This is a genomic window from Kitasatospora sp. NPDC022856, from assembly GCF_055561235.1.
This window is the reverse complement of sequence record NZ_JBVHHE010000027.1, coordinates 1-100,633: the sequence shown is the minus strand read 5'-3', so window position 1 is coordinate 100,633 and position 100,633 is coordinate 1. Positions and strand designations below refer to the sequence as shown.

Annotated in this window: 85 protein-coding genes and 2 pseudogenes; 44 read left to right on the top strand and 43 right to left on the bottom strand. The window is 75.1% G+C overall.

Features of this window, described 5'->3' with window-relative positions:
* The 6 genes and pseudogenes from ACZ34W_RS28715 to ACZ34W_RS28690 all read left to right on the top strand — a co-directional run.
* Nucleotides 1-209, top strand: a pseudogene (locus ACZ34W_RS28715) (electron transfer flavoprotein subunit beta); the annotation flags it as partial.
* A 44-nt stretch (nucleotides 210-253) separates the two neighbouring features.
* Nucleotides 254-1,216 carry an electron transfer flavoprotein subunit alpha/FixB family protein gene (locus tag ACZ34W_RS28710; RefSeq protein WP_329490786.1) on the top strand — a complete coding sequence of 321 codons (963 nt, stop codon included), beginning with the start codon at nucleotides 254-256 and terminating at the stop codon, nucleotides 1,214-1,216.
* A gap of 219 nt (nucleotides 1,217-1,435) precedes the next feature.
* On the top strand, nucleotides 1,436-2,857 hold the full coding sequence (locus ACZ34W_RS28705; RefSeq protein WP_329490788.1) for an acyl-CoA synthetase: 1,422 nt from the start codon (nucleotides 1,436-1,438) through the stop codon (nucleotides 2,855-2,857).
* 304 nt (nucleotides 2,858-3,161) lie between these two features.
* A complete protein-coding gene (locus tag ACZ34W_RS28700) occupies nucleotides 3,162-4,058 on the top strand; it encodes a C40 family peptidase (RefSeq protein WP_329490789.1) in 897 nt (298 codons plus the stop codon).
* A 481-nt stretch (nucleotides 4,059-4,539) separates the two neighbouring features.
* Nucleotides 4,540-5,607: an NUDIX hydrolase gene (locus ACZ34W_RS28695; RefSeq protein ID WP_465608192.1), complete on the top strand. Its 1,068-nt coding sequence runs from the start codon at nucleotides 4,540-4,542 to the stop codon at nucleotides 5,605-5,607.
* A 93-nt stretch (nucleotides 5,608-5,700) separates the two neighbouring features.
* Nucleotides 5,701-6,486, top strand: a complete 786-nt coding sequence (locus tag ACZ34W_RS28690; protein WP_465608190.1) for a DUF4184 family protein — start codon at nucleotides 5,701-5,703, stop codon at nucleotides 6,484-6,486.
* A gap of 52 nt (nucleotides 6,487-6,538) precedes the next feature.
* Here ACZ34W_RS28690 and ACZ34W_RS28685 read toward each other — a convergent pair whose 3' ends face one another.
* Nucleotides 6,539-7,903, bottom strand: a complete 1,365-nt coding sequence (locus ACZ34W_RS28685; protein WP_380393943.1) for a dipeptidase — start codon at nucleotides 7,901-7,903, stop codon at nucleotides 6,539-6,541.
* A 169-nt stretch (nucleotides 7,904-8,072) separates the two neighbouring features.
* Here ACZ34W_RS28685 and ACZ34W_RS28680 point away from each other — a divergent pair, with 169 nt between their 5' ends.
* The gene (locus tag ACZ34W_RS28680; RefSeq protein WP_465608187.1) at nucleotides 8,073-9,350 is read left to right on the top strand and encodes a geranylgeranyl reductase family protein; all 1,278 of its coding nucleotides are present in this window, start codon (nucleotides 8,073-8,075) and stop codon (nucleotides 9,348-9,350) included.
* Between the two features lie 102 nt (nucleotides 9,351-9,452).
* Here the strand turns inward: ACZ34W_RS28680 and ACZ34W_RS28675 are convergent, their stop codons facing one another.
* Nucleotides 9,453-11,756: a glycosyl hydrolase family 18 protein gene (locus ACZ34W_RS28675; RefSeq protein ID WP_465608185.1), complete on the bottom strand. Its 2,304-nt coding sequence runs from the start codon at nucleotides 11,754-11,756 to the stop codon at nucleotides 9,453-9,455.
* Nucleotides 11,757-11,937: 181 nt separating this feature from the next.
* Entirely contained in the window at nucleotides 11,938-12,930 is a 993-nt protein-coding gene (locus ACZ34W_RS28670; RefSeq protein WP_465608183.1) for an ArsR/SmtB family transcription factor, read from the bottom strand.
* A gap of 81 nt (nucleotides 12,931-13,011) precedes the next feature.
* On the opposite strand from ACZ34W_RS28670, the gene ACZ34W_RS28665 reads away from it, so the two are divergent.
* A complete protein-coding gene (locus tag ACZ34W_RS28665) occupies nucleotides 13,012-14,403 on the top strand; it encodes an MFS transporter (protein WP_465608181.1) in 1,392 nt (463 codons plus the stop codon).
* A gap of 60 nt (nucleotides 14,404-14,463) precedes the next feature.
* On the opposite strand, the gene ACZ34W_RS28660 is transcribed toward ACZ34W_RS28665, so the two are convergent.
* Together ACZ34W_RS28660 and ACZ34W_RS28655 are read right to left on the bottom strand one after the other, a co-directional pair.
* Nucleotides 14,464-14,880, bottom strand: a complete 417-nt coding sequence (locus ACZ34W_RS28660; RefSeq protein ID WP_465608179.1) for a RidA family protein — start codon at nucleotides 14,878-14,880, stop codon at nucleotides 14,464-14,466.
* Nucleotides 14,881-14,904: 24 nt separating this feature from the next.
* Nucleotides 14,905-15,102 carry a hypothetical protein gene (locus ACZ34W_RS28655; RefSeq protein WP_465608177.1) on the bottom strand — a complete coding sequence of 66 codons (198 nt, stop codon included), beginning with the start codon at nucleotides 15,100-15,102 and terminating at the stop codon, nucleotides 14,905-14,907.
* Between the two features lie 187 nt (nucleotides 15,103-15,289).
* Between ACZ34W_RS28655 and ACZ34W_RS28650 the strand changes: the two genes are divergently transcribed.
* Nucleotides 15,290-16,063, top strand: a complete 774-nt coding sequence (locus tag ACZ34W_RS28650) for an enoyl-CoA hydratase family protein (protein ID WP_329490798.1) — start codon at nucleotides 15,290-15,292, stop codon at nucleotides 16,061-16,063.
* A gap of 13 nt (nucleotides 16,064-16,076) precedes the next feature.
* On the opposite strand, the gene ACZ34W_RS28645 is transcribed toward ACZ34W_RS28650, so the two are convergent.
* Nucleotides 16,077-16,913, bottom strand: a complete 837-nt coding sequence (locus ACZ34W_RS28645) for a maleylpyruvate isomerase N-terminal domain-containing protein (RefSeq protein ID WP_329490799.1) — start codon at nucleotides 16,911-16,913, stop codon at nucleotides 16,077-16,079.
* Between the two features lie 119 nt (nucleotides 16,914-17,032).
* Between ACZ34W_RS28645 and ACZ34W_RS28640 the strand changes: the two genes are divergently transcribed.
* Nucleotides 17,033-17,791: an acyltransferase gene (locus ACZ34W_RS28640; protein ID WP_329490800.1), complete on the top strand. Its 759-nt coding sequence runs from the start codon at nucleotides 17,033-17,035 to the stop codon at nucleotides 17,789-17,791.
* A gap of 105 nt (nucleotides 17,792-17,896) precedes the next feature.
* Here the strand turns inward: ACZ34W_RS28640 and ACZ34W_RS28635 are convergent, their stop codons facing one another.
* On the bottom strand, nucleotides 17,897-19,174 hold the full coding sequence (locus tag ACZ34W_RS28635) for an RsbRD N-terminal domain-containing protein (protein ID WP_465608174.1): 1,278 nt from the start codon (nucleotides 19,172-19,174) through the stop codon (nucleotides 17,897-17,899).
* Nucleotides 19,175-19,288: 114 nt separating this feature from the next.
* Between ACZ34W_RS28635 and ACZ34W_RS28630 the strand changes: the two genes are divergently transcribed.
* Nucleotides 19,289-20,251: an esterase/lipase family protein gene (locus tag ACZ34W_RS28630; protein WP_465608172.1), complete on the top strand. Its 963-nt coding sequence runs from the start codon at nucleotides 19,289-19,291 to the stop codon at nucleotides 20,249-20,251.
* Between the two features lie 102 nt (nucleotides 20,252-20,353).
* Here ACZ34W_RS28630 and ACZ34W_RS28625 read toward each other — a convergent pair whose 3' ends face one another.
* Complete coding sequence (locus ACZ34W_RS28625) at nucleotides 20,354-20,929, bottom strand: HutD/Ves family protein (RefSeq protein ID WP_329490803.1); 576 nt, start codon at nucleotides 20,927-20,929, stop codon at nucleotides 20,354-20,356.
* Between the two features lie 377 nt (nucleotides 20,930-21,306).
* Nucleotides 21,307-22,587 (bottom strand): MFS transporter, encoded by a 1,281-nt coding sequence (locus ACZ34W_RS28620; protein ID WP_465608169.1) that lies wholly within the window; start codon nucleotides 22,585-22,587, stop codon nucleotides 21,307-21,309.
* Between the two features lie 116 nt (nucleotides 22,588-22,703).
* On the opposite strand from ACZ34W_RS28620, the gene ACZ34W_RS28615 reads away from it, so the two are divergent.
* The 3 genes from ACZ34W_RS28615 (at nucleotide 22,704) to ACZ34W_RS28605 (ending at nucleotide 25,837) form a co-directional block, all read left to right on the top strand.
* Nucleotides 22,704-23,885: an ROK family protein gene (locus ACZ34W_RS28615; protein WP_329492355.1), complete on the top strand. Its 1,182-nt coding sequence runs from the start codon at nucleotides 22,704-22,706 to the stop codon at nucleotides 23,883-23,885.
* A 138-nt stretch (nucleotides 23,886-24,023) separates the two neighbouring features.
* Nucleotides 24,024-25,142, top strand: a complete 1,119-nt coding sequence (locus ACZ34W_RS28610) for a PLP-dependent cysteine synthase family protein (RefSeq protein WP_465608167.1) — start codon at nucleotides 24,024-24,026, stop codon at nucleotides 25,140-25,142.
* 98 nt (nucleotides 25,143-25,240) lie between these two features.
* Nucleotides 25,241-25,837, top strand: a complete 597-nt coding sequence (locus ACZ34W_RS28605; protein WP_352294361.1) for a TetR/AcrR family transcriptional regulator — start codon at nucleotides 25,241-25,243, stop codon at nucleotides 25,835-25,837.
* Nucleotides 25,838-25,879: 42 nt separating this feature from the next.
* On the opposite strand, the gene ACZ34W_RS28600 is transcribed toward ACZ34W_RS28605, so the two are convergent.
* From ACZ34W_RS28600 to ACZ34W_RS28555, 10 genes and pseudogenes are all read right to left on the bottom strand, one after another.
* On the bottom strand, nucleotides 25,880-28,291 hold the full coding sequence (locus tag ACZ34W_RS28600) for a right-handed parallel beta-helix repeat-containing protein (protein WP_465608164.1): 2,412 nt from the start codon (nucleotides 28,289-28,291) through the stop codon (nucleotides 25,880-25,882).
* Between the two features lie 405 nt (nucleotides 28,292-28,696).
* Entirely contained in the window at nucleotides 28,697-29,578 is an 882-nt protein-coding gene (locus tag ACZ34W_RS28595) for an MOSC domain-containing protein (RefSeq protein ID WP_465608162.1), read from the bottom strand.
* A 622-nt stretch (nucleotides 29,579-30,200) separates the two neighbouring features.
* A pseudogene (locus ACZ34W_RS28590) lies at nucleotides 30,201-30,626 on the bottom strand (DUF6643 family protein); the annotation flags it as partial.
* A 355-nt stretch (nucleotides 30,627-30,981) separates the two neighbouring features.
* A complete protein-coding gene (mscL, locus tag ACZ34W_RS28585) occupies nucleotides 30,982-31,437 on the bottom strand; it encodes a large conductance mechanosensitive channel protein MscL (RefSeq protein ID WP_329490809.1) in 456 nt (151 codons plus the stop codon).
* A gap of 128 nt (nucleotides 31,438-31,565) precedes the next feature.
* Nucleotides 31,566-32,759: a DegT/DnrJ/EryC1/StrS family aminotransferase gene (locus tag ACZ34W_RS28580; RefSeq protein ID WP_465608160.1), complete on the bottom strand. Its 1,194-nt coding sequence runs from the start codon at nucleotides 32,757-32,759 to the stop codon at nucleotides 31,566-31,568.
* Nucleotides 32,760-32,889: 130 nt separating this feature from the next.
* Entirely contained in the window at nucleotides 32,890-34,443 is a 1,554-nt protein-coding gene (locus ACZ34W_RS28575; RefSeq protein ID WP_465608158.1) for a hypothetical protein, read from the bottom strand.
* Nucleotides 34,443-35,648, bottom strand: a complete 1,206-nt coding sequence (locus tag ACZ34W_RS28570; protein WP_465608156.1) for a GNAT family N-acetyltransferase — start codon at nucleotides 35,646-35,648, stop codon at nucleotides 34,443-34,445. The genes ACZ34W_RS28575 and ACZ34W_RS28570 overlap by 1 nt, the downstream gene beginning before the upstream one ends.
* A gap of 52 nt (nucleotides 35,649-35,700) precedes the next feature.
* The gene (locus tag ACZ34W_RS28565) at nucleotides 35,701-36,840 is read right to left on the bottom strand and encodes a glycosyltransferase (protein ID WP_465608154.1); all 1,140 of its coding nucleotides are present in this window, start codon (nucleotides 36,838-36,840) and stop codon (nucleotides 35,701-35,703) included.
* On the bottom strand, nucleotides 36,837-38,765 hold the full coding sequence (locus tag ACZ34W_RS28560) for a tyrosine-protein kinase family protein (RefSeq protein WP_465608152.1): 1,929 nt from the start codon (nucleotides 38,763-38,765) through the stop codon (nucleotides 36,837-36,839). Before ACZ34W_RS28560 ends, ACZ34W_RS28565 begins: the two co-directional genes overlap by 4 nt.
* 411 nt (nucleotides 38,766-39,176) lie before the next feature.
* The gene (locus ACZ34W_RS28555) at nucleotides 39,177-40,307 is read right to left on the bottom strand and encodes a glycosyltransferase family 4 protein (RefSeq protein WP_465608150.1); all 1,131 of its coding nucleotides are present in this window, start codon (nucleotides 40,305-40,307) and stop codon (nucleotides 39,177-39,179) included.
* Nucleotides 40,308-40,607: 300 nt separating this feature from the next.
* Between ACZ34W_RS28555 and ACZ34W_RS28550 the strand changes: the two genes are divergently transcribed.
* The 5 genes from ACZ34W_RS28550 to ACZ34W_RS28530 all read left to right on the top strand — a co-directional run bounded on the left by ACZ34W_RS28550 (nucleotide 40,608) and on the right by ACZ34W_RS28530 (nucleotide 46,021).
* The gene (locus tag ACZ34W_RS28550) at nucleotides 40,608-41,720 is read left to right on the top strand and encodes a glycosyltransferase family 4 protein (RefSeq protein ID WP_359808406.1); all 1,113 of its coding nucleotides are present in this window, start codon (nucleotides 40,608-40,610) and stop codon (nucleotides 41,718-41,720) included.
* Between the two features lie 169 nt (nucleotides 41,721-41,889).
* Nucleotides 41,890-42,567: a thiol:disulfide interchange protein DsbA/DsbL gene (locus tag ACZ34W_RS28545; protein WP_465608147.1), complete on the top strand. Its 678-nt coding sequence runs from the start codon at nucleotides 41,890-41,892 to the stop codon at nucleotides 42,565-42,567.
* Nucleotides 42,568-42,723: 156 nt separating this feature from the next.
* Nucleotides 42,724-43,629 carry an ABC transporter permease gene (locus tag ACZ34W_RS28540; RefSeq protein WP_465608145.1) on the top strand — a complete coding sequence of 302 codons (906 nt, stop codon included), beginning with the start codon at nucleotides 42,724-42,726 and terminating at the stop codon, nucleotides 43,627-43,629.
* On the top strand, nucleotides 43,619-44,818 hold the full coding sequence (locus ACZ34W_RS28535) for an ABC transporter ATP-binding protein (protein ID WP_465608143.1): 1,200 nt from the start codon (nucleotides 43,619-43,621) through the stop codon (nucleotides 44,816-44,818). Before ACZ34W_RS28540 ends, ACZ34W_RS28535 begins: the two co-directional genes overlap by 11 nt.
* A 3-nt stretch (nucleotides 44,819-44,821) precedes the next feature.
* Nucleotides 44,822-46,021 (top strand): glycosyltransferase family 4 protein, encoded by a 1,200-nt coding sequence (locus ACZ34W_RS28530; RefSeq protein ID WP_465608141.1) that lies wholly within the window; start codon nucleotides 44,822-44,824, stop codon nucleotides 46,019-46,021.
* Nucleotides 46,022-46,167: 146 nt separating this feature from the next.
* Here ACZ34W_RS28530 and ACZ34W_RS28525 read toward each other — a convergent pair whose 3' ends face one another.
* Entirely contained in the window at nucleotides 46,168-46,911 is a 744-nt protein-coding gene (locus tag ACZ34W_RS28525; protein ID WP_329490821.1) for an SAM-dependent methyltransferase, read from the bottom strand.
* Between the two features lie 25 nt (nucleotides 46,912-46,936).
* Complete coding sequence (locus tag ACZ34W_RS28520) at nucleotides 46,937-48,076, bottom strand: glycosyltransferase (protein ID WP_359808398.1); 1,140 nt, start codon at nucleotides 48,074-48,076, stop codon at nucleotides 46,937-46,939.
* 57 nt (nucleotides 48,077-48,133) lie between these two features.
* Between ACZ34W_RS28520 and ACZ34W_RS28515 the strand changes: the two genes are divergently transcribed.
* A complete protein-coding gene (locus ACZ34W_RS28515) occupies nucleotides 48,134-48,904 on the top strand; it encodes a glutamate racemase (RefSeq protein ID WP_465608138.1) in 771 nt (256 codons plus the stop codon).
* Nucleotides 48,905-49,158: 254 nt separating this feature from the next.
* On the opposite strand, the gene ACZ34W_RS28510 is transcribed toward ACZ34W_RS28515, so the two are convergent.
* Complete coding sequence (locus ACZ34W_RS28510; protein ID WP_465608136.1) at nucleotides 49,159-50,367, bottom strand: polysaccharide deacetylase family protein; 1,209 nt, start codon at nucleotides 50,365-50,367, stop codon at nucleotides 49,159-49,161.
* A 400-nt stretch (nucleotides 50,368-50,767) separates the two neighbouring features.
* On the opposite strand from ACZ34W_RS28510, the gene ACZ34W_RS28505 reads away from it, so the two are divergent.
* The 7 genes from ACZ34W_RS28505 to ACZ34W_RS28475 all read left to right on the top strand — a co-directional run bounded on the left by ACZ34W_RS28505 (nucleotide 50,768) and on the right by ACZ34W_RS28475 (nucleotide 55,930).
* Nucleotides 50,768-50,992, top strand: a complete 225-nt coding sequence (locus tag ACZ34W_RS28505; protein ID WP_329490825.1) for a hypothetical protein — start codon at nucleotides 50,768-50,770, stop codon at nucleotides 50,990-50,992.
* 373 nt (nucleotides 50,993-51,365) lie between these two features.
* Nucleotides 51,366-52,217: a polysaccharide deacetylase family protein gene (locus ACZ34W_RS28500; RefSeq protein WP_465608134.1), complete on the top strand. Its 852-nt coding sequence runs from the start codon at nucleotides 51,366-51,368 to the stop codon at nucleotides 52,215-52,217.
* Entirely contained in the window at nucleotides 52,210-53,421 is a 1,212-nt protein-coding gene (locus ACZ34W_RS28495) for a glycosyltransferase (protein ID WP_465608132.1), read from the top strand. The genes ACZ34W_RS28500 and ACZ34W_RS28495 overlap by 8 nt, the downstream gene beginning before the upstream one ends.
* A 43-nt stretch (nucleotides 53,422-53,464) precedes the next feature.
* Nucleotides 53,465-54,238, top strand: a complete 774-nt coding sequence (locus ACZ34W_RS28490; protein WP_465608130.1) for a sugar transferase — start codon at nucleotides 53,465-53,467, stop codon at nucleotides 54,236-54,238.
* A 26-nt stretch (nucleotides 54,239-54,264) separates the two neighbouring features.
* Nucleotides 54,265-54,882, top strand: coding sequence for an acetyltransferase (locus ACZ34W_RS28485; protein ID WP_329490829.1), 618 nt, complete (start codon nucleotides 54,265-54,267; stop codon nucleotides 54,880-54,882).
* 191 nt (nucleotides 54,883-55,073) lie between these two features.
* Complete coding sequence (locus ACZ34W_RS28480; RefSeq protein ID WP_329490830.1) at nucleotides 55,074-55,562, top strand: NUDIX hydrolase; 489 nt, start codon at nucleotides 55,074-55,076, stop codon at nucleotides 55,560-55,562.
* Nucleotides 55,563-55,570: 8 nt separating this feature from the next.
* Complete coding sequence (locus ACZ34W_RS28475; RefSeq protein ID WP_465608127.1) at nucleotides 55,571-55,930, top strand: hypothetical protein; 360 nt, start codon at nucleotides 55,571-55,573, stop codon at nucleotides 55,928-55,930.
* An 87-nt stretch (nucleotides 55,931-56,017) separates the two neighbouring features.
* On the opposite strand, the gene ACZ34W_RS28470 is transcribed toward ACZ34W_RS28475, so the two are convergent.
* Together ACZ34W_RS28470 and ACZ34W_RS28465 are read right to left on the bottom strand one after the other, a co-directional pair.
* Nucleotides 56,018-56,947, bottom strand: a complete 930-nt coding sequence (locus ACZ34W_RS28470) for an NAD-dependent epimerase/dehydratase family protein (RefSeq protein WP_465608125.1) — start codon at nucleotides 56,945-56,947, stop codon at nucleotides 56,018-56,020.
* A gap of 120 nt (nucleotides 56,948-57,067) precedes the next feature.
* Nucleotides 57,068-57,607, bottom strand: a complete 540-nt coding sequence (locus ACZ34W_RS28465; RefSeq protein WP_465608123.1) for a PTS-dependent dihydroxyacetone kinase phosphotransferase subunit DhaM — start codon at nucleotides 57,605-57,607, stop codon at nucleotides 57,068-57,070.
* 314 nt (nucleotides 57,608-57,921) lie between these two features.
* Between ACZ34W_RS28465 and ACZ34W_RS28460 the strand changes: the two genes are divergently transcribed.
* The 3 genes from ACZ34W_RS28460 to ACZ34W_RS28450 all read left to right on the top strand — a co-directional run bounded on the left by ACZ34W_RS28460 (nucleotide 57,922) and on the right by ACZ34W_RS28450 (nucleotide 61,078).
* Nucleotides 57,922-58,209, top strand: coding sequence for a DUF397 domain-containing protein (locus ACZ34W_RS28460; RefSeq protein ID WP_352295047.1), 288 nt, complete (start codon nucleotides 57,922-57,924; stop codon nucleotides 58,207-58,209).
* Between the two features lie 754 nt (nucleotides 58,210-58,963).
* Nucleotides 58,964-59,458 (top strand): hypothetical protein, encoded by a 495-nt coding sequence (locus tag ACZ34W_RS28455; RefSeq protein ID WP_465608120.1) that lies wholly within the window; start codon nucleotides 58,964-58,966, stop codon nucleotides 59,456-59,458.
* Nucleotides 59,459-59,794: 336 nt separating this feature from the next.
* Nucleotides 59,795-61,078, top strand: a complete 1,284-nt coding sequence (locus ACZ34W_RS28450) for an acyl-CoA dehydrogenase family protein (RefSeq protein WP_465608118.1) — start codon at nucleotides 59,795-59,797, stop codon at nucleotides 61,076-61,078.
* An 84-nt stretch (nucleotides 61,079-61,162) separates the two neighbouring features.
* Here the strand turns inward: ACZ34W_RS28450 and ACZ34W_RS28445 are convergent, their stop codons facing one another.
* A complete protein-coding gene (locus ACZ34W_RS28445; RefSeq protein WP_380391653.1) occupies nucleotides 61,163-62,155 on the bottom strand; it encodes an aminoglycoside phosphotransferase family protein in 993 nt (330 codons plus the stop codon).
* Between the two features lie 694 nt (nucleotides 62,156-62,849).
* Here ACZ34W_RS28445 and ACZ34W_RS28440 point away from each other — a divergent pair.
* Complete coding sequence (locus ACZ34W_RS28440) at nucleotides 62,850-64,331, top strand: DNA-binding protein NsdB (protein WP_329490838.1); 1,482 nt, start codon at nucleotides 62,850-62,852, stop codon at nucleotides 64,329-64,331.
* Nucleotides 64,332-64,458: 127 nt separating this feature from the next.
* Here the strand turns inward: ACZ34W_RS28440 and ACZ34W_RS28435 are convergent, their stop codons facing one another.
* Nucleotides 64,459-64,911 carry a PAS domain-containing protein gene (locus tag ACZ34W_RS28435; RefSeq protein ID WP_329490839.1) on the bottom strand — a complete coding sequence of 151 codons (453 nt, stop codon included), beginning with the start codon at nucleotides 64,909-64,911 and terminating at the stop codon, nucleotides 64,459-64,461.
* A gap of 334 nt (nucleotides 64,912-65,245) precedes the next feature.
* On the opposite strand from ACZ34W_RS28435, the gene ACZ34W_RS28430 reads away from it, so the two are divergent.
* Entirely contained in the window at nucleotides 65,246-66,754 is a 1,509-nt protein-coding gene (locus tag ACZ34W_RS28430; RefSeq protein ID WP_329490840.1) for a HEAT repeat domain-containing protein, read from the top strand.
* A 122-nt stretch (nucleotides 66,755-66,876) separates the two neighbouring features.
* Here the strand turns inward: ACZ34W_RS28430 and ACZ34W_RS28425 are convergent, their stop codons facing one another.
* On the bottom strand, nucleotides 66,877-67,719 hold the full coding sequence (locus ACZ34W_RS28425) for an undecaprenyl-diphosphate phosphatase (RefSeq protein WP_329492356.1): 843 nt from the start codon (nucleotides 67,717-67,719) through the stop codon (nucleotides 66,877-66,879).
* 238 nt (nucleotides 67,720-67,957) lie between these two features.
* Nucleotides 67,958-68,653, bottom strand: coding sequence for a class I SAM-dependent methyltransferase (locus ACZ34W_RS28420; protein ID WP_329490841.1), 696 nt, complete (start codon nucleotides 68,651-68,653; stop codon nucleotides 67,958-67,960).
* Nucleotides 68,654-68,790: 137 nt separating this feature from the next.
* Between ACZ34W_RS28420 and ACZ34W_RS28415 the strand changes: the two genes are divergently transcribed.
* Nucleotides 68,791-69,345 (top strand): DUF4396 domain-containing protein, encoded by a 555-nt coding sequence (locus ACZ34W_RS28415; RefSeq protein WP_465608114.1) that lies wholly within the window; start codon nucleotides 68,791-68,793, stop codon nucleotides 69,343-69,345.
* Nucleotides 69,346-69,409: 64 nt separating this feature from the next.
* Here the strand turns inward: ACZ34W_RS28415 and ACZ34W_RS28410 are convergent, their stop codons facing one another.
* A complete protein-coding gene (locus tag ACZ34W_RS28410; protein ID WP_465608112.1) occupies nucleotides 69,410-69,940 on the bottom strand; it encodes a PadR family transcriptional regulator in 531 nt (176 codons plus the stop codon).
* Nucleotides 69,941-70,109: 169 nt separating this feature from the next.
* Here ACZ34W_RS28410 and ACZ34W_RS28405 point away from each other — a divergent pair, with 169 nt between their 5' ends.
* Complete coding sequence (locus ACZ34W_RS28405; protein ID WP_465608110.1) at nucleotides 70,110-70,880, top strand: alpha/beta fold hydrolase; 771 nt, start codon at nucleotides 70,110-70,112, stop codon at nucleotides 70,878-70,880.
* 368 nt (nucleotides 70,881-71,248) lie between these two features.
* The gene (locus ACZ34W_RS28400) at nucleotides 71,249-71,578 is read left to right on the top strand and encodes a hypothetical protein (RefSeq protein ID WP_329490846.1); all 330 of its coding nucleotides are present in this window, start codon (nucleotides 71,249-71,251) and stop codon (nucleotides 71,576-71,578) included.
* A 43-nt stretch (nucleotides 71,579-71,621) separates the two neighbouring features.
* Here ACZ34W_RS28400 and ACZ34W_RS28395 read toward each other — a convergent pair whose 3' ends face one another.
* From ACZ34W_RS28395 to ACZ34W_RS28375, 5 genes are all read right to left on the bottom strand, one after another.
* Nucleotides 71,622-72,509, bottom strand: a complete 888-nt coding sequence (locus ACZ34W_RS28395) for a 5-oxoprolinase subunit C family protein (protein ID WP_329490847.1) — start codon at nucleotides 72,507-72,509, stop codon at nucleotides 71,622-71,624.
* Complete coding sequence (gene pxpB, locus ACZ34W_RS28390; protein WP_329492357.1) at nucleotides 72,506-73,129, bottom strand: 5-oxoprolinase subunit PxpB; 624 nt, start codon at nucleotides 73,127-73,129, stop codon at nucleotides 72,506-72,508. Before pxpB ends, ACZ34W_RS28395 begins: the two co-directional genes overlap by 4 nt.
* A gap of 80 nt (nucleotides 73,130-73,209) precedes the next feature.
* On the bottom strand, nucleotides 73,210-73,986 hold the full coding sequence (locus tag ACZ34W_RS28385) for a LamB/YcsF family protein (RefSeq protein ID WP_352295067.1): 777 nt from the start codon (nucleotides 73,984-73,986) through the stop codon (nucleotides 73,210-73,212).
* A 124-nt stretch (nucleotides 73,987-74,110) separates the two neighbouring features.
* Nucleotides 74,111-74,668, bottom strand: a complete 558-nt coding sequence (locus ACZ34W_RS28380; RefSeq protein ID WP_465608106.1) for a hypothetical protein — start codon at nucleotides 74,666-74,668, stop codon at nucleotides 74,111-74,113.
* 223 nt (nucleotides 74,669-74,891) lie between these two features.
* The gene (locus tag ACZ34W_RS28375) at nucleotides 74,892-75,938 is read right to left on the bottom strand and encodes an IPT/TIG domain-containing protein (protein ID WP_465608104.1); all 1,047 of its coding nucleotides are present in this window, start codon (nucleotides 75,936-75,938) and stop codon (nucleotides 74,892-74,894) included.
* 144 nt (nucleotides 75,939-76,082) lie between these two features.
* Between ACZ34W_RS28375 and ACZ34W_RS28370 the strand changes: the two genes are divergently transcribed.
* The 4 genes from ACZ34W_RS28370 to ACZ34W_RS28355 all read left to right on the top strand — a co-directional run bounded on the left by ACZ34W_RS28370 (nucleotide 76,083) and on the right by ACZ34W_RS28355 (nucleotide 84,075).
* A complete protein-coding gene (locus ACZ34W_RS28370; RefSeq protein ID WP_465608102.1) occupies nucleotides 76,083-77,633 on the top strand; it encodes a hypothetical protein in 1,551 nt (516 codons plus the stop codon).
* Nucleotides 77,634-77,733: 100 nt separating this feature from the next.
* On the top strand, nucleotides 77,734-78,609 hold the full coding sequence (locus ACZ34W_RS28365; RefSeq protein WP_329490851.1) for a hypothetical protein: 876 nt from the start codon (nucleotides 77,734-77,736) through the stop codon (nucleotides 78,607-78,609).
* 95 nt (nucleotides 78,610-78,704) lie between these two features.
* Nucleotides 78,705-83,270, top strand: coding sequence for a hypothetical protein (locus tag ACZ34W_RS28360; RefSeq protein WP_465608100.1), 4,566 nt, complete (start codon nucleotides 78,705-78,707; stop codon nucleotides 83,268-83,270).
* A 64-nt stretch (nucleotides 83,271-83,334) separates the two neighbouring features.
* Complete coding sequence (locus tag ACZ34W_RS28355; protein ID WP_465608098.1) at nucleotides 83,335-84,075, top strand: metallophosphoesterase; 741 nt, start codon at nucleotides 83,335-83,337, stop codon at nucleotides 84,073-84,075.
* Here ACZ34W_RS28355 and ACZ34W_RS28350 read toward each other — a convergent pair.
* Nucleotides 84,051-84,452, bottom strand: a complete 402-nt coding sequence (locus ACZ34W_RS28350) for a hypothetical protein (RefSeq protein WP_329490855.1) — start codon at nucleotides 84,450-84,452, stop codon at nucleotides 84,051-84,053. The genes ACZ34W_RS28355 and ACZ34W_RS28350 overlap by 25 nt on opposite strands.
* A 157-nt stretch (nucleotides 84,453-84,609) precedes the next feature.
* Nucleotides 84,610-85,305, bottom strand: a complete 696-nt coding sequence (locus tag ACZ34W_RS28345) for a FadR/GntR family transcriptional regulator (RefSeq protein ID WP_465608095.1) — start codon at nucleotides 85,303-85,305, stop codon at nucleotides 84,610-84,612.
* Between the two features lie 143 nt (nucleotides 85,306-85,448).
* Here ACZ34W_RS28345 and ACZ34W_RS28340 point away from each other — a divergent pair, with 143 nt between their 5' ends.
* Both ACZ34W_RS28340 and ACZ34W_RS28335 read left to right on the top strand, forming a co-directional pair.
* Nucleotides 85,449-86,003 carry a gluconokinase gene (locus ACZ34W_RS28340; RefSeq protein ID WP_329490857.1) on the top strand — a complete coding sequence of 185 codons (555 nt, stop codon included), beginning with the start codon at nucleotides 85,449-85,451 and terminating at the stop codon, nucleotides 86,001-86,003.
* Nucleotides 86,000-87,391 carry a GntP family permease gene (locus ACZ34W_RS28335; RefSeq protein WP_329490858.1) on the top strand — a complete coding sequence of 464 codons (1,392 nt, stop codon included), beginning with the start codon at nucleotides 86,000-86,002 and terminating at the stop codon, nucleotides 87,389-87,391. The genes ACZ34W_RS28340 and ACZ34W_RS28335 overlap by 4 nt, the downstream gene beginning before the upstream one ends.
* 277 nt (nucleotides 87,392-87,668) lie before the next feature.
* On the opposite strand, the gene ACZ34W_RS28330 is transcribed toward ACZ34W_RS28335, so the two are convergent.
* The 5 genes from ACZ34W_RS28330 to mmuM all read right to left on the bottom strand — a co-directional run bounded on the left by ACZ34W_RS28330 (nucleotide 87,669) and on the right by mmuM (nucleotide 93,901).
* Nucleotides 87,669-89,261, bottom strand: a complete 1,593-nt coding sequence (locus ACZ34W_RS28330; RefSeq protein ID WP_329490859.1) for a glycerol-3-phosphate dehydrogenase/oxidase — start codon at nucleotides 89,259-89,261, stop codon at nucleotides 87,669-87,671.
* Between the two features lie 153 nt (nucleotides 89,262-89,414).
* Nucleotides 89,415-90,941 (bottom strand): glycerol kinase GlpK, encoded by a 1,527-nt coding sequence (gene glpK / locus ACZ34W_RS28325; protein WP_329490860.1) that lies wholly within the window; start codon nucleotides 90,939-90,941, stop codon nucleotides 89,415-89,417.
* Nucleotides 90,942-91,035: 94 nt separating this feature from the next.
* The gene (locus ACZ34W_RS28320) at nucleotides 91,036-91,773 is read right to left on the bottom strand and encodes an MIP/aquaporin family protein (protein ID WP_380391237.1); all 738 of its coding nucleotides are present in this window, start codon (nucleotides 91,771-91,773) and stop codon (nucleotides 91,036-91,038) included.
* 294 nt (nucleotides 91,774-92,067) lie between these two features.
* Complete coding sequence (locus ACZ34W_RS28315; RefSeq protein WP_352295079.1) at nucleotides 92,068-92,832, bottom strand: IclR family transcriptional regulator; 765 nt, start codon at nucleotides 92,830-92,832, stop codon at nucleotides 92,068-92,070.
* A 118-nt stretch (nucleotides 92,833-92,950) separates the two neighbouring features.
* A complete protein-coding gene (gene mmuM, locus ACZ34W_RS28310; RefSeq protein ID WP_465608091.1) occupies nucleotides 92,951-93,901 on the bottom strand; it encodes a homocysteine S-methyltransferase in 951 nt (316 codons plus the stop codon).
* Nucleotides 93,902-94,154: 253 nt separating this feature from the next.
* Between mmuM and ACZ34W_RS28305 the strand changes: the two genes are divergently transcribed.
* The 3 genes from ACZ34W_RS28305 (at nucleotide 94,155) to ACZ34W_RS28295 (ending at nucleotide 97,818) form a co-directional block, all read left to right on the top strand.
* The gene (locus tag ACZ34W_RS28305) at nucleotides 94,155-95,057 is read left to right on the top strand and encodes an NUDIX hydrolase (protein ID WP_465608089.1); all 903 of its coding nucleotides are present in this window, start codon (nucleotides 94,155-94,157) and stop codon (nucleotides 95,055-95,057) included.
* Between the two features lie 39 nt (nucleotides 95,058-95,096).
* The gene (locus ACZ34W_RS28300) at nucleotides 95,097-95,645 is read left to right on the top strand and encodes an NUDIX domain-containing protein (RefSeq protein ID WP_329490865.1); all 549 of its coding nucleotides are present in this window, start codon (nucleotides 95,097-95,099) and stop codon (nucleotides 95,643-95,645) included.
* 154 nt (nucleotides 95,646-95,799) lie between these two features.
* On the top strand, nucleotides 95,800-97,818 hold the full coding sequence (locus ACZ34W_RS28295) for an acetoacetate--CoA ligase (RefSeq protein WP_465608086.1): 2,019 nt from the start codon (nucleotides 95,800-95,802) through the stop codon (nucleotides 97,816-97,818).
* A gap of 93 nt (nucleotides 97,819-97,911) precedes the next feature.
* Here the strand turns inward: ACZ34W_RS28295 and ptsP are convergent, their stop codons facing one another.
* Both ptsP and ACZ34W_RS28285 read right to left on the bottom strand, forming a co-directional pair.
* Nucleotides 97,912-99,582, bottom strand: a complete 1,671-nt coding sequence (gene ptsP, locus ACZ34W_RS28290; RefSeq protein WP_465608084.1) for a phosphoenolpyruvate--protein phosphotransferase — start codon at nucleotides 99,580-99,582, stop codon at nucleotides 97,912-97,914.
* A gap of 100 nt (nucleotides 99,583-99,682) precedes the next feature.
* Nucleotides 99,683-100,132, bottom strand: a complete 450-nt coding sequence (locus tag ACZ34W_RS28285; RefSeq protein ID WP_329490869.1) for a PTS sugar transporter subunit IIA — start codon at nucleotides 100,130-100,132, stop codon at nucleotides 99,683-99,685.
* Nucleotides 100,133-100,633: the final 501 nt, after the last annotated feature.

Genomic DNA, 100,633 nt, shown 5'->3' with positions numbered 1-100,633 from the left:
GCATCATGGCGGCGAAGAAGAAGCCGGTGCAGTCGTTCGACCTGGACGATCTGGGCATCGAGGCCGGTGAGGTCGGTCTGGCGGGTGCGTGGACGGCGGTGGAGTCGGTGACGGCGCGTCCGGCGCGGACGGCCGGCACGGTCGTCAAGGACGAGGGTGAGGGCGGCAAGCAGCTCGCCGCGTTCCTCGCCGAGCAGAAGTTCATCTAATCCACGCAGTTTGCGTTCCAACGATCGATCAGGAGCAACGAATCATGGCTGAGATCCTGGTTCTCGTGGACCACGCCGACGGTGTGGTCCGCAAGCCGGCCCTCGAACTGCTGACCCTGGCCCGCCGGATCGGCGAGCCGTCGGCGGTCGTGCTGGGCGCCGGTGCGGCCGCGGCCGACCTGGCCGCCAAGGCCGGCGAGTTCGGTGCGGCGAAGGTGTACGTCGCGGACGGCGCGGAGTTCGCCGACCAGCTGGTCGTCCCGAAGGTGGACGCGCTGGCCCAGATCGCCAAGGCGACCGGTGCCGCGGCGGTGCTGGTCACCTCCTCCGGTGAGGGCAAGGAGGTCGCCGCGCGGGTCGCGCTGCGGATCGGCTCCGGCATCATCACCGACGCCGTCGACCTGGAGGCCGGTGCCGACGGCCCGGTCGCCACCCAGGCCGTCTTCGCCGCGTCCTTCCAGGTGAAGTCCAAGGTGTCGCACGGCGCCCCGGTCATCACGGTGAAGCCGAACGCGGTGGCCCCCGAGGCCGCTCCGGCCGCGGGCGCGGTGGAGAACGTCACCGTCGAGTTCACCGGCAACGCCGCCAAGGTCACCTCGCGCACCCCGCGGGTCTCCTCGGGGCGCCCGGAGCTGACCGAGGCCGCGATCGTGGTCTCCGGCGGCCGCGGCGTCGGCGAGGCGGCCGGCTTCGGCGTGGTCGAGGAGCTGGCCGACGCGCTGGGCGCGGCCGTCGGTGCCTCGCGCGCCGCCGTCGACGCCGGCTGGTACCCGCACAGCAACCAGGTCGGCCAGACCGGCAAGCAGGTCTCCCCGCAGCTCTACATCGCGGCGGGCATCTCGGGCGCGATCCAGCACCGGGCCGGCATGCAGACCTCGAAGACCATCGTGGCCGTCAACAAGGACCCGGAGGCCCCGATCTTCGAGCTGGTCGACTACGGCGTGGTCGGCGACCTCTTCGCCGTGCTGCCGCAGCTCACCGGCGAGGTCCAGGCCCGCAAGGGCTGACCGCACGGCGTCGGACCGACACTGCGCGAGGGCGCGCCCGGGAACCGTCCCGGGCGCGCCCTCGCGCTTTCGCGCGGGCGGATCCCCCGCTGCCGCGGTCCGTCCCCGTGGGCCCTGGGGGTGCCCGCCGCCGGGCCCGTAGAGTCGGACGCCGGACCGGCGGCGACAGGGCCGGCGGGGACAGAGCGCCACACCGCGACCAAGGGCGAGGGCAGACGCATGACACTCTTGACGGCACTTCAGGGCGACTTCGGCGACTCCGGCGACGCGCTCCGGATCGACGGGCGGGAGCTCTCCCGCGAGCAGCTGCTGGGAGCGGCGACCGCGGTGGCCGACCGGGTGGCCGGCGCCCCCGCGCTGGCGGTGCTCGCCCGGCCCACCGCCGAGACCGTCGTCGCGGTGGTCGGCGGGCTGCTGGCCGGCGTGCCCGTGGTGCCGCTGCCGCCCGACTCCGGGCCCAAGGAGCGCGCGCACATCCTGCGGGACTCGGGCGCCGTCCTGCTCGCGCACGCCGCCGGGGACACGGTGCCGGAGACCGGGGGAGTGTCGGCGCTGCCCGTCGACCCGGCCGAGCGCTCCGCCACCCGCCACGCCGAGCCCGCGCCGGACGCCACCGCGTTCGTGCTCTACACCTCGGGGACCACCGGCGCCCCGAAGGGGGCGATGATCCGGCGCTCCGCCGTCGCCGCCGACCTGGACGCGCTGGCCGAGGCCTGGCGCTGGACCGCCGACGACACACTGGCCCACGGCCTGCCGCTCTTCCACGTGCACGGCCTGGTCCTCGGCGTGCTCGGCGCCCTGCGCACCGGCAGCCGGCTGGTGCACACCGGGCGGCCCACGCCGGCGGGCTACGCGGCCGCCGGTGCCAGCCTGTACTTCGGCGTGCCCACGGTCTGGTCCCGGCTGGCCGCCGATCCGGAGGCGGCCGGGCAGCTCGCCTCGGCCCGGCTGCTGGTCTCCGGCAGCGCGCCGCTGCCGGTGCCGGTCTTCGAGAAGCTCGCCGCGCTGACCGGGCACGCCCCGATCGAGCGCTACGGCATGACCGAGTCGCTGATCACCCTCTCCACCCGGGCGGACGGCGAGCGCCGCCCCGGCAGCGTCGGGCTGCCCCTGACCGGCGTGCGGACCAGGCTGGTCGGCGAGGAGGGCGAGCCCGTCCCGCACGACGGCGAGAGCGTGGGCGAGCTGCAGGTCGCCGGGCCGACGCTGTTCACCGGGTACCTCAACCGGCCGGACGCCAACGGGGAGGCGTGGACGGCGGACGGCTGGTTCCGCACCGGGGACGTCGCCGTGATCGGCGAGGACGGCTTCCACCGGATCGTCGGCCGTGCCTCGGTGGACCTCATCAAGAGCGGCGGCTACCGGATCGGCGCCGGCGAGGTCGAGGCGGCGCTGCGCGACCACCCGGCGGTCGCGGACGCCGCGGTGGTCGGCGCGCCCGACGAGGACCTCGGCCAGGCGGTGGTCGCCTACGTCATCCCGGACGGCACGGTGACGGGGGACCAGCTGACGGCCTTCGTGGCGGAGCGGCTCTCGGTCCACAAGCGGCCGCGGCGAGTGGTGCTGGTGTCCGAACTGCCCAGGAACGCCATGGGAAAGGTGCTCAAGAAGCAGCTGCTGGCGGAGTCGGCACTCGGGTGACGGGAGGTCACCCGGTGACGGTCGTTCATCTCTTCGACCGTCACCCCGGCGGTCCTCCTCACCTTCCGTGAACCCTTCCATTGGCGCACTCCACTGCGCGCTGTGAGCGGCCGCGTGCCTAACGTGACACGCAGGCAGAACTGAATCCCAGGGTGACGCGCCGCGGCCTCCGGTCGCAGGACCGGAAGCCGCGGCGCGTCACCGGGAACCCCTCTGCCCTCCCCGTTCAGTGTTCAGCCGGGGTTCAGCAGCGTCAGCGGTGCTGGGCAGTGCTGAGCCGCGTTCAGCAAAGGAAGACAGCAGGATGACGACCGTCAACACCGGCGCACCGGGTGCAGCCGACGACCCGACCGGGCAGACCGCCGCCACCACCGACGGGCCGGCGCGTGCCGCCCGGCCCTCCCGGGCGGCGCGGGTCCGTCGGGGGATAGGCATGGTGGCGGTGATCGCGGCCGGTGCCGGCGTGATCGGCCTCGGTACCGGGGTCAGCAGCGCGGCCGCCGAGCCGGCGCCGGCCCACGCGGGCTGGGACGGGTCGCGGTACTGGTTCAAGAACAGCCAGGGTCAGTGGCGCTGGACCAGCCACTACGACATCTACCAGGCCCGGACCGGGAGCGGTGCCAAGGCCGCGGCCCCGGCGGCCTCCTCCTCGTCCGGGGGGATCACGCAGGGCTGGGACGGTTCGCGGTACTGGTTCAGGAACAGCCAGGGCCAGTGGCGCTGGACCACCCACTACGACGTCTACCTGGACCGGACGGGTGGCGGCTCCGCCGCCGGTTCGTCCTCCTCCTCGGGCTCGGCCGGGTCGTCCGCCGGCTCCGGCTCGGTGGCCGCCGACGGGGACGTCGAGACGGCGGTGCAGTTCGCTCTCGCCCAGCTCGGCAAGCCGTTCCGGACGGCCGGCAACGGGCCGGACGGGTACGACTGCTCGGGCCTGGTGCAGCAGGCGTTCAAGCGCGGCGGCATCGCGCTGCCGCGGGTGGCCAACGACCAGTACGAGGCGACCACGCCGGTCAGCGCCAGCCAGCTGCGCCGCGGTGACCTGCTCTTCTGGTCGGACGACGGCAGCGCCCGGGGCATCCACCACGTGGCGATCTACCTGGGCAACAACCAGTACGTGGAGGCGGCCCGGCCCGGCACCAACATCCGGATCTCGGGGCTCAGCAGCGGCTACTACCCGACGCAGATGGGCCGCCCCTGAGGAGTTTGCCCGCCGGGTGACGCCCGGCCGGTCGAGCGGCTGTCCGTACGCCGCCCGACCGGCCGGGCGTCGGGGTGCCTCGGCGTTTCCGCGCCTCCGCGCTTCAGGGATTCGGCGCTCTGTCGCCGGGTCGGGCCGTCAGGGGTGCCGGGTGGGGCGCCGGGTGGGGCGCGGGGGATGGGGAGCGTGGGGCGGGTGGGGGCGCGAGAGGTGTTCAAGGGGGCGCGCGTAAGGTAGGTGGCCGCCGGTGATCAGGGGCGTGCGGACCGGCGGTCGGGCAGGCGCGCGTACCGTGGTGCGGACCGCCTGGCCTGGGCACATGCCCCTGTCACACGGCGTGGCCGGGTTCGGCCGCCGGGCCCGGTCCGCAGGTATGGGGACCGGCGCGGCGCGGGTACCACCTCGGGTGGCGCTGGTACGGCTGACGGGGGCGCCGCCCGGTGCGAACGGCATCGGGGGAAGTCGAGGGGCAGGGGACGTTGTGATCGTCTGGGTCAATGGCACATTCGGGGCGGGCAAGACGACTGCCTGCCGTGAGTTGGTGGAGCTGCTGCCGGGGAGCACGCTGTTCGATCCCGAGCTCGTCGGGTTCGGGCTGCGCGACCTCCTGCCCGCCGACCGGCTGGCCGCCGTGTCCGACCTCCAGGACCTCCCGGCCTGGCGCCGGCTCGTCCCCGAGACGGCCGCCGCGCTGCTCGGCGAGGTGCCGGGGCCGCTGGTGGTCCCGATGACGCTGCTCCGGGAGGACTACCGCGACGAGATCTTCGGCTCGCTCGCCTCGAACGGCATCACGGTGCACCACCTGGTCCTGGACCCTGAAGAAACGATCCTGCGTGCGCGTATCGCCCAGCGGGACGAGTGCCCCGGCGATCCGGAGCGCAGCGAGCGCGTCCGGCAGTGGTGCCTGGAGCACCTGCCGCGGTACCGGGCCGCCCGCCGCTGGCTCATCGAGGACGCCCGGATGGTCGACAACGGCGAGCTGACCCCGCGCGAGACCGCCGCCCGGCTCGCCCAGCTCGTCCGTGACGGCTCGGCCCGCTGCCCGATCGTCCAGACCCCGGACCCGACCGGGGACACGGTGGCCTCCGCCGTGCTGTTCTTCGACGAGCAGGACCGGGTCCTGCTCGTCGACCCGGTCTACAAGCCGGACTGGGAGTTTCCCGGCGGGGTCGTCGAGCGCGGCGAGGCGCCGACCGACGCCGCCCTCCGGGAGACCGCCGAGGAGCTGGGGCTGCGACTCGACCCGGGCACGCTGCGGCTGCTCGCCGTCGACTGGGAGCCGCGCACCGGCCCGCGCCGCGGCGGCCTGCGACTGGTCTACGACGGCGGGCTGCTGGACGCCGCCGCCCGGCAGAACCTGCTGCTCCAGCAGGAGGAGCTGCGCGGCTGGCGCTTCGTCAGCCTGGACGAGGCCGCCGCTCTGCTGCCCCCGGGCCGGTACCGGCGGCTGGCGGCCGCGCTGGACGCCCGCCGCAGCGGCGAGTTGCGCTACCTGGAGGCCGGCCGCCGGGCCGGTCTCGGCCTGGCCAGGGCGGCGGACGCGGCGTAGCGCCCGTCGTGGTGCCCGCGGCCGCGAGCCGGCGGGGCCGCCCCCGGTGCGGTTCGGGTGTGCCGGGCGGGGCGGGGGCGGGAGGATGGGGCCATGCCGTTCACACTGAGCCATCCGGCCGCCGTCCTGCCCCTGCTGCGCGCGGCGGGGGCGCGCGGCCCGCTGGTGGCCTCGGCGCTGGTCGCCGGGTCGATGGCGCCCGATGTGCCGTTCTTCCTGGAGTCGTTGCTGCCCGGCGTCTACGGGCAGGGCGGGACGACCCACCGCTGGTGGGCGGTGCCCACCGTGGACGTGGCGATCGCGGGCGTCCTGGTGGCCGGGTGGCACGGGCTGCTGCGCGCCCCGCTGCTCGCCCTGCTGCCCGACCGGTGGGCCGACGCGGCCGAGGCGCTGACGGTCCGGCGGGGCGGCGGCGCGAGTGCGGCCTGGTTCGCCGGCTCGGCGGCGCTGGGCGCGGCCACCCACGTCGGCTGGGACGCCTTCACCCACGAGGGCCGGCTGGGCGTCCGCCTGCTGCCGGTGCTGGACCGGACGGTCGCCGGGCTGCCGCTGTACACCCTGCTGCAGTACGGCAGTTCGGCGCTGGCACTGGCGGCGCTGGCCGGGCACCTGGCGCGGGCGGCCCGCGCGGTGGAGCCGGTCCGGCCCGCCCCGGCGCTCCCCGCGGGGGCCCGGCGGGCCGCCGTGGCGGTGCTCGGCGCGGCCACGGCGGCCGGGGTGGTGCACCGGCTCGTCCCGCTGCGGCGGAACCCGATCCCGGAGTTCTGCTTCGGGGCCGGCGCCGGCCTCGCGGCCGGAGCGGTCGGGTACGCGCTGGTGCACGCGGTCGCGGGGCGGGTGGCGGGCCGGCGGCGGGCGGCCGGGCGGCTGCCGGTGTGACGGCCGCCCGGCGCACCGGGGCGCCGTCACACCGGCAGGGCGGGGCGGGGACTCAGACGGAGCGCAGCTCGGCGTACCGGTGCAGGAAGAGCGCCTCGGTCAGCGCCATCCGCTCCAGCTCCCGCGGGTCGACGCTCTCGTTGACCGCGTGGATCTGGGTGGTCGGCTCCTCGACGCCGATCAGCACGATCTCGGCCTGCGGGTAGAGCGACTGCAGGGTGTTGCAGAGCGGGATCGAGCCGCCCTCGCCCGAGGCGACCATCGGCGTGCCGAAGGCCTCGGCCATCGCCGCGCCCATCGCCTCGTAGGCCGGGCCGGAGGTGTCGGCGGCGAACGGCTCACCGGCGCCCTGCCGTTCGATCCGCAGCCGGGCACCGGCCGGTGCCTGTGCCTCCAGGTGGGCGATCAGCGCGTCCTGGGCGGCGAGGGCGTCGCCGCCCGGCGGCACCCGCAGGCTGACCAGCGCCTTGGCGGCGGCCTGGACGGAGGAGGTGGCGCCGATCACCGGCGGGGCGTCGATGCCGTGGACGGTGACGGCCGGGCGGGCCCAGAGCCGGTCCGCGACGGTGCCGGTGCCGGTCAGCGCCACGCCGTCCAGCACCTTGGCGTCGGCGCGGAACTGCTCCTCGGGGTACTGCACCCCGGGCCAGGTCTGGTCGCTGGTCAGGCCGGCCACCGCGACGTCGCCGTGCTCGTCGTGCAGCGAGGCCAGCATCCGGACCAGGCCCTGCAGGGCGTCCGGGGCGGCACCGCCGAAGGCACCCGAGTGCAGGTTTCCGGCCAGGGTGGTGAGCGACACCTCGACCATCGTCATACCGCGCAGGGTGGCCGTGACGGTCGGCAGGCCGGCGGTGAAGTTGCCGGTGTCGCCGATGACGATGGCGTCGGCCGCGAGCAGCTCGGGGTGCGCCTGGGCGTACTGCTCCAGGCCGCCGGTGCCCTGCTCCTCCGAACCCTCGACGATGATCTTCAGCCCGACCGGGTAGCCGCCGTCAACCCGGCGCAGTGCCCGCAGGGCCGTCAGGTGCATCAGGATGTTGCCCTTGCAGTCGGCCGCGCCGCGCCCGTACCAGCGGCCGTCCCGCTCGGTCAGTTCGAAGGCCGGGCTGAGCCAGGCGTCCTCGTCGAGCGGGGGCTGCACGTCGTAGTGGGAGTAGAGCAACACGGTCGGCGCGCCCTCGGGGCCGGGCAGCTCGGCGTAGACGGCCTGGGTGCCGTCGGGGGTGTCCAGCAGCTGCACCTTCGTCAGGCCCTCGGCGGCGAAGGCGTCCGCGACCCAGCGGGCGGCGCCGCGGCACTCCTCGACCGGGAACTGGCGGGGGTCGGCCACCGAGCGGAACGCGACCAGTTCGGCGAGGTCGGTGCGGGCACGGTCCATCAGGGACCGGACGGCGTCGGCCAGGGGCTGCTGCGGCATCGGGGGCTCCGGTGGTGGTGGTCCGGCCCGGAGGGTGTTCCGGGCGGACGGTGCTGACAGGGGGATATGTCGATCATAGGCGGATCGAACGGGCGGTCCGGAGGGCCGTCCGGGCGTTCGGGGCGGCGCGACGGACGGTGGCTCCGGAGGACGCATAGGATTGCTCGACGTGACTGACTCCGGAAGCTCCGATTCCCGTAGCCCGCTCGACGCCGAGGCGCCCGGACAGCCGTCCGAGCCGCAGCCCGCCCCGCCGCGGGACGGGCCCGATCCGCTGGACGGCGTCTGGGACGTCGTCGTGGTCGGCGCCGGACCGGCCGGGGCCTCGGCCGCGCAGGCCGCCGCCGCCCAGGGCCGCCGCGTCCTGCTGCTCGACAAGGCCGAGCACCCCCGGTACAAGACCTGCGGCGGGGGCATCATCGGCCCCTCCCGGGACAGCCTGCCGCCGGGCTTCCGGCTGCCGCTGCAGGACCGGGTGCACGCCGTCACCTTCGCGTACGGCGGCCGCTTCACCCGGACGCGGCGCTCGAAGCGGATGCTGTTCGGGCTGGTCAACCGGGACGAGTTCGACCTGCGCCTGGTCCAGGCGGCCAAGCAGGCGGGGGCGGTGCTGGTCACCGGAGTGACCGTCACCGGAGTCGAGCAGCGCGGCGGCGAGCACCGCACGGCCGTGGTCACCGCCGCCGACGGGCGCACGTTCGAAGCGCGGGCGGTGGTCGGCGCGGACGGCAGCGCCAGCCGGATCGGGCGGCACGTCGGCGTCTCCTTCGACCAGATCGACCTCGGGCTGGAGGCGGAGATCCCCGTCCCGGCGGAGGTCGTGGCGGACTGGGCCGGCCGGATCCACCTCGACTGGGGTCCGCTGCCGGGCAGTTACGGCTGGGTGTTCCCGAAGACCGAGTCGAACAGCCTGACCGTCGGTGTCATCTCGGCGCGCGGCGACGGCGAGCGGACCAAGCAGTACCTGGCCGACTACATCCGCCGGCTCGGGCTGGCCGGGTTCCCGCCGAGCGTGGAGTCCGGGCACCTGACCCGCTGCCGGGCCGAGGACTCGCCGCTCTCGCGCGGCCGGGTGCTGGTCGCCGGGGACGCGGCCGGTCTGCTGGAGCCGTGGACCCGCGAGGGCATCTCGTACGCGCTGCGCTCGGGCCGGCTGTCCGGGGAGTGGGCGGTCAAGGTGGCCGAGGCGGGCACCGCGGCCGAGGTCCGCCGCGAGGCGCTGAACTACGCGTTCGCGATCAAGGCCGGGCTGGGCGTGGAGATGCGGGCCGGCAAGCTGATGCTGGCCGCCTTCGAGCGCCGTCCGTACCTGTTCCACGCGGCGGTCTGCCTGGTCGCCCCGGCCTGGCGGGCGTTCGCCCGGACCACCCAGGGCCACACCACCTTCGCCCAGGTGCTGCGCCAGTACCGGGCGGCCCGCAAGCTGACCTCGCTCGCCTCGCGGTAGCGGGCGGGGCTCCCGCGGGCCGGCGTCGGCCGGTCCGCGGGAGCCTCTTCGTGCGGTTCGTTCCGAGGGCGGCGCCGGTCCGGGGACCGGCGCCGCCCGGGCTCACTTCAGCCCGGTGTCGAGCGCCGTCATGAGGGCGCCGTTCGGGGTGTCGCCGGTCATCTCCCAGATCATCGCGCCGAGCAGGTTCTTCGACTTCAGGTAGGTCGTCTTCTGGCCGATCGACCAGGCGTCGTCGAAGGTCCACCACTGCCCGCCCGCACCCGTGTACCCGTACGTGGCGATCGACTGGGCGTCGTGGTGGACGGTGAGGTTGGGGAAGGTGGTGATCAGGTTGTTGTACCCGCGGGTGCCGGCCTCCTCGGCGAACTGGCCGGGCGCCGCGCCGGTCGCGCTCTGCCACTCGCCCGCCGCGCCGCCGTCCGCCACGCCCTGCCAGCCGCGTCCGTAGAACGGGAAGCCGATGGTGAGCTTGCGCGGGTTGACCCCGGCGGAGAGGTAGGCCTGGACGGCCGCGTCCACGCTGAAGTGGAACGGGTACGGGTCCTGGCCGTCGGCGTACAGGTTGGCCTGGTGCCCGGCCCGGTTCGGCTCCCAGGAGTTGTCGCTGCCGGCGCCGTGGAAGTCGTAGCCCTGGACGTTGGCGATGTCCAGGTAGTTGAAGATCTTCGAGAGGTCCCAGCCCTGGCCGATCTTGACCGGGTCGGCCGGGGTGAAGGCGGTCAGCAGCTTGTGGGAGCCGCCGAGCGCGTCGAGCTGCTTGCGGAACTCGGCCAGCAGCAGGGTCAGGTTGGCCTTGTCGGCCGTGCTGTAGTGGTTGCCGGCGTGGCCGTCGGCGGAGCCGGGCCACTCCCAGTCGAGGTCGATGCCGTCGAAGATCCCGGCCGCCACGCCGTCACCGCCGGCGCCGTTGTAGAGCGGCAGGTTGCCCTTGATCCAGGTGTCGACGCAGGACTTCACGAACTTCTGCCGGGAGGCCTCGGTGGCGGCCGCGTCCGAGAAGTACTTGGAGTACGTCCAGCCGCCGAGCGAGACGACCACCTTGAGGTTGGGGTACTTGGCCTTGAGCTTCTTCAACTGGTTGAAGTTGCCGCGCAGTTTGCCCCAGCCGTCGTCGGCCACGCCGTCCACGGACTGCGCCGCGCTCATCGGGCGGGCGTAGTCGGCGTCGGCGTCGCCCGCGCCGGTGCCCTGGTCCGGGTCCTGCGGGTCGGCCGTGGTGCCCTTGGTGACGCCGGCCAGGCAGGTCAGGTTGACCGGATCGATGTTCTCGAAGGCGTAGTTGATGACGTCGAGCTTGGCCGCGCTGCCCGAGGTGTCGAGGTTCTTCACGAAGTACTGGCGGCCGTAGATGCCCCACTGGGTGAAGTAGCCGACCCGGGCGTACTTCCCGGCCCCGACCAGGTCGGAGGTGGTGACGGCGAGCGCCGCGGAGGCGGGGGAGGCGTTGTCGGCGCCGTCGCGGGCCTTCACGGTGAAGGTGTAGGCCGTCGACGGGGAGAGGCCGCTGACGGTGGCGGTCAGGGTGCTGCCGGTCACCGTCCTGACCAGCGCGGGGCCCTGGTAGACGTCGTAGGCGGCCACCCGCTGGTTGTCGGTGGCGGCGCTCCAGGCCAGCGTCACGTCGGTGGAGGTCACCGCGGTGGCACGCAGGCCGGTGGGCGCCGTCGGCGGGACGGGGTCGGTGGCCGGGTCGAAGGTGGCGGCCGTGACGGACGCGCTCGACGGGCCGGTGTTGCCCCGGGTGTCCTTGGCGCGCACCGCCAGGGTGTACGAGGTGGCGGGGGTGAGCCCGGTGACCACGGTGTCGGTGGTCGCGGCGGCGGCCAGTACCGTGCTGCCGCTCAGGACCTCGTAGGAGGCGACCGGGAAGTCACCGCCGGTGGCGGCCGGCCACTTCAGTGCCAGGCTGTGCGCGGTCGACTCGGTGACCACCGGCGTGCCGGGGGCGGACGGCAGGACGTCCGAACTCCCGTCGCACTTGTCGCCGTTGATCCGGCAGCCGGTCGGCGTGCCGATCGGGCCGTTGGCCACGAACCAGAAGCTGTACGGCTCGGTGGTGCCGTGCGCCGGGACGCTCGCGTTGTAGAAGGCGTTGGTGGCGGTGACGTGCCGGCCGGTGGTGGTCGCGGTGCCGTTGTAGCTGTTCTGGACGGTCACGCCGGCCGGGAGGTCGAACTCCAGCGTCCAGCCGGAGACGGCGGCGGCGTTGTCGTTGCGGACGATGTAGGTGCCCTTCCACCAGGAGCCGTTGTCGGCGGTGGTGAAGGTGGCGGTCAGTTTTCCGGCCGCGTGCGCCGGGGCGGCCAGCGCGGTGAGCGCGGCCAGTGGCAGGAGCAGGGCGGAGAGCAGCGCCAGCAGTCTGCTGCGCGCTCGCGGGCGTCGGGCCCGGGGTCGAGCGGACATGGTTCTCCCTGTGACTGTGGGGGGTTGAACAGGGCGACGTAGAACCGTACGGGTGGTGCCGCGGCCGTGGTGCGTGGCCGACCGGTGCCCGCGCCGTGGGGAGACAGGGGCATGGGCACTGTAGGAGGACTGGACCAATGCGTCAACAGGTCTGTACCAATTGGGAGTTGGTGCGGGCGGACTAGCCCCGGCGCGGGTGCCCGGTCAGCTCGTCGCCGAGCGGGCTGCGGCCGTAGAGCACCGAACGGCCGTGCCGGGCCCGGGTGACCAGGCCGGTCCGGTGCAGGACCGCCAGGTGCTGGCTGACGGCGCCCGGTGTGACGCCCAGGCGGTAGGCCAGCTCGGTGGTGGAGGCCGGCTCGGCGAGCAGTGCCAGCAGCCGGGCCTTGGGCGCGCCGAGCAGCAGCTCCAGCGCGCGCGGGGTGACCGGGGCGGTCGGCGCGGCCATCCCCGCCCGGCCGCGGGCCGGGTAACTGATCTGCGGTGGGCGGTCATTGCTGATCATCGTGATCGCGCCGCGGGCGAAGAAGGTCGGGACCAGCACCAGCCCGCGGCCGTCCACGGTGATCTCGCCGTCCCAGTCCGTCCAGCGGCGGTTGATCGAGAGCAGGCCGTCCGCCCAGTGCAGCCGGTGGTCCAGGTCGGCGAAGAGGGCCGCGGCGCCCTGCTGGGACAGCACCCGCGCCCGGTAGACGAGGTCCGCCTCCAGTACGGCGCGGGCCCGCGGCCACCAGGCGGGGGCCAGGCAGCGCTCCCAGTACTCCTCCAGCGCGTCGGCGATCCGGGCCAGCAGCCGGACCGGATCGGCGAGCCCGGCCGCCAGCGGGGCGGGCAGCGGCCGGCCGTGCGGCAGGAAGGTCTGCTCCAGTTCGGCGCGCAGCTGCTCGGGCGGCAGCGCCCGGACCACGGCCAGCTCGGCCCGGAAGTCCGGCGCGGGGACGGACGGGCGGGGCGTCAGGAAGTCGGGGATCCACCGGTTGGCGGCGACCAGGGAGAGCAGCAGCCCGGAGTCCAGCCGTTCGAAGCTCGGGCGCAGCCGCTCGAAGGCGGCGGACTGCAGCGGGTAGACGCCGGGGTGGGTCCACATCCGCAGGCTGAGCGCGGCCTCCTGGATCGGCGAGCAGGCGAACCAGGTGCTGGCGAGATCGGCCAGATCCAGCCTGAACCGGTGCAACTCCGACCCCGTCCCTCCAGCTGCTTTGAGGCAGAGCCTAAATGATTACTGCGGACGCCGGGGACGCGGTGGGATCGGGGCATGAACACCTCACCGGCGTCGTCCGCCGCGCCTTCGCCCGTCGCCGGCCCGGCCGGTCCCCCGGATCCGCCACCGCCCTCGGCCGCGTCGGATTCCTCGGCCGCGGGCGGTACCTCGCAGCCGGGCCCGGTCGGCCGGCCCGCCGGGGGCTCGCGGCTGCTGCACCCCGACCCGATGGTGCGCCGGCTCGCCGGCATCACCCTCGTCAACACCGTCGGCAGCGGGCTCTCACTCGCCGTAGGCGTGCTCTTCTTCACCCGCGTCCTCGGACTGAGCGCCGCCCAGCTCGGGATCGGGCTCACCGCCGCCGGCCTCTGCGGCGTCGCCGCCAGCGTGCCGGCCGGGCGGGCGGCCGACCGCTGGGGAGCGCGGCCGGTGCTGGTGGTCCTGATCACGGTGAACGCGCTGGGCACCGCCGGCTACGCCCTGGTGCACAGCTACCCGGCGTTCCTGGCGCTGGCCTGCGTGGTGAGCGCGGTCGACCGCGGCGCGGCCGCCGTGCGGAACGCGCTCTACGCCGAAGTGCTGCCCGCCGACCGCAGGGTCGCGGGCCGGGCCTATCTGCGGGTGGTCACCAACGCAGGCCTCTGTCTGGGGACGGCGCTCGGCGCCGTCGCACTCCAGGTGGACAGCCGGCCGGCCTATCTGACGGCGATCCTGGCCGACGCCCTCTCGTACCTGGTGGTCGCGGCGCTGTTCCACCGGCTGGCCGTCCCGGCCAGGGTCCGCCCGGCGGCCCGCCCGGTGGCGGGCGACGGACCGGGCGAGCCCGCCGGCCGGCGGCGCAACCCCGCCCTGCGGGACGGGCCGTTCCTGGTGGTGACCGTGCTGAACGCGCTGCTCTGCCTGCAGTTCGCGATGCTGGAGGTGGGTGTGCCGCTCTGGGTGGTCCAGCACACCGAGGCGCCCCGGATCACCGTGGCCGGCACCCTGATCGTCAACACCGTGCTGGTGATAGCCCTGCAGGTGCGGGCCACCCGGGGCACCGAGGACCCGGCGACGGCCGCCCGGGTCTGCGGCCGGGCCGGGCTGATCCTGGCGGCCTCCTGCCTGGTGCTCGCCCTCGCCCACGGGCTGCCCGCGGCGATCGCCGCCGTGCTGGTGCTCGCCGGGGTGGCGCTCCAGGCGTTCGGCGAGGTGCTGAGCCAGGCCGGCGGATGGGCGCTCAGCTACGACCTGGCCGGGGAGCGCGACCACGGCGCCTACCAGGGCGTCTACAACGCCGGGTCGGCCGCCTCGCTGATGATCGGCCCCGCCGTCGTCAGCACCGCCGTGGTCGGGTGGGGCCTGTTCGGCTGGGTCGCCCTCGGCGTGCTGCTCGCCGGGGCGGGCCTCGCCATGGGGCCCGCCGTCCGGTGGGCCCGGGGCCGCGAAGGGGCCACCGCGGGGTAGGCCGGGTCGCCGGTCCGTCCGGCCCCCGGGGAGCCGGACGGTCAGCGGGTGGCCGGTCGGTCAGCGCTGCTCCGGGACCAGGGCGAGCGCCTCCACCTCGATCAGCACCTCGGGCAGGAACAGCGCGGCGACCTGCACCGCCGAGCTCGCCGGGAGCGGGGTCGAGCCGAAGTACGCGTCCCGGGCCCCGCGCACGGCGGGCATGAACGCCATGTCGGTGACGAAGTAGGTCAGCTTGACGACGTCGGCGAAGCCGGCCCCGGCGGCGGCCAGGCAGCGGCCCAGGTTCTCGAACACCTGGCGCGCCTGCGCCTTCGGGTCGCCGGTTCCGACCAGGTGCCGCTGTTCGTCGAACGCGACCTGGCCGGAGACGGCCACCAGGCGGCCGGTGCCGGTGACGACCTGGGTGTAGCCGGTGCCGGGGGCGACTCCGGGCGGCTCGGCGATGTGGGTGAGGTGCGGGCGCTGGGAAGTCATGACCCCATCGTGGCCGACGGGTGATCAGATGCACCAGGGCCTTCGCCCGCCGCCGCTCAGCGGACCGCCGTAGAGGTGCACCGGCGAGCCGATCAGCTCCTCGGACGCGCGCCAGGCCGTCGCGGTGTGCGCGCGCAGGCCGCGACGGCCGGCGGCGGTGCGCAACTGCAGGCCGGTCTCGTTGATCCGGGGCGCGAGCAGGAGGACGGCGTCGGTGGTCATGGCCCGATGCTGCCGTGGCGCACGACCGCCCGACCACCGGATTTCGGCGCGACGGGGTGACGGGGCTCGCGGCGGGTGGCTCTGGCCGAGCGGCGGGTGGGCGTGTCAGAGTCGACCGGGCGCCGTCCGAGCCGGGCGGCCGCCACGCAATCCGACCCACCCTCAGCCGGAAAGCAGGCCCGCACCGATGACCCGCGAAGTGCCCTTCGTCCGTGTCGCCACCACCGATGCCGTCACCACGCTGACCCTCGACTCGCCGCACAACCGCAACGCGCTCTCCACCCGGCTGATGGCCGAGCTGACCGCCGCCCTGGCCGCCGCCGCGGCCGACCCGGACGTCCGCGCGGTGGTGCTCGGCCACACCGGCAAGGTGTTCTGCGCGGGCGCGGACCTCTCCGAGGCGACCGGTACGGACCCGACGGTGGGCCCGCGCGGCCTGGTGGACCTCCAGCGGGCCATCGTGGACTGCGCGAAGCCGGTGATCGCGGTGATCGACGGACACGTCCGGGCGGGCGGCCTCGGGCTGGTCGGCGCGGCCGACCTCGCCCTGGCCGGCCCGGCCGCCACCTTCGCGTTCACCGAGGTCCGGCTCGGCCTGGCACCCGCCGTCATCTCGCTGCCGCTGCGCCCCAAGCTGGACCCGCGCGCCGCCTCCCGCTACTACCTGACCGGCGAGGTCTTCGACGCCGCCGAGGCCGCCCGGATCGGGCTGATCACCGAGGCGACGGACTCCGCGGAGTCCACCGGAACCGCGCTGAAGGGCCTGCTGGACGCCCTGCGGCTCGGGTCGCCGCAGGGCCTCGCACAGTCCAAGCGGCTGGCCAACGCCGAGGTGGTGCGCTCCTTCGAACGGGACGCGGACGAGCTGGTCCAGCTCTCGGCGCGGCTGTTCGGCTCGGACGAGGCGCAGCAGGGCATGCGGGCGTTCCTGGAGAAGCGGCCCGCGCCCTGGGCGCGCTGAACCCCGGCCGGGGTCAGCTCCAGCGGACGACGGCCGTCTCCCGCCAGAGGTCCAGCAGCGCCCGGTCCCCGGTCAGCTCGACCCGCTCCGCGGGCAGCCGGTTCCAGAGCAGCAGGTAGAGGTCGCGGGCCGGGCCGCTGATCGTGAGGTCGGCCGGGCCCGCGGCCCCGGCCGCCCGGCGGGTGACGGTGAGCGGCTCCCGGCTGATGGTGAGCAGCCAGGAGCCGGGCCCGTCGGTCGGTATGCCGCCGGGTGCGGGGTCGGTGGGCCCGGCGCTCGGCGTGACGTCGCCGGGTGCGGGGTCGGTGGGCCGGATCAGCACGGTGCGCGGCTGTTCGCTGCGCACCCGGGCGCGGCCGCGGGACATGAAGCCCGCCAGCAACTCGTCGATCCCGTCCAGGGCCAGGCCGGTGGCGACCCGGGGGCCGTCCGCCCCGGCGGCCGCGTCCGCGTCGAAGCGGTGCACCGCGGTCTCGTGCGCCTGACGGCGGGCCCAGAACGCCAGCGGGGTCGGCGCGGGCAGGAAGCTCCAGCACTCCAGGTCGGCCGGGGCCGCCGCGAGCGCCGCCACCAGGGCGGCGTGGCCGGTCCGGAACCAGTCGACCAGCGCCGCGTCCGACGGCTCCGGTCCCCAGGCGGCGCGCTCGCCCTCGGCGTCCAGCGGCTCCCGGTGGCCGTCCCGCACGAGGGCGGTGGCCCAGCGGTGGACCTGGCCGGTGTGCAGGACGAGGTCGCGCAACTGCCAGTCGGGGCAGGTGGGGACGGGGGCGGCGAGGTCGGTGCGGGCGGCCGCGTCGGCCAGCAGGACGCCCTCGCGGCGCAGCGCGTCGATGTGCTCGATGATCTCCATGGTCGACGAGTGTCGCACCGCTCGCGGATTTCGGACACGGTACGGGCGCCCCTCCGGGACGGGTGTGATGTTGGCCGCCTCCTCGGTGACGGCGCCGGGGCGACCGGTAGCGTGGCGGCATGTCGATCACCAGTTCCCTGTTCTCCGCCGCCCGGGCGGGCAGCCGACGCGTCGCGGGCCGCCTCGTCCACCGGGGCTGGACGTGGGTTCAGCGGGCCGGTGCGGTGTCCAGCGAGAGCCCCGGTCCGTACCGGTTCGGCGAACTGGGCGCGGGGACGAAGCTGACCTTCCCGCTCGGGGCGATCTTCAACGAGCGGTGGATCACGATCGGCCCGTTCTCGATCATCGGCGAGCGCGTCACCATCAGCGCGGGCTTCCTGCCCGGCCTCGACCTCGGGCCGGACCCGATCGTGCGGATCGGCGGCGGCTGCGTGATAGGCCGTGACAGCCACATCGTCGGCCACCAGTCGATCGTACTCGGCGACGACGTCTGGACCGGCCCGGGCGTCTACATATCCGACCAGGCCCACGAGTACCGCGCGACCGACCTGCCGATCGGCAAGCAGTGGCCGCGCAACGAACCGGTCGAGATCGGCGGCGGCAGCTGGATCGGCACCGGCGCCGTGATCCTCCCCGGCGCCCGGCTCGGCCGCAACGTGGTGGTCGCGGCCGGCTCGGTGGTGCGCGGTGAGATCCCCGACCACAGCGTGGTGGCCGGAGCCCCCGCGAAGATCGTCCGACGCTGGACCGCCGAGGAGGGCTGGCAGCCGCCGTTCCGTACCGACCCGCCCAACCCCTTGCCGGACGGCATCACCGCCGACCAGCTGCGCGCGCTCGCCGGGTGGGACCTGCGGCTCCCCGGCGAGACGGGGGTGTGAGGCGGGGCGGTCGGCGGGGCCGAAGTCGGGCGGCGTCGGCGGGAACGGCGGGCTGGGGGTCGAGGGCTGAGGGCCGGGGCGTCGGCGTCCGGCGGGTCCGGCCGGTCAGGCCGGCTCCTGGGCGCGCTCGGCGTCCCGGGCGGCGATGGCGGCGGTGATCCGGAGCAGGTCGGCGGGTCGGGTCGGGTCGAGGCCGGTGAGGACGGCCACCCGGCGCAGCCGGTAGTCGACCGTGTTCGGGTGCAGGTGCAGGGTGCGGGCCGTGTGGCGGCGGTTGAGGCCGCCGGCCAGGTGGGTGCGGAGCGTGGCGAGCAGTTCGCCGCCGTCCTCCAGGGGCGCGAGCAGTGAGGCGAGCCGGGATCTCGCCTGGCTCGGCCGGCTGAGCTGGTACTCCAGCAGGACGTCGTCCAGGCGGTGCAGCCCGGGCGGGCGGGCGAAGGCCCGCGCCACCTCCAGCACTTCGGTGGCGAGCACGGCCGCCGCCGCCACCCCGGCGGGTGCGGCGACGGCCGCCCCGGCCCGGACCGGGACCCCGGCCGCCCGGGCGGTGCCGGCCACGGTGTCCGCGAGGCGCTGCCAGATGTCGGCCGGGGCGGCGTCCGGCCGGCACTCCAGCGGGATCAGCACCGGGCCGCCCGAGGAGGAGAGCGCGGTGAGCGCCGACTGCCGGGTGCGGTGGTCGAGTTCGGTGCGCAGCCGGCGCAGCTTGCGGTGGCCGGCCACGGTCCGGTCGACGCCGGGCGCCCGCTCGTCGGGGTGGTCGGCGACGGCGAGGCAGAGCACGGCGTAGGAGGGCGGCAGCCGGATCCCGGCCCTGGTGGCGGTCTCCTCGGCGGGGGCGCCGTCGAGCAGCGCGGTGAGCAGGGCGAGGCGGGCGGCCCGCTGCTCGTCGGCGAGGGTGCGGCGTTCCTCGACGTACCCGGCGCCGGCGGCGGAGGTGGCCTGGCGGAGCTGGTCGAGCAGCAGCCGGTTGAGCACCAGCAGGTCGGCGGCGTCGTCGTCGTGGGCGTCCCTGGTCACCAGCTCCCAGCAGACCTCCATCCCGAGGTGGTGGGCGAGCAGGACGGCGTCCAGCGGCAGGCCCTCCTCCGCCCGCCGGGCGGCGGCCTCGCGGACGGAGGTGAACTCCTCGTCGTCGGCGGGGTTCCCGGTGCGGACGGCCTGGGCGAGGGCGCGGATCCGGCGTTCGGTGACCTGGCTGAGTTCACCCGCCACCTGCTCGTGCGGCAGGCGGCGGTAGGTCGGCACCCGGGCGAGCAGGGTGGCGATGACGGCCTCGACCAACTCGGGTACGGCGCCGAGCAGCCGCTGGTCGGCGGGCACTCCGCCGATCAGCGGGATCCGCCAACCGGGGGCGCGAGCGGGTGAATTGTGACCGGTCACAGAAAACACCGTCCAGGTCTGGGGGACACCCAAGGGCCGGGCCGGAGGGGCGACCGCATGATGGAGGCACTCGGGTTACCTGTTGGTAACAAACTTCCGTTGTGGAGGCAACAGTTGAGAACCCCACTTCTCCGCTCCGCCGCCGGACCGGTACGCCGCAGACTCCTCGGAGCACTCGGCTCGGCCCTGCTGGCCGGTGCGCTGCTCGCCGGCGCCCCCGCCACCGCCGCACACGCCGCACCGGACGCGACCCCCACCGCGTCCGGCGTGGCGGCCCAACTGCCTCCCGACGGCGACTCGGTGGCCTCGCCGCCGGGTGCCAACGACTGGGCCTGCAAGCCGACGGCGGCCCACCCCGATCCGGTGGTCCTGGTGCACGGCACCTTCGCCAACCGCTACGAGAACTGGCTGGTGCTCTCGCCCCTGCTGAAGAGCCAGGGTTACTGCGTCTTCGCCCTGGACTACGGCATGGTCCCCGGCGTCACCTCCTCCGGCAGCGGCCTGGTGCTGCCGATCGGCGGGCTCGGTCCGGCCGCCGAGTCGGCCGCGCAACTCGGCCGCTTCGTCGACCTGGTGCGCGGCGCGACCGGCGCGGCGAAGGTCGACCTCGTCGGCCACTCGCAGGGCGGCATGCTCCCGAACTACTACGTGAAGTTCCTCGGGGGCGCGTCGAAGGTCGACAAGGTGATCGGCCTGGCGCCGTCCAACCACGGGACGACGCTCGACGGCATCGCCAACCTCGCCCCGTACCTCCCCCGGGTGGCCGAACTGATCTACACGGCCTGCCCGGCCTGCAAGGACCAGGTGGTGGACTCCGCCTTCAACCGGAAGATGGCGACGGTGGCGGACACCGTGCCCGGCGTCCGCTACACGGTGATCTCGACCGTGTACGACGAGGTCGTCACGCCGTACCGGACGCAGTTCCTCAGCGGCCCGAACGTGAACAACGTCGTCCTGCAGGACCGTTGCCCGCTCTCGCTCGCCGAGCACGTGGCCATCGCCTTCTCGCCGACCGCGTTGCACCTGGTCACCAACGCGCTCGACCCGGCCCACGCGTCCCCGGTGTACTGCGGCTGACGCGCCGTCCGGCCGCCGGGTGCGGCGTGCCGCCCGCACAGGAAGTCGGACCCGCCGGCTTCCTGTGCGGTGGTGTGTCCCGGGCGGGTGTGCCGTGCGGTGTCAGGCGGGCGGCGTGCGGAAGGTGACGGCGGCGGTCACGCCGTCGGGCCGGAGCTCGTACGGGCCGGGCCCGGCCGGCAGGGCGGCGTCGTAGCGGTCGAGCACGGTGTCGCCGACGGTGGCGCGGCCGGCCAGGCAGACCAGCAGGACGGTGCCACCGGCCGGGACGTCCACGGTGCGCGGCCCGGTGGTCAGCGCGAGGTCGGCGCTGGTGCGCCCGCGACGGGTCATCACGTTGAAGTCCACCACCGGGCCGCCGAGCAGTCGGCAGCCGGTGTCGGCCTCGCCGGAGAACGCGAACGGGCGGAACGGGGTGTCGACGAGGTGCTCGGCACCGTCGACGGTCAGGGCCATACCGGGGCCCTCGACCAGGGTGATCACCCGGTCGACGCCGGGGAACGCGGAGAACGGCCCGGCGGAGGCGACGTCGGCGAGGCTGACCCGCCAGTCGAAGGCGTCCAGCCCGGCCCCCGCGGGGAACCCGGCGACCTCCCTGGTCACCCCGCCCCCGTTCAGCCACGCCGTCGCCGGGCGCTCGTCCGCCCGCAGTACCTGGATCCGCCCGGTCGTCGTCATGGCCGCATCCTGTCACGGGGCGGGACGCGGGAGTGCGCCCGGAGGTCCGGGGGGCTGCCGGGGGCGCTCGCCGGGGGGAGTACGGGAGACCGCCGGTCCGCGGACCGGCGTGCGGGGGGCCGCCGCCGAGGTGATCGGCCGGCCGTGGGTCGCCCCGGTGGGACCGTGGGTGGGTGGGTGGGTGGCCGGTGGCCCCGACCGGGGGTGCGCTCGCGGGGGTGTGCCGCCGGTCCCGGCATGGAGCCGGTGGCACCCGGCCCGCCGGTCGGGGCTCCCGACCGGCGGGAGGTGCCGCGGGCCGTCGTGCGGTGGCCGGTGGCGGGTGCGACGCGTGGTGGGGCGTCCTCACCGCCCGCCGTACCCGGCGACGGGCTCCGTCAGTGGGTGCGGCGGGCGGTGAGGGGGAGCAGGGCGGCGAGGACGGCGGCGAGCGCGACCGAGGTGAGGGCGAGCGGGAGTCCGACGGCGTCGGCGAGGAAGCCGATCACCGGCGGGCCGATCAGCATGCCGCCGTAGCCCAGGGTGGAGGCGAGCGCGACGCCCTGCGGGCCGCCGGTGGCTCCGGCCTGGGCGATGGCGAGCGGGAAGATGTTGGCCAGGCCGAGGCCGACCAGCACGAACCCGGACAGCGCGAGCGGTACCGAGGGCGCGAGTGCGGCCAGCAGCATGCCGGCCGCGGCGGTCAGGCCGCCGAGGACGATCACCCGGTTCTGGCCCAGCCTGATGGAGAGCCAGGTGCCGCCGACCCGGCCGCTGGTCATCGCGAAGGCGTACGCGGCGTACCCGGCGGCGGCCGTGCCGGCACTGGCGTGGACGTCGTCGGTGAGGTGCAGGGTGGTCCAGTCCGCGATGGCGCCCTCCCCGTAGGCGCAGCAGAGCGCGGTGAGGCCGAGCAGCAGGACGAGCAACCGGGCGTGCGGCACCCGGGCCGGCTCCTTGGGGGCGGCCGCAGTGGTGGGGGAGGTGGGCGAGGCGGGGGCGGCGGGCGAGTCGGCCGCCCGGCCGGGGGCGACGAGCGGCGCGGCCGGGCCGCGGAGCAGGACGACGCCGGCGCCCGCCGTGACGGCCAGGCCCAGCAGGCCGCTCAGGGCGAGCGCCCACGTGGTGGTGAGGGTGCCGGCGAGCAGTCCGCCGACGCCCGCGCCGACCAGGCCGCCGAGGCTGTACCCGGCGTGGAAGCTCGGCATCACCGGGCGGCGCAGCTGGGCCACCAGGTCGACGGCGGCGCTGTTCATCGCGACGTTGGCACCGCCGTACCCCGCCCCGAAGAGCAGCAGGACGCCGCCGAGCGCCGCGACCGAGTGGGCGTGGGCGGGCAGCGGGACGGCGAGGCTGAGCAGCGCCAGCGAACCGACGGTGACCGGTCGCGAGCCGTACCGGAGGCAGAGCCGGCCGACCAGGGGCATGGTGGCGACGGCACCGGCCGAGACGCAGAGCAGGGCGAGCCCGAGCGCGCTGTGGGAGGCGCTGACCTGGCTGCGGATGTCCGGGATGCGGACCACCCAGGCGGCGAAGAGGAAGCCGTCGACGGCGAAGAAAGCGGTGAGTGCGAGCCGTGCCGCGCCCCAGGGGGTGCCGGAAGCGGCCGGAGTGCTGCGAGACTGGAGGGACGGCCGGTCGACCCGGTCATGGACGTGGATTTTGTTTCGGAGCGGCACAAAGTAACAATAGGGCCGTGCAGCTCACTCCATCAAGTCCGAAGCCCGGCTCCGGGGCCGACCACGACGCCCAGCGTGACGCCCACCGCCGCTCGGCCCCCGATCGCGGTCGCACGCTGCTCGGCCCGGCGCTCTCGCTCATCCACACCGGCCAGACCCCCACCCGCTCGGCGCTCACCCGTGCGCTGGACGTCACCCGGGCCACCGCCGGAGCGGTCACCGCGGAGCTGGAGGCGCTCGGCCTGATCACCGTCGACTCCCGGCCGGCCGGCGGCGGCCGCGGCCGCCCGTCGCACCGGCTGGCCATCGACCCGGCCGGTCCGGTGGTGATCGCCGGCCAGATCCACGCCGACGGGCTGAGCGTCACCCTCGCCGGACTCGGCGGACTGCTCGATCCGCCCGTGCACCGGCCGCTGCCCGCCGCCACCGACCCGGTCCGGATGCTCCGCGCCGTGGCCGAGGCCGGCGCCGAACTGGCCCGCCACAGCAGCCGCCGCTGCCTCGGTGCCGCGCTCGCGCTGCCCAACCCGGTCACCGAGCCGGACGGCACCGCGCTCGCCGCCCTGCACTTCGCCTGGCCCAGCGGCACGCCCGTCGCCGACCTGTACGACGTCGAGGTCGGCCGCGCCGACAACGGCCCGCTCGCGCTGGACCCGCTGCCCACCGCGATCGCCAACGACGCCAACCTCGGCGCCCTCGCCGAGTACCGGCACGGTGCCGGCCGGGGCGCCCGCCATCTGCTGCTGGTCACCTCCGGCCACCGGGGCGTCGGTGGCGCGCTGGTGATCGACGGCCGCCTGCACACCGGGAGCGCCGGGCTGGCGCTGGAGGTCGGCCACCTCACCGTCGACCCGCAGGGCCGCCCCTGCCAGTGCGGCAACCGCGGCTGCCTCAACGCCGAGACCGACCCGGACGCGCTGTTCGCCGCCGCCGGGCTCACCCCCGACCCGGACCGCCCGCTGCTCGACCAGGCCGGCGAGCTCTGCCGGGCCGCCGCGACGGACGAGCGGGCCCGGGCGGCCGTCGAGCACGTCATCGACCGGCTCGGCCTCGGACTGGCCGGCGTCGCCAACATCCTCAACCCGGACCGGGTGGTGCTCAGCGGTCTGCACCTCGATCTGCTGGAGGCCGCGCCGGAGCGGCTGCGGGCGGTGGTCGCCGAGCGCAGCCTCTGGGGGCGCAGCGGCCGGGTGCCGATCGTGGGCGCCGAGCTGGCGCACGGCGCACTGGCGGGCGCGGCCGAGCTGGCGTGGCGGCCCTACCTCGCCGACCCGCAGTCGGTGCAGGCGGGGGCGTAGCAGGGCGGGCGGCGGCGGAGCGCGGCGAGGCCCGGTGGCCGTGGATAAGCGGAAGCTGGGGCTACGAAAACCGTCACTTATCGTGACTCTCGTACACTCGTAGTGAGCAACCGGGGGGTTCGAGCGAGGAGAGTGACCATGGGTGCGCAGCCGAGTGCCGAACGGACCGAGGATGTGGACCGCTCCGACGCGGCCTACCGCGGCTGGCTCAAGGAGGCGGTGCGCAAGGTCCACGCCGATGCCAACCGCTCGGCCGACACCCACCTGCTCCGGTTCCCGCTCCCCCTCGACTGGGGCATCGACCTCTACCTCAAGGACGAATCCACGCACCCCACCGGCTCGTTGAAGCACCGGCTGGCCCGCTCGCTGTTCCTGTACGGCCTCTGCAACGGCTGGATCCGGCCCGGCAAGCCGGTGATCGAGGCGTCCAGCGGCTCCACGGCCGTCTCCGAGGCCTACTTCGCCCAGCTCATCGGCGTGCCGTTCATCGCGGTGATGGCCAAGTCCACCAGCCAGTCCAAGATCGACCTGATCGAGTTCCACGGCGGCGAGTGCCACCTGGTCGAGCGCTCCGACGAGGTGTACGCGGCCTCCGCCCGGCTCGCCGAGGAGACCGGCGGCCACTACATGGACCAGTTCACCTACGCGGAGCGGGCCACCGACTGGCGGGGCAACAACAACATCGCCGAGTCGATGTTCGCCCAGCTGCGCCTGGAGCCGCACCCGGAGCCGGCCTGGATCGTCGCGACCGCCGGGACGGGCGGGACCTCGGCGACCATCGCCCGGTACGTGCACTACATGCAGTACGACACCCGAATCTGCGTCGCCGATCCGGAGAACTCCTGCTTCTTCGAGGGCTGGGTCGGCCACGATCCGGACGCGGTCTGCGAGAGCGGCTCGCGGATCGAGGGGATCGGCCGGCCGCGGATGGAGCCGAGCTTCGTGCCCGGCGCGATCGACCGGATGATGAAGGTCCCGGACGCCGCCTCGATCGCGGCCGTGCGGGTGCTGGAGCAGGTGCTCGGCAAGAAGGCCGGCGCCTCCACCGGAACGGGGCTGTGGAGCGCGCTGAAGATCGTCGCCGAGATGCGGGCGGCCGGGGTGCGGGGGAGTGTGGTCACCCTGATCTGCGACCCGGGCGACCGCTACCTCGACAAGTACTACTCGGACGACTGGCTGGCCGGGGAGCGGATCGACATCGCGCCCCATCGGGCCCGGCTGGAGTCCTTCCTGGCCGGCGGGGCCTGGACCGGCTGACCCGCGGCGGGCGTCACCCCTGCCCCTGGCATCGCCGCGGGCGGGGCGGCGCTGCTCCTTTCATGGCTCTATTGCCTAGCGCTGCTAGAGTCGATGTCATGTCAATCCAGGAGCGCCGCGGGCGCGAACGCGCCGAGCGGCACCAGCTGATCATTCGAACCGCCCGTGAGCTGGCGGAGTCCGAGGGCTGGGAGGCGGTGACGACCCGCCGGCTGGCCGAACGGATCGAGTACAGCCAGCCCGTGCTCTACAGCCACTTCGCCGGCAAGGACGCGATCGTGGCCGCCGTCGCGCTGGAGGGCTTCGCGGAACTCGCCGCCGAGCTGCGGGCGGTCACCCGCGGGGCGGCCGGGCCGGCCGGGGCCTTCCGCGCCGTCGCGGGCCGCTACCTGGCGTTCGCGGCGGCCAACCCGGCACTCTACGACGCGATGTTCGTGCTCGCGACGGACCTGCCGTTCGGCCGTCCGGACTCGCCCGCCCCGCTGAAGGAGGCGTTCGCCGCCCTCGCCGGACCGGTCGCCGAGGTGGCCGGGGCCGAGGATCCGGAGCCCTTCACCGAGGTGGTCTGGGCGGCCCTGCACGGCCTGGCCACCCTCGCCCGGAGCGGCCGGCTCCGGCCGGACCACGCGGAGCCCCGACTGGCGCTGCTGGTGGACCGGATGCTGGGCGACGAGGCGGCCGCGGAACGCGGCTGAGCGCGGGGCCGCGCGGGTGTCCACCTGCCCGGCGGACGACGGTCAGGGCAGGCGGGCCGCCGGCAGGTCGGCGGGGACGAGCAGCTGCAACTCCTCGGTCGACGGATCCGCGAGGTGGGCGACCCGCATGGCGTGCCGCTCCACCATCGTCTCGAAGACCTGCCGCGCGGTGCGCCCGTTGCCGAAGTTGGGGCCGCGCTCCAGCGTCCCGAAGTGCAGGAGCAGCGCGCCCTCGGTCGCCTCGGCCAGCGCGTACTCGTGCTCGGCGCACTGCGCGCGGGCGATCTCCAGCAACTCCTCCGCGGAGTAGTCGGGGAAGGTGATGGTGCGGGAGAACCTGGACGAGACACCGGGGTTGGCGGAGAGGAAGCGTTCCATCTCGGCGGTGTAACCGGCCACGATGACGACCACTTCGTCCCGGTGGTCCTCCATCAGTTTGACCAGGGTGTCGATCGCCTCCCGGCCGAAGTCCCGGGCCCCGTCCTCGGGTGCCAGCGCGTACGCCTCGTCGATGAAGAGCACGCCGCCGCGTGCCCGGTCGAAGGCGGCCGCGGTGCGGATCGCGGTGGAGCCGATGTGCTCGCCGACCAGGTCCACCCGGGCCACCTCGACCAGGTGCCCGCGCTGGAGCACCCCGAGCGAGGCCAGGATCTCGCCGTAGAGCCGGGCCACGGTGGTCTTGCCGGTGCCGGGGGCCCCGGTGAAGACGAGGTGGCGGCGGAGCGAGGGGGCCTTCAGCCCGGCCTGGCGGCGCCGGCGCCCGACCGCGATCAGGTCGATCAGGGTCCGGACCTCCTGCTTGACGGTGGCCAGGCCGACCAGCGCGTCGAGTTCGGCCAGCGCCTCGTCGGCCGGGCGGCAGTCCGGGATCGGCCCGATCGCCGAAGGCGCCGGCAACGCCGGTGCGGTGGCCGTCAGTTGGGCGGCCCGTGCGGTCCGTGCGGCGCGGGGGGCCGGCAGCTCGGCGGCCGGAGCGGCCGGGGCGACGTCGTCCGACGTGCAGGCCTCCACCACCGGGCCGGGTTCGGAGAACTCGAAGCCGGCCCGTTCGTTCTGCTCGGCCCGGCAGCGGGTCAGCACCGTGCGGCAGCCGTCGATGATGTGGAAGCCGAAGCCCTTGCCGTGCGAGACCCGGCAGTCCTCGAAGGTTCCCCGGCCCTGGGCGGAGACGTAGACGCCGGCGTCCGAGCTGGCCCGGACGGTGCAGTCGCGCAGGACCGGGTCGGCGCCCTTGGTGACGATCACGCCGGTCGCGACGTCGGAGATCTCGCAGTCGGTGAGCAGCCCGCCGCTGCCGTGGTCGCGGAACCAGAGCCCGGTGCCGGCCTCCTGGACCCGGCAGCCGCTCAGCGTCACCCCGGCGCCGCCGCTGACCGAGACGGCCGAGCTGCGGATCCGGCTGAACGAGCAGCCCTCGGCGGTGGCGGCGGAGTCGCGGTCGAGCACGAAGAGCGCGTCCGGCAGGTCGTGCAGCGAGCAGTCGGTGAGGGTCAGCCGGGCGCCGTCGCTGACCCAGAGGGCCGGGTACTCGCCGGTCGAGCTGTGGATCTCGCAGGATTCGGCGATGGCCTCGGTGCCCTGGTCCCAGACCGAGAGCGCACCGCGCCCGAAGTCCCGCACGGTGGTGCCGGCCAGTGTGAGCCGGGCCCGGCCGCGCAGGTCGGCGCCGTTCTCCGGCAGGTCGTGCACCCGGCAGCCGGTCAGGACGAGTTCGGCCTCGCTGTCCAGGGTGATCCCGTTGCCGGTGACCCGGTGGATGTCGCAGTCGACCAGCCGGCCGCCGGCGTGGGCCTCCGCCTGGACGCCGCTGCCGCGGATCTCGTAGATCTCGCAACCGGTCAGCTCGGCGGCGCTGCCCGGGTCGGTCAGGAGTACCCCGGCGCCGGTCGCGTGGTGGACCCGGCAGCGTTCCAGCGCGGCCGTGGCCCCGCCGAGCACGGCCAGTCCGGCCTGTCCGGCGGCGGCGACCTCGCAGTCCTCGAAGGCCGCCGCGGTGCCCTCGCCGCGCAGCCGCAGGCCCAGCCCGGCGGGGTTGGCGACCACGCAGCCGCGCAGGGTGGGCCGGGCTCCGCCGGTGACCTCGACGCCGGTGGCCGAGCGGGTCTCCACCCGGCAGCCGCCGAGCGCGGGCGTCGCCTCCGGGCCGGTGATCAGCACGGCCGGGAGGGAGCTGTCGCTGCCCTCGATCACCAGGTCGCGGACGGTCGCGGCGGCCGTCACGGTCAGCGGGACACCGCTCGGGGGGTCGATCCGGACCGTGCCGGGGCCCTGCGCCGGGACGATCGTGACCGGCTTGTCCAGGACGAGGTTCTCCCGGTAGGTGCCGGGTCGGACGGTCACGGTGTCGCCCGGCTCGGCGGCCGCGAGGGCCTCCGTGAGGGTGTCGTACTCGCCGGCGCGGCGACGCCAGCGGGAGGCGCTGTCCTGGGTGACTCGGACCCTGTGCTCAGCCATGACGGTCTGTCGTCCCCACCTTCATCGAGCTGGCGATCCCATCGGGCCGCACGCGCGGGGTGCGCGGGTGGCCCGCCCACCGTAGCGCGCCCGCGACGGTGCTCCGGCCGCCGGCGGCCGGCCCCGGCCGGGGACCGTTCCGGGTTCCACACATGTTTCAACGAGCGCACACAGTCGGGGTTCCGAACGGATGCGCCGGCGCGGCCGTGTCCGGCGACGGCGCATCCGGGGCGCGGAGCGGCGCCCGGGGCGGCGACAGGGCGGTGTACGGAGGGCCGTTCGTGGCCAAGGCCGGGGCGCCCGGGCCCCTGGAGGGGCCGGCCCACCGGGCGACGGCCGCGCGGACCGCGGGTCCGCCGGCGGCGCGGGCGGGAGGGGCGCCCGCCGCTCGCGGGCGCCCCCGGCTCACACCCGTTCGTCCGCCGGCCAGTGCGCGCCGCCCTCCAGTAGCTCGACCTCGTCGCCGAGCCGGAGCGTGCCGAGCACGTCGCCCCCGACGCCGGCCGGGCGCTCGGGGATCAGGTTCTGCCCGAACGAGGCCTTCTTCAGCAGCCGGTGGTGCCGGGCCAGGGTGCGCAGCGGCTCGGGACCGCGCCGCTCGCCGCTCTCCTGGTCGGTGGTGGTGACCACGCAGCGCCCGCACGGCTTGACCACCTTGAAGGTCAACTCGCCGATCCGGATCCGGCGCCAGGCGTCCTCGGCCCACGGCTCGCTGCCGGAGACGACCACGTTGGGGCGGAACCGGGCCATCGGGAGCACCTCGTGGCCCTCCTGGTGCTCCTGTGCGATCAGCGCGTTGAGCCGGTCCAGCGAAGCGGTGGTGGTGAGCAGCAGCGGGAAGCCGTCGGCCATCGAGACGGTGTCGCCGGGCCCGCCGAACTTCGGGTCGACCGGGCGGGCCCGGGGGTCGTCCAGGTGCACCAGCCGGTAGTCGCCATTCAGCTGCTCGGCGATCCAGAGCTGGGCTTCCTTGGCGGCCTCGGCGGCGTGGAACCGGGTGCCCCAGACCTCGACCTCGGCGAGCGGGTCGCCGGCGGCGGCGCCGGGCGCCGGAACCTCGATCCGGGAGCCGCCGGGAGCGGTCAGCACCAGCGTGCCGTCGGCGGCCGGTTCGGCGCGGATCAGACCGACGGCGGTGTCGTCGCGCTGGCTGACGAAGCGCCCGGTGGCGTCCACCAGCATCCAGCGCCGGTCGCCGGCCAGCCCCCACGGCTCGACCTGGGCATGTTCGGGGCTCAGGCGGTACATCGACTTGACGGGGTGGATGTGGAGTCCGGTGAGCAGCATCCCCCCATCCTGCCAGCTCCCCCCGGGAGCCCGGCGTCCTGCCCTCCGCGGCCGCCCGGGGCCGGAACGCGCACGGACCGCCCGGACGCCGTGGGGTGGCGGTCCGGGCGGTCCGTGGATGACCCGTTTCTCCGTACGCCCGGCGCGGGATGACGTCGGGATCGTGCTCAGGTGCTGCGGGCGGGGGCCGGGTGGGGCCGGCCGGGGGTGTCGGTCAGTAGCCCTGCCCCTGGGGCTGGTAGCCCTGCTGGAACTGGGCGGGCTCGCCGTACGGGCCCGGACGCTGCGGCTGCATCGGGCGGACCGGAGCGACCGGGGTGACGGCCGGGCGCAGCTGCGCGCCGCCGAACCCCTGCTCGCCGCCCTGGCCCTGGAAGCCGCCACCGTTCTGGCCCGGGGCGCCGAAGGACTGCTGGCCGCCGAAGCTCTGCTGCCCGCCGAAGCTCTGCGGGCCACCGTGCGGCTGACCGCCGCCGTGCGGCTGGCCGCCGAAGGAGCCGGGCGCGCCCATCGGCTGCGCGCCGAAGGTCTGCTGGCCGCCCTGGCCGGCCCCGACGAAGGTGTTCTGGCCGCCGAAGCTCTGGCCGCCGGAGGGCTGGAAGGCGCCGCCGCCGGTGGCCTGCGAGAAGCCGGGGGCGGGGGCCTGCGGCCGCTGTGCGGACAGGTACGGCTGGGGGGCGCCGTAGCCGGGGGCGGGCGGCTGGGGCGCGGAGGCGTACGCCGGTGCGGGCTGCGCCGGGATGTACGCCGTGGTGGGGCCGGCGGAGGGAGCGCTGCTCGGGCCGGGGCCCAGGGCGAGGCGCGCGGGCGGCAGCGCGGGGAGGTTGCTGCCGGGGGTGTCGTACCCGGTCGCGTACCGGTTCTCGTAGGACTGGCCGAGGCTTGATACGTAACCGGACGACAGTGCCGGCGGCAGGGCGGCCGGCACGTTGATGGGCGCGATCTGCGGGACACCGCGCTCTGCGACGAGGCTGTCGTAGATGGGCGTGCCGGAGGAGAAGGACGGAGGGGGGTAGCCGACTCCGTCGTAGGAGCGGGGCGAGGTCATGGGCCATACGGTAAGCCCACAATGCGCCTGCTGAGGAGAGTGGGAGGGCGAGCAGTTCGAGTGTTTACACAGTCTTCGCTCGCACAAAAGTTTCGAAAGTGCGAAGAACGGACATTCCGGCGACGACTTCCGGCCAGCTTCGGACCGGGGTGCGCGGTCGAACAGAGCCCGGACTGGGCTGGTGAAGCCCCGTGCGGTGACGGGCCGGTGGACGGTCCCGGGCCGGGCGAAGAAACTTTTGCGGTCAGGGCGTGCGCCGGCACATTCAAGCCCCCGCCGACTGCGCGGCGAGGGCTCGTGAATGTTTCGGGGATAAAGTCACGGTGAGAGCCGCCGGGCGTGGCAGAACCCGAGGTCAGCGCACCTGGAGCGGCTCCGCCACGGACTGCGCCGGGAAGCCCGGCCGACCGGCCACCTCGGAGGTGCAGAACGAGCAGCGCACCGCCGCCGCCGGGATCGGGCTCAGGCACTCCGGGCAGTCCGCCTTGGCCACCGGGGCGGGCTTGGCGCCGTCCAGCCGGGCCTGCAGCCGGCCGACCGGGACCACCACGATGAAGTAGATCACCGCGGCCACCAGCACGAAGCTGATCAGCGCGTTCACGAAGACGCCGTACGGGAAGTTCGTCCCGGCCACCGCGAAGGTCTTCTGCGTGAAGTCGCCGACGGCGCCGCTCGCGACCCCGATGAGCGGGGTGAGGAACGCCGTGACGAACCCGGTGACGACAGCGGTGAACGCCGCACCGATGACGATGCCGACCGCGAGGTCCACGACGTTTCCGCGCAGCAGGAAGCTGCGGAATCCCTTGAGCACCGGGTGACTCCAAATCCGTACGGGGGAGGGTGAGATGGGGCCGCGGGCCCCGGCCGGACATCCTGCCGACCGGGCGGGGCCGCGGTCCAACCGCGTTCACCCGATCCGCCTAACGGGACGCGGCCCGGTCAGGCGGCGCGCAGACGCTCCGCGTACGGCTGGATCCGGACTACCGCTCCGGCGATCCGGCGTACCGTGGGCGCGTCCATCTGGGTCCAGAGCGGCACCGTCAGCACCGAGTCCGCCAGCCGGTCGGTCAGCGGGAGCGACTCGGCCTGGCCGAGGTGGGCGTAGGCCCGCTGGCGCTGCACCGGCGGGTGGAAGTAGCGGCGCGAGTCGATGCCCTCCGCCCTGAGCGCGTCGGCGAGTTGGCGCGCGCTGAGCCCGAACGCCGCGGCGTCCAGGACGAGCGTGAGGTCCTTGAAGGTGGACACGTCGCCGTCCTCCGGCAGGGCCAGCCGCAGCCCCGGCAGTCCGGCGGTCACGGCGGCGAACTCGGCGACGAGTGTGCCCCGGTGGACCACCCGTTCGGGCAGCCCGGCCAGCCAGTTGAGACCGACGGCGGCGTGCAGCTCGCTCATTCGGGCATTCAGGCCGGGGAACAGCGTGTCGTAGTCGCCCGGGTTGCCGTAGTCGCGGGCGGTGCGCAGCCGTCCGGCGAGCGCGGCGTCCCGGGTGGCGACCAGGCCGCCCTCACCGGCCACCGCGACCTTGGTGGGGCTCATCGAGAACACCTCGGCGTAGCCGAAGTTGCCGATCGGCACACCGCGGCGGCTGCTGCCGAAGCCGTGCGCGGAGTCGTACACCAGCGGCACGCCGGCCGCGTCGGCGACCTCCTGGAGGCGCTCCACCTGGCAGGGCGTGCCGTACACGTGGGTGGCCATCAGCGCGGCCGGGCGGTCGGCGGCGGCGAGCCGGGCGGCGGCGTCCTCGGGGTCCAGGGTGATGTCGCGCTCACGGGCCTCGGCGAACACCGGGGTGCCGCCGGCCCAGTGCGCGGCGTGGGCGGTGGCGGAGAAGGTGAAGCCGGGCATCACCACCGGCCGGCCGTCGGCCACACCGGCCGCCTGGAGCACCAGCATCAGGCCGGCGGTGCAGTTGGAGACGGCCACCACGTGCGGCACGTCCAGCAGTTCGGCGGCGGCCTCCTCCAGCTCGGCGACGGTGCGGCCGTTGGTCAGTTGCCCGCTGTCCAGGACGGCGCCGAGCCGCTCCAGCAGGGTGGCGCGGTCCGGGACCTGGACGCGGGTGAGCGGGAGCCCCTCCGGGAAGGCGGGCGTGCCGCCGAGGGCGGCGGGCAGGGCAAGGGTGTCGGTGGTCATCAGATACCTCCGTGGGTAGTCCGGTGCTCGCCAGTGGCGGGGGAGTGCGAACGGGCGCTGGTGTCCGCGAGGTCGGCGGAGCCCTGGAACCGGGCGCCGGGACGGGCCGGAGCCGGGGCGGGGGGAGGTGTCAGGACGCGGTGGGTCCCCCTCGGGACGGCGCCGCCTCCCCGGGCTCCCGTCCGCCGAGCCGGACGGGGTGGGGCCCGGGCGGCGGCCGCTGGCCGCCCCACTGCCCCGGCGCCACCCGCCAGACCGGCGGCGGCCGGCGCTCGGCGGCCCCCCGGGCGGCGGTGGAGGCGGCCGGGACGACCAGCAGGACCAGCACCAGGGGCAGTACCTGGACGCGTTCGCGGGACAGGATGCCCATGTTGTTGATGGTCGAGAAGGCCCAGCAGAACAGCAGCGTGTAGACGGTGGTGAAGGCGACGTAGGACCGCTGCACGAAGAGCCGCGGCACTCTGCTGAGCTGCGGCCAGCTCCGGATGAACATCACCAGCAGGGCGAAGCACTCCACCGACTGGATCAGGTTCTGGATGTTCGAGGCCTCGAAGGGGAAGGGCCGGAAGAGCACGCTGACCACGGCGACCGGCAGCCCGGCCGGATTCAGGCTGAACCGCGGCGCGGCGTCCTCCGGGGCGGTCGCGCTGATCATCGAGTTGCCCTGGCTGGTGCGCCGCGAGGTCTCCGAGAGCACCTGGTTGACGGCGTCGCCGCCGGTGCCGTCGGTACCGAAGAAGGTCGAGACCTGTTGCAGCATCAGCACCGCCATCGCGCCGAGCACCACGGCGGTCAGGATGGTCCGCAGCGGTCCGAGCGCGCTGGCCTGCCGCGGCCGCTTGCGCAGCACGTAGGCGACCAGCAGGCCGGCTCCGGCGAGCGCGGTGACGTGCGGGCGGACCACCGCGGTGCCGACCGAGCCGAGCGCGATGCAGGCGAAGGCGCCGAACCGGCGGTCCAGCAGCCGGGCGGTCCCGTAGGTGGTCAGGCCCAGGCAGAACATCATCCAGGCGTCCTTGCCGATGCTGGACGGCCAGAACAGCAGCGAGGGCAGGAAGAAGACCAGCTTGGCGTACTTGCGGCTGTCCGCCTCGGGGAAGGCGATCTGCAGGGCCCGCCAGAACAGCAGCAGTCCCCAGAAGCCCAGCCAGGAGAAGACCAGGAAGCCACCGATCAGCGACGGCCCGGTGATCGCGTAGACCACCCCGGTGACGATGATGACGAACCCGGTGCCGGCGACCTTCATCCCGAGGTCGTAGTGCACGCCGGCCAGCAGGTCGGCCTGCCCCAGGTAGGTGGCGAGCTCGGTGCCCTTCTGGTGGTACATCTTGGCGTCGGCCGCGCCGCCGTACAGCACGAAGGCCATCAGGTAGCGGGGGAAGGCGCAGAGCAGCTTGGCGGTCATGGCCAGCATCAGCAGCCGGAACACGTCCCGCTCGGGGTTGGCGGCGGCGATCCGGGCCAGGACCGGGGTGCCGACGGCCATCAGCACCGGCAGGACCAGCAGCGCGCCCCAGGTGTCGTACGAGGTGTGCACCATGGCGACGACGAAGAGCGTGACGTAGGCCGTCACCAGGGTGGCGGCGACGGCGGACGGCCAGGGCACCCGGGCCCGGACGGCCGCGACGGCGGACGGCCGGGACGTGCGGCCCGGCACGGCCCGGGCCGGAGCCGGCCGGGGCATCAGAAGACCTCCAGGTCACCGAGGGTGAACCGCCAGTCGGGCAGGGTCAGTGCGGTCCGGCCGGTCGGGGTGCGCGCGGCGAGCGTCATCCCGGTGCGGGGGGCCCGTAGGAAGCCGGAGCGCAGCGCCGCGGCGGCGGCCTCGGTGCCGGGGGAGAGGTGCGTGGCGACGTGGTCGCAGCCGGACTCGCGGGCGGCGGCGCGCAGCAGCCGGGTGGCGCTGTCCCGGTCGCCGGGGCGGACCAGGACGTCGGCGAGGGTGAACTCGGCGAGCGGGCCGCGGCGTCGGGGCCGGCCGACGGCCAGGCCGGTCAGCTCGCCGCCCCGGTGGCAGGTGAGGACGCGGTAGTCCAGGCCGGGGGCCTCGCCGTAGCGCCAGCGCAGGAACTCCGGGGTGCGGAGCACGGCGAGGCGGGGGTCGGCGCGGTCGGCGGCGGCCCGCTCGCGCAGCAGTTCGGCCAGCGGGCCGTCGGCTCCGACCATCGGGTCGCCGGCGGAGCCTCCGGAGGAGCCGGTGGCCGCGTCGGGAGCGGCCCGGCCGGCGGTCCGGTTCTGGCGGTCGGCGGTGGTCGGGCCGTCGGGAGCGGCCCGGTCGGCGGTCCGGGGCGGGTCGGGGAGCGTCACGCGGTCGGCGAACCACGACCGGGCGGTGGGCAGCCCGCAGGCCGGTGGCGCGGCCGCACCGGCCGGGGTGCGGGCCAGCGCCGCCCGCACTCCGCGGGCGAACGCGGCCGGGCGGACCGGGCGCAGGGCCACCGGTACCCGGCCGAGTTCCTGCCAGCCCATCTTCCGGTACCCGGGCAGGCTGTTCCCGTTGGGCGTGTTGAAGACCAACTCGGCCTCACCGGCGACCTGTCCGAGCAGGTCCAGGGTGAGCCGGCGGAAGATCCCGCGGCCCTGGAAGTCCGGGTGGGTCGCGGTGTCCACCGGCCGGACGGCGGTGACGGTACGGCCGGTGGAGCCCTCGTGCCACTGCCAGCGCAGGAACAGCCGCACCCCCGCGAGCCGCCCCTGCGGGGTCTCGGCGACCAGGCCGGGGCTGGCGCCGAAGGGCCCCAGCCGGTGCTTCCAGCCGAAGAAGTCGGCGGTGCGGGTGCCGGTGGGGCCGCCGGCCAGGGAGGCGGTCAGCAGGTCGAGCACCGCGGGGAGGTCGTCCTCCGCGAGCGGGCGGAACGTCAGCTCGGCAGGGGCGGGCAGGGCACTCACGTCCGGACTCGCTCTCCGTTCGGTGGTAGCAGCCTTCGGGGGACCAGGGGGCTCAGCGCCGCAGCACCTTCTCGTACACCGCCTCCACGGCCCGCTGGGCGCCCGCGACGTCGAAGCGGGCGGAGCGCTCCCGCGCCGCCGCCCCGAGGCGTTCCCGCAGCTCCGGGTCGTCGGCCAGCCGGCCGAGCGCGGCGGCCAGGGCGACCGGGTCACCGGGCTCCACCAGGAAGCCCTGCTCGCCGTCGTCGAGCACCTCCGGCATGCCGCCGACCCGGGTGACCACGGCCGGCAGGCCGCTCGTCATCGCCTCCATCAGGGCGACCGGCAGGCCTTCCTGACGGGAACTCAGGGCGAAGACGTCCAGTCCCGGCAGCAGCGCGGGGACGTCCGGGCGGGAGCCGGTGAACAGCACGCTGTCGGTCACCCCCAGCTCGGCGGCCCGGGCCCGCAGCCGCTCGTCCAGCGGCCCGGCGCCGATCACCACCAGCCGGGCCGGCGGTCGGACACGGCACAGCTCGGCATGGGCGGCGAGCAGCGTGGACTGGTCCTTCTTCGGTGTCAGGTTGCCGACCGTGCCGACCACGAACGCGTCCTGCGGCAGGCCGAGTCCGGCCCGCGCGGCGGCCCGGGCGGCCGGTCCCTGCGGGGCGCCGGCCAGGTCCGGGCCGTGGTGCACCACGTGCACCCAGGCACCGGGCCGGCGGCGCGAGGCCGGAATGGTCCGCTCGACGGCGAGCGAGACGGCGATCACCGCGTCGTTGCGACGGTAGGTCAGCGCGTTGGCCCAGCGGGTGGCCGGGCGGTAGCGGTCCCAGACGTTGTGCTCGGTGTGGACCAGGCGCGGCGCGCCCCCGCCGCCGAGCCCGTACGACAGCAGCCGGGCGGCGGTGGCCGGGACGGGCATGTGGGTGTGCACCAGGCCGTAGCGGCGGTCGGCGAGCAGGCGGCGCAGCCGCAGCGGCCAGCGCGGGTCGGCCCGGCCGGGCGCGCCCGGCACGCCGCCCAGGCAGTGCACCCGCACCCCGGCCTCGGTGAGCGCGGGGGCGAGCGCGTCCTTCCAGGGCAGTACGTAGGCGACCTCGACCTCGTAGCGCGAAGCGTCCACCTGGCGCGCGCAGTTGAGCAGCAGCTGCTCGGCGCCCCCGCGGCCGAGGCCCTTGGCCAGCCAGAGCACCCGGGTGCGTCCGGTCACCGCTCCTCCGCCTCGCGCAGCAGGGCCGGCTCGCCCGGGTCGCCGCCGACCGCACCGGCCTTGGGGCCGTGGCCGTTGACGCCCGGACCGGCGTCGGGGCGCGTCCGGCCCGGTCCGGCGGCGTCACGCCGGGCCCAGCTCGGCGCCGCCCGGTCGGAACCCCGCTGGGTGCCCCACTCGGCACCCCGCTCGGTGCCCCGGTCCGCGCCCCGGTCCGCACTCCGGTTCGCGCCCCACTCGGGCCCCCGGTCCCGACCCCGCTCCAGGGCCCGGTCGGGGGCCCGGTCCACTGCCGGCGCGGCCGGGCGCGGCAGGGTGGACGGGGCGGCCCGGCCGCCCGGTGCCGCCGGTCCGCCGACCGTCCCGGTGCGCCGGCGCCGTCCGCCCGGGCCGAAGCTGGCGAGCAGCGCCACCCCGGCCACCGGCACCCCGGTCCGGGAGAGCAACTCGGCGACCCGATCCGCCTGTTCGGGGGTCACATTGCCGCTGCGCACGGTGACCAGCACCGCGTCGGCGTGCTGGACCAGGTCGTAAGCGTCGTTGGCGTGCAGCAGCGGCGAGGTGTCCACCAGGATCACGTCGGCGTGGCGGCGGGCCCGGCGCAGGACTTCGGCGGCGCGCAGCACCAGTGCGGCCGGGTAGGCGGTGGTGTTGCCGCCGGTGATCAGCGAGACGCCCGCCACGTTGGTCGGCCGGATCAGGTCGTCCAGCTCGCCGAGCCGCTCACCGCTGAGCAGCTCGGCCATCCCCGGACCGCCGCCCACGCCGAGGTGGGCGTGCAGCTGCGGGTGGCGGAAGTCGCAGTCCAGGACGAGCACTTCGCGACCGGTCTCGGCGAGCGCGGCGGCCAGGTTGGCGACGGTGGTGGTCCGTCCGTCCCCGCTGCCGCCGGAGGCCACCAGCACCACGGGTGCCGGATCGGCGTGCCGGCGCGGGGCGGGCTCGGCGCGCTCCCACTCGGCGGGCCCGGCGGCCGAGCGGCCGAGCGCGTCCGGCCCGGTGAGCAGCAGGGTGGAGCGCAGCGAGCGGTACGCCTCGGCGGCCGGGTCCGAGGGGCGGGCCCGGACCAGCGGTTCGCGCAGCCGCCGCAGCCGGCGGGAGAGTTGCGGCACCTCGCCGATCACCGGCAGGTTGAAGCCCTCCTCGACGGCGTTGCGGGTGCGCAGCCGGGTGTCCATCCGGCTGAGCATCAGCGCGGCGACCACGCCGAGGCCGAGGCCGAGCGCGACCGCCAGGCCCAGCCGGACGTTCCGGCTGGGTGAGGAGAGCAGGTTGCCGGCGTTCTGCCGGGCGTCGATGCTGCCCCACTGCTGGATGGCGTCGGTCTGGGCGCCGTTCTGCAGCTTGCTGATGGCGGTCAGCGTGGCGGTCAGCGAGGTGGACGCGGCGGTCAGCTTGGGCTGGAGCTTCGGCTGGTCGCCGGCCGAGGAGCGGTTGAACTGCTGCTGGATGTCGTCGAGTTGCTTCTGCTGGGCGTCCGCCTGCGCCTGCAGCTTCCGGACCGTCTCGGCGGCGCTCTTGGCGGACTCGTCGCTGAAGCCCTTGATGATCGCGGCCGAGTAGGCGGCCGCGAGGTCGGAACAGGACTGCTGGGTCGGCCCGGTGGTGGCGATCGAGAGCATCTGGGCGCTGTCGGCCGTCACGGTCCGGCGGGCGATCACGGCGGCGGCGTCGCCGATGCCGAGCTGGTGGGCCGCCGCCGTCGCGACGTCCGAACCCTGCGCGTACGAGAGCACCTGGTCGGCCCGCACGGTGTCGCCGGCCCCCGCGACCGGCGTGATGGCGACCTTGCACTTCCATTTGGCGTTGTCCACCGTGTCACCGGTGGGGGTCAGCAGCCAGCCGACGACGAGTGCGGCGAGCGTGCAGCCGACGAGCAGCCGCCAGTACCGCCGCAGGACGGTGAAGTGGTTTGCCGGTTCCACCGGTGGGATCCCCTCGCGTTCGTGGTGCGGTGGTGCTGGTGAGCTCCCCTCGGGAGCGCGGCGGTCCGGGTGCTGCTGCCTCTGTCTGTCCTGCGCCACGCTCTCGGCCCGGTGGAATCCCTCGCCCGATGTCGCAACTCGCCCCCTGACGAACCGCTGCCCGACCCGCCCCCCTGACGGCTCGCTCCCCGCCGACCCGCGCCCGGCGGCGCAGCGGTGCCGGGCCCGGCCGGCCCGGTCGGGGCCGCGCCCCCGCCCACGCCGGGCCACGCCCACGCCGGCCACGCACGCCGCGCACCGGCCGCCGGTCATCCTGCGATGCTTGCCGAGCCCCGACGTGCGGCGCAACCGCTTTGGCGATACTGGGACCGCCCGATGACCGGGACGGCGCCCGGGACCGACGGGATCCCGTCAGATCGTGCGCAGGCGCAGGGAGCGCTCGTAGAACCCGACCATCTGCGCCGACACCTGGTGCAGGGTGAACGAGGTGAGGAACCGCGCCCGCGCCGACTTCGCCCGCACCCGGGCCGAGGCCCGGTCCTGCACCGTGTCGACCAGCGCGGCCGCCAGCGCGGCCGGCTGCTCCGCCGGCACCAGCCGGGCGTAGTCCTCCGAGCCCACCGTCTCGCGCAGCGCCGGCACGTCCGCGCAGACCAGCGGCACGCCGACGCCCATCGCCTCCATCGCCGCGCTGCCCAGCCCCTCCCAGCGGGACGGCACGGCGAACGCGTCGGACGCGGCCATCAGGTCGAAGACGTCGCCGCGCGGCCCGAGGAAGCGCACACCGCCCGCCGCCTCGGCGAGGGCCGTGAGCCGGGCCGTCTCGGTGCCCGCGCTGCCGGCCAGCAGCAGCACCGCGTCCGGCTCCGCCCGCAGGACCGCCGGCCAGGCCTCCAACAGCACGTCCAGGCCCTTCTGGTACTGCTGGCGGGCTGCCGCGAGCACCACCGGCGCGTCCTGCGGCAGGCCCAGCGCGGCCCGGACGGCGGCTCGCCGCTCCGGGGTGACGGTGCCCAGCAGCTCCGGGTCCCGCCCGCGCGGCACCACGTCGATCCGCTCCCGCGGCACCCGCAGCCGCTGCGCCATCGCGCCCGCGACGTGCCTGGTGAGGGCGTGGAACCGGCGGGTGCCCTGGGCGGTCACGGCGTCCACCGTCTGGGCGGCCCGCACCTTCCAGGGGCTGAGGCCGCGCGCGTTGAGGTGCTCCGGCCCGTACGCCGAGTTCACCAGGCTGGAGACCACCGGCGTACGCGCCGACAGCGCGGCGGCGCGGCCGAGGACGTCCGACTCGTACAGCGTGGTGTGGACGAGGTCCGGGCGGCGTTCGCGGACCAGCCCGCGCAGCGCGGCGAGCGTCCGCCCCCGGGTGGTCCGGCCGACGCCGAAGACATCGGCCCCCGCTCCGGTCAGCTCCGGCTGGAAGCCCCCGGGCGAGTCCTTGAGGTACGCGACGTCCAGCTTCACCCCGGACCGCACCAGTTGGGGGGCCATCGCCACCAGGCCCTGCTCGGCCCCGCCGACCCGGCTCACGCTGTCGATCACATAGAGCACATGCACAGGCCAACCCCCGCCCTCCGGGGCGCGGCCGGTCTCCCGTGCCGGTCGGCACCCTGACTGCCGATCAGCATCGCAGGTGGCGCCGCCCGCCCGCCAGGTATTCGGCCAGGAGCCTCCCGCCGCCCCGGGCGGTCGGGGGCGCGCACCGGGGCGCGCGCCCGACGCCGGCGGCGTACGACGGCACCCGACCGGCGCCCGACAGGGGTAACCGCGCTGGCGCGCGGGCCACCGCCGGGTTGTGCGAAGGGGCTGCCCCGGACGTCCCCCTGTGCCAAGGTCGTTCCCATGCCCGACGCGACACCGGCGAAGACGGCCGGAACCCGCCCCCGCATCCTGCACGTGATCACCGACCCGCGCCGCCGCGGCGCCCAGAACCTCGCCCGGGACCTGCACCGGGAACTGCGCCGCCGCGGCCAGGCCTCCGCCCTGCGGGCCCTCGCCCCGCACCCCGACGCGGCCCCCGACGCACCCGACACCCTCGCCACCACCGTGCTCGGCCGCGCCCGGCTGCACCCCGCCACCCTGCTCGCGCTCCGCGCCGCCGCGCGCACCGCCGACGTGGTCGTCGCGCACGGCTCCGCCACCCTCCCCGCCTGCGCCCTCGCCCTGGCCGGCACCCGCACGCCGTTCGTCTACGTCTCCATCGGCGACCCCCGGCACTGGACGGCGAGCCCGCTGCGCCGGCTGCGCACCGGCGCCCTGCTGCACCGCGCGGCCGCCGTCACCGCGCTCGCCGACGAGGCCCGCACCCTGCTGCAGGAGCGCTTCAGGCTGCCCGCCGGCAAGGTCCGCACCATCCCCAACGCCCGCGCCGCCGACGGCTACCCGCCCGCCGGGAGCGAGCGCGAGCGGCGCGCGGCCCGGCAGGCGCTCGGCCTGCCCGCCGAGGGGCTGCTGGTCGCCTGGATCGGCGCGATCGCCCCGGAGAAGCGGCTCGACCTCGCCCTCGACGCGCTCGACCGGCTCCCCGACGTCCGCCTCGCGGTGGCCGGCGACGGCCCGCAGCGCGCCGCCCTGGAACGGCACCCGGCCGCCGCCCGGGCCCAGTTCCTCGGGACCCTCGCCGACCCGGCCCCGCTCTACCGGGCCGCCGACGCCCTGCTGCTCACCAGCGACAGCGAGGGCGTCCCCGGCGTCCTGATCGAGTCGGCGCTGGCCGGGCTGCCCGCCGTCGCCACCGACGTCGGCTGGGTCCGCTCGGTGGTCCGCGACGGCGCCACCGGCGCGCTGGTCGCCCCCGGGGACCCGGTCGCGCTCGCCGAGGCGCTGGCCAAGGTGCTGGCCGGCGACCGGACGGCGCTCGGCGCGGCCGCCCGGGAGCACGTGCTGGCGCACTGCGAACTCGGCGTGGTGGCCGACGCCTGGCAGCGGCTCTTCACCGACCTCTGCGGCCGCTGACCCGCGCGGACGGCAGGCGCCGGCCCCGGGCCGGTCCGCCGGTGCGGACGCCGTCCGCACCGCCGTCCGCACCGGCCCCCGGGCCGGGCTGCGCCGATCGGGCGAATCGCGGCCCGGCCCCCTCGGGGCGAGTGGCCGTCGACGATCCGTCACCGCCACACTGCCCGGTGTGAAATCGCTGCTGAGGTCCACCGTCCTGCTCGCCGTCGCGACCGGGATCGCCGCGTCCCCCGTCCAGGCCGGCGCGGCCACCACCCACCAACCGTCCCGCGAGGGCTCCCAGTCCGTCCGCGTCGACCAGCTGAAGCCGGTGCGCGAGAGCGCCCGCACCGAGGCCGTCGAGTTCTTCTGGTACGACTGCGGCCACTCCCAGCAGCTGGAGCAGCCGCTCCAGGCCTGGGCCGAGAAGCACCGCTCCGACGTCAACCTGCGCCGGGTGCCCGCGATCTGGCCGGGCAGCCCCGAGGAGCGCACGCAGCGCGGCCACGCGCGGCTCTACTACACCCTGGAGCGCCTCGGCCTGGTCGAGCGCCTCCAGACCAGTGCCTTCCGCGCCGTCCACACCGACGACAAGGACCTCACCACCGAGGACGCCACCACCGACTGGGCGGTGCGCCAGGGCGTCGACGAGCGGACCTTCCGGGACGCCTACCGCTCCGCCGACGTGCGGCGGGCCGTCGACGACGCCGCCGCGATGTTCGTCCAGAACAAGATCAACGAGCTGCCCACGGTGATCGTCCAGGGCGAGGAGCGCACCACGCCGACCCGGGCCGGCGGTGTCTCGGCGATGCCCGACGCCCTCGACCGGCTGGTCGAGCAGGACCAGCAGCGCCACCCCCGCGGCTGACCCCTCTCCCGACCGACCGATCCCCTTCACCGAACCGACCCCCGGCGACCACACTCTGTGCCAGAGTGGACGCCGGGCCGCGCCGCCGGGATCGAGAACTGCCGTGGTGGCGGGCCCACTTCTCGATACCGGCGGTACCGGAGAGGGCAGGGGTCCGTGGGGGGACAACGCGCGCAGCTCGTCGACGAGCGCGACAGCCAGACATCGGCCGCGTCGTGGCGGCCCGCGGTCGCCGACGGACCGCCACCCGACCTGGTCTTCAAACGACGGCTGCGCCCCGCGCAGGTGGCCCGGGAGCTGTGGGGCGCGCGGGAGCTGGTGCGGGCCCTGGCCGAGCGCGACCTGCGCGCCCGCTACAAGCAGGCGGTGCTCGGCTTCGCCTGGGCGGTGCTGACCCCGCTGGCGCTCTGCGCCATCTTCACCCTGGTGTTCCACCGCGCCGTGAAGATCGACACCGGCGCGGTGTCCTACCCGCTCTTCGCCTACGTCGGCCTGATCGTCTGGCAGTTCTTCAGCAACACGATGAACCAGGGTGCGCTGAGCCTGGCCAACAACCTCAGCCTGCTGAACAAGGTCTACTGCCCGCGCGAGGTCTTCCCGCTGGCCACCATGCTGGTCGCCAGCGTGGACATGGTGATCGGCGTCGGTGTGCTCGGCCTGCTCTTCCTGATCTTCTGGACCGCCCCGACCGTCACCTTCCTCTGGGTGCTGCCGCTGCTGCTCATCCAGTTCGCCTTCACCTACGGCGTCGCGCTGATCCTCTCGGTCGCCGTGGTCTACCTGCGCGACGTCCGCCACCTGCTGCCGATCATCACGCAGATGGGCGTCTTCGCCACCCCCGTCGCGTACCCGCTGGCGCAGATCCCGCAGCGCCTCCAGGAGATCTACGTCGGCTTCAACCCGCTGGGCGCCGTCATCGAGGGCTACCGCGGCGCCCTGCTGTACGGCGACGCGCCGGACGTCACGCTCACCTCGATCGCCGCGGCCTCCTCGCTGGTGTTCCTGGTCGGCGGCTACCTGCTGTTCAAGAAGCTGGAGACGGGGATCGCCGATGTCGCCTAGCCCGACGCACCCCCTGGGGACCATCCGCACCGACCGGGTGTGGAAGCGCTTCAAGGCCGACCAGCAGCGGATGCTGCTGCGCGACAAGGTCGACTCGATGGCCCGTCGGCTCCGCGGTGAGAAGGGCGAGGAGTGGCGCTGGGCGCTGCGCGACATCAGCCTGCACATCGAGCCGGGCGAGTCGGTCGGTCTGATCGGCTCCAACGGCTCCGGCAAGTCCACGCTGCTGAAGATGCTGACCCGGGTGATGTACCCGTACGGCGGCGTGATCGACGTGCGCGGCCGGATCGGCGCCCTCATCGAGATCAGGGCCGGCATCCACCCCGACCTGACGGGCCGGGAGAACATCTACCTGTTCGGAGCGTTGCTCGGCCTGCGCCGCCGCGAGGTGGCCGGCCGCTTCGACGACATCGTGGAGTTCGCCCGGCTCGGCGGTGCGATCGACCGGCAGGTGAAGTTCTACTCCTCCGGCATGCAGATGCGCCTCGGTTTCGCCGTCGCCGCCTACCTGGAGCCCCATGTGCTGCTGGTGGACGAGGTGTTGGCGGTCGGCGACGCCGTGTTCCAGCAGCGCTGCCTGGACCGGATGCGCGAGGTGGCCGAGCAGGGCACCACCATCGTCTTCGTCTCCCACGACCTGCCCGCCGTCGAGTCCATCTGCCGGCGCGGGATCTGGCTGGAGCAGGGTTCGGTGCGGGTGGACGCGGGCATCAAGGAGGCCATGGCGGGCTACCGGGACTCCATCGAGGCGCAGTCGGAGTCCGGCGGTCGCACCGGCGAACCGCTGCGACTGCTCAAGCACGCCGTCCGGGGCGAGGACCGCGACAGCCTGACCACCGACGAGCCGATGACGGTCGAACTGACCCTCGGCGGCGACTACCGGGGGGACGCCACCCTGCACCTGGGCGTCAGCGAGGGCACCTCCAGTCCGATCTTCCAGATCGGCCACGAAGTCCGGCTCACCGGGGAGGACCACCAGGTCGCCTGCGTGATCCCCCGGCTGCCGCTGCCGCGCGGCCGCTACACGCTCTGGGCCGGCGTCTACAGCATCGGCCGGACCGACGGCGGTACCCTGATGAGCTGGCACTCGGTCGGCCAGTTCGACGTGTTCGGACCGATGCTGGACTCGCCGCCGCGCGCGGTGGTGCTGGCCGCGCCGGTGTTCGTCCCGCACCACTGGGAGGAGTGACCCGTGAGCCCGGTCCGGGTGCTGGTCCACCTCAACAACCTCGCCCTGGGCGGCGCCCAGCTCAACGCGGTCGACATCGCCCGCACCCTGCGCGACCGCGGCCACGATCCGGTGCTGTTCGCCCAGGGGGTCGCGGGCCCGGCCCCGCTGCTCGACGTCGCGGCCGGCCACGGCCTGGACGTGGTGGTCGCGGGCGGGCCCGACACCCCGCGCGCGGACGTCCGCCGCCGGCTCGGGCGGCTGGCCGCCGAGCACGGCAGCCAGCTGCTGCACGCCTGGGAGGTCCGGGCGGCGCGCAACTCCTACTTCGGGCCCGGGCGTTACGGCCGTCTGCCGCTGGTCACCACGTTCTACGGGATCCGGATGCTGCGCGGCCTGCCCCGGCACCAGCCGCTGGTGCTCGGCCTCGGCGCCCTGCTGGGGGACGGCCGGGCCTTCGGGCACCAGGACGTCAGCCTGATCGAGCCGCCGGTCAACACCGCCACCGACGCGCCGGGCCGGGGGGACGGCGCCGCGTTCCGTCGTGAACACGGCATCCGGGACGACGAGTTGCTGCTCGCGATCGTCACCCGGCTGGTCCCCGCGCTGGAGAAGGACGCCGGCGCCGAGCTCACCGTCGAAGCCGTCCGGCAGCTCGACGACCCGCGGGTGCGGCTGGTCGTCGTCGGCGCCGGCCCCAGCCTGGAGCGGCTGCGCACCCGCGCCGCCTCGGCCAATGCCGCGCTCGGCCGCCAAGCCGTCCTGGTGCCGGGGCAGTTGGCCGACCCGCGGCCGGCCTACGACGCCGCCGACATCGTGCTCGGCATGGGCGGTTCGGCGCTGCGCGGCCTGGCCTTCGCCAAACCGGTCGTCGTCCACGGCGCGGCAGGCTACACCGCCGTCCACGAGCCGGGCCCGCTGGTCGAACCGCACGCCTCGCGCTGCATGTACGGCTTCGGCGACGGCTCGCGCGGGCCCGATCCGCTGGTGGACCAGCTCCGCGGGCTGCTCGACGACCCGGACCGCCGGGCGCGGCTGGGCGCCTGGGGCCGGGAGTGGGTGGACGGGCGGTTCTCGCTGGACGGCGTCACCACCGCCTTCGAGGACCTGTACGCCCGGGTGCTGGCCCGCCCGGCGCGGGTGACCGGCTGGCTGAAGGACCTGGAGCAGATGACCAGGTACGAGTTCACCAAGCCGGCCGCCCTGCGGTTGCTGGGGCGGTGACCCAGGCGGGCCCGCCCGCCCGCCGGTCTGTCCGGCGCCGCGTGGTCCGGCTCGGGCCCGCCCGCCGCCCTGCGGTTGCCGGGCGGTGATACCGGCAGACCCGCCCGCCGGTCTGTCCGGTGCCGGGCGGACCGCCGGCCGGACGGCTAGCGACGCAGCAGCAGGGTGACGAAGCCCAGCGTCCCCCGGTAGCCGTGCAGCCACTCGGCGCGGTGCCGGTCCACGGCTTCGCGGGCGGCCGCCGCGTCCTGGTGGTCCGGGTTGTCCAGCGCCCACTGGGCGAGCGAGCCCGTCCAGGAGAACTCGTAGTCGTCCCACTCCTGGAGGCTGCTGACGTAGCCGTACACCGGGGTCCAGCCCTCCGCGATCACCCGGTCCGTGGTGGTCGCCAGGTCCGCGAACTCGTCCCGGGTCGCGCCCAGGCCGTCCAGCGCGGCCTGGGTGGGCTCGCGTTCCCAGAAGCCGTCGCCGACCATGACCAGGCCGCCCGGCGCCAGGTGCTCGCGGGCCGCCGCGAGCGTCGGCAGCAGCCCGCCGAAGGCGTGTGTCGCCCCGATGTTCAGCACCAGGTCGAACGGCTCCCGCGAGCTGAACTCCTCCGCGCTCTGGTGGTGCAGGCCGAGCCGGCGCTCCACGCCGAGCGCCTCCGCGGTCTGCCGGGCCCGGGTGAGGGCCGCGGCGTCGAGGTCCACCCCGACCGCCTGCCAGTGCGGGCGCGCGGTCAACGCCCGGACCAGCCAGCCGCCTTCCCCGCAGCCGAGGTCCAGGGCCCGGCCGGCGTCGGTGTGTTCGGTGGCCCGGGCCAGCAGCCGGGCCACCGACTCGTCGGTGATCGGCGCGGCGATGGGGTGGTGGACATGGGCGAGGCGGGAGATTGTCTGACGGTCCATTTGATCATTGTGGACCACGTCGCGCTCAGTACGTGCGGCCTTTCCAGGCCGCCCCGCGGCCGCGCCAGTGCTGCACCGCCGAGTCGACCGTCATCAGCAGGTACAGCGACGCCGTGAACGGCAGCAGCAACGCGGCCGGCGCCGGCTGCCGGTAGTAGCGCAGCATCGGGAGGAAGGTCCCCGTCATCAGGGCCCAGGCCGCGCCGCCCGCCGCGGCCACCGCGCCGTGCCCGGCGGCCAGCCCGGCGACGGTGGCCACCGGCGGCACCAGGTAGACCAGCGTCAGCCCCAGCACCGTCCCGGCCAGCAGGAGCGGGGAGTGCCGCAGCTGGGCGTAGGCGCTGCGCGAGACCATCCGCCACAGCTGGGCGAGCCGGGGATAGGGGCGGACGCTGTCCACCCGCTCGGCCAGTCCGAGCCAGATCCGGCCGCCGGCCGCCTTCACCGCACGGGCCAGCGACACGTCGTCGATCACCGCGCCCCGGATCGCCGCCACCCCGCCCGCGCGCTCCAGCGCCTCCCGCCGCACCAGCGAGCAGCCGCCCGCCGCGGCGGCCGTCCGGGCTCCGGGCCGGTTGCTGCGGCGGAACGGGTACAGCTGGGCGAAGAAGTAGACGAAGGCCGGCACGATCAGGCGCTCCCAGCCGGTCTCCACCCGCAGCCGGGCCATCTGGGAGACGAGGTCCCGCCGGTCGCTCTCGGCGGCGGCCACCAACTCGGCGAGCGAGTCCGGGCCGTGCGCGATGTCCGCGTCGGTGAGCAGCAGGTACTCGACGTCCGGGCCGGCCAGCTCCACCCCGTGCCGCAGCGCCCACAGCTTGCCGGTCCAGCCGGGCGGCAGCGGGGGAGGGGTGGTGACGGTCAGTTCCAGGCCCCCGGGCCCGGCGAGCGCGGCCGCCAGCGCTCCGGTGCCGTCCGAGCTGTGGTCGTCCACCAGGATCACCCGGGCCCGCCCCGGGTACTTCTGCGCGAGCAGGCCCGGCAGGCTGAGCGGCAGCACCTCCGCCTCGTCCCGGGCCGGCACCACCACCGCGACCTGCGGCCAGCGGACCGGTGGCCGGCGGGGCGGCAGCCGCACGTCGGTGCGCCAGAACAGCCCGTGGCAGCAGGCCAGCCAGAGCCAGACCAGCAGGGAGAGGACGGCGATCCACAGCAGGACGGTCACCCGGGCAGTCTGCCGCACCCGGGGCCCGCCACGGGGTATCGACTAGAGTCTTGCCCTGTGAAGATCGCACTGATGGACTCGGGAATCGGCCTGCTGGCCGCCGCCGCCGTGCTTCGGAACCTGCGCCCGGACGTCGATCTGGTGCTCTCCTCCGACCCGGCCTCCATGCCCTGGGGCCCGCGGACACCCGAGCAGATCACGGCCCTCGCGCTGGGCTGCGCGCGGGCGGCGGCGGCCCTCGAACCGGACGCGCTGGTGATCGCCTGCAACACCGCCTCCGTCCACGCGCTCGCCGCGCTCCGCGCCGAGCTGGAGCCCGCGCTGCCGGTCATCGCCACCGTGCCGGCCATCAAGCCGGCCGCGGCCCTCGGCGGACCGGTCGCGATCTGGGCCACCCCGGCCACCACCGGCAGCGCCTACCAGCGCGCTCTGATCCGGGACTTCGCCGGACCGGCAGCCGTCACCGAGGTCGCCTGTCCGGGCCTGGCGGACGCCATCGAGCACGGTGACGACGCCGCGATCGACGCGGCCGTCGCCGACGCGGCGGCCCGCACGCCGGCCGGCACGGCGGCCCTCGTCCTCGGCTGCACCCACTACGAGCTGGTCGCCGACCGCATCCGCGCGGCCGTCGCGCCCACCGCCGCCGCCCACCTCACCCTGCACGGCTCCGCCGACGCCGTGGTGGCCCAGGCCCTGCGCCGGGTCGCCGACCCCACCCGCCGGGGCACCGGCACCCTCACCGTCCTCCACGCGGGCCGCAGCGCCGCCCTCCCGCCCGCCGTGCTCCTCTACTCGCAGGGCCTCGACCTCACCGCCCCGGCCGCCTGATCCGAACGGCCGCCGCGGCGGCCCGGCTGTCGACCCCTCACGCGCGGACCGCGCAGGGAGCCGCTACGTGATGGCTCCGCCGGCCCGGCCGTCGACCCTTGGCTTGGTACTGCGTGTACAGAAGGTCGGCGCGGGACAAGGCCCGCCGGCCGGTCCACCGTCGGCGCTCGGCTCGCCCCCCTCGCCCCCTCGCTGCGGAGCCGGCGATGCACGGGACGTCGGACCGGCCGACGCACCGCGCACCGCCGCCGCCGTTACGCCACGGCCTGGCCGCGCCAGCGCCGGTAGGCCGGTTCGAGTCCGGAGAGGATGGTGTCGAAGCGGCGCGTGTTGGTGGTGGAGTCGACCTGGAGCCGGCTGATCTGCAGCGGGTGGTCGGGAAGGCGCGGGCCCAGGCGGTGGTCGGAGAGGAACCCGAGCCGGTACCCCAGCTCCTGGAGGACGGTTTCGGCGCGCGGGTCGTGCCCTCCGTCGGGATAGGCGAAGGCGATCGGCGGCTCGCCCAGCCAGCGGGTGAGCGCCTCGTGCGCCCCGGTGATCTCGGCCCGGACGGTGACGTCGTCGCAGCGTCCGAGACAGGGGTGCCCCTGGGTGTGGTTGCCGATGGCGACGCCGCCCGCGCGCAGGGCGATCAGGTCGGCGGGGGTGAGCTGTTCCTGCCGGGGCGGTCGCCGGTCCGCGCTCACCCGCAGCTCCTGGAGGCTGCGCCGCCGGTCGGGGTCGGGCATGGCCTTGAGCCGGCGCAGCACCTGGGAGGGGTGCCCGCAGTCCAGCGAGCGGGCGCGCCCGCCGTGCCGGGCCAGGAAGTCGGCCTCGTGCCACCAGAACGGTTTCTCCGTGCCGATCAGCTCGGAGATGACGAAGGCGGCGGCCGGGATGCGCCGGTCGTTGAGCGCCGGCAGGGCGTGCGTGAGCACGCTGCGGTCGGCGTCGTCGAAGGTGACCAGCACACTGCGGGCGGGCAGCGGCCGCCGCTCGGCGACGGCCTGCTGGACGGCCGCCAGCGAGACGGGGGTGGCGAGTCTTCGGAGCCGGTCGAGCTGGGCGCCGAAGGACCGCGGATCGGTCACGCCGTGGTAGGCGAGCACGGCGAGCCGCTGCGCGGCCCGGGCCCGGAACAGCGGTTGGACGGGGGCGAAGCGCAACCAGTCGCCCCGCCCCTCGGGGCGGTCGGCCGCGGTCGGCGCGGCGTGCCGGCGGGCGGCCTGCCGTCCGCGCGGCAGCGGTTGGGGGACCGCCGCGACCGCGGGGGCCGTCGCCGGCCGGCCCGGTGCGGGCGGCGCGGTCACGGACTGCGTGGTCACCGGTGGTGCGGCCGCCGAGTGCCCGGTGGCCCGTCGCCGAGCGGCCGGCTGCCCGGCGGCCGCCTGCGGCAACGAGCGCACGTGGGCGCTCGGCAGGGTGCTGATGACGGACCCGATCCGGGCCATGGAGGTCGACGTCGTGGACTTGGACTGCGGCACGGTTCCCCCTCGGTCGCCGGTGCGGCGTGGCGGTACCGCCGGAGGTTGGAGCCCGGCCTCCGACTCCAGGGCACGGCGGCTCCGCCCCCTGGTGTTTTCCGGTCCTCGGCGGGGACTCCCAACCCGCACCGCGGACGGCTCCTGGATCGCTCAATGTAGTGGAGACAGATGTGCCCGGTGGATGGTTGTACCGGACAGCCGAGGAATTTTCGCGGGCCGAAAACAGGCGCCTCCGGGCGTACGCCGGAGCAGCGGCAGCGCCCGTGACCGGGCGGGACCCCGTTGCGGAGAGTAGTCGAGGTATCGCTTCCTGCGGGCTGCCTCCCGGGCCGCTCCGGGGTACCTTGGCCTCATGGCAGATGCGGAACGTGATCATTTGCACCCTCATGGGGCGACCAGGATGGCCCGCGTGTGGAGCGGTGGCGCGCTGGTCACCCACCAGCTCCCGCTGGCCGTGGTCGGTCTGGCCTGTCTGGCGCTCGGCATCGTGGTCGCCGTGGCGGTTCCGGACAGTGACGGCCCCGCGTGGGCGATGGCCGTGGCCGGCTGCCTCGCGGCCGGGGTGCTGCTGCTCGGCCGGATCGCGTTCGCCCTGCTCCGGTACCGGCGCGGCGCCACCCTCTGAGGCACCGGCCCACGGACCCGCGTCGTCCTCGGCGCAGGCCCGGGCCCCGGAAGGCGGCGGGCGGCGCCTCCCGGGTCGCCCGGCCCGTGGCCCGGGTCCGTGGCCCGGTCCGTAGCCCCGCCGCGCGGCCGTGACGTCCTGACCGGCCCGTGAGCCGCCCCGGCCGCCACCGGCCGTCACCTGAACGGGCGAGCGAGCCCGACCGGTCGGATCGGCCGGTTTCGGCCCATCTGCCTACGCCTTCTCGCTTCTTTCACAATTCCGGGCCATCAGCCCCACAGTTCCCCCTACTGTGATTTCCGTCCGGCAGCCAACTGCGCCGGATGCGAGGCCACTTGACGGCGCCGGGGAGGGCGTCGCAGAGGGGGGAGCAATGAGCGGCACCGCCGCGCCCGGAGCACCCGAGGCGGCCGGACCGGCCGGAGGCATCCGCACCAGGGTCAAACGCCAGCTGGCCCGCAGGGTCGGGGCCCGGCCCGGCGAGGGCGCCACCGTCCTGATCTACCACCGCGTCGGCGGCGACAGCCCCGACGAGCTCGACGTCAGCACCGCCGACTTCACCGCCCAGGCCGACCTGCTCGCCGAGCTGCCGCCGGGCCGGGTGGTCTCCCTCGACGAGGCCGTGGACCGGATCGAGGCCGGCCGCCGCACCCCCGCCACCGTACTCACCTTCGACGACGGCTTCGCCGACGTGTACGACAACGCCTGGCCGCTGCTGCGCGACCGCGCCCTTCCGTTCACCGTCTACCTCGCCAGCGGCCACGTCGGCGGTGAGATGCGCTGGGAGGGGTCGACCGCCAGGGCCACGGGCGCCCCCGCGCTCAGCTGGGAGCAGCTGCGCGAGATGACCGCCTCCGGCCTGTGCACCGTCGCCAACCACACCCGCAGCCACGCCCGCCCCGAGCTGCTCACCACCGCCGAGCTGGACGCCTGCAACGACGACGTCGAGCAGCACCTCGGCGTCCGCCCCCGGCACTACGCCTACACCTGGGGCGTCCCGGTGCCCCACATGGAGCCGGCCCTGCGCGCCAGGTTCCGTACCGCCGCCACCGGCGAGGTCGGCCGCAACGCGCCCGGCGTCGACCCGGTCCGGCTGCGCCGGGTGCCCGTCCGCCGTACCGACCCGATCGACTTCTTCCGCGCCAAGCTCTACGGCCGGCTGATCCCCGAGCGCGCCTACGCCCGGATCGTCGCCACCGCGAAGGCGGTGGGCGCCCGTGCCTGACCCCACCCCGATACCCGCCACCGCGGCCGCCGGACCCGCCCCGCGGCTGCGCGGCCCCGGCGGCCGACCGCTGCGCGTCGCCCACCTCACCACCGTCGACATGAGCCTGCACCTCCTGCTCGCCACCGAACTCAAGGTGGACCTGGAGGCCGGCTTCGACACGTACGGCATCAGCGCGCCCGGCCCGTACGTGTCCGAGATCGAGGCGATCGGCGTCCGGCACGAGCCGCTGCACGCCCTGACCCGGTCCTGGCGGCCGCGCGCCGACGCCGCCGCCGCCCGCGAGCTGCTCGCCGTGCTCGACCGGCTGCGACCCGACGTCCTGCACACCCACAACCCCAAGACCGGCGTCCTCGGCCGCGTGCTCGGGCGGCTGGCCCGGGTCCCGGTCGTCGTCAACACCTGCCACGGTCTCTGGGCGCAGGCCCACGACCCGCTCGCCAAGCGGGCGTTCGTCCTCGGCGCGGAGGCCTTCGCCGCCCGCTTCTCGCACGCCGAGCTGTACCAGAACGGCGAGGACCGCCGCACCCTGGCCCGGGCCGTCCCGGGCCGCCGCTCACGGGTCGTGGGCAACGGCGTGGACCTCACCCGTTTCGCGACCGCCCCCGGCGACCGGGCCCGCGCCAGGGCCGGGCTGCGCGCCGAACTCGGCGTCGGCCCGGACGAACTGCTGGTCGGCGGCGTCGGCCGCAGGGTCGCCGAGAAGGGCATCCGCGAGTACGCGGAAGCGGCCCGCGCGCTGGCCGGCAAGGCCCGGTTCGTCTGGATCGGTCCCGACGACCCGGACAAGCCCGACGCCCACGGCGCCGAGTCCGGCGTCGAGTTCCCCGGCCCGCGCGGCGACATGCCCGCGGTGTACGCGGCCCTCGACGTCTTCGTCCTCCCCTCCTACCGGGAGGGGTTCTCCCGCTCCGCCATGGAGGCCGCCGCCGGCGGCCTGCCGATGGTGCTCAGCGACATCCGCGGCTGCCGCGAGATCGGCACCCACGACGAGCACCTGCTCCTCGCCCCGCCCGGGGACGCCCGGGCCCTCACCAGCGCGCTGGACCGGCTCCTCTCCGAACCCGGCCTGCGCGAACGGCTCGGCGCCGCGGCACGGCGCCGAGCCACGGCCCACTTCGACCAGCGCGCCGTCGCCGGGGTCTCGCTGGAGACCTACGCGGCCGTCGCCCGCGCCAAGGCACTGCCCTGGACGGTCGACTGAACCCACGCACTCCCACCAGACCGCATCAGGGGGAAGGACCGTCATGAAGCGAGGGGGGGACCTCGCGGTCACCGTCCTGGCCGGGATCGTCGCGATTCCGCTGGGCCTGCTGATCGCCCTGCTGATCCGCTGCACGACAGGCGGACCGGTGCTCTTCCGCCAGACCAGGACCGGATGGCACGGGAAGGAGTTCGAGATCCTCAAGTTCCGCACCATGCGGGACAAACGCTTTCCCGAGGAGCCGGACGCTCCCCGGATCACCTGGCTCGGTGACCTGCTCCGCAAGACCAGCCTGGACGAGCTGCCGCAGCTGTGGAACGTGGCCCGCGGCGAGATGGGGGTGATCGGGCCCCGGCCCACCCTGCCCGAACAGGTCGTCCACTACTCCCGCCGCCAGCGCGGCCGGCTCGACGTCCGGCCCGGCCTCACCGGCTGGGCCCAGGTCCGGGGCCGCAACTCCCTCACCTGGCCCGAGCGGATCGAACTCGACCTCTGGTACGTCGAGCACCGCTCCCTCCGGGTGGACCTGCGCATCCTCGCGCTCACCGTCGGCGTGCTGCTGCGCCCCAGCGGGATCACCGCCGCCGGCGGCGTCAACCCCGGCTTCCCGGCGCCCGCCGAGCCGCTGACCGCCGGCCCGGCGGCCGCCGGCCACGAGAGCGCCGGCCACCAGCCCGTCTCCCACCAGCCGGTCGGCTCCGCCGGCAGGCCCGCCGACCCCGGCGTCCGGCCGCTCACCACGATCAGCCTGCCCCGGCAGGCCACCGCGCCCCGGCTGGCGCAGCCCGTCCGGACCACCGTCGAGGAGGTGTCCTGATCCCCGAAGCGGGCAGGATGGCCGCCATGGCCACCGACCACCGAGCACTCTGGATCGCCGGCGCCGGGGGCGTCGGCCGCGAGGCACTGGACACCGCCCTCGCGGCCGGCGTCCCGGTCGCCGGCTTCCTGGACGACCGCGGGCACGGCGGCACCGTCCGCGGCCTGCCCGTCCGCCGGCCCGACGACGTCCCGGCCGGCGCCCGCTACCTGGTCGGGATCGCCGCCCCGGCCGTCCGGCAGCGGCTCGGCGCGCTGCTGGAGGCCCGCGGCGCGCTGCCCGCCACCCTCGTCCACCCCCGGGCCCTGATCGCGCCCGACACCGAACTCGGCCCCGGCTGCCTGGTGATGGGGGGTGCGTACGTGTCGAGCAGCGTGCGCCTCGGCGCACACAGCCAGGTCCACTACAACGCGACGGTCGGCCACGACAGCGTGTTCGGCGAGCGGGTGACGGTCTATCCGGGCGGCAACGTCTCGGGCGCGGTGCTGCTCGCCGACGGCGCCACCGTCGGCAGCAACGCCGTGGTGCTGCAGGGGCGCCGGATCGGCGCCGACGCCTTCGTCGGCGCGGGCGCCGTGGTGACCAGGGACGTCCCGGCCGGTGAGGTGGTGGTCGGCTCCCCGGCCCGGCCGCTGCGCGGATAGCGGCCGGGGACGCCGGCCGTCCGGGTTCCCCGCCGGCCCGCCCGGGTGGTGCCCGCCAAGCCGGCGGACGGCGGCCCGCACGGGCGACCGTCCGCCGGCGGCAGGCTTCCCTGCGCGCGGGCAACGCCGGGGTAGGGGCCCGGCGGTGGACGCCCCGGGTGCCTGCCGCGGTGCCGGATAGGGTGCGGGGCATGGCTATCCCCGCGTTCCTCGCCGAACTCCGCGCCGTGGTCGGCACCCGCCCGCTCTGGCTCAGTGCCGCCGTCTCGGTCGTCTTCGACGACGACGACCGGGTGCTGCTGATCCAGCGGGCCGACGACGGCCGCTGGGCCCTGCCCGGCGGCATCCTCGACCCCGGCGAGCAGCCCGCCGACGGCGCGGCGCGCGAGTGCCTGGAGGAGACCGGGGTGGTGGTCGTCCCCGAGGTGCTCGCCGGGGTCGATGTCTCGCCCGAAGTCCGCTACCCCAACGGCGACGTGACCCAGTACCTGGTCCTGGTCTTCCGCTGTCGCCCGGTGGGCGGTGAGGCCCGGGTCAACGACGACGAGTCGCTCGCGGTCGGCTGGTTCGCGCTCGACGCGCTGCCGCCGATGATCGAGGCGGAGCACCGGGCACTGCGCCAGGCCCGGGAGGGCCGGGGAGCGGCGTCCTTCCTGTGGGAGGGCGGGGAGCGTCCCTGACCGGCCCGATGGCCGATGTCCCCCTGCTGGACGGGCCGGTGGAGGTCCGCGGGGCCCTGCACCTGGAGCGCACCGGGTACGGCCTGCGGCCCTGGCGGCTGCCGGCCTGGACGGCCGCGCAGTTCCCGGACGAGGCGCTGCGCCGGGTGGCCCAGATGCCCTCCGGGGTCCGGCTGGCCTTCCGGACCGCGGCGACGGTGCTCGAACTCGCCCTCCGGACGCCGGCCGATCCCGTGCGCCCCGGCGCGGTCGAGCTGGCGCTGGACTGCGTGCGGACCGACCGGGCCGCCCTGGTCGGCTCCGGCGGCCCGCCGCCGTCCGGGATCTTCCGGACGGCGGCGGGCGCCGCGGCCTTCGCCGAGGGCTGAGCACCGGGGGCCGAGCACCGGGCTGTGAGCGCCGGGCTGTGAGCGCCGGGCCGCGAGCACCGCACCGCCCCGGCCCCGCCCCGCGCGTCAGAGCGTGCGGAACCACTCCGCCGTACGCTCCAGCCCCTCGCGCAGCGCCACCGGCCGGACGTCCGGGAAGAGCTCGCGCAGCCGCGCGTTGTCGGCCTGCGAGTCCCGGACGTCGCCGGGCCGCGGGTCGGTGTGGGTCACCGCGACCGGCCGCCCCAGCACCGACTCCATCGTGCCGACCAGCTCCAGCAGCGACGTCCGGGTGCCGAAGGCCAGGTTGACCGGATCGGCGTGCACCACCCGGCGCAGCACCGCCTCGGTGATCACCTCGGTGACGGTGCCGACGTAGGTGAAGTCCCGGCTCTGGCCGCCGTCCCCGTGCACCGTCACCGGCCGCCCGGCCAGGGCCGCGTCCAGGAAGGCCGGTACCACGGCCGCGTAGGCGTGCCCGGCGGGCTGGAGCGGGCCGAAGACGTTGAAGAACCGCAGCGGCAGCACGCCCAGCCCGTAGCAGTGGTGGTAGGCGGCCAGGTAGGACTCCGAGGCCAGCTTGCTGACCGCGTAGGGGCTCATCGGCGCGGTGCGCATGGTCTCGCGCTTGGGCAGCTCGCGGTTGGCGCCGTAGACCGAGGACGAGGAGGCGGCGGCCACGTACGGCCCGCCGGCCCGGCGGGCCGCCTCCAGCACCTCCAGGGTGCCGGTCGCGTTGGCGTGGTGGCTGGCCAGCGGGTCCGCGACGGAGCGCGGGACGGACGGCAGGGCGGCCAGGTGCACCACCGCGTCGGCGCCCGCGAAGGCCTCGTCCAGCAGGGCGGGGTCGAGGATGCTGCCCTCGTACAGGGCGGCGTCGACGCCGGCCAGGTTCGCCTTGTGGCCGGTGGACAGGTTGTCCACCACCCGGACCTGCTCCACGTCGGGGCGGGCCAGCAGGGCCCGGACCAGGTTGGCCCCGATGAATCCGGCTCCGCCGGTGACGACCACGCGCATGGCTGGGGCTCCCCCTCCGCACCCGCCCGGCCCGCCCGGCCCGGCCCTGTGCCGATGGTAGCCGGGCGGTCACCCGCGGTGGGGCGGAACGGCGAGAAGGGCCCGGCGGTCCCGGCCCGCTCAGTCCTTGCGCTGGCGGTACGCCTCCTCGGCCGCGTCAAGGACCGCCGCGAGGTCGCCGCCGGCGGTGGCCGTCGCGACCGCGGCCACCGCGCCCTCCACGAACGGTGCGTCGGCGAACCGGACCGGGAACGGCAGTCCGTGCTCGTCCGCGTCGGAGAGCAGGGCCCGGACGGTGGTCACCGCGCTGCCGAGGTCGGCGAGCATCACCACGCCGTGCCCCTGGTCGACCCGGCGGGTGGCGGCGGACACCAGGACGGCGCTGATGCCCGGACCGGAGTCCGGGTCGCCGCCGGTCGCGGCGACCGGGGAGGGGGAGTCGGTACCGGCCAGCGCGAGCGCCAGGGCGCGTACCGCGGCGGCCAGCTCCTGGCTGTGCGAGACCAGGACGATCCCGACCCGTCCGTGCAGGGGCGGCCGGCCGGGGGCCGACCGGGGCAGCGGGGTGCGCGCGGGCGGGGTGCGAGGCGCCGGGGGGTGGGCCGAGGGGGCCTCGGAGATGGGGATGACATCGGCGCTGCTGCCGTCCCGGCGGCTCATCGGCTGCTCCTGGGGGCGTCGGGGTGCGGGCCCTCCTCACTCTGGCAGCTCGGGCGCCGCCCGGCGGGGCGGGACACGCTCCGGACGGGGCGCCCGGCCCGATCGACGGACGCTTTCCGGCCGTGGGCCGTAGGGGTGTGTGCGCCGCGGCCTGATCCGACGCGACTTCGCCCCCATCCCCTAGCACAGCGCGGCGGCCCGCGGGGCCCGCCGGCGGAGCGTCGCCCCCGGTCGGGGGAGTCCTCGGCAACCCGCTGACCGGGGCGGCGGCGGTGACTAGGCTGGCCTCGAAAGCCGTCGGGAGGAGACCAGTAATGGCAGCCAATATCGGGACTGACGTGGAGTCGGCCGTGGGCACGGGCGTCGAGGTGCCCGCACCGTCGCCGGAGCTCGCGCCGAGCGGGAAGCCGAAGGTGGACTTCACCGGGGCGACCTGGCTGTGCAGCAGTCAGGGGGTCGGGGATGTCCAGATCGCGTTCGTGGACGGCTACATCGGCATGCGGGACGGCCGCCAGGAGGACGGGCCGGTCCTGGTGTTCACACCGGGCGAGTGGCGGGCCTTCGTGCTCGGCGCCCGGGACGGCGAGTTCGACCTCACCTGAGGCCCGCCCGGCCTGCCCGACCCGCCTGATCGCCTGATCGCCCGTCCTGGCCGCCGCGGACCGGCCGGGGAACAGGGAGGGGAGTGCCGGAACGGGTCCCGTGAGGGGCCCGTTCCCATCTTGTGATCAGCCTTGAGCGTACCCGGTCATAAATTCTGTTGACTGTTAGACAAGCGCAGCTCAGAGTATGAGCACAGGCAGACGCCGTGCCCACCGCCCCCACGCGGCCAGACACGGCGCCTGCTGTGCAGCCCGGCAGTCACGCCGGACCTGCCTCCCAGTCATCCCCTGCGCACCGGGGGTGCGTTGGCCGGTCCCGGCCCACGAGGGGCCGGCAGTCGCCGGGAGGCTGACACCGCTGCCGAGAGCGACTCGACGTCGGTGCCGGGTGCTCGGGACCCGCACGCCCCCACGCGGCGGCGTCCCGAGCAGATCCGCGGGAGCGACGGGCCGGGGCCCCGCGGACCTTGCTTGTGTGGCTTCGAACTGCTGGCTTGTGTGCTGTGCTGTGTGCGACGACGAAGCTGGGTGCTCGGCGGATCGGCACGACGATGTGCACAGTGAGGGATACGCGTGTAGGGCCGCGTTGCGACATGCCGTCCCCCCGAAGGGTGAAACCCAGAACGGCTGTCGTGCTGAACCGAACGTAGCCCGGACGGTTGCTCAGAGTCAACATTGGTCTCTGAGCGTGGATCTCCGTCCAGCGCCCCACCCACCCCGCGAGAGTGGTGTGCCGGGCACGTACGATGTTCCCATGTCTTTTCTCCGCCGTCGCTCCGGACAGCCCACCGGCCCGGACTTCGACGTGCTCGCCATGGACCCGGGCGACTGGCCCGGTGACTTCGGCGCGGCCATGATGACCGGCCCGGACGGCTCCTGTCAGGGGATTTTCCTCCGCTACGACCTGTTCGGAGGCAGAGGCCCGGCGATGTTCATCGGCAACCTCCCCGAGGGCTCGCCGGCCCGCGAGACCGGGGACGAGGTGCCCTTCGAGGTCCGGCAGCTGCTCGCGGCGCTGGAGAACGAAGAACCGGTCGAGTTCGTCTCGGCGGAGGACTTCCCGGTGATGCTCGGGGACGACCTGCTGATCGTGAAGAAGGTCAAGGTCAGCGAGGGCCGGGTGTTCTGCTCGCAGTTCGGCCGCAGCGACGGCGTCCAGGTCACCATCGCCTCCTGGGACCGACCGATTTCGGACGACCTCTTCCAGCTGCTCAAGCCGCTCCCGGCGGACATGTTCCAGCAGGGCTGACCGGCACTCCCGCGGCGGCGCGGCCGGGGCCGTTCCGGGCTCCGGGCACTGCTTGACGGTTTCGATCATCGCTTCGTACAGTCGCGAACATGTCGTGCCGTCTCCCGCTGCTGACCCGTCGCAGCTACCTGGACCTGCGGCGCACCGCAAGCGCGGCGTGTCCGGGCCACTGAGGGGATTCGTCCCCGAGGCGGCGGGTGCCCGGCCGAGTGGCCGGCGCCGATCCGGGGGCGGGTGTTGCGCTGACTTCCGGGGCCGTCCACCGGTACCGCGCGCCCGTCCGGCGTGCCGCCCGCACTTGCCGAGCCCACGCTGCCGCCCGGAGGCACCAGCACCATGACCACCACCGCTGCCGATCAGTCGCCCGTCGCCGCCGCCCTCGCCGGGCTGCCCCGGGTCGTGGACCTGCTGGCGGCGCGCGCCGAGGAACACGACCGCGACGCGACCTTCCCCTACCAGGGCATCGAGGCGGTGCACGAGGCCGGTCTGCTCACCCTCACCGTCGGACAGCGGTACGGCGGCCCCGGCGGCACGCTCGCCGACACCGTCCGGGTGCTCGCCCAACTCGGCCGGGGGGACGCCTCGGTGGCCGTGGTCACCGCCTTCACGCTGCTGCAGCACGCCGAGCAGGCCCGAGTGGCCGCCTGGCCGGCGGCCGGCTACCGGCGGCTGCTCACCGAGTCCCGCCGGGGGCCCGCCCTGGTCAACACCCTGCGCGCGGAGCCGGGTGGCCAGGGCGGCGCCCAGCCGGCCACGGTGGCCCGGCGGGACGGTGACGGCTGGCTGCTCAGTGGCCGAAAGACGTACTGCGCCGGTGCCGAGGCGTTGGCCTGGATGGCCGTCACCGCACGGACCGAGGAGCCGGTGCCGCGGATCGGCACCTTCCTGGTGCGCGGGGACAGCGAGGGCATCGAGGTCGACCCGACCTGGGACCAGCTCGGCCTGCGGGCCAGCGCCAGCCACGACGTCGTCCTGGACGCCGTCCGGGTGCCGGGCGAACTCGCGCTCGGACTCACCGCCCCGAGGAGCAACGGCCCGAGGACCACCGGCCGGGCCGGCGGGCCCGCCCGCGCCGGAACCGCGCCGTCCGGTGCCGAGGCCAGGGGCGTCGAGGCCGGCGGTATCGAGGACGCGGGTGCCGCGGCCGCGGTGCCCGCCGCCGAACTCACCCGCGCCTGGCACGATCTGGCCCTGTCCGCGGTCGCCCTCGGGGTCGCCCGCGCCGCCGAGCAGTGGCTGGTCCGCTTCCTCCACCAGCGCACTCCGGCCAACCTCACCGAGCCGCTCGGCAGCCTGCCCCGGTACCGCTGCGCGCTGGGTGAGATCGAGGCCCAGCTGATCGGCGCCGAGGAACTGGTCAACGGACTGGCACCGCGGGTGGACCGGGCCGAACCGGACGCCGTCGCCCGGACCGGTCCGGCGCAACTGCTCGCCACCCGGGCGGCGATAGCGGCCGTCCAGCAGGCGGTCTCGCTCACCGGCAACCCCGGCCTGAGCCGGCGTCACCCGCTGGAGCGCTATCTGCGGGACGTGCTCAGCAGCCGTGTCCACTTCGCCCCGGACGAGGCCGTCCTGGACGCCGCCGGCCGGGGCGCCCTGGAGCGCGGGCGACGCCTCTGACCGGCCGGGCCCCGCCGCGGCCCGAACGGCCCGGGCCCCGACCGCTCGCGCACGAGCGGCCGGGGCCCGGGCCGTTCGCCCGGCTCAGCGGGTGCCGACGGCGGCGCGGACGGCCCGGCGGGCCAGCGCCGCGTCGTCGTACAGCCGGCGGATCATGATCCGCTGCTCCTCGCCGGCGCCGGGCACGTCGTACAGCCGGATCTCCCGCATCAGCACGAGCACCAGGTTCACCAGGAACGCGTCCCGGGCCAGTGTGCCGCCGCTCTGCGCGAGTTGGCTGATCTGCCGGCGGGCGGCGGTGTCCCCGGAGAGGACGCTCCAGAGCACGGCCAGGTCGTAGCCCGGCAGGTACCAGCCGGCCTGCTCCCAGTCGACCAGGACCGGCCCGGACGGCGCCAGCAGCATGTTGCTGAGCAGGGCGTCGCCGTGACAGAGCTGGAGCGGGGCGTGGCTCAGGCCGTGCAGCAGGCCGCGCAGATCGCCGGCGTCCCGGTCGGTGAGCTGTCCCACCGAGTGGTAGCGGGCGATCTCCACCTGGTAGTCCAGCCGTGGCTGGAAGACGTCGGTCGGCGGCCGCCACAGGTTGAGCGTGCGGACCGCGCCGAGCAGCGCCCGCACCTCGCCCGGGGTCGGCGCATTGGCGGGGTGGCGCTCCCGGGCGGCGGGCCGGCCGGGCACGCGCTCCATGACGAGCACGCAGCGGTCGTGGTCGGCCGCGACCAGCCGGGGCAGCCGCACCGGCGGGCGGTGCCGGACGAAGGCGCGGTAGACCGCGACCTCGTGGTGGAAGTCGGCCACCAGCTGCTCGAAGTACTCGCTCCGCACCGCCTGCGGGGCCAGGCACTTGGCGACCACCGGCGCGCGCCCGATGGTGCCCGCCACCAGGATGTGGCGGCTCCCCTCGCGCAGCACCTGGCGCGGGGTGAAGGCGGGGCATATCCGGGCGACACCCGCCAGCGCGGCCCGTACGGCCGGGGTCTGCAGCGCCGCCGGGTCGATCCGCTCGGGGGCACCGGGCTGACCGGGCCGCATCGGCGGGCGGAGCATCCGGCCGTCGCCGGGCCGGACGGCCGGCATCCGGGCGCCCGGCGGCAGGACGGACTCGGGGGCGCGCAGCCCCAGCGCCGTCCGGGCGGCCTGGCCCCGCGCGTCCGTGGTCCGGCCGTCGGCGCCGCGCGGCACCGCGGGGCGGCTCGGCGGCAGCTGCTTCGGACCGGGACGGCCGACGGCCGCGCCCGGGGGGCGCAGCGCGGTGCGGGTCGCGGTCGGCGTGGGGGAGGTCGCGGAGGAGTACATGGGGTGAGGGTGGTCCCTTTCTGTCCGTCGGCGGGTGCGCCCCGCGGTGCGGGGAGGGCCGGTGCCGCGTGCTTGCTGGCGTGACGGCGGCCCTGTCTCGGTGCGGTGGGTGGAGCGCGGGCGCCGGGCACGGACGCGGGGGCCGGAGCCCCTTGCTTCGGCGGTGACCCGGTCGTTCCGCACCCTGGGGAATGCGGACGACCGGACTGCCGTGGCCGTGCCCGGCGCCCCCGCGCCACCCGGCCGCGCCACCCCCTCGGGTGAGGACCGGGGACGCCCCGTGACACGGTCGGGGGAGCACCCCCCACCTGCCCGGGGCGCCGCCCGACCCGAGGGGCGAGGTGGCGCACCTCTACATCACACCCGGACGGCACTGGTTAGTAATGTGGCGGACCCTGGCGAAGCCTGGCGAATGCTCGCCTGGCACATGACGGAGCATCTAGCCTGAACCAGCCGAGGAACCTGGGGGCTTCACGTGAGCAGGGGACCCAACACCCGACTCGCCGATCTGTTCGTCCTGGCCGGATGGTCGAAGGGCGAGCTCGCACGGCTGGTCAACCGGCGTGGTGCGGCCATGGGAGAGCAGCAGCTGTCCACCGACACCTCGCGGGTCCGGCGCTGGATCGAGCACGGGGAGATCCCGCGCGATCCGGTGCCGAGGGTACTGGCGTCCGTGTTCACGGAGCGGCTCGGCCGTGTCGTCACCATTGAGGACCTCGGTCTGGAACGACACCGGCCCACCAGGACCGGAGCGGCGCAGTCCGCAGCACATCCATGGGAGCCGGATCGTACGGCCGCGGTCCTCACCGAGTTCACGGGAATGGACCTCATGCTCAACCGACGTGGATTGGTGGGTGCGGGCGCCGCGCTCACGGCCGGGGCGGTCATCGCCGACACTCTCAAGGGCTGGCTGGGCGGGGACGCCGTCGCGTACGCGGCCGCCGCGCCGGGCCCCCGACAGGTGGTCACCCAGGGCGGGGCCCGCCCGGTGGTGGACGTGTACGACGCGGGCCCGGTCGGGCTCGACGAGGTGGAGGCACTGGAGCGCTCGGTCCAGGTGTTCCGCGCCTGGGACGCGGCACGCGGCGGCGGCCTCCAGCGCAAGGCGGTGGTGGGACAGCTCAACGAGGTGGGCGGGCTGCTGACGCACCGCCACGGCCAGGCCGTGGAGCAGCGGCTCTGGCTGGTCGCGGCCAACCTCGCGGTGCTGGCCGGCTGGATGTCGCACGACGTCGGCCTGGAGTCGACCGCGCAGAAGTACTTCATGATCGCCGCCGAGTCGGCCAAGGAGGCCGGCGACCGCCCCCGGGCCGGTGAGGCGATCTCCCGGGCCGCCCGCCAGATGGTGCACCTGGGCCGCGCCGACGACGCGATCGACCTGATGGCCGCGGCCCGGGCGAGCGGCGGCCGGGTGCTGCCCAGAACCCGGGCGATGCTGAACACCGTGGAGGCCTGGGCGCACGCCTCGGTCGGGCACTCGCAGGACACCCGGCGGCTGCTCGGCGAGGCCGAGGACCTCTTCGCCGAGGACGTGTCAGAGCCGCCGCCCTCCTGGATGCAGCTCTTCGACGAGGCCGAGCTGCGCGGGATGCAGGCGCTGGTGCTGCGCACCCTGGCCGAGCACGACCTGACGGCCGCTCCGGAGGCGCGCCGCCAGGCCGAGCGGGTGATCAAGCTGCGCGAGGGCACCGGTCAGCTGCGTTCGGCGCTGTTCGACCGGATCACGCTCGCCTCGGTGCACTGGCTCAGCGGGGAGCCCGACGCGGCGGAGCTCCAGGCCAAGATGGTGATGAACCTGATCGGCCAGAACTCCTCGCACCGCACCTGGGACCGGTTGCGCGAGATGTACCGGCTGACCGCCCGCTACCGGGGGCTGCCAGTGGTGGACGAGCTGCGGGTGGAGCTCGGGCGGGAGTTGCGGCAGGCGGACGCCAAGAACCGGCCCAGGTTCGCCTGAGCCGGCCGCGGTCCGTCCGAGCCGCGCGGTGCTCTCCGGGCGTTCGGGGCTGTGAGCCGCCCGGAACTGTGAGCCGTCCGGGGCTGTGAGCCGTCCGGGGCCCGGCGTCGGCCGGGGGCGGCCTGCGTCAGTCGGGGTCGGCGGGGCGCAGCAGCATCCGCAGCGCCGTCACGGTGCCGTCGTTCCCGAGGACCGGCTCGCCCGCGCACTCCACCGTGGTGCGCTCACCGTCGGGGTGGCTGACCTGGAGGGTGCCGAAGGCGTGGCGGCCGTGCACCAGGGCGTCGGTCATCATCCGGCGCAGCTGCGGACGGTCCGCCTCGGCGAGCCGGTCGGGCAGCCGGTCGAGGCTGAGCGGTCCGTGCCCCGGGTCGCAGCCGAGCAGCCGGTACACCTCGGCGGACCACCGGACGTCGTCGGTGAGGAGGTCCCACTCGGCGGAGCCGACCACGGGACCGGAGTGCGCCTGCGTCGTGCCGTCCACTCTGCCGCCCACCGACCCGTCGTCCGCCCCGGTGTCCGTCCGTCGGGCATCGCTGCGGCGGGCGGCCCGGCGGGCGGCAGTGGCAGGCATGCTCATGGCGATTCCATCGGGTCGAGGCCGGCGCCGGGCCGGCGGAGAGGGAGGTGGGGAGGGTGGCCGCGGGGTGGCCGTGAGGTGGGAAGCTGTCAAGCAGTGAGAAGACTGTCGCACAGCGGAGTCACCCTCGTGGGGGATTTGAGCAGATCTCTGGCAAAATTCCCCCGGCATATGCCACTGCGGCAGGGGGGTCGATCGCCCTGTGTGCGGCGAGGTGTCCGAGGCGGTAACCTTCGGTGATTCCGGCGCCCGGGCGCCCACCGCAGTACCGACCACCGACCCCGGCGACGGAAATCCCGTTGCCACTACGACCGCCGCAACGGATGCTGACCTCATGTTCGAGCCAGTGATAGCACCCAGTGCCAGCCTCCTCGGCCTCCTTCAGCGAGGCCGCGGTGACGGGCAGCTCCACGCGCTGGCCGCCGACCGTACCGACGCCATCGCCGCGCTCCAGGAGTGCGTCACCAGGGACCCGAGAGCCGACTGGCAGGTCGAGAACCGCTCCCTCTACTACGCGCGCCTCTACATGGAACTGGAGGCTCCGCTCGACGGCATCGAGGACCACCTCCACGACCCGGAGGACCTCCTCGACGACGACGAGTACCGCACCGGTCTCGCCCTGTCCGTCCTGGGCCACCTCGCCGCGTACGGCCGGCGCGACGCGCTGCTGATGCTGCGCGAGTACGCCGCCACCGGCACCAACTGGGCCTGGGCGCTGGACGAACTCGCGCTGCGCGACGACGACCGCGGCCTGCTGCTGCTCGGTACCGCGGTGCTGGACCGGTTCCCGCCGGGCCCCGAGGGCGACGCCGAGCTGCGTGAGTTCATCCGCGGCGCGTACGAGCCACGGCCGTGGCGGCTCTGGGCGGCCTACCACCCGCGGGTCGCGGCGGCGAGCGAGCAGTCCCCGTTCGACCTCTGGCAGCGCCAGGTGAACCGCACCGGCGTGACCCCGGGCTGGTCCACCGCCGACGTGCTCGTCTGGGCCGACCAGGGCGAGCTCGGCGGCCTCGGCGCCGCCGCCTTCGCCGGCCGGCCCGAGCGCCCGGAGCCCGCCCGCGACGGCGGTGATCCCGCCGGCCCCGATGCCGTGGACCGCAGGGCCGCCGCCGCCGCCCGCTGCCTGGCCGCCGTGGTCCGCCCCGAGGACCGCCCCGCCGTGCTGGAGGCCGCGCGGAACGGACTGCCCGGTGCCCGCCGGGCCGCCCTGCGCTACCTGGTCGACCAGCGGGACCCGGCCGCCGCCGGCCTGATCGAGGCCGCCGCCGCCGATGTCGACGACCGGACGGTGCGCGCCGCCCTGGAACTGATCGGCCGGATGCGCGGCCCCGAGGCGCTGGCCCACGCCCGCCGCTGGGCCGACCCGGCCACCGGCGGCGCGGACAGCGCCCTCGGCGAGGCCGCCGTCCAACTGCTCGCCGACGCCGGGGAGCCCGGCGACGCGGCGCTCGTGGTGGCCGGGCTGCGCCGCTGGATCTCGGTCCGCGGGGTCGGCGGCCCCGGGCTCGGGTCGCTGGTCGACGGTGCGGGGCGGCTTGCCGCCGCCGAGGCCGTCCCCGTCCTGCGCCACATCTACGGCGAGGCCGCCTCCTCCGAGCTGCGCGGCCGGGCCGCCCGCGCGCTCGCCGCGACCGACGTGGCCTTTCCCGAGGGCCCGGCCGTCGAGTGCCTCTGGGACTGCGAGGAATCCACCCGTGAGCTCGCCGCGAGGCACGTCGCCACCACCGGCGACGCCCGCGTGCTGGAGCGCCTGCGCCGCCTCGCGGCCGACCCGGCCGAGGAGGCCGAGGTCCACGCCGCCGTGCGCGGCCGGCTGACCGCCGCCCGCGAGCGAAGTCGGTAGGACCCCCCGACACCACACCCGGGGCGACACCCCGATCCCGGGTACGACGAAGCGGGCCGGGCACCAGATCTGGTGCCCGGCCCGCTTCGTCGTACCCGGGAGGTCCTCGGTGGAACCGCGTTCTACTTCACCACGCCGGCGTCGGCCGCCAGGGTGCCGGTGCTGACCAGGACGATGATCAGAATGCCCAGCGCCACCCGGTACACCACGAACGGCATGAAGCTGTTGTTCGAGATGTACTTCAGGAACCACGCGATCGCCGCGTAGCCGACCGCGAAGGCGATCAGGGTGGCCAGGATGGTCGGCCCCCAGGCCGGTGAGGGGCCCTCGCCGATCTTGGTCAGCTCCAGCAGGCCGGAGGCCAGCACGGCCGGGATGGCGAGCAGGAACGAGTACCGGGCGGCCGCCTCGCGGCTGTAGCCGAGCAGCAGCCCGGCGCTGATGGTGCCGCCGGAGCGGGAGACGCCGGGGATCAGCGCGAGTGCCTGCGCCATGCCGTAGGCGGCGGCGTGCGGCAGGGTCAGGTCGGTGATCGGCTTGGCGTGCCGGACGGCCCGGGTCCGGTCGGCCACCGCCAGGATCAGACCGAAGACGATCAGCGTGGTGCCGATGATCCGCAGGTCGCGGAGGTTGGTCTCGATGGTGTCCTGGAACAGCTTGCCGAGGATGCCGATCGGCAGCGTGCCGATGATCACGAACCAGCCCATCCGGGCGTCCTGGTGCGAGCGCAGCGCCGGGCGGAACAGCGAGAGCGTCCAGGTCTTCACGATCGAGGCGATGTCCCGGCGGAAGTAGATCAGCACGGCGGACTCGGTGCCGAGCTGGGTCACGGCGGTGAACGCCGCACCCGGGTCGTCCCAGCCCAGCAGGGCCGAGAAGACCCGCAGGTGGGCACTGGAGGAGATCGGCAGGAACTCGGTGAGCCCCTGGATCAGGCCGAGGACGGCTCCGTGGAACCAGTCGATCACCGGACACCCGCCCGGGGTATCCGTCGCTCGATGAGCATCAGCGGTCCTTGTAGGTCGGTGCGGGAGCATGCCGTCGGCATGCACGGGGCACATGCCGATGGCATGCGAACCGCCGGGTCCGCCCGGCGCTCGGGCTGCGCGGGCCCGGCGCGCGCCTGATGCTACGCGGTGAAGGTGACAGCCTCGCTTCCGCCCCCGTTCCGGCCTGCCCGGTAAGGGGGCGGCCCGGCTCCGCTCAGCGCGGGACGGGGCGGGCCCGGACCCAGGTCCGGTCCTCGGTCAGGTGGGCGTCCACGGCCAGCCCCGCCTCGGCCAGGGCCCGCTCGAACGCGGCGGTGTCGAGCGGGCGGGACAGGAAGGTCTGGGTCCAGCGCGCGTCCGGGAACTCGTACTCGACGTGCACCGAGTTCACGCCGTCCCCGACCGGGGTGACCGACGCCACCCGCACCAGCCCGTCCCGGCCCAGTGGACGCTCGCGCGGCACGTCGCGCATCCAGTCCTCGCCCTCGCGCTGCAGCAGCACCAGGCCGTCGTCCGCGACGTGCCGCCGGCAGGTGTCCAGCAGCCCGCGCCGGACGGCCGGGTCGCCGGCGTGCACCAGGAAGGAGGCGAGCAGGACGACGTCGAACCGCTCGTCGAGGTCCAGCCGCTCGATCGGGCTGCGCACCGTCCGGGCGCCCCGGACCCGGGCCAGCATCTCGGCGGACTCGTCCACGGCCGTCACCGTGAAGCCGAGGTCGAGCAGGGGGTGGGTCATCCGGCCCACCCCGCAGCCCAGCTCCAGGATGCGGGCTCCGGCGGGGACCGCCTTCCTGATCACCTCGGGCTCGCCGTTCAGCGGCAGCCGCTCGTACATCTCCACCGCGCACCCGTCCGGGGTGATCGGGCCCGGTCCGGTTCCCTCGTACCCGTTGCGTCGTTCATCGGCCATGCGTCCCATCGGAGCACGGGCGGGCCGGAGGGGGAAGAGGGCGACGCGGTGCCCGGACTGCTTGCTCGATACCCCTGGGGGTATATGTTCGAGGACGACGAGCCGAGAGGCACGGCACGGAGCAAGCGGAGGACGACATGGCGCATCCCGCACAGCACGAGCACGGACACCTGCACCAGCACGCCGAGCACGGCCACGAGGCGCACGCCGGCCACGCCGGTCACGGCCGCCACGGTGGTCACGGCGACGGTGGGGCGAGCTGGCGGACCGCCGCCCAGGCGACCCTGCACTGCCTCACCGGCTGCGCCATCGGCGAGATCCTGGGCATGGTCCTCGGCACCGCCTTCGGCCTGCACAACGGTGCGACCGTGGTGCTCTCGGTGCTGCTGGCCTTCGTCTTCGGCTACGCCCTGACCATGCGCGGTGTGCTGAAGGCCGGGCTGGACGTCCGCGCCGCCGTCAAGGTCGCGCTGGCCGCCGACACCGTGTCGATCCTGGTCATGGAGCTGATCGACAACACCGTGATGGTCACCGTGCCGGGGGCGATGGACGCGGGCCTCGGCGACGCGCTGTTCTGGGTCGCGCTGGCGGGCTCGCTCGCCCTCGCGTTCACCCTGACCGTGCCGGTCAACAAGTGGATGATCGGCCGGGGGCGCGGCCACGCGGTCGTCCACGCCCACCACCAGCACTGACCACGAGCGGGTGCGCCCCCGTCTCCCGGGTTCGGCCGGGAGGCGGGGGCCGCGGTGTCCCGGGTCAGGGCCGGTCGAGGGCGGTCAGGGTCTCGCGCAGCCAGGCCAGCTCGGCCTCCGTGGTGGCGCGGGCGATCAGCAGCATCCCGCGTCGGAACGGGTCGCCGAACTCCTCGGCGCCCACCGGGCGGGCGCCGTCGTAGAAGAAGCTGGCCGGCTCGCTGAGGAAGGCGAGCCGGCGGCGCAGCACGGCGGCCTGTGCCCGCGGGTCGTCGTCGAGGTGGCGCAGGAAGGCCAGCACGGTGAACCAGCGGTTCTCGTCGCTGATGTCCAGGTCCTCCGGGGTGCGGAGCCGGTCGAGCAGCGCGGTCCGGCCGGCCTCGGTGAGGTGGAGGGTGTGCCGGGGCGCCGCCGCCGTACCCGGCTCGGTCGTACGGACCAGCAGGTCGTCGGCCTCCAGGCGTTTGATCGCCGGGTAGAGCGTGCCGTCGCTGATCGGCCGGACGTGTCCGGTGAGTGCGGCGAGATGGCGGCGCAGCTCATAGCCGTGCAGTGGCCGGTCGCGGAGGAACCCGAGGATCGCGAGCTTCAGCATGGGGCCACTCTCTCAGATCGGGCTGCGTTGACTCGCTGTCGCTATACCTCGCTGCCGAGGTATGGTCCTTCCGTCGCGGTGATCCGCGGCGCCCCGCCGGCCGGGCGTCCGGCCCCGCGTCAGCCCTGCTCTGCCCTGCTTCAGCCCTGCCCCGAGAAGGAGTACGACCATGCGCCAGGCCATCGTCACCCCGAGCGAGGACCGGATCCGCTGGGTGGAGGTGCCCGGTGCCGAGCCGGCCCGGGTCTATCTGCACGGCCTCGGAGCCAGCTCGCCCGTCTACTTCGCCGGTGCGGCGGCCCACCCGCTGCTGGCCGGGCGCCGCTCGCTCCTGCTGGACCTGCTGGGCTTCGGCATCAGCGACCGGCCCACCGACTTCCCGTACACGCTGGAGGCCCACGCCGACGCGGTGGCGGCGGCGCTCGACGAGGCCGGGCTGGCGGAGGTCGAGCTGGTCGGGCACAGCATGGGCGGCGCGGTGGCGATCGTCCTCGCCCACCGGCACCCCCGGCTGGTCGCGAACCTCCTCCTGGTCGACGCCAACCTCGATCCGATCACGCCGGTCCGCTGCCCGGGCAGCAGCGGGATCGCGACCTTCGGCGAGGAGGAGTTCCTGGCCGGCGGCCGGGAGGAGGTGCGGAGGTGGGTCGGGCCGCTCTGGTGGTCCACGATGCGGCTGGCCGGTCCCGAGGCCCTCCACCGCAGCGCCGTCCACACCGCCCGGGGCACCGTGCCGACCATGCGCGAGATCCTGCTGGACCTGGAGATCCCCAGGACGTTCCTCCACCCGCAGGCCGACGGCGAGCTGCCGGGGGCGGAGCGGCTGCGGGCGTCGGGGGTCGAGGTGGTGGCGGTCCCGGACTGCGGCCACAACATCATGTTCGACAACCCGGACGGGTTCGCCGCGATCGCGGCCACCGCGCTGGCCCGTCGAGCCTGAGACCGCCCTGCCCTGTCCTGCCCCTTCGCCGGGTGGCCGCGCGCCCTGGCCGGCGATCGATCCGTAACCGCTCGCCGGAGACCCGGGCTTCGAGCTGCTGCCGGCCCTCCGCGACCGCCGGGCAAGCCTCGCCGCCACCGCCGACCTCTCGCGCGTCCTGCACCGCCGACTCGACGCGATGACCGATGCCCGTGCAACGCCCGGACCCTCGCCCGTGTCCTCCGGAACGCGCTCCGGGAGGTCGAGGAAGCAGCTGCTGACCCCCACTCAAAGCGCTTTCTCCGACGCCTCGTTGGCCAGGTGGTCCCGAGGTGAAGGGCGCTGCCCGGGGTCAGTAGGATCCACCCGTCCCAGGGGAGGAGACGGGTGTGGGTGCCGACTGGTGCGAGCGGTGCGAGATGTCGTGGTGCGATTGCCCGGCCGACGGGTCGGTGCCGCGACTCGACCGTGCGATGGCGGTGCTGGGTGCCACCTGGGCGGGCTGGCCGACCGGGGCGACGGCCATCGTCTCGCCCACCGGCTACGCCCATCTGCCGGGGTGCTTCCATCTCACGGAGAGCGTCCTCGCCGCGCCCCGGTACGGCTGGGTGACCGAGCCGGTGTCCGGCCACCACGTCACCCGTGCGCAGCCCCTGCGGGCCACCGCGGGCAACCGCGACCGGATCGCCACCAAGTCCTGCCCGACCTGCTTCGAGTGAGCCGCCCGGTGGTGGGCGCCGGGCCCCGGGCCCCGGGCCCCGCTCACCCCCGCAGCAGGACGAACCGCAGCGGCGTCCCCGGGCGGGCCTGGGCGGCCGCGGCGAGGTCCGCGGGCGGCACGACGCCCACGACGGGGTAGCCGCCGGTGGTGGGGTGGTCGGCCAGGAAGACCACCGGCCGTCCGTCCGGCGGGATCTGGACGGCGCCCAGCACCATGCCCTCGCTGGGCAGTTCACCGCTGACGGCCCGGCCGACCGGCGGGCCGTCGGTGCGCAGCGCGATCCGGTTGCTCGCCGCCGCCACCCGGTACCGGTCGCGGGCCAGCCGGGCGACCGCGTCCGGTGCGAACCAGTCGGCACGCGGCCCCGGCCGCAGCCGCAGCACCAGCTCGGTCGGGGGAGCGGGCAGGGGCACCAGGTCGGGCGCGGGCCGGTGGGGCGGGGGAGGCCCGACCGGCAGCACGTCGCCGACGGCCAGCGGAGCGGGGCCCAGCCCCGAGAGCAGGTCGGCCGAGCGGCTGCCGAGCACCGGGGGCACCGCGATCCCGCCCGCCACCGCGAGGTAGCCCCGTACGCCGTGGGTGGCGGCGCCGACCTCCACCAGGGCGCCGTCGGGGACGACGACGGGCGCGCCCCAGGCGGCGGGCCGCCCGTCCACCAGGACCGCGGCGGGCGCGCCGGTGACGGCGACGACGGCCGGCCCGTGCGCACGCAGGGCGACCCCGCCGAGGGTGGTCTCCAGCGCGGCCGCGCCGGGCCCGTTGCCGACCAGGCGGTTGGCGGCGCGCAGCGCGGGCTCGTCGAGCGCGCCGGCCCGGGGCACGCCGAGGTGGGCGACGCCGCGCCGCCCGAGGTCCTGCACGGTGGTCAGCGGCCCGGGCCGGACGACCGCCAGCGACCGGTCGGCCGAGGGCCCGCCGGGCGCCGTCACCCCGCACCGCCGCGCACCGCGGTGAAGCGGACCCGCACGCCCGGGGCCAGCAGCGCGGCCGGCTCCCGGGAGGGGTCCCAGAGCGGGAGGCCGGTGCGGCCGAGGAGCTGCCAGCCGCCGGGGGAGGATCGCGGGTAGACGCCGGTGTAGGGGCCGGCCAGGGCGACCGAGCCGGCCGGGACGGAGCTGCGGGGGGAGGCCCGGCGCGGCGTCCCGTACTGCCGCGGCAGGCCGGTGAGGTAGCCGAAACCGGGGGCGAAGCCGCAGAAGGCGACCACGTACTCGGGCGCGGTGTGGATCCGGACGGCCGCCTCGGGGGAGACCTCCCAGAGCGCCGCGACCTCGGCCAGGTCGGCGCCGTCGTAGACGGTGGGCACCTCCAGCAGGGGACCGGGGGCGGCGCCGGCCGCCGTGGGGCGGGCGGTGCGCAGCAGGGCGGTGAGCGCCCGGACGTCGGCCACGCCGTCGAGCAGGACGGTCCGCGCGGCCGGGACGATCTCCTCCACCGGGGTCAGCTCACCCGCCGCCTGCCGTTCGCGCAGCCAGCCGTACAGCGCGCCGACCTCGGCCGTCCCGGCGACCTCGACCAGCAGCGCCCGCTCGCCGACCGCCCGGACCAGGGGTGCGTCGCCGACCGGGGCGCCCGGGGGCCCGCCGTCGGGCGCGCCGCCCGCCCGGCCCGCCGTCCCGCCGCCGGTCGTCACGCGAAGGGCTCCACCCGCACGCCCGCCGAGGCGAGCGCGCCGCGGATCCGCCAGGCCAGCTGGGCGGCCCCGGGGGTGTCACCGTGCACGCACAGCGAGCGCGCCTCGACGCCGATCGGCTCGCCCCCGACGGCCTCGACCACGCCGTCCCGGGCCATCGCGACCGCGCGCGTGATGACCGTCTCGGGGTCGTGGATGACGGCGTCCGGTTCGCTGCGCGGCACCAGGGTGCCCGCCCAGGTGTAGGCGCGGTCGGCGAACGCCTCGGCGACCACCGGGAGCCCGACGCCCTCGGCGACCGCCAGCAGCCGTGAGCCGGGCAGGCCGAGCACCGGGAGCGGGCCGTCGCAGACCGCCCCGGCCCGCAGCACGCCCGCGACCACCGCCTCGGCCTGTTCGGCGTCGGTCACCACCCGGTTGTAGAGGGCGCCGTGCGGTTTGACGTAGGAGACGCGGGAGCCCGCCGCGCGGGCGAACACCTGGAGGGCGCCGATCTGGTAGGCGATCTCGTCGGCCAGCTCCTCCGGAGGGACGTCCATCGCCCGGCGGCCGAAGCCGGCCAGGTCCCGGTAGGAGACCTGGGCGCCGATCCGTACGCCGCGCTCGGCGGCCAGCGCGCAGACCCGCCGCATGGTGGACGGATCTCCCGCGTGGAAGCCGCAGGCGACGTTGGCGCTGGTCACCACGGAGAGCAGGGCCTCGTCGTCGGTCAGCGTCCAGCGTCCGAACCCCTCGCCGAGGTCCGCATTGAGATCGATCACCGCATCGGCCACGCCCGTCCGCCTCCCAGCAGCTGTTGAGCCAGATCGTAGGGCCTGCGCGTGACGGCCGTCGCCGCTGCCCGGGTCGCTGCCGGGTGCACGGGTGGGAGCGCCGCCCGGGCGTCCCCCGGACGGCTCAGCCGGCGACGGTGGCGGCGCCGGCGGCCCGGTCCAGCGGCCGGAGCGCGCGCAGCACGACCAGCAGCGGCAGCACGCCGACGAGGCCGAACGACATGTCGATGAATCGCCAGTACAGCGGGATGCTCCGGAGCGGTCCGCAGACCAGTGCCAGCGGGATGACGCCCGCGCAGGCGAGGACGGCCCACCGGACGACCCAGATGTTGCGGACCGGGTCCTTGATCGGCCCCCAGAACGCGGCCGCGATGACCAGGTGCGCGAAGGCCAGCCAGTCGGTGCCGTAGGCCAGGAAGGGGTAGCGGGCACCGGTGTCGGCCACGCCGTCGCGGATCCGCTCGATCCACTCCAGGACGCCCGGCAGGTGGTCGGTGACCGGGGCCGCCGGGCCGGTCGCGAGCTCGGCCAGCCAGCGGGTCTCGGTCTCCAGCGGGAAGGCCGTCAGACCGCTCAGGACCAGGCAGACCACGAAGGCCCAGAGCCACCGCCGCACCCGCCGGAGGACGGGCTGTTCGGCCGCGGGCGGGGTTCGGATCAAGCTCTCGGACGTGCCGTTCATACCGGTCGACCCCCATGCCGAAGAGGAGCTGGGACGGGCTGTCCCACCTGCACGGAAGTGACTCTAGACGGTCGAATTGAACGTGTTCAACTTGCCCTGGGCCTGCCCCCGCGACCGGGCTCACCCCGGGGAGCCGCGCGGGCCGCCCTGCCGCCGCCGAGCCCCCGGGCACGCCGAAGGGCCCGGCGCCGCTCCCGGCACCGGGCCCCGCCGTACGACCCCGTCAGGCCGTGTACGTGTACCGCCCCGCCGCGACCGGCGCACTGGTCCCGCCGGCGGTGGTCACCGTCACGTCCACCACGCCGGTGCCGGCCGGGGCGGTCGCCGAGCAGAGCGTCGGCCCGCACGAGTGGAGGGTGGCCGGCACCCCGCCGAAGAGCACCGTGCCGGCGGCCAGTCCGCTGCCCCGGACGTAGATCCTGGTGCCCCCGGCGGCGGGCCCGGTGCTCGTGGTCAGACCGGTCACCACCGGCGCGGGGGGCGCCGGGGGAGCCGCGCCGGTGTAGTCGAAGGCGTGCGGCGCGGCCGCGGAGCCGCCGGGGGTCACCACCGTCACCGGCGCGCTGCCGGCGCCGCCGGGCGCGGTCACGGTGCAGGTGGTGCCGGTGCAGCCGCCGGTCGCGAGGGCGTCGCCGAACAGGACGAAGCCGTTGTCCAGGCCGGTGCCCGTCAGGGTGACGGCGGTGCCGCCCGTCCCGGGGCCGGTGGTCGTGCCGATACCCGTCACCGCCGGGGCGGGCGGGGCGGCCGGGGTCTGCGGGCCACTGCCGAGCAGGTGGTCGGAGACGTTGTCGGACGGGTCGGTGTCGTTCCGGTTCGCCGCCGTGACCTTGATCGTCCCGGTCGGCCCGGTGCCGTGGGAGGCCACGTAGACCTTCATGAACTCGCTGCGCCCGGGAGCCCGGGTGCCCGTGAAGAAGGCGTCCAGCCGGCGGCCGTCGGGGGAGACCGTCTCGGTGAAGGAGTAGTCGGGGAGCGAGGTGATCGCCGCGCCGCTGGTGGTCAGACCGGCCGGCAGTTCGACGGTGAGGTGGGTGACCCCGGTGAGGTCGGCGGTGCCGGAGGAGGTCCAGGTCACCGCGAAGTTGGTGCTGTCGACCGGGAAGATCGGGTAGTTGCCGGCCTGAGTCACGCTGACGTTCGGGCCGGTGGCCGCCGTGCGGGCGGCGGTCGCGGCCGGGGTCGCGGTGCCGGCCGCCGCGGTGCCGGCGGTGAGCGTGGCCACGGCCAGGGCGGCGGTCAGGCCGCCTCGTACCAGTCGGATGATCATATGAGGCATGATGGCCGTGGGGCCCGGATCGTGCGGGTACTTTCCCGAAAGCCGGTTCCACCGCCCGCGGTGCGACCGCCTGTCCGGGCCGTCCGTAAGGTCCGTTTCGGTCGATGTCGGTGCCTACCTCTAATCTTGTCCACCGTGACCGCCATCGCTGACCCGCCCACCGAGTCCGGGCCCCGGCCGCCCGCCGGGCCCGCCGGGCCCGCCGCCGCCGCGCGGCCCGCGCCCGGCCCCGCCGCCGACGAGGGCCTGGCCCGCCGGCTCAAGGCGCTGGCCTGCACGGCCCCGCTGCACGACCTGGACAGCCGCAAGGTGATGCTGGCCGGCGAGTACGGCGGCTACGCGATGGCCGAGGTCGGCCTCGCCGCCATCGACCTGGTCACCCTGCACATGGACTTCGACACCGGGGCCGACCGCGAGATAGTGCTCGCCCGGCTGCTGCCCCGGGTCGCCGCCCAGGCCGCCACCCGCCCGACCGCCGAGCACGAGCGGGTCGCCCGCTGGGTGCTGGAGTCGCTGATCAACGTCGGCAGCGTCGACCGCGGCTTCCGCGCCGTCTACGGCACCTTCGGCCAGGACGGCGCGTACGTCCGGCGCGACTACGACTTCAAGCTGATCGAGGAGGTGCCCGGCCCCGACGGCGGCGTCTACCTGCGCACCACCGACGAGGCGGTCAACGTCCTGGTCGGCGCCCTCGACACCGACGTCACCTCCGCGCAGATCGCCGCCGAGGTCAAGCTGGAGGTGCTGATCCGGCGCGGCCGGCTGGCCGACGCCCAGCTCGCCGCCGAGCAGGCCCGCTACCGCACGGTCCAGTACGCCGAGACGCTGCGCCGGGCCCTGGACGCGACCCGGCGCAACGTGCGCGCCGTCGACTGGATGCAGGCCGTCCCCGACCTCATCGACGAGGCGCTCGACCACATCGCCGACCGCTACCGGCACGAGAACGCGATTCTCACCAACATCCGCAAGGCCCGCGACGAGGCCGAGGAGCCCGAGCACAAGCGCCGCGCCGCCGAGCTGGTCGACATCGTCAAGGACTGCATCCGCCGCCACACCCAGCTGCAGACCCGCCTGCTGGAGGCCGGCCCGCTGTTCCGCGCCGAGCAGGACCGCCAGGCCTTCGCCGCGCCCGGCGCCCGCAGCGGCATCGACCTCTACGGGCAGCTGCTCGCCCCCGTGCTGCGGCTGCCGGTGGAGCAGGCCGTCCGGCCGACCGGCGCGTTCTTCACCCGCGGCACCGGTCTGCGCACGCCGGTCTCCGTCCGGGTCGCCGACCTGGTCGACCTGCTGCTCACCCCGCCGGTCGAGCGCGAGCACCTGGGCGCCGAGCTGCCCGATCCGGACCTCGTCGCCACCCCCGACGACAGCCGGTTCACCGAGGCGCAGCTGGAGGCCGCGCTGGTCCTGCTCGACCTGCCCGCCGACGCCCCCCGCCGGCTCTCCGGGCTGCTCGCCGACGCCCGCCGACAGGATCCCGAACTCCCCTACCTGGTCGCCCTGCTGGCGGTGCACGCGGCCAGCCCGCCGGTCGGCACCGCCTACCGGCAGGGGGAGGAGCGGCTGCTCTTCGCGGTCGACGACGGCACTCCGCTGCGGGACCGCGAGTTCGGCGGCGCCGACCTCATCGTCGGCAGCGCCTTGCTGGACGCGGCCGGCATGGCGGCCGACCGCAAGGACGCCAGTTGACGACCGGCCAGCCGACGCACCCCCGGCGCCGCCCCGCGGCAGCCGAGACCGACCGCCCCACCACCCGCACCAGTGGCAACACCCCCGAGGAGCACCGCCCGTGACGACCCACCACGACACGTCCTGGGCACCCGAGGCCGAGCCCGCCGCCCCGGCCCCGATCACCCCGGCCGACGTCGCCGACGCGGCCCGCCTGGTCTCCTTCGGCCTGCAGGCCAAGCTGCTCCCCGCCCGCGACGCAGAGTACGCCGAGCTGGTCCGCCGCCACCGCGAGGACCCGCCCTTCGCCCGACTCGCCGACGCCGTCGCCACCGGCATGGGCCTGGTCGTCCTGGAGGTCTCGCCGCGCGCCGGCATGGCCGTGGCCGCCGCCGAGGACTCCGTCTTCGCGGTCCGGATGGGCGACTACTCGCGCCGCGCCGCCTCCGAGTCGACCGACCGCTTCCTGCACGGCCTGGCCCACCTCGCCGTCGCCGCGATGGCCTTCCCCCGCCCCGAGGACCTCGCCGACGACGGCTACCTCGGCCGGATCACGGTCAACGGCGTGGACGCCTTCGTCCGCCAGGCCTGCCGCCGGCTGGAGGAGCAGGCCGAGGCCGACGGCGCCAACACCGACCCGCAGAGCGACGCCCCCGGCCTGGAGGCCGCCTGGCGGGTCTGGGCCCGGCGCACCGCCACCGGCGCCACCAAGGACGCCCGCCGGCTGTCCGGCTCCACCATCGGCATCGTCGCCAAGGCCGTGATGTTCCTGGTCGACTCCGGCTTCCTGCAGAAGACCTCGGACGACGCCGGCGGCACCTACCGCACCACCGCCCGCTACCAGCTCCAGGTCCGCGACCTGGCCGGCAGCGCCGCCATGGCCGAACTGCTCGACCTCGGCATCGTCCCGGTCTCCGACGGCACCGCCAGCCTGCTGCCCCCGGACACCGGGGACGAGCTGGTCGCCGACGCGGGCCTGCCGTTCCACGCGCTCTGACCCCGGGCCCCCACCCGGACCGGCCCGCCGCGCCACCGGGCCGGGCACCCCTGACCACGCACTCCTGACCCACCCGCACTGGAGAACCGCCGCACATGTACGAGCTCAACCGGGTCCGCCTGTACTCGATCGGACCGGCCGGCGCCCGCTACGCCGACACGGTGCTCGACCTGCGCGGTGTCGGCGAGCCCGTCTCCGACCCGGCCCCCCAGCAGATCGGCCTGTTCGGCGAGGAGCCGGACGGGCCGATCCGCCGGCCCGCCCCCGCCGGGGTGCTCTTCCTGGAGAACGGCGGCGGCAAGTCCGTCCTGCTCAAGCTGATCTTCTCGGTGATGCTCCCCGGCCACCGCAACACCCTCGGCGGTGCCAGCTCCGGCGTGCTGCGCAAGTTCCTGCTGGCCGACGACTGCGGCCACGTCGCCCTGGAGTGGCAGCACACCGTCACCGGTGAGCCGATCGTGGTCGGCAAGGTCAGCGAGTGGCGGGGCCGGCAGGTCTCCTCCGACCCGCGCAAGTTCGCCGAGACCTGGTACTCCTTCCGCCCCGGGCCGGGCCTGACGCTGGACTCCCTGCCGGTCGCCGAGCGGGTCAGCCTGGCCGGCGACCAGAAGGCCCGCGGCCGCCGCCGCACCATGAAGGGATTCCGCGACGCCCTCACCGAGGCCGGCAAGGCCCACCCCCACCTCGACCTGGTCTTCGAGGACGGCCACGACCGCTGGACGGAGCACCTCGGCGAACTCGGCCTCGACCCCGAACTCTTCCGCTACCAGCGCGAGATGAACGCCGACGAGGGCGAGGCGGCGGGCCTGTTCGCGGTCAAGCACGACAGCGACTTCACCGACCTGCTGCTGCGCGCCGTCACCGACACCCGGGACACCGACGGCCTGGCCGACCTCGTCCACGGCTTCGCCGCCAAGCTCGGCCGCCGCGCCGAGCTCACCGCCGAACGCGACTTCACCGCCGGCTCGCTGGAGCTGCTGGAGCGCATCGCCGAGTCCACCATCGCGCGGGAGACCGTCCGCGAGGCCCACCGCACCGCCGAGCGCCGCACCCGCCGCCTCGCCCACGCCCTGACCTCGCGCGCCGCCGCCGAACGCGACCGCGCCCAGGACCTCTCCATCGAGGTCGCCGCCGCCGCGAGCGCCGTCACCGCGGCCGAGGCCGACCGCACCCGGCACACCCTGATCACCGCCGAGCTGACCCACCGGCACGCCACCCTCGGCCTGGCCGCCGCCACCACCGAGGCCGCCGCGCTGCGCCGCGAGCTCATCGACGCCCGCACCCTGCACTCCGCCTGGCAGGCCGCCGAGGCCGTGCTGCGCCAGCGCGCCGCCGCCGACCGGGTGGCCAGGGTCGCCGCCGCGATCCGCGAGGCCGAGCTCGACGCCGCCCCGGCGCTCGCCGCCCGCGCCCGTGCCGCCACCGCGCTGGCCCGCGCCCTGGAGAGCGCCGCCGCGGCCGCCGAGGAGCGCGCCGACACCGAGGAGCAGCGCGCCGGCGAGCTCCAGGCGGACGGCGCCAAGGCCCAGTCCGACGCCACCGAGGCCGCCACCGCCGCCCAGAAGGCCCGCAGCGAGTCCGACCACCTGCGCCAGCGCCTCGCCGAGGTCGAGCGGGAGACCGCCGCCGCGGTCGAGGCCGGCTGGATCGACCCCGGAACCGCCGAGCCCGACCCGGCCCGCGCCGCCCTGCACGCCGCCGACGTGGAGAAGACCGCCGCGGCCGCCCTCGCGCAGGCCCGCACGGCCGCCGAGGCCGCCGCGGCCCGGCTGCGCGAGGCCGCCGCGGCCACCGGCCGGGCCGAACTCGCCGAAGCCCGCGCCACCGACGCCCGCAAGGCCGCCGCCCAGGCGCTCGCCACCGAGCAGCGCACCGCGGCCCTGCTCGCCACCGAGCCCAGGCTCGCCGACCTGCTCTCCCTCACCCCGTACCAGGAGGACGCGGACGAGGACTCCGGCTTCCTCACCCCCGCGGTCCTCGACCGCTCCGCCGAGACGCTCCGGGAACTGCTCGACGACGCGATCGCCACCGCCGAACGCACCCTGTTCGACCTGCGCACCGCGGCCGCCGACGACTCCCGCATCCTCGCCGCGCTCGGCGACGGCGGCCTGCTGCCGCCCGGCCCGGACGTGCTCGCCACCGTCGAGTACCTCGCCGAGCACGGCATCCCCGCGCTGCCCGGCTGGCGCTACCTGGCCCAGTCCGTCGACCCGGCGGACCACGAGGCGATCCTCGCCGCCCGGCCGGAGCTGGTCGACGGCGTGGTGATCACCGACCCCCACTCGCTGGACCGGGCCCGCGAGACGCTGCACTCCGCCGCGCTGCTGCCGCGCTCCACCGTCGCGGTCGGCGCCGCCGCCGCGCTGATCGCGCCCATCACCGGCGAGCCCGCCTTCTTCCTCGTCCCGCCGAACCCGGCCATGCACGACGAGACCGCCGCCGACGGCGAGCGCCGCGAGCTGCGCTCACGCGCCACCGCCCGCGAGGAGCACATCCGCGAGCTGGCCGCCCGGCTGGGCGGCGACCGCGCCCTCGCCGCCCGCCTCGCCTCCTGGCACGCCAGCTGCCCGCCCGGCACCCTCGCCGAGCTGGCCGCCGCCGCCGAGGCCGCCCACGAGCACGCCGAGCAGGCCGCCGCCGCGCTGGCCACCCTGCGCGCCGACCACGACGAGGCCGAGAGCGACCACGCCGCCGCCGCGTTCGCGCACGAGGAGCAGCGCGAGGCCGCCCAGCAGGCCCGGCGCCGCGCCGACGCCCTCTCCGGCCTCGCCTTCCGCCTGCGCGAGCGCGCCGGCTGGACGCGGAGCCTGCGCGAACTCGCCGAGGACGCGACCGAGTGCGACCGCCGCCAGGCCCAGTGCGCCGAGCGCGCCCGCACCTGCGACGAGGACCGCCGCGCCGCCCAGCGCGCCGCCGACGACGCCCGCCGCACCGCCCGCACCCTGCGCGCCGAGCGCGCCGAGATCCCCGCGGCCGAGCAGGCCGACGAGCCCGCCGCCGCCGCCCCCGTCGCCCTGCCCGCCCTGCGCGAGGCCTACCGCGCCGCGTCCCAGCTGTACGAGAAGGTCGGCGTCGGCGCCGACCTCCGCGCCGAACAGGCCCGGGCCGAGGGGGACGAGGCCGCCGCCGCGACCGAACTCGACCGGCTCACCAACAAGGTGCGCACCCGGGCGGAGGAGCTGCTGGGCAGCCCCGACGGCGCCGACGGCCCGGCCCGCCAGGCCGCCGCCGCCCGCGCGGAGGAGCTGGTCGCCACCATCGAGGCCCGCGCCGCCGCCGCCAGCGAGCAGCTCGGCCGGCTGCGCGGCGAGGCCGAACGCTCCGCGCCCGCCGACGGCGAGGCGCACACCGAGCTGCCCGAGGACCTCGTCCCCACCGACCCCGAGCACGCCCAGGTCCTGCTGCGCACCGCCACCACCCGGCTGGCCGAGCGCCGCGAGAGCGTCGACGCCGCCCGCACCGCCCACGCCGACCTGCAGCGGACCTTCGACGCCGCCCAGGCCGCCGCCGCCGACTTCGACGAGCACGCCGGGCAGCTGCGCGACGGCCTGCGCGAGCACCAGGACGAGGACGGCCGCCCGGTCGAGCCCTACCTGGGCCCGCTCGCCGACGCCCGGACGGCCGCCGCCGAGGCCCGGCGCGCCCTGCGCACCGCCGCCGGCGAACTCTCCGCCGCCGAACTCGCCGTCCGGGACGCCTCCGACGCCCTCGTCCGGCACGCCAACGCGGCGCGCTACGAGGCCGTCCGCACCCCGGCCCGCCAGCAGATCCGCGAACTGCCCGCCGCCGCCCTGCCCGACCACGCCGCCGCCTGGGCCACCGCCTTCGCGCCCCGGCTGCGGGTGCTGACCGACGAGCTCGCCCAGCTGGAGCGCAACCGCGGCTCGATCGTCGACCGGCTGCGCGGCCTGGTCGAGTCCTCGCTCACCACGCTGCGGGCCGCCCAGCGGCTCTCCCGGCTGCCCGAGGGCCTGGGGGAGTGGTCCGGCCAGGAGTTCCTGCGGATCCGCTTCGAGGACCCGGACCACGCCACCCTGGTGGAGCGGCTGGGCGAGGTGATCGACGAAGCCACCCGCGCCGCCGTCCGGAAGAACAGCGACCTGCGCCGCGACGGGATGTCCCTGCTGCTGCGCGGGGTCGCCGCCGCGATCGGGCCGCGCGGCGTCAGCGTGGAGATCCTCAAGCCGGACGCGGTGCTGCGGGCCGAGCGGGTCGGCGTCGGCCAGATGTCGGACGTCTTCTCCGGCGGCCAGCTGCTCACCGCGGCCATCGCGCTGTACTGCACGATGGCCGCGCTGCGGGCCAACGACCGGGGCCAGTCCCAGCTGCGGCACGCCGGCACGCTCTTCCTGGACAATCCGATCGGCCGCGCCAACGCCACCTACCTGCTGGAGCTCCAGCGGGCGGTCGCCGACGCGCTCGGTGTCCAGCTGATCTACACCACCGGCCTGTTCGACACCACCGCGCTGGCCGAGTTCCCGCTGGTCATCCGGCTGCGCAACGACGCTGACCTGCGGGCCGGCCTCAAGTACATCTCGGTGGAGGAGCACCTGCGCCCCGGCCTGCCCGCCCCGCAGGACCCGGACGGCCCGGCCATCCACGGCGAGATCACCGCGACCCGGATGTTCAAGCGCCCGGTGGAGGCCCCGGGCCAGGCCTGACCCCCGCTACCCCGGCGCCACCGGCCCGCCTACCGTGGGGGCATGCTGACGATCGCTCACTTCAGTGACATCCACCTCGGCCAGGAGTGGCGCCGGGACGGCGGCGCGCGCGTACCGGCGGGCCGAGCGGGTGATGGCGTACCTCAACGCCCTGCCGGGCCCGCTGGACGCCGTCCTGATCACCGGCGACCTCGCGGACCACGGCCTGCCGGCGGAGTACGAGCAGGCCGCCAAGGTGCTGGTCTCCCGCCACCCGGTGCTCACCTGTCCCGGCAACCACGACCGGCGCGCGCCCTACCGGGAGGGACTGCTGGGGGAGGCGCCCGCCGACGGCCCGGTCAACCGGCGGCACGAACTGCCCGGCGCCGACCTGCTGCTGCTCGACTCGTCGATCCCCGGCCGCGACGACGGCCTGCTCGACGACGGGACGCTGGCCTGGCTGGACGCCGAGCTGGCCGGGGGCCGTCCGGACCGGCCGGCACTGGTGGCCTTCCACCACCCGCCGGTCGTCCTCCACCTGCCGACCGTCGACCCGATCCGCCAGTTCGGGGAGGAGCGGCTCGCCGAGGTGCTGGCCCGCCACCCCCAGGTGGCCGCCCTGCTCTGCGGCCACTCCCACACCGGCGCGGCCACCGTGTTCGCCGGTCTGCCCGTACTGGTCGCGCCGGGTGTGGTGTCGACCGTCACGCTGCCCTGCGAGGGCGGCCCCGGGATCAGCTTCGAGCAGCCGCCGATGCTCGCCTTCCACGTTCTGGACGACGGGGGCCGGCTCACCACCCACTACCGGGCCGTCGTGCCGGCCTGACCACCCACCCGGGCCCCCTGCGCGGTGGGCACCCACGGCTGGGGCGCCGTCCCGGTCGGGGGGCCCGCCGGGCGCGGCACCGGCCGGACCCCGGCGGGCGCCCGGCTGCCGGCCATCGGCGAGGCGGAGTTCGGCCCGCGCATCCGCTGGGCGGCGACCTGGCGCGAGATGAGGATCTCCAGCAGGCACCACATGGTGCCGAACACCCCGAGCCCCATGGCCATCAGCGCCGGCGTCATCAGCCAGCTGTCCGCGTACGAGCCCAGCGCCGCGACGACCAGGCCGACCAGGGTGAAGGACAGGCAGAGCACCGCCCGGACGGCGGCTGCGCGCACCTCGTCGGGCAGGCGACGGCGGCGACGGCGTGCGGATGGCATCGGGCGACCCCCAGGCGCGCTCACGACGGCGGGACGGGCGCGCCGGAACGCGCCCCTGCGCACCACTCTGCCCCGTGGTACCCGAACCATGCGCGGGAATCAGCCGAACTGGCGTCAAATCGTGTGATCTGCACCGGAAACCGCGCCCTCGGGCGAATCACCCCAGCTGCTGGTCGAGCTCCGCCAGCGCGCCCTCGGCGATCGTGCGCATCGCCCGCTCGGCGTGGGCCGCGTCCCCCGCGCAGATCGCCTCCGCGACCTCGCGGTGCAACCGGATCGCGTACGGCTCGGGCTGATGAGGCATCAGATGGTACTCCGTGCGGCCGGTGAGCACCGCACCGACGGTGTCGCCGAGGTGGGCGAACATCTCGTTGCCGGAGGCCTTCAGGACGGTCGCGTGGAAGGCGATGTCGTGCCGGAGGAAGGCGGTCAGGTCGGCGGCCCGCGCCGTCATCGTCAACTCACCGGCGAGGGAGAGCAGTTCGCGGCGCTCGTCGTCGCTGGCGTGCCGGGCGGCGAGCGCGGCCGCGGCCGGCTCCACCGCGACCCGCAGCGAGCCGAGCGAGCGCAGCTGCGCGGGCCGGTCGGTCCCGGCCAGCCGCCAGCGGATCACCAGCGGGTCGAAGACGTCCCAGGCGGACTTCGGCTGGACGGTGCTGCCGACCCGCCGCCGGGAGGCGACCAGCCCCATCCCCTCCAGGATCCGCACGGCCTCGCGGACCACCGTCCGCGACACCCCGTACCGCTGCTCCAGCTCCTCGGCGCGCAGGACCGCACCCTCGGGGATCTCACCGGAGGCGATGGCCGGTCCGAGGTCGGCGAGCAGTCGGCCGGGCAGCCCCTGGATCTCCATCCGGCCAGCCTAGAGGGCCCGGCCGGCCCGCTCGCCGGGCGGCCCCCGCAACGCGCAAAAGTATGACGATTTGGTTTCCGACTCTTGAATACGTCATATCTTTGGAGCGATAGTGGCGGCCTGGCAACGAAGGAGCACCACCCATGGCTCTCAGCGTCGAGAACCACGACACCCCCGCGTCGCCCCTCACCCTCGTGGTGATGGGCGTCTCCGGTGTCGGCAAGACCACCGTGGCCCGCCTGCTGGCCGACCGCCTCGACCTCCCCTACGCCGAGGCGGACGACTTCCACCCGCCCGCCAACATCGCCAAGATGTCGGCCGGCATCCCGCTGGACGACGCGGACCGCGCGCCCTGGCTGCGCGCCCTCGGCGGCTGGCTGGGGGAGCGGGCCGAGGCCGGCACCGGCGGCGTGGTCACCTGCTCGGCGCTGAAGCACCGCTACCGCGACACCCTGCGCGCGGCCTGCCCGGGCGCCTTCTTCCTGCACCTCAGCGGGGGGCACGAGCTGGTCGGGGACCGGCTCGCCCACCGCACCGGACACTTCATGCCGCCGTCGCTGCTCGACTCGCAGTACGCCGCCCTGGAGCCCCTCGGGGCGGACGAGCGCGGTGCGGTCCTGGACGTCGGCCCGACCCCCGAAGAACTCGTCGAGATGGCCGTGGCACTGCTGCGGCCCGTCAATGGAGACCTCGCGTGACCCCCACCCTGCTCGCGGCGGCCGCCCCACCGGCCCTGCCGCACACCGACAGCGACGCCCAGCTGCTGATCGCGGTCCTGCTCAGCATCGGCGCCATCGTGGTGCTGATCACCCGGCTGAAGCTCCACCCGTTCCTCGCCCTCACACTCGGCTCGGGCCTGCTGGCCGCCGTCGCGGGCGCCCCCTTCGACAAGCTGCTGGGCAGCTTCTCCACGGGGTTCGGCGCGACCGTCGCGGGCGTCGGCCTGCTGATCGGGCTCGGCGCGATGCTCGGCAAACTGCTCGCCGACTCCGGCGGGGCGAACATCATCGCCGACACCGTGCTCGCCCGCTCCGGGCCCAGGGCGCTGCCCTGGGCGATGGCGCTGATCGCGGCCGTCCTCGGCCTGCCGCTGTTCTTCGAGGTCGGGGTCGTCCTCCTGATCCCGATCGTGCTGCTGGTGGCCCGCCGCGGCAACGTCCCGCTGATGCGGATCGGCATCCCCGCGCTGGCCGGGCTCTCGGTGCTGCACGGCCTCGTCCCGCCGCACCCCGGTCCGCTGGTGGCCGTCGACGCGCTGAAGGCCGACCTCGGCATCACCCTGGCGCTCGGCCTGCTGATCGCCGTGCCGACGCTGATCGTCGCCGGCCCGCTGTTCGCCCGGCTCGCCGAGCGCTGGGTCGGCCCGCTGGAGATCCCGCAGGCCACCGCGCCCGAGGAGACGGAGAAGCCCGCGCACACCCCGGGCTTCGGCGCGGTCCTCGCCACCATCCTGCTGCCGGTCGCCCTGATGCTCGGCAAGGCCCTGGTCGACGTCGTCGTCGACGACCCGAAGGCGATGCCGCAGCGGATCTTCGACTTCATCGGCTCGCCGCTGATCGCCCTGCTCGCCGCGACCCTGCTCGGCATGGTGACGCTCGGCCGGGCGGCCGGCTTCACCAAGGACCGGATCTCCGACACCGTCGGGAAGTCGCTCGGCCCGATCGCGGGCATCGTCTTCATCGTCGGCGCGGGCGGCGGCTTCAAGCAGACCCTGATCGACGTCGGCGTGGGCAACGCGGTCAGCGAGTGGTCCGCCAAGTGGCACATCTCGGCGCTGCTGCTCGGCTGGCTGATCGCCGTGCTGATCCGCCTGGCCACCGGCTCCGCCACGGTCGCCACGATCACCGCCGCGGGCATCCTCGCCCCGCTCGCCGCCGACATGTCCGCGACCCACGCGGCGCTGCTGGTGCTGGCCATCGGCGCCGGTTCGCTGTTCTTCTCGCACGTCAACGACGCCGGCTTCTGGCTGGTGAAGGAGTACTTCGGGATGAGCGTCGGCCAGACCCTCAAGTCCTGGTCGGTGATGGAGACCGTGATCTCGGTCGTCGCCATCGCCCTGATCATGCCGCTCAGCCTGATCATCTGACCGCGCCCCCGCGCCCCGGAGGGCGGTACCCGTCTCCACGGGTACCGCCCTCCGGGGTTGCCCGACGGCGGGTCGCACGGCCCGACCGCGGCCCGGCGTGCAGCCGAACGGGTCCAGGGGACCGCCCCGGCAGCCGACCCGCAGGAGCCCGTGAGCCCGGCCGTGCGGACATGCCGAAGGGCGGGCACCCCCAGCCCGGGGTGCCCGCCCTTCGAGTCCTGTGCGCCGGCCCTACGGGGCCGAGCGCTTCACGGGACCGCCCTCACGCGGCCACGCGTCACTTGGCGCGCTTCGCCAGGAAGGCGTCGACCTCGGAGCGGATCTCCGGCGTGTCCAGGCCGCGGACGGTCATCGTGGTGCGGCGGCGCAGCACGTCGTCCGTGGTGTACGCCCACTCGCTGTCGGCGGCGTAGGCGACCTGGGCCCAGACGTCCGGGCCGTCCTCGTGGATCGGCCGGCCGAGCTCCGGGTTCTCGTCGATCATGCGGGCGATCTCGAAGGAGAGCGTGCCGTAGTGGCTGGCCAGGTGCTTGGCGACCAGCGGCTCCATCCGGGAGCCGGGCTCACGGTCGATCAGCAGGCGGTGCGCGACGGCGTTCGGCGCGCCGACGCCGGGCAGCGGGACGGTCCGGGCGATGGTCGACATGTCCTCGCCGAGCGTGGTGCCGGGCACGTGGGCCAGCTTCTCCAGCACGGTCCGGCCGATGTGCCGGTAGGTGGTCCACTTGCCGCCGGCGACCGACAGCATGCCGCCCCGGCCCTCGGTGACGACCGTCTCGCGCTTGGCGGCGGCGGTGTCGCCGGGGCCGCCGGGCAGCACCCGCAGGCCGGCGAAGGCGTAGGTGATCAGGTCGCGGTCGATGTGCTCGTCACGGATGGCGTGCGCGGCCTCGCCCATGATCTGGTCGATGTCCGCCTCGGTGGCCCGGACGTCCTGCGGGTCGCCGGTGTACTCCTCGTCGGTGGTGCCGAGCAGGACGTGGTCCTCCCACGGGATGGCGAAGGAGACGCGGTACTTGTCGATCGGGATGGTCAGCGCGGCGCGCCACGGGGCACGGCGCTTGACCACGACGTGGGCGCCCTTGGAGAGGCGGATCGACGGCGCGGCGCCGGCGTCCTCCATGGTGCGCAGGTGGTCGACCCACGGGCCGGTGGCGTTGAGCACCAGGCGGGCGTTCACGCCGAACTCGGTGCCGTCCAGGCGGTCCTTGAGGTCGGCGCCGGTGACCCGGCCGCCGGTGAAGCGGAGGCCGGTGACCTCGGCGTGGTTGAGCACCACGGCGCCGGCGTCGACGGCGGCGCGCACCGTCATCACGGCGACGCGCGAGTCGTTCATCTGGTGGTCGCCGTAGACGGCCACCGAGCGCAGGCCCTCGGTGCGCAGCGCGGGCACCTGCTGGGCGGCGTGCGCGGCGGTGGAGACCCGGCCCATGCCGTCGCGGAAGGCGGAGAGCGCCGAGTAGAGGAACACACCGGCGCCGAGCTTGGGCGCGCTGTGCGGGCCGCCCTTGTAGACCGGCACGAAGAAGGTCAGCGGGTTGACCAGGTGCGGGGCCACGTCGGTGGCGAGCGCGCGGCGCTCCTTGTGGTTCTCGGCGACCAGCTTGACCGCACCGGTCTGCAGGTAGCGCAGACCGCCGTGCACGAGCTTCGAGGAGGCACTGGAGGTGGCCCCGGCGAAGTCGCCGGCATCGACCATGGCGACCTTGAGGCCCGCCTGGGACGCGGTCCAGGCGACGGCCGTGCCGAGGATGCCGCCCCCGATCACCAGCAGGTCGTAGGTGGCCTTGCCCAGCAGCTCGCGGGTCTCGGCGCGGGAGGCGGTGCGGCCGGCGAAGCGCTCGGCGCCCAGGGTCGGGATGGTTGCCATGGTGTGTGTACGGCGGCGCGGGTCGGGCGGCGCCGTTACTCCTCTCGGTGTGCGGTGCGGCCCCTGCTGAGAGGCCGGTTCGGCCCGGTGCGGCGGGCCGGTGAAACGGGAGCGGGCCGGCCGGGGCCCGGGGGCCCCGACCGGCGTCCGCGGTCAGATCTGCTCGTCCTCCTCCACCCAGCCCATGGTGCGCTCCACGGCCTTGAGCCACTTCTTGTACTCGCGCTCCCGGGTGGCCTCGTCCATGCGCGGGGTCCACTCGGCGGCGCGGTGCCAGTTGGCCCGCAGGGTGTCCAGGTCGCTCCAGAAGCCGACCGCCAGGCCGGCCGCGTAGGCGGCGCCCAGCGCGGTGGTCTCGGCCACGTACGGGCGCTCGACCGGAGCGTCCAGCACGTCGGCGATGTTCTGCATGAGCAGGTTGTTGCTGGTCATGCCGCCGTCGACCTTGAGGGCGGTGAGCTCGACGCCGGAGTCCTTCTGCATGGCGTCGACGACCTCGCGGGTCTGCCAGGCGGTGGCCTCCAGCACGGCCCGGGCCAGGTGGCCCTTGGTGACGTACCGGGTCAGACCGGCGATCACACCGCGGGCGTCGGAGCGCCAGTACGGGGCGAACAGGCCGGAGAAGGCCGGGACGAAGTAGGCGCCGCCGTTGTCCTCGACGGTGTTGGCGAGGGTCTCGATCTCGGCGGCGGTGGAGATGATGCCGAGCTGGTCGCGCAGCCACTGGACGAGCGAGCCGGTGACGGCGATCGAGCCCTCCAGCGCGTACACCGGCTTCTGGTCGCCGATCCGGTAGCCGACGGTGGTCAGCAGCCCGTGGTACGAGTTGACGACCTCCTCGCCGGTGTTCAGCAGCAGGAAGGTCCCGGTGCCGTAGGTCGACTTGGCCTCGCCCTTGTCGAAGCAGGTCTGGCCGAACAGCGCGGCCTGCTGGTCGCCGAGGGCGGAGGCGACCGGCACGCCGGCCAGGTCGCCGACGGCCTCGCCGTAGACCTCGGCGGAGGAGCGGATCTCCGGCAGGACGGCCATCGGCACGCCCATCGACTCGGCGATCTTGTCGTCCCACTCCAGCGAGCGCAGGTTCATCAGCATGGTGCGGCTGGCGTTGGTGACGTCGGTGACGTGCTTGCCGCCGTTGACACCACCGGTGAGGTTCCAGATCACCCAGGTGTCCATGGTGCCGAACAGGATGTCGCCGGCCTCGGCGCGCTCGCGCAGGCCCTCGACGTTGTCCAGCAGCCAGCGGATCTTCGGGCCGGCGAAGTAGCTGGCCAGCGGGAGGCCGGTCTCGCGGCGGAAGCGGTCCTGGCCGACGTTGCGGCCCAGCTCGCGGCAGAGTCCCTCGGTGCGGGTGTCCTGCCACACCAGCGCGTTGTGCACCGGCTCGCCGGTGTTCTTGTCCCACAGGACGGTGGTCTCGCGCTGGTTGGTGATGCCGATCGCGCGGATGTCGTCCTTGGTCAGACCGGCCTTCTCCAGCGCGCCGCGGACCACCGACTGCACCCGGGTCCAGATCTCGGCGGCGTCGTGCTCGACGTAGCCGGGCTGGGGGAAGATCTGCCGGTGCTCCTGCTGGTCGACGGCGACGATCCGGCCGTCCTCGCCGAAGATGATGCAGCGGCTGGAGGTGGTGCCCTGGTCGATCGCGGCGATGTAGTTACCGGTGCCAATGGAGGTCATGAGGGTCCTCGGCTCAAGAAGGGGGTTGCGGGGTGGGTGGGTCCGACTCTCGGGTCAGTCCCCGTGCTCGGGTGGGGTGGAAACCCGAGGAGCGTCAGAAGGCGACGTGGTACAGGCCGCCGGCCAGCAGGCCGCCGATGACCGGGCCGGCCACCGGGATCCAGGCGTAGGACCAGTCGGAGCCGCCCTTGTTCGGGATCGGCAGGAGCGAGTGCACGATGCGCGGGCCCAGGTCGCGGACCGGGTTGATCGCGTAGCCGGTCGGGCCGCCGAGCGAGAGGCCGATGCCGACGACGGTGAGGGCGACGATCAGGATGCCGGTGCCGGAGAGGCCGAGGCCCTTGTTCAGGCCCTGGGTGAGGATGCCCAGGCAGAGGACCATGGTGCCGATGATCTCGGTGAGCAGGTTCTGGACCGGGTTCCGGATCTCGGGACCGGTCGAGAAGATGCCCAGGGTCGCCTCCTTGTTGGCCTGGAACTGGCCGAGGTAGGTGACCCACACGAGGACGGCGCCGATCATCGCGCCGAGCAGCTGGGAGCCGAGGTAGACCGGCACCTTGCTCCAGTCGCCGCTGTCGACGGCGAGGGCCAGGGTGACGGCCGGGTTCAGGTGCGCGCCCGACTTGGGGGCCGACATGTAGGCGGCGATCATCACCGCGAAGCCCCAGCCGAAGGTGATCGCCAGCCAGCCGGCGTTGAGGGCCTTCGACTTCTTGAGCGTCACGGCGGCACAGACGCCGCCGCCGAGAAGTATCAGCGCGGCGGTGCCGAGGGTTTCGCCGACGAAGATGTCGCCGTTGGAGAACGCGGACACAAAGACTCCCTTGTCCATATGGCCCGGAGGTGCGGGTGGGGGCAGGTGGCTGAGCGATCGCTGTGCGGGTGAGCGCATTGTGGGAGTGATCTGCTCGGCCATCGTTCGACAATGTCGACCGTCATGCGGAAGCTTCCTCCCCAGGCCGCCTTCACGTCAAGGCCGGGTTACGCAGCTGTGACCCTTCACTCGAAGTTACCAATCGACTCACGTCAAATATGGACAAAACGCTAAGGCGCGGACAGGCATCCCGCCTGTCCGCGCCTCAGCGTGAACGTCAGATGTCCGCGGCCGCCGCCGCCGGCGCCGGGGTCAGAACCGTCCGGCGCCCAGGTCCCGGGAGATCGCCCGGGCCGCGCTGCGCACCGAGGCGACCAGCGAGGGCCGCACGAAGCCGTCCTCGCAGACCCGCTCCACCGGGCCGCTGACGCAGACCGCTCCGACCGGGTTGCGCCGCCGGTCCTGGATCAGCGCGCCGATCGAGGCCACGCCCTCCCAGGTCTCCTCGATCGAGTCGGTCCAGCCGCGCTCCCGGGTCAGCGCCGCCTCGGCGTCCACGTCAGCCAGGTCGGTCAGGGTCCGCGCGGTGTACGCCTCCAGCGGGCCCTCGCCCAGCTCCCCGCGGGCCACCGGGTCGTACGCCAGCAGCACCTTGCCGAGGGCGGTGCTGTGCAGCGGCTGCATCGAGCCGACCTCCAGCACCTGCCGGGTGTCGTCCGGACGGAAGACGTGATGCACGATCAGCACGCCCTGCTGGTGGAGCACCCCGAGGTAGACGGTCTCGCCGGCCGCCCTGGCCAGGTCGTCCGCCCAGACCAGGGCCCGGGCGCGCAGCTCGTGCACGTCCAGGTAGCTCTGGCCCAGCCGCAGCAGCTCCGCGCCCAGCTGGTACTTGCCGCTCTCCGGGTCCTGCTCGACGAACCCCTCCTGCTGGAGGGTGCGCAGGATCCCGTGGGCGGTGCCCTTGGCGAGGCCCAGGGCCGTCGCGACCTCGGACAGCCCCAGGCGGCGCTCGCCGCCGGCCAGCAGGCGCATGATCGCGGCGGCCCGGGAGAGCGACTGGATCGGGCCGGGCATTCGGTACCTCCGCGCTGACAGGCGGTCGACAATGTCGACCGCAGTGGTAACGGGACGAGTCTGCCAGGCCGCGCCCCGTCCGTGCACCTTCCCCCTCGGTAATCTCCGTCCGGCGCGGTCAGACCCGCCCGCGCGCCACCTCGGCGGCCAGCGCCGCGATCTCCCGCGGGCCCACCCGGCAGCAGCCGCCCACCAGCCGGGCGCCGTCGGCCAGCCACCCCGCCACCCCAGCCCGGCCGCCGCCGGGAGCGGCCCCGGGCACGCCGAACGTCGCCGCACCGCGCCAGGCACGGGCCCCGGCGTCCCAGCGCTCGCCGCTGTTCGGATAGACCACCACCGGCTTGCCGGTCACCCGGGCCGCCGTCGCCACCGCCCGGTCGGCGTCCTGCGGCGTGCAGCAGTTCACCCCCACCGCGACCACCTCGTCGGCGTCCGCGGCCAGCGCGAAGGCCTCCGCCAGCGGCTGCCCGGCCCTGGTCCGGTCGCCCGCCACGCTGAACGACAGCCAGGCCGGCACGCCCAGCCCGCGCACCGCCCGCAGCAGCGCCCGCGCCTCGTCCGCGTCGGGCACCGTCTCCAGTGCCAGCACGTCCGGCCCGGCGGCCGCCAGCACCTCCAGCCGCGGCCGGTGGAACGCCTCCAGCTCGGCGGTCGTCAGCCCGTACCGGCCCCGGTACTCCGAGCCGTCGGCCAACGCGGCGCCGTACGGCCCCACCGACGCGGCGACCCACAGCGGCCGGTCCGCCCGGACCGGCGCCGCGGCGCGGCGCGCCAGCTCCACCCCGAGCGCCAGCAGCCGCTCCGCCTCCGCCCGGCCCAGCCCGCGCCGGGCGAACCCCTCGAAGCTCGCCTGGTAGGTCGCGGTGATCGCGACCTCCGCCCCGGCCTCGAAGTACGCCCGGTGCGCGGCGACCACCGCCTCCGGGGCGTCCGCCAGCAGCCGGGCCGACCACAGCGCGTCCGACAGGTCGTACCCGGCCGCCGCCAGCTGGTTGGACAGCCCCCCGTCCAGGACCAGCGGACCGGCGGCCAGCGCGGCGGCGAAGCCCGGCGGGGCAGGGGCGGGCATGGCGGCCTCCTCGGGGGCAAATCTCCTGGTCACAGAGTAGAAGACCGGACGCCCCCGGCCGGCCCGAAAACCATTTGCCGCCCGGCCCCCGGATCGCTACGTTGTGCTCACCCCGAGAACGACGGCAGGACGGCGGCCCGCCGGTCCTCCCGGTACCGCCGACCGCACGACACGCCCGCCACACCCGACGCGCCCGGCAGCGCCCGACAGCGACCGACCGGCCCGACGAAGCGCCAGCGGAGAGGAGCCCGCCATGACCGTGGAACGACCGCCCGCCCACGAGAACGACTGGCTCGCCGCCTACGACCCGCGCGCCTACACGCCCGTCGCCGTCACCGTCGACGTCGTCGCCCTGACGCTGCGCCACGGCAGCCTGCACGTCCTGCTGGTCGAGCGCGCCGCGCCGCCCTACCAGGGGTACTGGGCACTGCCCGGAGGCTTCCTGCGGGCCGGCGAGGAAGGGCTCGACGAGGCCGCCGCCCGCGAGCTCGCCGAGGAGACCGGCCTGCTCGGCACCGCCGACGCCGAGGCCGCCCTCAGCCGGATCCACCTCGAACAGCTCGGGACGTACGGCGCCCCCACCCGGGACCCGCGCATGCACGTGGTCTCCGTCGCCTACCTCGCCTTCGCCCCCGACCTGCCCGACCCGCAGGCCGGCTCGGACGCGGCCACCGCCGCCTGGCACGCCGTCACCGACCTCGACCTCCGGCCGTCCACCGGCCGGTCCCCAGCCGCCGGTGTGCCCGCCGACACCCACGGGGGTGGCGTCGGCGGGCACACCGGCCACCAACCCGCGGCCGACGGCCCCGCCGGCACCACGACGCTCGCCTTCGACCACGCCCGGATCGTCGCCGACGGCCTCGACCGCGCCCGCGCGAAGATCGAGTACAGCCCGCTGGCCACCGCCTTCCTCCAGTACGACTTCACCATCCCCGAGCTGCGCGCCGTCTACGAGGCGGTCTGGGACGAGAAGCTCCACCCCGGCAACTTCCACCGCAAGGTGCTCTCGGTGCCCGGCTTCGTCGAGAGCACCGGGACGACCACCGAGCGCGGCGGCGCCCGCGGCGGCCCACGGGCCCGCACCTACCACGCCGGCGACGCCCGCCTCCTGCACCCCGCGCTGCTCCGGCCCACCCGGGAGGACGAGATCCGCTGACCGGCGCCACCGGTCGCGCCCGCGCACTACCATCCGGCCATGACGACTCAAGAGGTGAGCAGGACGAGCAACCGGCCGAACTCCCACTGCCACTGGTGCGGCACGCCCTACCCGCCCGGCACCACGGCCTGGCCCCGCACCTGCCCCGGCTGCTCCGAGATCAGCTACCGCAACCCGCTGCCCGTCGTCGTCACCCTCCTCCCGGTCACCCAGGAGAGCGGTGCGCCCGGCCTCGTGGTCATCCGCCGCACCATCGAGCCCGGCTACGGCCAACTCGCCCTGCCCGGCGGCTACGTCGACTACGGGGAGAGCTGGCAGCAGGCCTGCGTCCGCGAACTGCGCGAGGAGACCGGCATCCTGGCCGAGGCCGGTGACGTCACCCTGGTCGCCACCGACTCCGACACGCACGGCGGCTTCCTCTGCCTCTTCGGCCTGCTCCCCGCCCGCCCGCTCGCCGAGCTCCCGCCCTCGGTCCCCACCGAGGAGACGGAGGGCTGGCAGCTCGCCGACCCCACGACCGCCCTCGTCTTCGCCTTCCACACCCGGGTCTCCCAGGCCTGGTTCAACGGCGAGTACGCCCACCACTGACCGTGCCCGGGGACGGGGCTGACCAGGCTCGCACGGCCGCGGCAGACCCTGGCGTACCGCGCGATCACATGGCAGGGTCTGCTCCGACAGCCCCAACCGGACGGGCCCTGCCACAAGCACCCCCGTCCCATCCAACGGCCGGGAGACCACCACCGTGAGCACCCCATCCCAGGACCAGCCGCTCTGGCGCCCCAACCCCGCTCGCGCCGCAGCCACCGGCCTCGTGGCCTTCCAGGCCTGGGCCGCCGAACACCACGGCGCACCGGCCGCCCCGCTGGCCCCCGTCGACAGCGACGAGCAGGCCGCCCGGCGCTACGCCGACCTGCACAGCTGGTCCACCGAGGACCTCGACCGCTTCTGGACGGCCGTCACCCAGTGGTTCGGCGTCCGCTTCACCGAGGCCCCCGAAGCCGTCCTCACCGACGCCGCCATGCCCGGCGCCCGCTGGTTCCCCGGCGCCCGCCTCAACTACGCCGAGCACGCCCTGCGCGCCGCCGACGACGAGGCCAACGCCGACAAGCCGGCGATCCTCCACCTGGACGAGACCACCGAGCAGCCGACCGTCCTCACCTGGTCCGAGCTCCGCCGCCAGGTCGGCTCGCTCGCCGCCGCCCTCCGGGCCCGCGGCATCGGCCCCGGCGACCGCGTCAGCGCCTACCTGCCCAACATCCCGCAGGCCGCCGTCGCCCTCCTCGCCAGCGCCGCCGTCGGCGCGGTCTGGACCAGCTGCGCCCCCGACTTCGGCGCCCGCAGCGTCCTCGACCGCCTCCAGCAGATCGAGCCCGCCGTCCTCTTCGCCGTCGACGGCTACCACTACGGCGGCAAGGACCACGACCGCGCCGAGGTCGTCGCCGAACTCCGCCGCGAGCTCCCCAGCCTGCGCACCGTCGTCCACGTCCCGCTGCTCGGCGCGCCCGCCCCCGACGGCGCCCTGCACTGGGACGACCTGGTCGCCGACGACGTCGAGCCGGTCTTCGAGGCCGTCCCCTTCGACCACCCGCTCTGGGTCCTCTACTCCTCCGGGACGACCGGCCTGCCCAAGGCCATCGTCCAGAGCCAGGGCGGCATCCTGCTGGAGCACCTCAAGCAGGCCGGGCTCCACCTGGACCTCGGCCCCGAGGACCGCTTCCTCTGGTACACCTCCACCGGCTGGATGATGTGGAACTTCCTCCTCGCCGGCCTGCTCACCGGGTCCACGATCGTCACCTACGACGGCAGCCCCGGGCACCCGGACACCGGCGCCCTCTGGTCCGTCGCCGCCCGGACCGGCGCCACCGTCCTCGGCACCTCCGCGGCCTACGTCATCGCCAGCCGCAAGGCCGAGCTGCACCCCGGCCGCGACCTCGACCTCTCCGCCGTCCGCTGCATCGGCACGACCGGTTCCCCGCTCCCGCCCGACGGCTTCCGCTGGATCTACGACGAGGTCAAGCAGGACGTCTGGCTCGCCTCCGTCAGCGGCGGCACCGACGTCTGCTCCTGCTTCGTCGGCGGCGTCCCGACCCTGCCGGTGTACCTCGGTGAGATCCAGGCCCCCTGCCTCGGCGCCGCCGTCGAGTCCTGGGACGTCCACGGCCGCCCGCTCACCGACGCGGTCGGCGAACTCGTCGTCACCAAGCCGATCCCGTCCATGCCCACCGGCTTCTGGAACGACCCCGACGACGCCCGCTACCACGACAGCTACTTCGAGATGTACCCCGGCATCTGGCGCCACGGCGACTGGATCACCGTCACCTCCCGCGGCACCGTGGTCATCCACGGCCGCTCCGACTCGACGCTCAACCGCCAGGGCGTCCGGATGGGCTCCTCCGACATCTACGAGGTCGTCGAGCGCCTCCCCGAGATCGCCGAGTCCCTGGTCATCGGCCTGGAGGAGCCCGACGGCGGCTACTGGATGCCGCTCTTCGTCGTGCTCGCCCCCGGCGCGGTCCTCGACGACGGCCTGGTCGGCCGGATCCGCACCTCGCTGCGCACCGAGCTCTCCCCGCGCCACGTCCCCGACGAGGTCATCGCCGTCCGCGGCCTGCCGCACACCCTCACCGGCAAGCGGATCGAGGTCCCGGTGAAGCGCCTGCTCTCCGGCACCCCGCTGGAGCAGGCAGTGAACCCGGGTTCGGTCGACGACGTCGAGCACCTGCGCTACTTCGAGCAGCTCCGCCGCGACCGCCGGGCCTGACCCCGGACAGCACGAACCCGGACAGCACGAAGGGGTGCCCCCATGACGGTGGGGGCACCCCTTCGCAGTCCTCGCTCCGGCCGCGCGCCGGTGTCACTCGCCGGACAGCACCTGCTGGGCCGCGGCCCGCGCGTCCTCGGCGCTGTCCGCGGCGCGGGCGGCCTCGGCCGCCCGGCGGCACTGCGCCAGCGTGTACTTGGCCAGCGTGGCCCGCACATAGGGGATCGACGCCGCGCCCATGGAGAGGCTGGTGACGCCGAGCCCGGTCAGGACCACGGCGAGCAGCGGGTCGGAGGCGGCCTCGCCGCAGACGCCACAGCTCTTGCCGGTGGCCCGGGCGGCCTCGGCCGAGAACGCGACGAGGTCCAGCAGCGCCGGCTGCCACGGGTCCTGAAGCCGCGCCAGCGCACCCACCTGGCGGTCGGCGGCGAAGGTGTACTGCGCGAGGTCGTTGGTCCCCAGCGAGAGGAACTCCACATCCTGGAGGATCGACCGCGCCCGCAGCGCCGCCGACGGGATCTCCACCATCGCCCCGTACTTGGCGCTCAGCCCGGCCTGGCGACACGCGTCCGCGAAGTCCTTGGCGTCCTTGCGGTCGGCCACCATCGGGGCCATCACCTCAAGGTGCACCGGCAGCCCCTCGGCCGCCTTCGCCAGCGCGCGCAGCTGGGTCCGCATGACCTCGGGGTGCTCCAGCAGGGTCCGGAGACCGCGCACACCCAGCGCCGGGTTGGGCTCGTCGGCGGGGGTCAGGAAGTCCAGCGGCTTGTCCGCGCCCGCGTCCAGCGCCCGGACCACGACCCTGCCCTCCGGGAACGCCTCCAGCACCTTGCGGTACGCCTCGACCTGCTTCTCCTCGCTGGGAGCCTTGGCCGAGTCGTCCAGGAAGAGGAACTCCGTGCGGAACAGGCCCACGCCCTCCGCCCCGGCCTCCAGCGCGGCCGGCAGGTCCGCGGGACCGCCGACGTTGGCGAGCAGCGGCACCCGGTGCCCGTCCGAGGTCTGCCCCGGGCCGGAGGAGGCGGCCAGCGCGGCCTTGCGCTCGGCGGCCGCGCGGCGCAGTTCGTCCTGCTTCTCCTGCGACGGTTCCAGCAGCACGTCGCCGGAGCTGCCGTCCACCGCGACCACGGTGCCCTCGGCGACATCGGTCGCCCCCGGCAGCGCGACGACGGCCGGCACGCCCAGGGCGCGGGCGAGGATGGCGCTGTGGCTGGTCGGCCCGCCCTCCTCGGTCACGAAGCCGAGCACCAGGGTCGGGTCCAGCAGCGCGGTGTCGGCCGGCGCCAGGTCACGGGCGAACAGCACGTACGGCTCGTCGCTGTCCGGAACGCCCGGCATCGGCACGCCCAGCAGCCGCGCCACGATGCGGTTGCGCACGTCGTCCAGGTCGGCGACCCGGCCGGCCAGGTACTCCCCGGCGGAGGCGAGCAGCGCGCGGTAGGCGGCGAAGGCGTCGTAGACGCCGCGCTCGGCGCTGCTGCCTACGGTGATCCGGCGGGCCACGTCGGCCATCAGCTCCGGGTCCTGGGCCATCAGCGCCTGGGCCTCCAGCACGGCCTGTGCCTCGCCGCCGGCCAGGTTGCCGCGGGCGATCAGGTCCGCGGCCACCGCCTCGACGGCAGCCTGGGCGCGGGCCTGCTCACGGGGGGCGTCCTCGGTCGGGATCTGGGTGGCCGACGGCTCCAGCACCGCCGTCCCCATGTGCCGCACCTGGCCGATCGCGACCCCGTGGCTCACACCCACGCCGCGCAGCGTCTTCTCCATGTCACCTGTCTCCGCTGAGAGAAGCGGCCCCGCCGGGTACCGCTGTGTGCCGGGCCGCCCCACCGAGTCCGGAGGGGCGGGTCTGCAGTAAAGAAAGAGGTCAGCTCCAGCTGAAGAGGGCGTCGCCCACGGCGACGTCCCCGTCCTCGCGAAGGTCGCCGAGCGAGTCGGGGGCGGCCTCCAGAGCGACGATCGGCGAGATCGGCGACTTGCCCGCGGCCTCGACGGCGGCCGGGTCCCACTTGATGACGGCCTGGCCGCAGGTCACCGTGTCGCCCTTGTTGACGAGGAGCTCGAAGCCCTCGCCGTTGAGCTGCACGGTGTCGATGCCGAGGTGCGTCAGTACGCCGTGTCCGTCCGCGTCCACGACGACGAACGCGTGGGGGTGCATGGAGACGACGACACCGTCCACCGGGGCCACGGCCTCGGTCGGCCGGCGCACCGGGTCGATCGCGGTGCCGGGGCCGACCATCGCGCCGGAGAAGACCGGGTCGGGCACGCCGGCGAGCCCGACGACACGGCCGGTCAGCGGCGACGTCACAGTGGTCATGGTTGAGCCTCCCAAGTGCGCAGTACAGAGAGCGGCCGCGAACTGCGGCAAGGACATCGACTGAAGCCTAAATCATGTCAACTTCGGACATCTACTGACATTCCCGGGCGAACACTCACGCCCTGCCCGCCCTCACCGGCCGGCCATCTCACCGACCGCTAGTGGTCTAGTCCTCTTGGCCGATGCGCCGCACTCTACAGGCATCTTGGCGAATCGGGACCATTGCTGTATATGCTCGCGAGAGCAACAAATCATGCCTCCGAGCGGGTGAAGCTCGGCGTGCCCCGATTCGCGCTCCGGCCGACGACCCGCTATGGTTGGTCGAGTCGCCGCAAGTCGACGGTTAACAGCAGATCTCAGAAGCGAAAAGCACCGGTAAACGGAGCGGAAAGCGTCTGGTAAGCTGGGAAACACGAAAGAACGAAGCGCCCGGAGGGCCCGCTGGAAGGCGGTCCGAAGGAAGTGTCCGTTCCTTGAGAACTCAACAGCGTGCCAAAAGTC

Excerpts from the sequence above, each read along its gene's own strand:
- ACZ34W_RS28380 (WP_465608106.1), bottom strand. The coding sequence starts at position 74,668 with ATGAACGGCACGTCCGAGAGCTTGATCCGAACCCCGCCCGCGGCCGAA.
- ACZ34W_RS28340 (WP_329490857.1), top strand. The coding sequence starts at position 85,449 with ATGGCTCTCAGCGTCGAGAACCACGACACCCCCGCGTCGCCCCTCACC.
- ACZ34W_RS28465 (WP_465608123.1), bottom strand. The coding sequence starts at position 57,607 with ATGAGCCGCCGGGACGGCAGCAGCGCCGATGTCATCCCCATCTCCGAG.
- ACZ34W_RS28435 (WP_329490839.1), bottom strand. The coding sequence starts at position 64,911 with ATGAGCATGCCTGCCACTGCCGCCCGCCGGGCCGCCCGCCGCAGCGAT.
- ACZ34W_RS28420 (WP_329490841.1), bottom strand. The coding sequence starts at position 68,653 with ATGGCCGATGAACGACGCAACGGGTACGAGGGAACCGGACCGGGCCCG.
- ACZ34W_RS28330 (WP_329490859.1), bottom strand. The coding sequence starts at position 89,261 with ATGGCAACCATCCCGACCCTGGGCGCCGAGCGCTTCGCCGGCCGCACC.
- ACZ34W_RS28350 (WP_329490855.1), bottom strand. The coding sequence starts at position 84,452 with ATGCCATCCGCACGCCGTCGCCGCCGTCGCCTGCCCGACGAGGTGCGC.
- ACZ34W_RS28300 (WP_329490865.1), top strand. The coding sequence starts at position 95,097 with ATGACGACTCAAGAGGTGAGCAGGACGAGCAACCGGCCGAACTCCCAC.
- ACZ34W_RS28625 (WP_329490803.1), bottom strand. The coding sequence starts at position 20,929 with ATGACGACGACCGGGCGGATCCAGGTACTGCGGGCGGACGAGCGCCCG.
- ACZ34W_RS28605 (WP_352294361.1), top strand. The coding sequence starts at position 25,241 with ATGTCAATCCAGGAGCGCCGCGGGCGCGAACGCGCCGAGCGGCACCAG.
- ACZ34W_RS28485 (WP_329490829.1), top strand. The coding sequence starts at position 54,265 with ATGGCCACCGACCACCGAGCACTCTGGATCGCCGGCGCCGGGGGCGTC.
- ACZ34W_RS28445 (WP_380391653.1), bottom strand. The coding sequence starts at position 62,155 with ATGCCGGCCGTCCGGCCCGGCGACGGCCGGATGCTCCGCCCGCCGATG.
- ACZ34W_RS28345 (WP_465608095.1), bottom strand. The coding sequence starts at position 85,305 with ATGGAGATCCAGGGGCTGCCCGGCCGACTGCTCGCCGACCTCGGACCG.
- ACZ34W_RS28505 (WP_329490825.1), top strand. The coding sequence starts at position 50,768 with ATGGCCCGCGTGTGGAGCGGTGGCGCGCTGGTCACCCACCAGCTCCCG.
- glpK (WP_329490860.1), bottom strand. The coding sequence starts at position 90,941 with ATGACCTCCATTGGCACCGGTAACTACATCGCCGCGATCGACCAGGGC.
- ACZ34W_RS28580 (WP_465608160.1), bottom strand. The coding sequence starts at position 32,759 with ATGACCACCGACACCCTTGCCCTGCCCGCCGCCCTCGGCGGCACGCCC.
- ACZ34W_RS28665 (WP_465608181.1), top strand. The coding sequence starts at position 13,012 with ATGAACACCTCACCGGCGTCGTCCGCCGCGCCTTCGCCCGTCGCCGGC.
- ACZ34W_RS28705 (WP_329490788.1), top strand. The coding sequence starts at position 1,436 with ATGACACTCTTGACGGCACTTCAGGGCGACTTCGGCGACTCCGGCGAC.
- ACZ34W_RS28470 (WP_465608125.1), bottom strand. The coding sequence starts at position 56,947 with ATGCGCGTGGTCGTCACCGGCGGAGCCGGATTCATCGGGGCCAACCTG.
- ACZ34W_RS28450 (WP_465608118.1), top strand. The coding sequence starts at position 59,795 with ATGACCACCACCGCTGCCGATCAGTCGCCCGTCGCCGCCGCCCTCGCC.
- ACZ34W_RS28490 (WP_465608130.1), top strand. The coding sequence starts at position 53,465 with ATGAAGCGAGGGGGGGACCTCGCGGTCACCGTCCTGGCCGGGATCGTC.
- ACZ34W_RS28430 (WP_329490840.1), top strand. The coding sequence starts at position 65,246 with ATGTTCGAGCCAGTGATAGCACCCAGTGCCAGCCTCCTCGGCCTCCTT.
- ACZ34W_RS28575 (WP_465608158.1), bottom strand. The coding sequence starts at position 34,443 with ATGCCCCGGCCGGCTCCGGCCCGGGCCGTGCCGGGCCGCACGTCCCGG.
- ACZ34W_RS28645 (WP_329490799.1), bottom strand. The coding sequence starts at position 16,913 with ATGGAGATCATCGAGCACATCGACGCGCTGCGCCGCGAGGGCGTCCTG.
- ACZ34W_RS28475 (WP_465608127.1), top strand. The coding sequence starts at position 55,571 with ATGGCCGATGTCCCCCTGCTGGACGGGCCGGTGGAGGTCCGCGGGGCC.
- ACZ34W_RS28535 (WP_465608143.1), top strand. The coding sequence starts at position 43,619 with ATGTCGCCTAGCCCGACGCACCCCCTGGGGACCATCCGCACCGACCGG.
- ACZ34W_RS28650 (WP_329490798.1), top strand. The coding sequence starts at position 15,290 with ATGACCCGCGAAGTGCCCTTCGTCCGTGTCGCCACCACCGATGCCGTC.
- ACZ34W_RS28710 (WP_329490786.1), top strand. The coding sequence starts at position 254 with ATGGCTGAGATCCTGGTTCTCGTGGACCACGCCGACGGTGTGGTCCGC.
- ptsP (WP_465608084.1), bottom strand. The coding sequence starts at position 99,582 with ATGGAGAAGACGCTGCGCGGCGTGGGTGTGAGCCACGGGGTCGCGATC.
- ACZ34W_RS28655 (WP_465608177.1), bottom strand. The coding sequence starts at position 15,102 with ATGACCACCGACGCCGTCCTCCTGCTCGCGCCCCGGATCAACGAGACC.
- ACZ34W_RS28690 (WP_465608190.1), top strand. The coding sequence starts at position 5,701 with ATGCCGTTCACACTGAGCCATCCGGCCGCCGTCCTGCCCCTGCTGCGC.
- ACZ34W_RS28410 (WP_465608112.1), bottom strand. The coding sequence starts at position 69,940 with ATGCTGAAGCTCGCGATCCTCGGGTTCCTCCGCGACCGGCCACTGCAC.
- ACZ34W_RS28405 (WP_465608110.1), top strand. The coding sequence starts at position 70,110 with ATGCGCCAGGCCATCGTCACCCCGAGCGAGGACCGGATCCGCTGGGTG.
- ACZ34W_RS28610 (WP_465608167.1), top strand. The coding sequence starts at position 24,024 with ATGGGTGCGCAGCCGAGTGCCGAACGGACCGAGGATGTGGACCGCTCC.
- ACZ34W_RS28685 (WP_380393943.1), bottom strand. The coding sequence starts at position 7,903 with ATGCCGCAGCAGCCCCTGGCCGACGCCGTCCGGTCCCTGATGGACCGT.
- ACZ34W_RS28550 (WP_359808406.1), top strand. The coding sequence starts at position 40,608 with ATGCCCGACGCGACACCGGCGAAGACGGCCGGAACCCGCCCCCGCATC.
- ACZ34W_RS28640 (WP_329490800.1), top strand. The coding sequence starts at position 17,033 with ATGTCGATCACCAGTTCCCTGTTCTCCGCCGCCCGGGCGGGCAGCCGA.
- mmuM (WP_465608091.1), bottom strand. The coding sequence starts at position 93,901 with ATGCCCGCCCCTGCCCCGCCGGGCTTCGCCGCCGCGCTGGCCGCCGGT.
- ACZ34W_RS28700 (WP_329490789.1), top strand. The coding sequence starts at position 3,162 with ATGACGACCGTCAACACCGGCGCACCGGGTGCAGCCGACGACCCGACC.
- ACZ34W_RS28480 (WP_329490830.1), top strand. The coding sequence starts at position 55,074 with ATGGCTATCCCCGCGTTCCTCGCCGAACTCCGCGCCGTGGTCGGCACC.
- ACZ34W_RS28500 (WP_465608134.1), top strand. The coding sequence starts at position 51,366 with ATGAGCGGCACCGCCGCGCCCGGAGCACCCGAGGCGGCCGGACCGGCC.
- ACZ34W_RS28305 (WP_465608089.1), top strand. The coding sequence starts at position 94,155 with ATGACCGTGGAACGACCGCCCGCCCACGAGAACGACTGGCTCGCCGCC.
- ACZ34W_RS28375 (WP_465608104.1), bottom strand. The coding sequence starts at position 75,938 with ATGATCATCCGACTGGTACGAGGCGGCCTGACCGCCGCCCTGGCCGTG.
- ACZ34W_RS28675 (WP_465608185.1), bottom strand. The coding sequence starts at position 11,756 with ATGTCCGCTCGACCCCGGGCCCGACGCCCGCGAGCGCGCAGCAGACTG.
- ACZ34W_RS28360 (WP_465608100.1), top strand. The coding sequence starts at position 78,705 with ATGTACGAGCTCAACCGGGTCCGCCTGTACTCGATCGGACCGGCCGGC.
- ACZ34W_RS28455 (WP_465608120.1), top strand. The coding sequence starts at position 58,964 with ATGTCTTTTCTCCGCCGTCGCTCCGGACAGCCCACCGGCCCGGACTTC.
- ACZ34W_RS28460 (WP_352295047.1), top strand. The coding sequence starts at position 57,922 with ATGGCAGCCAATATCGGGACTGACGTGGAGTCGGCCGTGGGCACGGGC.
- ACZ34W_RS28285 (WP_329490869.1), bottom strand. The coding sequence starts at position 100,132 with ATGACCACTGTGACGTCGCCGCTGACCGGCCGTGTCGTCGGGCTCGCC.
- ACZ34W_RS28415 (WP_465608114.1), top strand. The coding sequence starts at position 68,791 with ATGGCGCATCCCGCACAGCACGAGCACGGACACCTGCACCAGCACGCC.
- ACZ34W_RS28525 (WP_329490821.1), bottom strand. The coding sequence starts at position 46,911 with ATGGACCGTCAGACAATCTCCCGCCTCGCCCATGTCCACCACCCCATC.
- ACZ34W_RS28660 (WP_465608179.1), bottom strand. The coding sequence starts at position 14,880 with ATGACTTCCCAGCGCCCGCACCTCACCCACATCGCCGAGCCGCCCGGA.
- ACZ34W_RS28600 (WP_465608164.1), bottom strand. The coding sequence starts at position 28,291 with ATGGCTGAGCACAGGGTCCGAGTCACCCAGGACAGCGCCTCCCGCTGG.
- ACZ34W_RS28595 (WP_465608162.1), bottom strand. The coding sequence starts at position 29,578 with ATGCTGCTCACCGGACTCCACATCCACCCCGTCAAGTCGATGTACCGC.
- ACZ34W_RS28320 (WP_380391237.1), bottom strand. The coding sequence starts at position 91,773 with ATGGACAAGGGAGTCTTTGTGTCCGCGTTCTCCAACGGCGACATCTTC.
- ACZ34W_RS28315 (WP_352295079.1), bottom strand. The coding sequence starts at position 92,832 with ATGCCCGGCCCGATCCAGTCGCTCTCCCGGGCCGCCGCGATCATGCGC.